At 60.7% G+C, this 96,824-nt stretch carries 82 protein-coding genes, 1 tRNA gene, 1 other RNA gene and 1 pseudogene (1 of these 85 running past the window's edge); 40 read left to right on the plus strand and 45 right to left on the minus strand.

Annotation, left to right across the window (positions count from 1 at the left end; genetic code table 11):
• Positions 1 to 981: the 5' portion of a tRNA uridine-5-carboxymethylaminomethyl(34) synthesis enzyme MnmG gene (gene mnmG / locus HZC36_11250; GenBank protein MBI5707550.1), read on the minus strand. 936 nt of this gene lie to the left of the window's left edge; the window shows 981 of its 1,917 coding nt (coding positions 1-981); the start codon lies at positions 979 to 981; its stop codon lies beyond the left edge, outside the window.
• Positions 982 to 997: 16 nt separating this feature from the next.
• A complete protein-coding gene (locus HZC36_11255; protein MBI5707551.1) occupies positions 998 to 1,447 on the minus strand; it encodes a GAF domain-containing protein in 450 nt (149 codons plus the stop codon).
• Positions 1,448 to 1,610: 163 nt separating this feature from the next.
• Here HZC36_11255 and HZC36_11260 point away from each other — a divergent pair, with 163 nt between their 5' ends.
• From HZC36_11260 to HZC36_11270, 3 genes are all read left to right on the plus strand, one after another.
• A complete protein-coding gene (locus HZC36_11260; GenBank protein MBI5707552.1) occupies positions 1,611 to 2,315 on the plus strand; it encodes a hypothetical protein in 705 nt (234 codons plus the stop codon).
• Between the two features lie 11 nt (positions 2,316 to 2,326).
• Positions 2,327 to 3,709: an HDIG domain-containing protein gene (locus HZC36_11265; GenBank protein ID MBI5707553.1), complete on the plus strand. Its 1,383-nt coding sequence runs from the start codon at positions 2,327 to 2,329 to the stop codon at positions 3,707 to 3,709.
• A 171-nt stretch (positions 3,710 to 3,880) separates the two neighbouring features.
• Positions 3,881 to 5,332, plus strand: coding sequence for a hypothetical protein (locus tag HZC36_11270; protein MBI5707554.1), 1,452 nt, complete (start codon positions 3,881 to 3,883; stop codon positions 5,330 to 5,332).
• A 166-nt stretch (positions 5,333 to 5,498) separates the two neighbouring features.
• Here HZC36_11270 and HZC36_11275 read toward each other — a convergent pair whose 3' ends face one another.
• Positions 5,499 to 6,110 (minus strand): hypothetical protein, encoded by a 612-nt coding sequence (locus tag HZC36_11275; protein ID MBI5707555.1) that lies wholly within the window; start codon positions 6,108 to 6,110, stop codon positions 5,499 to 5,501.
• Between the two features lie 26 nt (positions 6,111 to 6,136).
• Here HZC36_11275 and HZC36_11280 point away from each other — a divergent pair, with 26 nt between their 5' ends.
• Entirely contained in the window at positions 6,137 to 8,926 is a 2,790-nt protein-coding gene (locus HZC36_11280) for a PD-(D/E)XK nuclease family protein (GenBank protein ID MBI5707556.1), read from the plus strand.
• A complete protein-coding gene (locus HZC36_11285) occupies positions 8,904 to 11,207 on the plus strand; it encodes a UvrD-helicase domain-containing protein (protein ID MBI5707557.1) in 2,304 nt (767 codons plus the stop codon). The genes HZC36_11280 and HZC36_11285 overlap by 23 nt, the downstream gene beginning before the upstream one ends.
• A 284-nt stretch (positions 11,208 to 11,491) precedes the next feature.
• Here HZC36_11285 and HZC36_11290 read toward each other — a convergent pair whose 3' ends face one another.
• On the minus strand, positions 11,492 to 12,721 hold the full coding sequence (locus tag HZC36_11290) for a DUF1501 domain-containing protein (GenBank protein ID MBI5707558.1): 1,230 nt from the start codon (positions 12,719 to 12,721) through the stop codon (positions 11,492 to 11,494).
• A gap of 65 nt (positions 12,722 to 12,786) precedes the next feature.
• On the opposite strand from HZC36_11290, the gene HZC36_11295 reads away from it, so the two are divergent.
• From HZC36_11295 to HZC36_11305, 3 genes are read left to right on the plus strand one after another with little or no spacing between them, the layout of a single operon-like run.
• On the plus strand, positions 12,787 to 13,209 hold the full coding sequence (locus HZC36_11295; protein ID MBI5707559.1) for a hypothetical protein: 423 nt from the start codon (positions 12,787 to 12,789) through the stop codon (positions 13,207 to 13,209).
• A 43-nt stretch (positions 13,210 to 13,252) separates the two neighbouring features.
• Positions 13,253 to 13,735 (plus strand): hypothetical protein, encoded by a 483-nt coding sequence (locus HZC36_11300; protein ID MBI5707560.1) that lies wholly within the window; start codon positions 13,253 to 13,255, stop codon positions 13,733 to 13,735.
• Positions 13,732 to 14,241, plus strand: a complete 510-nt coding sequence (locus HZC36_11305; protein MBI5707561.1) for a zinc-ribbon domain-containing protein — start codon at positions 13,732 to 13,734, stop codon at positions 14,239 to 14,241. Before HZC36_11300 ends, HZC36_11305 begins: the two co-directional genes overlap by 4 nt.
• A 25-nt stretch (positions 14,242 to 14,266) precedes the next feature.
• On the opposite strand, the gene maf is transcribed toward HZC36_11305, so the two are convergent.
• The gene (gene maf / locus HZC36_11310; GenBank protein MBI5707562.1) at positions 14,267 to 14,926 is read right to left on the minus strand and encodes a septum formation protein Maf; all 660 of its coding nucleotides are present in this window, start codon (positions 14,924 to 14,926) and stop codon (positions 14,267 to 14,269) included.
• A 66-nt stretch (positions 14,927 to 14,992) separates the two neighbouring features.
• Between maf and HZC36_11315 the strand changes: the two genes are divergently transcribed.
• Together HZC36_11315 and HZC36_11320 are read left to right on the plus strand one after the other, a co-directional pair.
• The gene (locus tag HZC36_11315) at positions 14,993 to 16,042 is read left to right on the plus strand and encodes a PD40 domain-containing protein (protein MBI5707563.1); all 1,050 of its coding nucleotides are present in this window, start codon (positions 14,993 to 14,995) and stop codon (positions 16,040 to 16,042) included.
• 81 nt (positions 16,043 to 16,123) lie between these two features.
• On the plus strand, positions 16,124 to 17,239 hold the full coding sequence (locus HZC36_11320) for a DegT/DnrJ/EryC1/StrS family aminotransferase (protein MBI5707564.1): 1,116 nt from the start codon (positions 16,124 to 16,126) through the stop codon (positions 17,237 to 17,239).
• Positions 17,240 to 17,318: 79 nt separating this feature from the next.
• On the opposite strand, the gene HZC36_11325 is transcribed toward HZC36_11320, so the two are convergent.
• The 3 genes from HZC36_11325 to HZC36_11335 all read right to left on the minus strand — a co-directional run bounded on the left by HZC36_11325 (position 17,319) and on the right by HZC36_11335 (position 20,340).
• Positions 17,319 to 17,819: a hypothetical protein gene (locus tag HZC36_11325; protein MBI5707565.1), complete on the minus strand. Its 501-nt coding sequence runs from the start codon at positions 17,817 to 17,819 to the stop codon at positions 17,319 to 17,321.
• Between the two features lie 230 nt (positions 17,820 to 18,049).
• Positions 18,050 to 19,435: a phosphodiester glycosidase family protein gene (locus HZC36_11330; GenBank protein ID MBI5707566.1), complete on the minus strand. Its 1,386-nt coding sequence runs from the start codon at positions 19,433 to 19,435 to the stop codon at positions 18,050 to 18,052.
• Positions 19,426 to 20,340: an LD-carboxypeptidase gene (locus HZC36_11335; GenBank protein MBI5707567.1), complete on the minus strand. Its 915-nt coding sequence runs from the start codon at positions 20,338 to 20,340 to the stop codon at positions 19,426 to 19,428. Before HZC36_11335 ends, HZC36_11330 begins: the two co-directional genes overlap by 10 nt.
• A gap of 320 nt (positions 20,341 to 20,660) precedes the next feature.
• On the opposite strand from HZC36_11335, the gene HZC36_11340 reads away from it, so the two are divergent.
• Positions 20,661 to 21,680 carry a PEP-CTERM sorting domain-containing protein gene (locus HZC36_11340; GenBank protein MBI5707568.1) on the plus strand — a complete coding sequence of 340 codons (1,020 nt, stop codon included), beginning with the start codon at positions 20,661 to 20,663 and terminating at the stop codon, positions 21,678 to 21,680.
• A 67-nt stretch (positions 21,681 to 21,747) separates the two neighbouring features.
• On the opposite strand, the gene HZC36_11345 is transcribed toward HZC36_11340, so the two are convergent.
• From HZC36_11345 to HZC36_11380, 8 genes are all read right to left on the minus strand, one after another.
• Entirely contained in the window at positions 21,748 to 22,830 is a 1,083-nt protein-coding gene (locus tag HZC36_11345) for a class I fructose-bisphosphate aldolase (GenBank protein MBI5707569.1), read from the minus strand.
• Positions 22,831 to 23,255: 425 nt separating this feature from the next.
• Positions 23,256 to 24,509, minus strand: a complete 1,254-nt coding sequence (locus HZC36_11350; protein ID MBI5707570.1) for a DEAD/DEAH box helicase — start codon at positions 24,507 to 24,509, stop codon at positions 23,256 to 23,258.
• A 459-nt stretch (positions 24,510 to 24,968) separates the two neighbouring features.
• The gene (locus HZC36_11355; GenBank protein MBI5707571.1) at positions 24,969 to 25,835 is read right to left on the minus strand and encodes a Jag N-terminal domain-containing protein; all 867 of its coding nucleotides are present in this window, start codon (positions 25,833 to 25,835) and stop codon (positions 24,969 to 24,971) included.
• Between the two features lie 240 nt (positions 25,836 to 26,075).
• Positions 26,076 to 27,428: a membrane protein insertase YidC gene (locus HZC36_11360; GenBank protein MBI5707572.1), complete on the minus strand. Its 1,353-nt coding sequence runs from the start codon at positions 27,426 to 27,428 to the stop codon at positions 26,076 to 26,078.
• 51 nt (positions 27,429 to 27,479) lie between these two features.
• Entirely contained in the window at positions 27,480 to 27,689 is a 210-nt protein-coding gene (yidD, locus tag HZC36_11365) for a membrane protein insertion efficiency factor YidD (GenBank protein MBI5707573.1), read from the minus strand.
• Entirely contained in the window at positions 27,662 to 27,994 is a 333-nt protein-coding gene (gene rnpA, locus HZC36_11370; GenBank protein MBI5707574.1) for a ribonuclease P protein component, read from the minus strand. The genes yidD and rnpA overlap by 28 nt, the downstream gene beginning before the upstream one ends.
• 25 nt (positions 27,995 to 28,019) lie before the next feature.
• The gene (rpmH, locus tag HZC36_11375; protein ID MBI5707575.1) at positions 28,020 to 28,154 is read right to left on the minus strand and encodes a 50S ribosomal protein L34; all 135 of its coding nucleotides are present in this window, start codon (positions 28,152 to 28,154) and stop codon (positions 28,020 to 28,022) included.
• A 158-nt stretch (positions 28,155 to 28,312) separates the two neighbouring features.
• Positions 28,313 to 29,116: a phosphodiester glycosidase family protein gene (locus HZC36_11380; GenBank protein MBI5707576.1), complete on the minus strand. Its 804-nt coding sequence runs from the start codon at positions 29,114 to 29,116 to the stop codon at positions 28,313 to 28,315.
• Positions 29,117 to 29,330: 214 nt separating this feature from the next.
• On the opposite strand from HZC36_11380, the gene HZC36_11385 reads away from it, so the two are divergent.
• From HZC36_11385 to HZC36_11395, 3 genes are read left to right on the plus strand one after another with little or no spacing between them, the layout of a single operon-like run.
• Positions 29,331 to 30,314, plus strand: coding sequence for an FAD-dependent oxidoreductase (locus HZC36_11385; protein ID MBI5707577.1), 984 nt, complete (start codon positions 29,331 to 29,333; stop codon positions 30,312 to 30,314).
• Entirely contained in the window at positions 30,311 to 30,967 is a 657-nt protein-coding gene (locus HZC36_11390) for a hypothetical protein (protein MBI5707578.1), read from the plus strand. Before HZC36_11385 ends, HZC36_11390 begins: the two co-directional genes overlap by 4 nt.
• A 57-nt stretch (positions 30,968 to 31,024) precedes the next feature.
• Entirely contained in the window at positions 31,025 to 32,842 is a 1,818-nt protein-coding gene (locus HZC36_11395) for an AAA-like domain-containing protein (protein ID MBI5707579.1), read from the plus strand.
• Here HZC36_11395 and HZC36_11400 read toward each other — a convergent pair.
• On the minus strand, positions 32,818 to 36,477 hold the full coding sequence (locus HZC36_11400) for an AAA-like domain-containing protein (GenBank protein ID MBI5707580.1): 3,660 nt from the start codon (positions 36,475 to 36,477) through the stop codon (positions 32,818 to 32,820). The genes HZC36_11395 and HZC36_11400 overlap by 25 nt on opposite strands.
• Positions 36,478 to 36,615: 138 nt before the next feature.
• On the opposite strand from HZC36_11400, the gene HZC36_11405 reads away from it, so the two are divergent.
• Positions 36,616 to 37,929, plus strand: a complete 1,314-nt coding sequence (locus tag HZC36_11405; GenBank protein MBI5707581.1) for a PD40 domain-containing protein — start codon at positions 36,616 to 36,618, stop codon at positions 37,927 to 37,929.
• A 412-nt stretch (positions 37,930 to 38,341) separates the two neighbouring features.
• On the opposite strand, the gene HZC36_11410 is transcribed toward HZC36_11405, so the two are convergent.
• Positions 38,342 to 39,229 (minus strand): PEP-CTERM sorting domain-containing protein, encoded by an 888-nt coding sequence (locus HZC36_11410; protein ID MBI5707582.1) that lies wholly within the window; start codon positions 39,227 to 39,229, stop codon positions 38,342 to 38,344.
• Positions 39,230 to 39,344: 115 nt separating this feature from the next.
• On the opposite strand from HZC36_11410, the gene HZC36_11415 reads away from it, so the two are divergent.
• The 3 genes from HZC36_11415 (at position 39,345) to HZC36_11425 (ending at position 43,405) form a co-directional block, all read left to right on the plus strand.
• On the plus strand, positions 39,345 to 39,770 hold the full coding sequence (locus HZC36_11415; protein MBI5707583.1) for a hypothetical protein: 426 nt from the start codon (positions 39,345 to 39,347) through the stop codon (positions 39,768 to 39,770).
• Positions 39,771 to 40,148: 378 nt separating this feature from the next.
• The gene (locus tag HZC36_11420; protein ID MBI5707584.1) at positions 40,149 to 41,069 is read left to right on the plus strand and encodes a zinc metalloprotease; all 921 of its coding nucleotides are present in this window, start codon (positions 40,149 to 40,151) and stop codon (positions 41,067 to 41,069) included.
• 110 nt (positions 41,070 to 41,179) lie between these two features.
• Positions 41,180 to 43,405 carry a hypothetical protein gene (locus HZC36_11425; protein MBI5707585.1) on the plus strand — a complete coding sequence of 742 codons (2,226 nt, stop codon included), beginning with the start codon at positions 41,180 to 41,182 and terminating at the stop codon, positions 43,403 to 43,405.
• A gap of 107 nt (positions 43,406 to 43,512) precedes the next feature.
• Here HZC36_11425 and HZC36_11430 read toward each other — a convergent pair whose 3' ends face one another.
• The 5 genes from HZC36_11430 to HZC36_11450 all read right to left on the minus strand — a co-directional run bounded on the left by HZC36_11430 (position 43,513) and on the right by HZC36_11450 (position 46,831).
• Positions 43,513 to 43,671, minus strand: coding sequence for a GIY-YIG nuclease family protein (locus HZC36_11430; protein ID MBI5707586.1), 159 nt, complete (start codon positions 43,669 to 43,671; stop codon positions 43,513 to 43,515).
• A gap of 428 nt (positions 43,672 to 44,099) precedes the next feature.
• Positions 44,100 to 45,026, minus strand: a complete 927-nt coding sequence (locus tag HZC36_11435) for a sodium-dependent bicarbonate transport family permease (GenBank protein MBI5707587.1) — start codon at positions 45,024 to 45,026, stop codon at positions 44,100 to 44,102.
• A 40-nt stretch (positions 45,027 to 45,066) separates the two neighbouring features.
• Positions 45,067 to 45,546, minus strand: coding sequence for a hypothetical protein (locus HZC36_11440; protein MBI5707588.1), 480 nt, complete (start codon positions 45,544 to 45,546; stop codon positions 45,067 to 45,069).
• Between the two features lie 5 nt (positions 45,547 to 45,551).
• On the minus strand, positions 45,552 to 46,541 hold the full coding sequence (locus HZC36_11445) for a TerC family protein (GenBank protein ID MBI5707589.1): 990 nt from the start codon (positions 46,539 to 46,541) through the stop codon (positions 45,552 to 45,554).
• Positions 46,541 to 46,831 (minus strand): zf-TFIIB domain-containing protein, encoded by a 291-nt coding sequence (locus HZC36_11450; GenBank protein ID MBI5707590.1) that lies wholly within the window; start codon positions 46,829 to 46,831, stop codon positions 46,541 to 46,543. Before HZC36_11450 ends, HZC36_11445 begins: the two co-directional genes overlap by 1 nt.
• 698 nt (positions 46,832 to 47,529) lie before the next feature.
• Between HZC36_11450 and HZC36_11455 the strand changes: the two genes are divergently transcribed.
• From HZC36_11455 to HZC36_11510, 12 genes are all read left to right on the plus strand, one after another.
• Positions 47,530 to 49,695: a bifunctional DNA primase/polymerase gene (locus HZC36_11455; protein ID MBI5707591.1), complete on the plus strand. Its 2,166-nt coding sequence runs from the start codon at positions 47,530 to 47,532 to the stop codon at positions 49,693 to 49,695.
• Between the two features lie 1,062 nt (positions 49,696 to 50,757).
• Positions 50,758 to 51,552, plus strand: coding sequence for a DUF1738 domain-containing protein (locus HZC36_11460; GenBank protein ID MBI5707592.1), 795 nt, complete (start codon positions 50,758 to 50,760; stop codon positions 51,550 to 51,552).
• 415 nt (positions 51,553 to 51,967) lie between these two features.
• Entirely contained in the window at positions 51,968 to 52,465 is a 498-nt protein-coding gene (locus tag HZC36_11465; protein MBI5707593.1) for a hypothetical protein, read from the plus strand.
• A gap of 36 nt (positions 52,466 to 52,501) precedes the next feature.
• Positions 52,502 to 52,999, plus strand: coding sequence for an HNH endonuclease (locus tag HZC36_11470; protein ID MBI5707594.1), 498 nt, complete (start codon positions 52,502 to 52,504; stop codon positions 52,997 to 52,999).
• Between the two features lie 359 nt (positions 53,000 to 53,358).
• Entirely contained in the window at positions 53,359 to 54,627 is a 1,269-nt protein-coding gene (locus HZC36_11475) for a DUF2130 domain-containing protein (GenBank protein MBI5707595.1), read from the plus strand.
• A complete protein-coding gene (locus HZC36_11480) occupies positions 54,624 to 55,523 on the plus strand; it encodes an MBL fold metallo-hydrolase (GenBank protein MBI5707596.1) in 900 nt (299 codons plus the stop codon). Before HZC36_11475 ends, HZC36_11480 begins: the two co-directional genes overlap by 4 nt.
• Positions 55,524 to 55,529: 6 nt before the next feature.
• Positions 55,530 to 56,234, plus strand: coding sequence for a hypothetical protein (locus HZC36_11485; protein ID MBI5707597.1), 705 nt, complete (start codon positions 55,530 to 55,532; stop codon positions 56,232 to 56,234).
• 199 nt (positions 56,235 to 56,433) lie between these two features.
• Positions 56,434 to 58,509, plus strand: coding sequence for a site-specific DNA-methyltransferase (locus tag HZC36_11490; protein ID MBI5707598.1), 2,076 nt, complete (start codon positions 56,434 to 56,436; stop codon positions 58,507 to 58,509).
• Complete coding sequence (locus tag HZC36_11495; GenBank protein ID MBI5707599.1) at positions 58,413 to 61,910, plus strand: DEAD/DEAH box helicase family protein; 3,498 nt, start codon at positions 58,413 to 58,415, stop codon at positions 61,908 to 61,910. The genes HZC36_11490 and HZC36_11495 overlap by 97 nt, the downstream gene beginning before the upstream one ends.
• Before the next feature lie 82 nt (positions 61,911 to 61,992).
• Entirely contained in the window at positions 61,993 to 62,628 is a 636-nt protein-coding gene (locus HZC36_11500; GenBank protein MBI5707600.1) for a hypothetical protein, read from the plus strand.
• Between the two features lie 157 nt (positions 62,629 to 62,785).
• Positions 62,786 to 63,475 carry a hypothetical protein gene (locus tag HZC36_11505; GenBank protein MBI5707601.1) on the plus strand — a complete coding sequence of 230 codons (690 nt, stop codon included), beginning with the start codon at positions 62,786 to 62,788 and terminating at the stop codon, positions 63,473 to 63,475.
• A gap of 276 nt (positions 63,476 to 63,751) precedes the next feature.
• On the plus strand, positions 63,752 to 64,921 hold the full coding sequence (locus tag HZC36_11510) for a tyrosine-type recombinase/integrase (GenBank protein MBI5707602.1): 1,170 nt from the start codon (positions 63,752 to 63,754) through the stop codon (positions 64,919 to 64,921).
• An 85-nt stretch (positions 64,922 to 65,006) separates the two neighbouring features.
• Here HZC36_11510 and HZC36_11515 read toward each other — a convergent pair whose 3' ends face one another.
• From HZC36_11515 to HZC36_11550, 8 genes are all read right to left on the minus strand, one after another.
• Complete coding sequence (locus HZC36_11515; GenBank protein MBI5707603.1) at positions 65,007 to 66,134, minus strand: DNA adenine methylase; 1,128 nt, start codon at positions 66,132 to 66,134, stop codon at positions 65,007 to 65,009.
• Between the two features lie 5 nt (positions 66,135 to 66,139).
• Positions 66,140 to 67,510, minus strand: coding sequence for a hypothetical protein (locus HZC36_11520; protein MBI5707604.1), 1,371 nt, complete (start codon positions 67,508 to 67,510; stop codon positions 66,140 to 66,142).
• On the minus strand, positions 67,455 to 69,113 hold the full coding sequence (locus tag HZC36_11525) for a DGQHR domain-containing protein (protein MBI5707605.1): 1,659 nt from the start codon (positions 69,111 to 69,113) through the stop codon (positions 67,455 to 67,457). The genes HZC36_11520 and HZC36_11525 overlap by 56 nt, the downstream gene beginning before the upstream one ends.
• Before the next feature lie 55 nt (positions 69,114 to 69,168).
• Positions 69,169 to 69,244 (minus strand) — tRNA-Ala (locus HZC36_11530).
• A 210-nt stretch (positions 69,245 to 69,454) separates the two neighbouring features.
• Entirely contained in the window at positions 69,455 to 70,264 is an 810-nt protein-coding gene (locus HZC36_11535) for a menaquinone biosynthesis protein (GenBank protein ID MBI5707606.1), read from the minus strand.
• 14 nt (positions 70,265 to 70,278) lie between these two features.
• Complete coding sequence (locus HZC36_11540) at positions 70,279 to 70,638, minus strand: hypothetical protein (protein ID MBI5707607.1); 360 nt, start codon at positions 70,636 to 70,638, stop codon at positions 70,279 to 70,281.
• Positions 70,639 to 70,658: 20 nt separating this feature from the next.
• Positions 70,659 to 71,555, minus strand: coding sequence for a class I SAM-dependent methyltransferase (locus HZC36_11545; GenBank protein ID MBI5707608.1), 897 nt, complete (start codon positions 71,553 to 71,555; stop codon positions 70,659 to 70,661).
• Positions 71,552 to 72,397, minus strand: a complete 846-nt coding sequence (locus HZC36_11550) for a glycosyltransferase family 2 protein (protein ID MBI5707609.1) — start codon at positions 72,395 to 72,397, stop codon at positions 71,552 to 71,554. The genes HZC36_11545 and HZC36_11550 overlap by 4 nt, the downstream gene beginning before the upstream one ends.
• Positions 72,398 to 72,487: 90 nt before the next feature.
• On the opposite strand from HZC36_11550, the gene HZC36_11555 reads away from it, so the two are divergent.
• Together HZC36_11555 and HZC36_11560 are read left to right on the plus strand one after the other, a co-directional pair.
• Positions 72,488 to 72,676 carry a DUF433 domain-containing protein gene (locus HZC36_11555; protein MBI5707610.1) on the plus strand — a complete coding sequence of 63 codons (189 nt, stop codon included), beginning with the start codon at positions 72,488 to 72,490 and terminating at the stop codon, positions 72,674 to 72,676.
• A gap of 95 nt (positions 72,677 to 72,771) precedes the next feature.
• A complete protein-coding gene (locus tag HZC36_11560; protein ID MBI5707611.1) occupies positions 72,772 to 72,999 on the plus strand; it encodes a hypothetical protein in 228 nt (75 codons plus the stop codon).
• Here HZC36_11560 and HZC36_11565 read toward each other — a convergent pair whose 3' ends face one another.
• Complete coding sequence (locus tag HZC36_11565; GenBank protein ID MBI5707612.1) at positions 73,000 to 74,400, minus strand: MFS transporter; 1,401 nt, start codon at positions 74,398 to 74,400, stop codon at positions 73,000 to 73,002.
• 122 nt (positions 74,401 to 74,522) lie between these two features.
• On the opposite strand from HZC36_11565, the gene msrA reads away from it, so the two are divergent.
• Positions 74,523 to 75,131: a peptide-methionine (S)-S-oxide reductase MsrA gene (gene msrA / locus HZC36_11570; protein ID MBI5707613.1), complete on the plus strand. Its 609-nt coding sequence runs from the start codon at positions 74,523 to 74,525 to the stop codon at positions 75,129 to 75,131.
• A gap of 69 nt (positions 75,132 to 75,200) precedes the next feature.
• On the opposite strand, the gene hutH is transcribed toward msrA, so the two are convergent.
• Positions 75,201 to 76,691 carry a histidine ammonia-lyase gene (gene hutH / locus HZC36_11575; protein MBI5707614.1) on the minus strand — a complete coding sequence of 497 codons (1,491 nt, stop codon included), beginning with the start codon at positions 76,689 to 76,691 and terminating at the stop codon, positions 75,201 to 75,203.
• Between the two features lie 105 nt (positions 76,692 to 76,796).
• On the opposite strand from hutH, the gene ffs reads away from it, so the two are divergent.
• From ffs to recR, 4 genes are all read left to right on the plus strand, one after another.
• Positions 76,797 to 76,895, plus strand: an RNA gene (ffs, locus tag HZC36_11580) — signal recognition particle sRNA small type.
• A gap of 235 nt (positions 76,896 to 77,130) precedes the next feature.
• Positions 77,131 to 78,798: a DNA polymerase III subunit gamma/tau gene (dnaX, locus tag HZC36_11585; GenBank protein MBI5707615.1), complete on the plus strand. Its 1,668-nt coding sequence runs from the start codon at positions 77,131 to 77,133 to the stop codon at positions 78,796 to 78,798.
• 39 nt (positions 78,799 to 78,837) lie between these two features.
• The gene (locus tag HZC36_11590; protein MBI5707616.1) at positions 78,838 to 79,167 is read left to right on the plus strand and encodes a YbaB/EbfC family nucleoid-associated protein; all 330 of its coding nucleotides are present in this window, start codon (positions 78,838 to 78,840) and stop codon (positions 79,165 to 79,167) included.
• On the plus strand, positions 79,168 to 79,761 hold the full coding sequence (gene recR, locus HZC36_11595; protein MBI5707617.1) for a recombination protein RecR: 594 nt from the start codon (positions 79,168 to 79,170) through the stop codon (positions 79,759 to 79,761).
• 2 nt (positions 79,762 to 79,763) lie between these two features.
• On the opposite strand, the gene HZC36_11600 is transcribed toward recR, so the two are convergent.
• Positions 79,764 to 80,675: a hypothetical protein gene (locus tag HZC36_11600; protein MBI5707618.1), complete on the minus strand. Its 912-nt coding sequence runs from the start codon at positions 80,673 to 80,675 to the stop codon at positions 79,764 to 79,766.
• 5 nt (positions 80,676 to 80,680) lie between these two features.
• On the minus strand, positions 80,681 to 81,004 hold the full coding sequence (locus tag HZC36_11605) for a helix-turn-helix transcriptional regulator (GenBank protein ID MBI5707619.1): 324 nt from the start codon (positions 81,002 to 81,004) through the stop codon (positions 80,681 to 80,683).
• A gap of 111 nt (positions 81,005 to 81,115) precedes the next feature.
• Between HZC36_11605 and HZC36_11610 the strand changes: the two genes are divergently transcribed.
• On the plus strand, positions 81,116 to 83,086 hold the full coding sequence (locus HZC36_11610; protein MBI5707620.1) for a cellulase family glycosylhydrolase: 1,971 nt from the start codon (positions 81,116 to 81,118) through the stop codon (positions 83,084 to 83,086).
• On the opposite strand, the gene HZC36_11615 is transcribed toward HZC36_11610, so the two are convergent.
• The 6 genes from HZC36_11615 to HZC36_11640 form a co-directional block, all read right to left on the minus strand.
• The gene (locus HZC36_11615) at positions 83,070 to 85,454 is read right to left on the minus strand and encodes a glycoside hydrolase family 2 protein (GenBank protein MBI5707621.1); all 2,385 of its coding nucleotides are present in this window, start codon (positions 85,452 to 85,454) and stop codon (positions 83,070 to 83,072) included. The genes HZC36_11610 and HZC36_11615 overlap by 17 nt on opposite strands.
• A gap of 110 nt (positions 85,455 to 85,564) precedes the next feature.
• Positions 85,565 to 85,879 carry a hypothetical protein gene (locus HZC36_11620; GenBank protein MBI5707622.1) on the minus strand — a complete coding sequence of 105 codons (315 nt, stop codon included), beginning with the start codon at positions 85,877 to 85,879 and terminating at the stop codon, positions 85,565 to 85,567.
• Between the two features lie 2 nt (positions 85,880 to 85,881).
• Entirely contained in the window at positions 85,882 to 86,748 is an 867-nt protein-coding gene (locus HZC36_11625) for a prepilin-type N-terminal cleavage/methylation domain-containing protein (GenBank protein ID MBI5707623.1), read from the minus strand.
• A 2-nt stretch (positions 86,749 to 86,750) separates the two neighbouring features.
• The gene (locus HZC36_11630; GenBank protein ID MBI5707624.1) at positions 86,751 to 87,974 is read right to left on the minus strand and encodes a substrate-binding domain-containing protein; all 1,224 of its coding nucleotides are present in this window, start codon (positions 87,972 to 87,974) and stop codon (positions 86,751 to 86,753) included.
• A 373-nt stretch (positions 87,975 to 88,347) separates the two neighbouring features.
• Positions 88,348 to 88,878, minus strand: coding sequence for a CoA-binding protein (locus tag HZC36_11635; protein ID MBI5707625.1), 531 nt, complete (start codon positions 88,876 to 88,878; stop codon positions 88,348 to 88,350).
• Positions 88,875 to 89,342 carry a GNAT family N-acetyltransferase gene (locus HZC36_11640; protein MBI5707626.1) on the minus strand — a complete coding sequence of 156 codons (468 nt, stop codon included), beginning with the start codon at positions 89,340 to 89,342 and terminating at the stop codon, positions 88,875 to 88,877. Before HZC36_11640 ends, HZC36_11635 begins: the two co-directional genes overlap by 4 nt.
• 375 nt (positions 89,343 to 89,717) lie before the next feature.
• Here HZC36_11640 and HZC36_11645 point away from each other — a divergent pair, with 375 nt between their 5' ends.
• Entirely contained in the window at positions 89,718 to 90,365 is a 648-nt protein-coding gene (locus tag HZC36_11645; GenBank protein MBI5707627.1) for an AhpC/TSA family protein, read from the plus strand.
• A gap of 6 nt (positions 90,366 to 90,371) precedes the next feature.
• Here HZC36_11645 and HZC36_11650 read toward each other — a convergent pair whose 3' ends face one another.
• From HZC36_11650 to HZC36_11660, 3 genes are all read right to left on the minus strand, one after another.
• Positions 90,372 to 91,052 carry a GNAT family N-acetyltransferase gene (locus tag HZC36_11650; protein ID MBI5707628.1) on the minus strand — a complete coding sequence of 227 codons (681 nt, stop codon included), beginning with the start codon at positions 91,050 to 91,052 and terminating at the stop codon, positions 90,372 to 90,374.
• Positions 91,053 to 91,161: 109 nt separating this feature from the next.
• Positions 91,162 to 93,564, minus strand: coding sequence for a glycoside hydrolase family 95 protein (locus HZC36_11655; protein MBI5707629.1), 2,403 nt, complete (start codon positions 93,562 to 93,564; stop codon positions 91,162 to 91,164).
• Positions 93,565 to 93,757: 193 nt separating this feature from the next.
• Positions 93,758 to 94,408: a fibronectin type III domain-containing protein gene (locus HZC36_11660; GenBank protein MBI5707630.1), complete on the minus strand. Its 651-nt coding sequence runs from the start codon at positions 94,406 to 94,408 to the stop codon at positions 93,758 to 93,760.
• A gap of 364 nt (positions 94,409 to 94,772) precedes the next feature.
• On the opposite strand from HZC36_11660, the gene HZC36_11665 reads away from it, so the two are divergent.
• On the plus strand, positions 94,773 to 96,587 hold the full coding sequence (locus tag HZC36_11665) for an NACHT domain-containing protein (GenBank protein ID MBI5707631.1): 1,815 nt from the start codon (positions 94,773 to 94,775) through the stop codon (positions 96,585 to 96,587).
• An 11-nt stretch (positions 96,588 to 96,598) separates the two neighbouring features.
• Here the strand turns inward: HZC36_11665 and HZC36_11670 are convergent.
• Positions 96,599 to 96,691 (minus strand): annotated as a pseudogene (locus HZC36_11670) (PLP-dependent transferase).
• Between the last annotated feature and the right edge of the window lie 133 nt (positions 96,692 to 96,824).

Below are 96,824 nucleotides of genomic sequence, written 5' to 3' on the forward strand. Positions count from 1 at the left end.
AAGCTGGACCTCCGATGGCATCGAGGTCGAGAATCCCTGCACATAGACCGATTCGCCGTCCCACTCCTCGATCTCGAGAAAGATCGGGTGCGAGTCCTTGCCGGCAAACCTCACAACCTTGTCCTCGACGCTTGGGCAATAGCGCGGCCCGACGCCCTCGATGCGCCCGGAGTACATCGCGCTTTCATGCAAGTGCTCCTTTAGGAAGTCGTGGGTGGCAGGGTTGGTGCGGGTCTGCCAGCAGGCGTAGGGCTCGCCGGCCGGATTTGGCGCGTCGTTCAGGAAGCTCATCGCCCCGGCGTTCGGCTCCGATTCCAGCTTTTCCAGGCCCTCCAGCCTTAGGCTCGAAAGGCGGACGCGAGGCGTCGTACCCGTCTTGAAGCGTCGCAAGTTGACGCCGATTTCCCTGAGAAACAGCGAGAGTCCTAGCACCGCCTCGTCGCCGTGCCGCGCGGCCACCGTCTGACGGCTCCCCTCGTGGCAAAGGCCGTTCAAGAAGGTCCCCGTGGTGAGTACGACCGCGCGCGCCTCGACCTCGATGGGTTTGGCACTCTCAGAACCCAACACCAGAACACCCGACACCTCCCCCTTCCCAAGGACCCACTCCGCTCGGCCCTCGATAATCGTCAGGTTGGGCTCCGACTCCAGGACCGAGCGCATGAGGCGAGGATAGAGGTCCTTGCAGACGTGCGCTCGCAGAGTTTGGACCGCGGGGCCCTTTCCCGTCCCCACGCGGCGGATATGCGTCAGCGCCTGATCGGTGGCCAGGGCCATTTGGCCGCCGAGGGCATCCACTTCGCGGGCGATGTGCCCCTTGGCGGGCCCGCCGATGGAGCAGTTGCATGGAAGGTGGCCGATCCGGTCGCGGCGAAGCGTCACGCAGGCGGTCTTGGCGCCGAGGCGCGCCGAGGCCAATGCGGCCTCGATCCCCGCATGGCCCGCGCCCACCACCACAACGTCGAACCGTTCCAAGGTGGAGATTGTACCGACCTGGACCCTACCACTTTGAGGCCAGGATTCCAGCGACCTGCGTCAGGAGCCTTTCGTCGCTGGAATCGAACGCGCCCTGGGTGTGCGAATCGACGTCGATCTGCCCCAGCACCTTGCCCTCGCGGTCGCGGATCAGCACCACGATCTCGGCCTTGGTCTTGAGGGAACAGGAAAGGTAGTTTTCCAGCGCGTTCACGTCGTCAATGACCTGATTCCTGTTCTCGGCCACCGATGTTCCGCAGACCCCCCTGCCCACCGGAATCAGGGTGTGGTCGGTGGGTTCGCCGACGTATTCCGCCAGCCTGAGAAGGTCGCCGTCCAGGACATAGATCCCAGACCAATCATAGCCTGGCAGGGCGTCCAGGAGGGTCATCGCCAGCCCCCGCAGCTCAGACCCAATTTGCTCGGATCGCTGAAGCGTCAAGACGATGTGAAGCGCGGCGTCCGGGTTGACCACTCGCCGATCATACCGCGTCGTCCTCCCTTGCCATGGGAAGCATCCAGGCCCGCCCTCACCGAACACAATAGTGCGCCGATATGGGTGCCGGCAGGCTCCGCATTCGGGCGTTTAGCGGGGGCCATGCGGTACAAAGGGGGACAGTATCCACCAGGTTGGTCCTATGAAGCCATTGCGTTCGCTCTTGCCTATATCCTTGCTCCTGCTCAGCCTCGGGCTCGCCGAGGCCACGCAGGACGCCTTCTCGATCGCCCGCAAAGTCAAGGCAGGCGCGACCGCCCGCTACAGCATGCAGATGTCGCTGACCTTCCAGGGCATCGAGGCCAAGGGCACCGCGACGCTGATCGAGAAGGTGGTGAAGGTGGAATCCGACGGCTCGTACCTGATCGAGCAGTCCACGACGGAAGGCAAGCTGGCGTTTCAGGGCCAAACGACCGCTTTGCCCAATTCGGTGGGCACCATGAAGTTCAAGGCTAATGGCGAGATCTTGGAGATCAACTCGCCGGAGCTCGACGAAGGCACGAGCCGCCGTGAGCACCTGACCCTGTTCGTGGCGCCGCCTCAGGGCGTGAAGACAGGGGAGAAGTGGTCGTTCGAAGTGAAAGCCTCAGCCCTAAACGCCAACACGCCGGGAAGGGCCGACTACGAGTGCCTGGGGATCGAAAAGCTGGAGGGCGCGGACGCAGTGGCGGTTCGGTTCAGCTACACCGAGACCAAGGGCGACTTTCCAGCAAGCTGCACCGGCAAGCTCTGGATATCGCCCGAGGATGGGACGCTCTTGAAAGGCGACTATGACTATAAGGCGGCGCCCCTGCCTGGGATCGGGCCCGTGGACATGAAGATGACGATGGCCCGGGTCAAGGCGTAACAGGAGGAGGCATGCATCCAGCGCTTGAACTGGTGCGCGATGCATGCAGTGGGACCCCTTTTGAAGGCCACGTGTGGTTGGTGGGCGGCGCGGTGCGGGATGCCTTGCTTGGACTCCCAGAAGCCAAGGACCTTGACCTAGTCACCGATCTCGATGCTCTCAAACTCGCGGAGCACCTGGCCGCCAAGGGGCTTTCCGATCACCTTCCCGTGACTTATCCACGGTTCGGGACCGCAAAGGTGAGGATCGGCGGGGCCGACATCGAGATCGTCACCGCGCGCAAAGAGAGCTACCGCTCGGTTTCGCGCAAGCCGAAAGTCGAAGCAGCGACGCTCCAAGAGGACGCCAGACGGCGAGATTTCACGGTCAACGCGCTGATGCAGGACCTTTGGAGCGGCGAGGTGCTCGACCTCTTGGGCAACTCCGTCGACGACCTCAAGGGCCGAGTTCTACGAACGCCCTTGGAGCCTGGCGCGACCTTCGAAGAGGACCCGCTGAGGATGCTCAGGGCCGTTCGGTTTCGCTGGCAGTTGGGTCTGGAGCCCGCAGAGGGCCTGGTTGAGGCCATCGAGAGGCATGCTCAGCGCCTAGCGATCATCAGCAGGGAGAGGGTTCAGGAGGAATTCAGGCGGATGCTTCTATTGCCCCAGACCTCCGAGTGCCTCCGGGCCCTGCTGGAGACGGGACTGCTGGCGCAGTTCGCGCCCGAGCTTTGCGCGCTCAGGGGCTTGGAGCAAGGGGTGTACCATCACCTGGACGCCTGGGACCACACGCTCGCGGTCCTGGATGGCGTGCCAACGGGGGACCTGGTTCTAAGGCTGGCGGCTCTGCTGCACGACGTCGCCAAACCCCTGACAAGGACCGAGGACCCGACCGGACGCGTGCGCTTCTTGGGGCATGAGGCGCAGGGTGCGAAGGTCGCCGAGAGGGTTTTGCGCCGTCTCAAGTTCTCCAATTCGGTGATCGCTCCAGTTCGCACGCTGGTGGCCAACCACATGCGGCCCTCCTCCACCCTGCACTGGGGTTTGCCCGCCGCGCGCAGGCTGCGTCGAGACCTCGGCGGGGAACTTGAACGGCTGATGACGTTGGCCTGGGCGGATCGGCGAGCCCACGCTCCAGGGGCGGAAACGCTGGGCCTGGAGAGCCTTGAGCGCGTGCTGGGGGACCTCGAGGAAGCCGAGGAGCCAAGGGAGGAACTCTCCCCGTTGAGCGGCGAGGAGATCAAGACCGTGCTTGGCCTCCACGAGGGCCCTGAGGTTGGGAAGTGGAAGCGCTGGCTGGAAGATGAAGTCATCGAGGGACGGCTCCCTTCAGGCGATATCGATATGGCAAAGCGTGCGCTGCTCGGCCGAGTTAGGGCCCTCAAGCCCCCTTCTCCGGGCCAAAACACTTGACATCCGCACAAATACCTGCTTTCGCGGACCCCCGTATTCCTGACAGCGAAGCCTGCCTTTAGGGATTCCAAAGAACAGAAGGACGGAAGCCACGCTGGCTGGACCACCGAGGGTTGGTCCCAACGGAAGGAGCCGTCAGCCAACGTAGGTTTTGGCATCACGGAGGATCAAATGTCGTTTCGGGTTAACAATAACGTCGCGGCCATGAACGCGCTTCGCAACGTCAGCACGACTGGCGATGCGTTCGGCAAGTCCATGACCCGACTTTCCACGGGTCTGCGGATTACGTCGGCTGCCGATGATCCCGCTGGCCTGATCATCTCGGAGAACTTCCGCGCACAGATCGCGGGCATCGACCAGGCATTGCGCAACAACCAGGACGCGGTCAACTTCTCGAAGACCGCCGAAGGAGCGCTCGACGAGGTCAGCAGCCTGCTCAAGGACGCCCGCTCACTTGCGGTCGCGTCGTCCAACACGGGCGCTCTGAGCTCGACTCAAATCCAGGCGAACCAGAACCAGCTTGCGTCGATCGTGGCGTCGGTCACGCGTATTGCTGAGCAGACGCAGTTCGGCAGCAAGAAGCTGCTGGACGGCAGTTCCGGCGTGCAGGCCTCGATCACAAGCGCGGCCAACATTGCGCGGATGTACTTTGGCGGTTCGTTCAACAGCGCCGCCATCACGACCGACTCGTTGATCACCGTGTCTGTTTCAACGGCGGCGACCAGGGCGACCGTGACGGGCTCGACGCTCTTCACGAACGCGACGGACACCGTCTCTGCCGGATCGTTCTCGATCAACGGCCGCACCTTCGTAACCAAGTCCACCAACACGGTTATGGATGTGGTCAACATGATCAACGCGGCCTCCGGAAGCACGGGCGTTGCTGCCGACTTCCAGAGTGGCACCGGCGTGATCTTGAGGGCCTCGAATTACGGTTCGGTCGGCAACTTCTCGATCAGCGACGCGAACGGCGTCTTGAACACAGCGGGCACGACGAGCGCCACCGGCACCGACGGCGTGGCCAACGTCATCATCGACAGCAATGGCTCGACTTCGGGCGGCCTCGCCACCGTGGCCTTCACGGGCGGAAAGATGGGCGCCAACGGCCTTACGCTGACCGACGCGGTCGGCAACACGGTCTCGCTGAGCGAAGCGGGCAACGCGACCAGCAGCGCCTTCACGGCAGGCAACCTGAAGGTCGGCCAGACACAGTTCCAGATTGGAGCGAACTACGGCCAGACCAGCAGCCTTGCCCTTGGCAACTACGTGTCGACCGAACTCGGCAAAAACATCGTGTCGGGCTACACGCTGAACAACCTCGACCTAACGACCGCAAGCGGCGCTGCCGACGCGATCAAGGTCATCGACGCAGCCATCAACGAGATCACCACGGCGCGGGGCACCATCGGTAACTTCAGCCGCAACGTTCTCGAGACGAACATGCGCTCTCTGGGCGTCACCCGAGAGAACCTCGCAGCGACCGAGTCGTCCATCCGCGACGTCGACGTGGCCGAGGAAATGACCAACTTCACGAAGTTGCAGATCCTGCAGCAGTCGGGTCTTGCGATGCTCGCTCAGGCGAACAGCGCTCCGAGCTCCGTGCTCAGCCTGCTGCGCGGCTAATCTCGATAAGCTTCACGACGACCCGGGCCCTGGAGATCCTCCAGGGCCCGGTTTTGTTTGTGAGGGGATGAGAGGGTATTAAGGTGGTCAGGTGGCCAGGTTTTCAGGCGTTAGGGCATTGGGGCGTCCGGGTGTTAGGACATTGGGGCGCTAGGTGTTCAGGTGTTCAGGTTGTCAGGTGGTCAGGGGGTGGAGTCTGCCGTTCACCCTTCACCCATTCCTCAATCCGTTGCTTCAGCTCCTTCGAAAACGCCCTGTTGCCCCACAACGTGCGCCTCTCTCGCGGCTCAATCAACAACCGGATCGGCGTTCCTTCCAGCACTCCCTCCACCGAAACCCACCGGCCCAGCCCGACCATCGAATGCACATTGGGCCGGAATCGCACCCCGTTGAGCGACTTGCGGTCGATCCGGATCTTCAGCGACTCGCCGAGAAACTCCAGCGCCGTCTCACCGAGCACCAGAAAGCCGACATCCTCATGGGGATCGAGGAGTCCCCGAAACGAGGGGCGCGCAACTCCGACGAACACATGCTGGGGCCTCGGCGAGAGCCTCCGCTGGAGTTCTGCCCTCATCTTCGCGTTCTCAAAGAGCCCGAGGGAGTTCATCAGCAGCCATCCGGCAACAGGCATCAGCGAGAAGACCCAAAGCGGTAAGCCGGACATTTGCTGCCGCTGGATCGCCAGCGCGAGCCCCACGACGCCAAAAGGCAGGGCTCCGAGAAGCGGCACAAGGTTTCCCATCAACTGGCGGCGGAAGCTCCAGACCTTTGGTGCCACGCAGGGATGATACACTTTGAGCCCACATGCCGAAGGGCTCCGTCCGCGTCATCCGGTGTCTTCCAAACGCCCAATCCAGGCGGCGCGTGCTCCTTGACGCGGGAATGGGCGCGTTCTCGGCGATCACCTGTCTGTCGGATGGCTTGGGACGCCCGCTTTCGGAAGCCGCCGCCGAAACGGGAGCCGGCGAGTTTGTTTCGCTTTCTGAGCTCGCCGGCAGAGCGCTCGACGCCTCCGGAATCCCGCGCGGGAACGCGCTGGCCTCAGAGCGAGAGTCACTGGCTGCCCTCGCGGCGGTCTGTCGCAACCTGCCGGAGGACAGCCCATTCAAGGGTTCGTCCGCGTTCGCCGGGTTCCACCGGCGCCTGGATCGGACCCTTGTCGAACTCAGGCTGTGGAAGATCAGCGTGGAACAGCTTCTGGAACTCGCCAAGGGGGTCCCGCCACACCTGTCTGCCAAGCTGGGCAGCCTCGCCTGGCTCATGGAGAGCCAGGAAGGAGCACTCGAGCATCTTGGGAAGACCTTTGTGGAGAACAGGATCGCAAAGGGCCTGACCTCCTTCTTTGAGCCCTCGGCCTCCATTGGGCCGGTCTTGATTTTTGCGGGCTCGGACGATGCACCGCTCTACGCAGACTGGATGAAGTGGCTCGCACTGCAGGGGGTCGCGGTGACGGTGGTGGTGGACCACCAGGCGTCCTCGGCCCAGCTCTTCGAGGGAGCGCGGCGCCTGGAGTCCCTGTTCGCTGGCCATCCGAAGTCCGTCAACGAAGGCAACCCTCTTTGTCGCAATCTGTTTGCGCCGCAACCGAGCATGGGCGCCGACTTTGAGGTCGAGATCTTCAGCGCAGCCGACCCGCTTGCCGAAGTCGAATGGGCTCTTCGACGGGTGAACGCCGCGCTTGCGGCGGGAACGTCGGCCTCTTCGATCGGTCTCTTTGGGCGGGACCTTTCGGCCTATGGCCCCATGATCGAAGCCGCGGCAGATCGCTTCGGCGTTCCTGTGCGGCTCTCAAAGCGAATCCACCTCAGCCAGTCGGCGCTATGCAGGCTGCTGAGGGACGCCACGCGGCAGACTCTAAAGCTTGGCGCGGACTCACAAAGGGGCCTTGAGACGACGAGCTACTGGCCCTCGGATTCGATAAGCGTTCGCTCGGAACTCGCGGCCTGGGCAGAGCGTGCTCCCACCGCCGCAGGGCTCTCCGAGTGGGTTGGCTGGTGGCGCGGCTGTCTGGACTTCGAGTGGGTGAGGCAGGCCCGGCAAACCCCCTCGATGACCCAGACCCGCGATGATCTCGCCGCTGCGGCTCTGGAAGAGGCGCTGTTGGTGCACGCAATGCTTGAGGGCCAGGGTCTGACCAGCCAGCTCGATGCCCAGCGGTTTCTGAGTCTGCTGAACGCCGCAGTGGACCAGGAAGAATGCGCCCTGCCCGCCCAAGGACAGGGCGTGTTAGCGACCAGCCGCCCCGACGAACTCGGGTCCCTGGATTCCCTGCTGGTGTTGGGGATGCTCGAAGGCGGTTTCCCGCGACGCAGGTCCGAGGACCCGATCCTGAGCGACTTTGATCGGCAAGCCATCAACGCGCTCCGCCCAGGAAAGCCCGAGCTTCCCGATTCCCATCGCGATGCGAGAGGCGAGCGAGACGTCTTGGTGCGGGTCTGCGCCGCCCCAAGCCGCCGCATCGCCTTCAGCTATCCGTTGACCGATGACGACCGCGACAACGTGCCGGCGTTCTATCTGGAGGAGATCACGCGCGCCATGGCTGGGCTGGTCGAGAGGGGAGATCACCCCAGGGCGCAGTTGACGCCCCCCATCGAGAATTGCGCGATCCAGGCGGATCGCGAGCTTTGCACCGCGCTCGACTCGCGTTCGCGGCCCGGGCCGCCGGCTGAGCTTTTCAGCGACCTCGCGAAGGCGGCGGTGGCGCCGTTGCTTGAGGATCCGCTGAGCCCCTCCGAGCTTCGAGACGCCCTACATTGTGGGTTCAAGTCGGCGTTCCGTCGCGGGCTCAAGCTCGATCCCAAGCGGATGGGACTCACCTGGACGATCTTGCTCGCGCTTCCGCAGAGGGTGGGCTTGCCGGCGATCGCAGGCCCTGAAGAAGCCAAAGAGCGCCTGAAACACGCCCTCGAGGCGCAGGTGCTTGAACACGCGCATGAACTCTCTGAGGGCGACCTAAAGCTGCTTCGAATCTGGGGGAGCCGCCTCATCAAGGAGTGGGTCGGCCGGGAATTTGAGGCGCGGGAACTCTGGCAGAAGGACCCCGGGTCGGTCAGGCCCCACGCTGCCTTCGGCGAAGAGGGCCTGCGCGGCGAATTGCCACTGCCTGGAAGATCGCTTCGGCTGAGAGGGGCGGCCACGGCTCAGGCGACGATGGGGCCCTATGCGGTGGTTGAAATCCTAAACGCGCGTCGGTCGATCGCCGAAGCCAAGTCCGCTGAGGACCTGAGCGACGCGGACGCCATGGAGTTGGGCGTGTACTTGATGGCGCTCTGGGGTCAGCGGGCAGCCGTAGCCGCCGAGGTCGAATCGCTATCAGGCGACCGCACGCTCTTTGTGTTGCCACGACGCTTGGAGCAGGAGTTGGCCGGGAAAGCCGCCTCTGGAATGAGGGTGGTGGACCTAGGTGAGCCCCGCTCGTTCCTTGGCAGGGTGAAAGACAACCTGAGCCTGGCTCTGGAGCGGATTGACGCGGGAGCCGTTGCCCCGTCGCCGGGCGACCATTGCAGCCGATGCGACTTTGCTGAGCTTTGCCGCAGCGCGCAAGGAAGCGGAGAAGAGGAGGGGGTGACCTTTGCGTCCGACGTCGAAGCTTAATCTGACCGACGAGCAGAGGGCCGTCGTCGCCTCTCAGGAGGCGGCGCTCGTGGTGAGGGCTGCGGCGGGCTCCGGCAAGACAGCGGTTCTCGCAGAGCGCTACTTGAAGCACGTGGTCGAGGACCGGCTTTCGCCGGATTCGATCCTCACCCTCACCTTTACCAAGAAGGCGGCCGCCGAGATGAAGCAGCGAATCGTGCGAAGGCTTTCGGCGGCGGGGCTGCATGAAGCTGCTCAGGCGTCCGAGACCGGGCCGATTCAGACGATCCACAGCTTCTGCGAGCGGCTGCTGAGAGAGAACGCGATCGAGGCGGGGATCGACCCTGATTTCGAGATTTTGGGGGAGGCCGACGGCGCAAGGGAGTTGCAGAGGGCCATTGAAGTCGCCATCGCCTCGGCGGAGGGGCTCGAGGATCTCGTCGTCCATGCGCTCTCGGGCAAGCGGGAACAGGGGTCGCCCTCGCCCTTTGCCAGGCTGGAGTCCACGCTCAAAGGAGCGCTCCTGAACATGCGCGGGTCGGGCTTGCCTCGGACGGCTTGGGAGGCGCGCCACCGCGAACCCGAGACGCTCCTGGCTATCTGGCGAGATGCGATGCTGGATGGGCTCGCCCCGGCGGTCAGGAGGGCCTTCGAAGAGGCAGACCCGTCGGTTCCGTTTGGCTTGCGGATCGTGCAGGCGCACAAGTCGCTCAAGCACAAGGCGCCAAAGGGCGCGCCGACCCCGGCCAAGATTGAGGATGCCGAGGCTGCCGATCGCGCCTGTGCCGAGATGTCTTGCGGCCTGGCGCAGCTTGCGTGCCGCGCCTGGAAAGCGCTCGAAGCGCGCCTCTCGGAGCTGAGGTCCCTCGATTTCACCTCCTTGGAGGATGCCGCCATCGCGATCCTTGAAGGGTATCCCCACGTTCGCGAAAAGCTTCAGCGGCAGTACCGGGTCGCCCTGATCGACGAGGCGCAGGACTTGAGTCCGGCGCAGCACGGCCTCTTTCGAGCGTTGGGCATCGCCCTGGAGATGCGCGTCGGTGACGCAAGCCAGTCCATCTACGGCTTTCGGCAAGCCGACGTCCGGCTCTTTCAGGAGCACGCGGAGGCGACCGCCGGCTTGACCCTCTCCCGAAACTTTCGCTCGACCGATGGCATCCTGGCCTTTGTCGACTCGGTGTTTGGCAGGCTGTGGCAGGAGGGCCACGTTCGGATGTCGGCCTCCGTGCCGCTCGGCGAGCAGCCTCCTCCATCTGAAGGCGTGGAGATCTGGCGGCAGCGCGTCAAGGACACATCGCGAGTTGCCGAGTGGGTCGAAGACCTGCTTGGCACGGAAGACCCTGGAGACGTGGCCGTGTTGGTTCGCGGCTCCAAATACGCCCAGGACCTCTACGCCCGCTTGGAAGCCAAGGGGGTCCCCGCGCGGATCATCGGCGGCAGCGAGCGATTCTATACGCGGCTGGAAGTCCGGGACCTGGCGAATGCGCTCACGGCCGTCGAGGACCCGACAGATGATTTCGCGCTCCTGGCCACGCTTCGAAGCCCGATCGTGGGCCTGTCGCTTGATTCCATCGTTCTGCTGGCGACCCAGAAACCCGTACATGAAGCGCTGCCGAGCTTTGCGCCCCCGTTTGAGGAGGATTTGGAGCCGCTGGAGAGGTTCCGGAGCTGGTTCGAACCCCTCCGATTGCAGGGCGACCGCCTGGGTGCTTGGGAGGTGCTTTCGGCGATTTTCGCCCAGTCGGACTACCTGCCGAACCTGGCCCTTAGGCTGAACGGACGGCAATCCGTCGCGAACGTCCGCAAGCTCCTCATGCTCGCCGCGGAGCGCCCGGATGTATCGCCTCGGGCCTATGCGAGCATCCTGCGGGAAGTCGCCGAACTGAAGCATCGGGAGGGGGACGCCCCGGCGACCAACGTGGACGACAGCATGGTGAACATCCTCACCGTTCACAAGGCCAAGGGACTGGAGTTTCCGGTGGTTGTGGTCCCGGACACCCACGGCGCCCTATGCCGCAACCGCCAGGAAGTCGAGATCGACAAGCGGCAGGGGCTGCTCACGACGGCGATCGGGTGTCCTGAGGTGTCGATGTTTCACGACTGGATCGCCGAAAAGCGAAAGGACCGCGAGCGCGCCGAGGAACTCAGGCTGCTCTATGTGGCCATGACGCGCTCGGAACGAAGGCTCTGCCTCGTGTCCGACCCCCAGGCGCGGGCCAACTCCGCCGCGCGGCTGCTTGCCGAGACGCTGGGCCTCCCCGACCACCTGCCGGATGGGGTGAAGGTTCGTGACGGCGGGTGAGAATGGTGAGGGGGACGGGCCCGCTTCCCGGAACCTCCACGCCTCACCGAAATAGGCCGCGCCAATGTGTAGAGTTGGGTGGCGCGGGCAACATGGAGCCCCTGCCACCCGTGGTTCATGCCAAGGACGCCGCTCCCTGGGCAGCCGGAGGGGAGTTCCTGCGACCGACGATCCACGACCTACGACCTACGACCTGCCTTACACGGCCTGCGACCTGCCTTACACGGCCTGCGCCCCACGACCTACCTCAATCGTCAATCGCAAATCGTCAACTCCCTTGAGCCTTACTTCCGAAACACGTTGACGGCTTGGAACTTCTCGCCGAGCACCGCCGTGGAGTCGCCTCCGATCCAGTTCTCGAGCGCCGACGCGTAGATTTGTCGGAAGTCGATGGCGTGTTTCAAGTCGCCGTCGTTGAGGTCGCCCAGGTTCGGCAGGGGGCCCTCGAGGCCGCCCTTCACATTCTTGCCGATCATGAACACCGGGGCTGCCGCGCCGTGGTCGGTCCCGCTGCTAGCGTTCTCGTAAGATCGTCGCCCAAACTCAGAGAACACCAGCACGGCCACCTTATCGGCTTTGCCCATCGCCTCGATCTCCTTCTGGAAGGCGGCGACCGCGTTTGAGAACTGCGAAAGCAGGTTGGCGTGGGTGTCGGCCTGGCGAGCGTGGGTGTCGAATCCGCCTGCGCTGAAATACACGACGCGCGTTGCCGGCGACGTCGCGATCAACTGGGCGATCTGCTTGAAGCCGTTTCCAAAAGCATCGTTGGCGTAGGTCTCCTTGGGGGCGAATCCGGCAAGCTTTTTGTTGAGCTCGGCCATCGCATCGAGCGCGGCCTTATTGGCCTGCTGCACCACGCGCAGTGGCGATCCCGCGGGGGCATCCGCGCCTTGAATCTGGCGCAACATGCGCTCGGCGTCCGGGTCGCCCACCATGTTCTGGATGTCCACAAGGCTCGCAAAGCACGGAATGCTCGCGCCCTTTCCGTCGAGAGCCCTGGGCCGTTCGGTCGAAAGCCCCAACGCAACCACCGGGTTCAGTGGCCCGGTCAGCGCCTGCTGGTCGAAGTGTCGGCCGATCCAGCCGTACTTCGGGCAGCTTGGCCCACCGGACTGCCAGATCTCCATGCTCTTAAAGTGCGAGCGGTTCGGCTGCGGGTACCCGACGTTCTGGACGATGCTGACCTTTCCCTGCTTGTAAAGGTCCGCCAGACCGGCGAGCGACGGGTGAAGGCCGACCTGTTCACCGATATCGAGCACCTTGTCGCGCGCGATGCCAAGGGTTGGGCGAAGCTGGTAGTAGACGTCGTCTTTGAACGGGACGACCGTATTCAGGCCGTCGTTACCGCCGGAGAACTGGCACACCACGAGCACCGAGTCCTTCGGCGCGACGCCATTCGCGGCGCCGAAGATGTCGGCATGGGCCACAGAGGAGAGCCACTTGGGGGTGGTCAGGCCCACCGCCATCAAGCCGCTGACACGAAAGAGGTCTCTTCTGGAAAGCAAGTCGCTCATGGTTTCACCCGATGGTAGCTATGGTACAACAGACGCGAACCCCCGTTGGGTGTTCAGTCCCCCAAATGAGAGACGGCGCGAACCCGGCAAGAAGAACGAAGATCGGCTCCGTAGTGGCCGCATTGCTCCTGGCGGCGCTGAGCCTGGGGACGTTCGCGATGCTGCAGGGTATGGGGCCCGAGAGCGCGCTTCGCCGGTTCCACCAACATGCCGCGAACGGCCAGTTCGATCAGGCTTTTGGCTTGACCACAGGGTCTTCGCCGGAGCAAGTGGCCTATGTGGCGGAATCCATCGGACGCTATGCAAGGGCTCGGGTGCAGTTTCAGGTGTCCGAAAAAGTCCCAACGCGCACCGGGATGATCGTTCGGGTGGACTACACCTTTCCAAACGGGCTGATCGTACCGGCCTACTGGGTTCTCGAAAACGTCGGCAAGAGCGCCACTTGGCGGGTCAACGTCGCGCGAACGCTTGAGATGCGCATGCGCTGAGAACAGGAACTCACGGAAGGGCCTTCGGGTTTAATAGTCCGGTATGCGAAGGGCAGGCAAAGCAGACGCGATCACGATAGCGATCACCGTATTGGGCATCGCGGGCGCTTTGGCGCTCGTCGTGCTCCTACTTTTCTCCAAAGAAACGCCTCAGGCCGCGTGTAACCGGTTCTTGGACGCTCTGGCCAGCGGAAATGTCGACACGCTTGTCGAGACCAGCTATTACGAGGGCACGCCGGAGGACCTCCGCCGCTCGTGGAAATACGCCACCGAAGTGGGGCAGCACTACCTGTTCCATTGGGAGACCGTTTCGGTAAAGGAGCACGATGAGAACGCGGCGGCCGTGCTCTCGCAGATCGAGCGAAACTTCGGCCCCTCGTCCTATCCCGAGAAGATCGACATCCCCATGGTCCGGGTGGAGGGCAAGTGGAAGGTCGACGTACGCGGGCTCTATCGCGGCCTTTACCCCGCTCTTCCCGGAAACCCCAATTTTGCCAAGTACCTAGAAACAAAAAAAGAGTCTTGAGCATTCTAAACTATGCCGCCCTCAAAAACGGGGGCGATGAAACGCCGAACAGGGAGTACCCAACCATGAATTTGTACCGGACGATCCTCGCGCTAGTTGTCGCTTGTCTTGCCATGTCGTATTCGATCGGCGCCGCCACGGCGCAGACGATGTCGGTCGACCCGAAACTCGCCAGTGACAAGCTTGCCAAGAAGGCGTTTTATGCTTGCCCGAAGTGCAAGCTGGCCACCATGCAGAACGCCCCGTGCCCAACCTGCAAGGGCAAGCTAACGGCAATCGACGGCATGCCAGGCTATGCCTGCGACCATTGCCACGTAGCCTCGAAGATGGGAGGCAAATGCCCCAAATGCAACAAGCCGATGAAAGTGATGGTCCACACCTATGCTTGTGAGGGATGCAAGACCTCGTCTTCGAAGAAGGGCGCCTGCCCCAAGTGCAAGAAGCCGCTGAAGGAGACGTTCCTGAAGTTCGTCCCGGGCGCGGCTCCCGGCAAGACCAAAGGCTAAGAGCATGCGCAGGGCCCGGTCTGCCTCAGAGCAGACCGGGCCCTTGGCTTTCATGAGGCTCCATGGGAACGGCGAGCCCAAGGCGAAGCAGTTCCGACCGCAGGGCCCCAATGGGTAGCCCGATTACGTTCGAGAGCGGCCCCTCGACTGACTGGATCAGCTTCGCCGCTTCGCCCTGCGCCCCATAGGCGCCGGCCTTGTCGAGAGATTCGCCGGTGGCCACGTAATCGGCGATTTCTTGCTCGCTCAAAGGGCGGAAGGTGACGATCGAGGTCTCAGAGAAGGTGTGCGCGCCTCCGGGCCAGCGCAGAGCCATGCCCGTAACGACGAGGTGCGATCGCCCCGAGAGGTCTTTGAGCATCTGCCGCGCGCCCTCGGGCGAACCAGGCTTGCCGAGAAGCTGCATGGGCTGCTCCCGCTGAAGCCGCTTCATCGCTTGGCCGATATCCGGCAGCGCCACCACCGTGTCCCCTCCAATGACAATGTGGCTGGGCCTCAAAGCGGCCACTGCCGCCGCCTTTTCCTGCGCCAGCACCTGAGCGAGCACCCAGGGATCGGCTGATTCCGGGTCATGCTCGTGGACGTCTGAGACCAGGACTTCAAACTCGGCCAAAAGCTGTCGAAGCAACTCCTGGCGCCTGGGAGAGCCGCTGGCAAGCACGGCCGGAAACCTGGGGGCGAGCACCTGAGCAGAGTACCGTCGGAAACGCCTGAACCCCAGATTGCGTTCGACTAGTCAGGGGTAAATGTCATGAAGCCGTGTGTCGTCCTCAAGCTATCAGTTCTGGTTGCGGTGGGCCTGAACCTCGCAGGCTGCGGGTATGTGGCCTTCTCGCCGGATGGGAAGTCTCTCGCTTTCTCATGGAGAAAGGGCAAGGCGGACGAAATCGCCATGATCGACTTGGAGAGCGGCAAGTTCACTGACTTGCCCAACTCCGGCGAAGCGACTTACCTTCAGTTCGCCTCAAGCGGACAAAGGATCGCCTATCAGTCCCTAGAAGGCGAGTTGATGCTCTATGACCTGAGGGCCGGACGGGTGACCAAGGTTGCTGACTCGGCGGAACTCTTCACGTGGGCTGAAGAGGACAGGCGTCTTGTCGCCTTCGAGAGGAGGCTCGACGAAAACTACGACTGCGTTTGGTTTGATGTGCCAACCCGGCGAGAAAGCGCTCGCTTGAACCTGCCGGAAGGCGTCAAGCCAACTCTGCCCCCCGTAGCGATCGGTTATAACGGCTCGATCGGAATTGTGGGAGACAAGGATGGAAAGGCAGAGGTCTACATTGCCGAGTTTGGCAAGGTATCGAAACTGACAACCACGGGAGATGTGGTTGGCCTTGCGGCATCCCGGGATGGGCGTGAAATCATCTGGGCCCGTAGGAGCCGGAATGCCAAGTACATTTTGCTCTCGCTCTATCGCTATGACATGCAGATGCGAAGCGTGCGCAAGATGGACTTTCCCGAACATGTGTCGGCACTCAATCCCGGCGCAAGGAGCCGAATCAAGGAAGTGGTCGCCGTGGTCTTCTCGCCAGACTGGAACCGGATGATCGTCGCGGCCCGCTTTGAGCCCGCGAAGAAGGGTGCGAGCCTCATCCAAAGACTCTTTTCGGTCTCGATCGACGGCAGACAGGCCAGGGAAATTGCATCGGATCGTGGCGGTAAGGACTACAATATGCCGGCCTTTTCTTGGGATTCACGCAAGATCGCGATGCTGAGCATGGGAGATGAATTCTCGAAGGTGATTCTCTCGGACGCTGACGGCTCCAATCGGCGAGTCTTGCGCTCGCTGAAGAGCGACTGACTTGCCCTCAGCCCCTCCGGGCCGCCTTCGTCTAAAATTGGGTGGAGACCTCGCGCTGACGCGTGGCCCAAGGATCAAACCGTGCGTGTACCTTTTTACGACATCAAAGCTCAGTACGACGAGCTGAAGGCCGAGCTCGACCCCGCCGTGATGGGCGTGCTTTCAAGCGGCGGCTACATCATGGGGCCGAATCACAACGCTTTTGAGGCCGAAGTGGCCGCCATGCACGGCTGCAAGCACGGCATCGCCGTGAACAGCGGCACCGACGCGCTGCGCATCCTGCTCGACGCGGCGGGCATCGGCGCGGGCGATGAGGTCATCACCACGGCGTTCACCTTCGTAGCGACCGCCGAGGTCATCGTCCAAACGGGCGCACGCCCGGTTTTCGTGGACATCGACCCGAACCACTATCAGATCGACCCGGCAAAAGTCGAGGCGGCTATCACCCCACGCACGAAGGCGATCATGCCGATCCACCTCTTTGGACAGCTCGTGGACGTGAAGGCCCTTGAGGCGATCGCGGCAAAGCACGGCCTCAAGGTCATCGAGGACGCTGCGCAGGCCATCGGCGCCCACCACGAAGGAACCTATTGCGGCAACTTCGGCATCGGTGCGGGGTTCAGCTTCTATGTGACCAAGAACCTCGGCGCGATCGGCGACGGTGGCCTGATCCTGACCAATGACGACGCGATCATGGCCGACTGCAAGTCGTATCGCATTCACGGCATGGGCCGCGAGCGCTATTACTATGACCACGTGGGCTACACCAGCCGGCTCTCGGAGATCCAGGCTGCGGCGCTCCGGGTGAAGCTGAAGGCTGTTCCACGCTGGAATGCGCGCCGCGCCGAACTCGCGAAGGTCTACTTCGAGGAGCTTATAGGAACAGGAATCGGCCTACCCCAGACCCTTCCCGGCAACAACAACACCTGGCACCAGTTTTCGATCCGCGCCAAGGACCGCGACGCATTGCAGGCGTTCCTCAAGGAGCAGGGCGTGGACTCGATGATCTACTACCCGGTGCCGCTGCACTTCCACGAGCCCTATCGGCATTTGGCCAGCGGGGAAGGGAGCCTGCCGGTGACGGAGCAGCTGTGCCGCGAAATCCTAAGCCTGCCGATCCACCAGCACCTGAGCGAAGAGCAGGTTCTCTGGGCCGCGCAGAAGGTGAAGGAGTTTGCGGTCTCGGCAGTTCGATAGAGCTCCTGCGGCGAACCGATAAACGACTCGGGCCGGGCGAAATCGCCCGGCCCGATGTTCTTGGAGGTAGCCCTGCAAACTAATAGGACTTCGTCGTGCTGACGCCGACGTCGCCCTGCACCACCCGGCCCTCATAGGAGAAGGGCGGGTCTGTGTTGACGTTCGGCACGAAGTGGACGGCCACCACGTCGCGGTCACCTTCTTCCTCCTGATGCCGATTGCTGATCCCGACGAAGTACCCGCGTCCGCGGAAGTACTTGGTCTCCGTGCCCCTTTGAACGCGCATTACGGCGGGCCCGCCAAGGCGGCCGGTGTTCTCCAGGACCTCCATTCCGTCGATGGCCTCGACCCGGATCCTGATGTGATAGTCTCCGTGGCGAGCCATGAAGTCGAATTTGCCTCTCCGGTTCTCTTCGTGTCGATGGATGATCTTGGTCGCATCGACTGAGAACTCACCGCGACGTCCTTGGCCGTCGAGGGTCTTCCCGCTCCCTTTGACCGTGTGGATCGTCATCACTGAGGCTGCTGCAAACGCAAAAACGCCCACCATCAGGCAGACGGCCAACTTTCGTTGAATCACTACAATCCTCCTGTGCGCGACAACGCGCACGTTTCGTTGGACTGCATTCTCTAAGTGCTTGTTCCCGGGTGGTTCTTGGAGATTCAGAGACTAAGGGACGAAGGGACGCAGGGACGAAGGGACGGAGGGACTTGGGTGAGGGGATGATGGGATGAGGGGATGAGTCGGTGAGGGGGGTGAGTCGGTGAGAGGGTGAAGGGGTGAGGGGATGGAGTGTGGCCTTAGCCCGCTTACTTCACCACAATCTCTGCTCTCGCCACGCGCCCCGCGACCCAGGCCGTGATTGTCGCCTTGCCAGGTTTGATCGCGCGGATCAGCCCGCCCTGGTCGATCCACGCGTCGCCCGAACAGGCCCAGATCACCTCACGGTTGGGCACTCTGCGGCCGTCTTCGAAGAACGCCTTCGCCAGCGCGGGAGAGGCAGAAGTCACGGTTTCGGGGGCCTTGACGTTGATCTCCAGGCCGTCGTCGTTGAACGTCTTTCCGCGCGTGTCGATGCCCCGAAAGAACAGCACGCCGTTGGCCACGGGGCGTTCGGTTCCATCGCTCGGGCGGTTGAGAGTCAGGTTGAAGAGGTTGATGGTGGTGCTTCCTCCGCCATCCAAATTGATCGCGTCGACGCACCCGAGCCGCTTCAAAATGAGCGCGGTCTCCTGCAGCGTGGCGCCGTCGCTCATGGCTTGCCGGCCGTCGATCGCTACGAACCACACATCGCCTTCATCGGTTCTGCCGACTGCGGTGCGCGGGTGCCGCTTTAGCGCGAACGACTCGGCAAAGCCTTGCGCGGCCCAGTCGCTGATGATCTGACCCTTCTTGAGCAGGGTTGGCCCACCCCCCACCGCGTTCTCCACCTCGGCCCAGCCGGACTCGCCCATCTTCATAGATATTTCGACCACCGAGCCGACGCTGAGCGCCTCGACCTCGGCTTTGTGGCTGCCCGTCCCAACGAGCACCGCGGAGTTGGGCGCAACCGCGATGTTTCCCTCAGAAGTGAGTCCTGCGACCCGCGTTCTCACCCGCCCGTTTGCCGAAAAACCGCCATCCAGAACTTGCAGGAGCGCCATCGCGCACGGGTGCTTTGACTTCGCAAAGCCCGCCGCCTCGGTGTTCAGGCACAGCATGTTGATACCAGACTCCTGGTTCAGCCCGTCGATGGCCAGCGGCGATCCGCCCTCCGGCGTGGCCGTCGCTTCGAGGACGGCAGGGCCGAACACCATCGTTCTTCCGTTCCATCCAAAGGCCGATCGCCTGGGATCGGGAAGGCTTGTGACCTCGCCGCTGCGGATCATAAGGCCCAAAGGGTCGCCGGTAAAGGGGAAAAAGTCGCCGTTCAGGCCGCCGATAGCCCCGCTGGAGCGCACCGCCTCCGAGATTGTCGCGCGGCTTTTGGCGATCTCCTGCGCGTACACCTTGCCCTTGCCGAGTTCGGAGCGTGCCTGGACCCAGGCGGTCGTCGGCGAATAGCGGATGGCGTGAATGAGGCGGGGAGTGGAAAGGTCCACCTCCATGCGGTAGGTGAATCCGGGGAAGACCAGCTTTTCCCAGATTTGGGCCGACCCTAGGGCTGCCAAACACGCCCAAGTCGCCACCAACACAACGAGCCTGTCTACCCGCATAGGTTCTCAGTGTAGCGCAGCGCCCCCGCCCCTGCGTCTAATTCGGCCCGAATCCCAAGAGGCAGGCTCAGCATATTCCTGCAGTGCCCGAACGGGAAACCCAGCACCGTCGGAATGGAAAGTCCCGCCAGTCGGTCCACCACAATATTCCGCCATCCCAGCCCCCCGATGGATTCATCCGCCTTTTCGTCGGTGCGAGTCATTTCGCCGATCACAAGACCCTCGGCGCGCTGGAGCAGACCCGCATTGAGGAGATGAGTCAACAGGGCGTCCACCCGGTGCGGCGGCTCGTCGACGTCCTCGATCAGCACGATCTTGCCTTCAACGTCGGGGGGATCGGGGGTGCCGATGGCGTCGCAAATCAGGCACAGACAGCCTCCGGTAACCACTCCTGTTGCCCGGCCCGGCTTGAGGCATTCGCCCTTCGGGGCCCCTTCAGGAATCGAGCAATCGCCCCGCATCACCCGACGAAGCGACTCGAAGACCCAGGGTTCGCGCTCGACGCTGAGCGACAGCGCCATCGGTCCGTGGACGGTGGGGAGCCCGCGCCGGTTTAGGGCGAGGTGGAGCGTCGTGATGTCGCTGAAGCCGACGAACAGCTTGCCTGAAGCCGCCATGCGGTCGAGGTCGAGATGCGGCATCAGTCTGGCACAGCCGTAGCCGCCGCGGGTGCAGAAGACACATGCGACCTCGGGGTCGTCGAACGCCTCCTGTAGGTCCGCGGCTCGGTCCTGGTCCGATCCTGCCAAGTAGGGCAGGCGGTCGAAGGCGTGGGGGCCGTAAGTGACCCGATAGCCCTCGGCAACCAGGAACGCCTCCATATTGGCGACCTTCTCGCGGTCGATCGGCGACGCAGGTGAAACGAACCGGATCTGGTCGCCGGGTTTCAGGGCTCGAGGTCGCATAGCCCCCGAATTCTATCCGACATAGAAGCTCAAACGAGCATGGCCGTGGCTCGAATCCTAGACTGCTGAAAGGGAGCGGCTTGCTCTACGAAAATGCATGGATTCGATATGCTTTTGTGGGTATAAAATGCTTATTACCTGACGTGTGGGCGCAAGAATCCCCTCGCCCAAGTCCCCAGGAAGAGTCTGCGGCGTTCGTCGGCGTGGCTCGTGTCGGATTTATCCGCTCAAGGCAAGCCGGCTGCCTGGCGAACAACCTGGCAGCTCAACATGCGCCGCCCTCCACGGAGCCTTCGCCAGGATTAATGGGAGGCACTGAGATGAAACGGAGCCTGGCCCTCGCGGCCATCGTCGCTCTTGCTGCCATGACCTTTGCGCAGCAAACCAACTACATCAGGGGCATGGCGCCCAACTGGGACCAGCCCTACGACTATCCCGACGGCTACGACGCTTCCGGCCCGGGGCCGGACCCAAATCCCAACGCACCTACCCCGTGGGATGCGTGGTGCACTCCAACTGCGGCCTCGATGATGCTCGGATACCTGGAGGACTACCGGGGCTACAACGGGCTCGCGGACATGTCTGCCGATGCAAACCAGGCCATCGCCAATGGCTATGGCGGGCCGCTCTGGGCAAACATCCAGAACTGGCGTATCTGGCACGACTTCAATGCCGACGGCTCCGCGCTGAGGGGCGCGAGGAACGTCAACGACCTCGGCTGGTACATGGACACCAACAACCTCGGCATGAACTGGGGCAACGGGGTTCATGCCGGGACCTTCTACAAGGACGTCGCGCCCGGACTCAACGCCTATTTCGTGGCGATGGGCGGCGTGGCGGCGACGATGAACGCAACGACCTTCGGTGTCAACCCGATTTTCGGCGGATTCGGCCTCAATCAGCTGCTTGCAATGATCCAGAACCGGATTGACCATGATCGGACTGTCATTGCCCACTTCAGCATGTGGAACATCGTGGGACCGGCGGGACCCGGACAGGGTGCCGTCACGAACAATAAAGAGTCGGACTTCGGCTATAGCGACTACCTTTGGGGACAGACTGCTAACGGCGGACTGCACGGCGAAGACTGGAACGGGCAATCTGGCGAAGAGGGTTTGGGCCATTCGGTGACGGTCGTTGGCTACACCGTTCTGAACGGGGCGGTCACGCACCTTGTTGTCCACGACAACACCCCTCTGACCGTCCGCAATGTTCGCGTTCCTGTCGGCGGCAACTTCCAACAGTTGGTAGGGTTCACGGACGCGGTGCCTGAGCCAAGTGGATTGGCTGCACTTGCAGCTGGTCTTGCCGTGCTCTGTAGGAAGAGGAGAAGAGCTTAAGTCGGCTCAGAAACGTGCGGGGCCCGCCGCGTTGCGGCGGGCCCCGCTTCGCTCTTGAAGCCAGAGGTTACGCGATCGTTACATCGTCGCAGAGGTAGACGTCCTGAATCGTGTTCAGGAGCTGGGCGCCTTCCTTCATCGGCCGCTGGAACGCCTTGCGGCCCGAGATGAGGCCCTGGCCGCCGGCGCGCTTGTTAATGACCGCCGTCTTGATCGCCTCGGCAAAGTCGTTCTCGCCGGAGGCGCCGCCCGAATTGATGAGCCCGGACCGCCCCATGTAGCAATTGGCCACCTGGTAGCGCGTCAGGTCGATCGGGTGGTCGGTGGTGAGTTCGGTGTAAACGCGCTTGTCGATCTTGCCGTAGCTGCTTCCGCCCATGTTCAGCGCGGTGTAACCATGGTTGCATTCGGGCAGCTTTTGCTTGATGATGTCGGCCTGGATCGTCACGCCGAGATGGTTGGCCTGGCCGGTGAGGTCGGCGGAGAGGTGGTAGTCCTTATCGGTCTTGAAGGCGTTGTTGCGGAGATAGCACCAGAGCACCGTGGCCATGCCGAGTTCGTGGGCATGGTTGAACGCCTGTGCGACCTCGACGATCTGCCGGCCCGACTCCTCGCTGCCGAAATAGATGGTTGCGCCCACGGCGACGGCGCCCATATTCCAAGCCTGCTCGATCTCGCCGAACATGATCTGATCGGCCTTGTTCGGGTAGGTGAGAAGCTCGTTGTGGTTGATCTTGACCAGGAACGGGATTCTGTGCGCGTACTTGCGGGCTACCGATCCGAGCACGCCAAAGGTCGAGGCGACGGCATTGCAGCCGCCCTCGATGGCGAGCTTCACGATGTTCTCGGGGTCGAAATAGTCGGGGTTCTTGGCAAAGCTTGCGCCGGCGCTGTGCTCGATGCCCTGATCGACGGGCAGGATGCTCATATAGCCTGTTCCGGCAAGTCGGCCCGAGTTGTAGAGGGCGTTCAGGCTTCGCAGAACCTTGGGATTTCGGTCGGAATTGGCGAACACGCGATCGACGAAATCGGGGCCTGGAAGGTGGATTCGCTCTTTGGAGATCACGGCTTTGTGATCGAGAAGGCTCTTGGCCTCGGCGCCGAGCGCGTCGGCGATGCGGTCGATGGATCGAGATGCTGTTGATGCCATGGTAGAAGTGGTCTCCAAGTTCATTGTGGCGCAAAGGGGCCCACTTCGTCAGGTTGCATACAACTCTGCGGCACGGGGATCACCGCTGCCATATCGTGTTGAGAGATGCAGGACTAAATGCCTCCGCCGCTTCCGGGGTGGAGGCGGTCGCAGCGCAAACCAAAGATCAAAGACTCCGCCCCTTCGGGGCCAGTTGCGAATTGACACCGCAGGGGTCCCATAAAGTAGCCCGGAGTCGCGCCCCGCGCACCCCCGGGTTCGCCGTCAGCCAAATTCACACACCCCAATGGGGCGCCACAATCCGGGCGGGGCCTTTCTCAACAATGCCCGGCGGGATGGAGGTAATCCGTTCTGAATTCTGGGACCGAAAGCCTCCATCCCGATCATAGGGACGGAGGCATCGTACTCCCGATTAGGGCGCGCCCCTATCGACCGAACAGTCTGCCGGGCCGGGAACCTGAGCTCGACGGCCTTGGCCTCGAACTGGTTCCTCCGGAGAGGCTGCCTTTGCGCCCGCGCATCCCCGCGGGACGGAAACTTTGAGCAGGCGCAGGTTTTGAAGACAGTAGCTGCCCTGTCGATCGCTCCGAAAGAGGGAATTCCGATTTGAGCAGTCGCTCAATGTCGCGCACGTCCTGGTGCTGGTCCGGCGTGGCGAGGGTGATCGCCAGTCCGGAAGCGCCCGCCCGGCCAGTTCGCCCAATTCGGTGGACGTAGTCCTCTGCCTTCTGAGGCACATCGTAATTGATCACCACCGCAATGTCCTTCACGTCGATACCGCGCGCGGCGATGTCGGTCGCCACAAGCACCCGATACTTGCCCGCTTTGAAGCCGTCGAGGGCGGCGCGGCGCTGCACCAGGGTCTTGTCGGAATGGAGCTCCGCCGAAGAGTGGCCCATGCGGTGGACGTTACGGGCGACCTTGCGAGCGCCGTGACGTGTACGTGCAAACACCAAAACGCTGCCCTTGTGGTCGTCCAGAAGGTCGCCGAGCACCTGGGCTTTGTCTTCGTGGTGTACGACCACAAGCTGCTGCTCGACGTCTTCGGCGGTTGTTCCGGGGCGGTTCACCTGGACGGTGACGGGTTGGCAAAGATATTGGGAGGCCAGATCAACGATCTCGCGCGGCATGGTGGCCGAGAAGAGCATGGTCTGGCGCTCCGAGGACACCTGGCTCAATATGCGGCGGACCGCCTGAGAGAAGCCCATATCTAGCATACGGTCGGCCTCGTCGAGCACGACGATGGCCGCGGCCCGCAGGTCCATCGTACGCTGCTCCAGGTGGTCGATCAGGCGGCCTGGGGTCGCGATGATCACTTGGGGCCGGCTGCGAAGCTGGCTGATCTGCTTTCCCATGGGAGCGCCGCCGATGAGCAGGGCGGTCCTGAGATTGAGCTGGTTGAGGACTTCTTGGATCTGGAGGGCGAGCTCGCGGGTTGGGGCGAGGACGAGGGCGATTTCGCCTTGGCGAAGGGTCGCGGCGATCGGCAGCCCGAAGGCGAGAGTCTTTCCAGTGCCCGTTTGGGCGATGCCGATCAAATCGTGGCCATCGAGCGCCACCGGTATGGCGTCGCGCTGGATGGGGGTGGGGGTATGAAAGCCGAGCCGGTCGATTTTGGAAAGGAGGCTCGGAGGAAGTGCCAAGGCGTTAAAGCCCTGGGCTTTTTGAGTCTGAATCATGTGGTTGTTTGTGTGGGATTGTGAGAATGGTGAGAGTTGTGAGAAGGTGTCACGCGCAGACGCGGTCGGGAATCATCCGAACGTGTCGAACATGTCCGACACGTCAGACCTATCCAACTGGTCCGAACAAACCCTGAATCTCTTCGATTCTCACGATCCGGGAAGGCTTGGTTTTTGGAAGCGTAGGGGGTCGATTGAAGCTAAATTTGAAATCCCTACCGGCCTGGCGGCCCTTCCAAAATAACTGCCCGTCGGAGCATTCCCGCACGAGCTACTCCTATTATGACGCTTTTGGAAGGATTCTGTTGCATTTGGGCCTAGTGGGGGTGAAAGGCGATAGGCGATAGGCGATTGAGGGACTCTCTCGCGAGGGGCGGCGGGAGTCAAAGGGGGACGTCAAGCACAAGGAGGATGCCGACACGGCATCCTCCTTGTGCTGAGACACTGGCTGATCCGGGCTCAGTCCACAGGGGCGATGACCACGCGGCGGTTGGGCTCTTCGCCCTCACTGTAGGTCTGCACGCCTTTGATGCCCGAGAGAGCCTTGTGGATGATCCGTCGTTCGAAGGCTGGCAGGGGATCCAGAACTGCCTCCTCGCGGCGCTTGTTGACCTCGAACGCGATCTCCTCGGCGTACTTGCTGAGCGCCTGCTCCCGTCGAAGGCGATAGTCGTTTGCGTCGAGAGTAAGGCGCACGCCGTTGCGGGCTTTCTGGCTGCAAATGATGTTCAACAGGTACTGAAGGGCGTTCAGGACCTCGCCGTTCTTGCCGACCAGGTAGCCAAGCTCCTTGCCCTGGCCGTCGAGCACCACGTTCACGTATCGGCCTTGGAACCCCGCGACGTGGGCGTTGACCTGAAAACCACCTGAACCGATGACTTCGAGAACGGTCTCAAGGATGCGGTCGGCATCTTCCTGGGTGGCGACAATCTCGGGCTCTTCTCCAGAGGCTTCCGCTGCAGGAGCCTCGACTGCAGGCTCAGGCGCGGTCTCAGCCTTCTTCTTGCCGCGGCCTTTGGGTTCAGGCTTGGCCGGGGCTTCTTCAACTTTGGCTTCGGGCTCGGCTTTCGCCGCCTTCTTGCCGCCCTTCTTCTCCTTGGCGGGGGCTTCGGCGGCGGGCGCCTCTTCGGATGGGGCTGTTTTGGCGGGCTTCTTGGCCTTGGATTCAGGTGCTTCGACGCTAATTTTGACGCTGCCCTTTCCAAACAGGCCCTTGGTCTGCTCGATAACGGTGACTTTCAGTTTCTTGGCATCGACGCCGAGAGCCTCTGCGGCGGCCTTGGTGGCCTCGTCGACGTTTTTTCCGGTGAATTCATGTGTTGCCAATGGTGTGCTCCTCAACTCAGGGGTTGTGGGTCCTCAAGGGTCCCTCTTTGCCGGCGGAGAAAGGTCAATCAGGGGTCGCCGCCCGGCGCTGGAGAGAGATACCCGATGCGGGCTGGCGATTGCCAGGCGCCTCACCGAGATGAAGAGATGAAGAGATGAAGAGATTAGGCGATGAGGAGCTGTGGGGACCAAGGGCGTGAAGGCTATGTTTGCCCTTCATCCCATCATCACTTCATCCCCTCACTTCTTCTTCTTCGGCTTGTGCTTGACCGGCTTGCCGGTCGAAGACGCTGCGTTTGGCCCGGAGAAGGTGACCGGAGTGTCGGTCGGGAAGACCCCGCCTCCGGGTGCGTTCTTCTTGACCAGCGGCGCCGCGGGCAACCGGTAGATGTGTAGCATCTGCCAGGTCGCGAAGATGTTCAGCGCGACCCAATAGAGGATGAACGCCGAAGGCAGCGGATAGAAGAACATCATGATCGAGAAGATCGCCGACATCGAGACGCTCATGATGCGCTGCTGCTTGGCGTTGTTCGGGTCGCTCACCGGAGTCAGGAACGCCGTGACCACCATCGAGATCGCATAGATCACGATCAGGATGTTGTCCTTCTCACCCAGGTTGGGCGCGATAAACCCGTTCGTCGCCCGAGACAGGCCCTCGTTGATCCAAAGGAACGTGCCCTTTTGGAATTCGAACCGATAATTCTGCATGCACTGGTAGATGACCAGGAAGAACGGGATCTGGATCAGCATTGGCAGGCAGCCCGCCATCGGGTTAACGCCGTACTCCTTATAGAGCTCCATCGTGCGGCGGTTCAGCTCCGCCATATCGGTCACTTGGCCGGTCTTCTTGTCCGTGTAACGCTCCTTCACCTCCTTGATGAGGGGAGAGAGTTGGGACATTTGCCGCCCGAACATGTATTGCTTCTGCGTGAGAGGCCAGACAATTGCGCGTACCAGGAGCGCGAGCAGAACCGCCGCGAACGCATAACTGAAAGCGGGCACGCGTCCCGTTAGGGCCACAAGGCTGTCGATGATGCGGAAGCCCGGCAGCACGCCATTGATGAGGTGGGCTTCAAACTGGACCCGCAACTCGGCCACGAGGTTGTCATAGACGCCCTTGGCCGTCGTTGTGGTGGCCGCATACTTCTCGCCAGGGGTGACCGTCACCGGTGTTTCGGCCCATAGCCTCTCGCCTAGCGTCTTGTCCATGCCGTGGAGCATGTAATACGCCTGCGTCAGGGGCCCGGTGTCGTTCTTTGCGACGCCCGCCTTTAGGAGCGTGTCCCCGAGGATCACCATGCCCTCGATCTTTCGCGTCTTTGCCGTTTCGGCGTCGATCTGCTTCTCTTGGAGCTCTTCGGCGATCTTCGCTTCCAGCTTGCTGTGCTCTTGGGTAACCGCCGCCAGCGCGCTTTCGCGGCTCTTGGCTTCCACGACGTCCTTGTTGTACTGCTGCAGCTTGGCAAGGATTTCTTTCGAGGGGCGTTTCTCCGGAGCTTGTTTATTGCCGAAGAAGAGCTGGAATCCCATGAACAAGACGAGCACGATCAGCATCGTCTGCATGAAGTTGCCTTTGGGTGAGGGTTGGCTCATTGACTTTGACTCTTACGTGATTCACCGCCAAGCGGTTCGATTTTCTGGGGATTAGGGCACGGGATCGTGCCCGCCGGGGTGGAACGGGTGACAGCGCGCGATGCGCTTCATCCCGAGCCAACTGCCTTTCAGCAGACCATACTTCTCGATGGCCTGCAGAGTGTACTCCGAACAGCTTGGGGTGTAGCGGCAGGTTGGGCGTCGCCAGCGCTTGGTCTGCTGGTAGAGCCGGATCAGCCGGATGGCGAGTCGTTTTCCCATCGCTTGTGCAGTTTGCGGAAGGCTTCGGCAAGGTCGTCCTGGAGTTCCTTGAATGGAGCGTCCAGCGCCGCGGCCACGCCAATGATGACGATGTCGAGCCCCTCGCGCGTGGCGCCGCTGAGCCGAACGGCCTCTTTGAGTCTGCGCTTCAGCCGATTTCTTCTTGGGGAGCTTCCCAGCTTTTTGGGGGTCGCGATGCCGAGAAGCCCCGTGCCCTTAAGCCCAGACAAACGGCAAAAGGTCCCCTGAACGCGGAGACCTTCTTGAAAAACCTGTTCGAAACGAGCCTTGGAGAGTCCGGCCATGGACTTGGCGCGGCGGCGCGAACGCCTAGTAGGAGATTCGGGCTCGGCCGCGGGCCCGGCGTCGCTTCAGCACGTTGCGACCGTCCGTGGTCTTCATTCGAATGCGAAAACCGTGGGTCTTCTGCTGGTGCCGGTTATTGGGTTGGAACGTGCGCTTCATTTCAAGGTCCCTGCAAGTTAGAGGCGGGAGTATACCAGATGGGTGCGAAGGGCGATGAGGAGAGAGGTGAAGGGCCCCTCCTCGTTTTGGTTCGCAAGTGAGGAGGGGGTTGGGGGTGGAGAAAGGCCGTCCCACACCGAAGAACGCACCTGACGAGCTCACTTCTTCCGAACGGCAATCGAAATCGGCGCGGCCGACATTGGCTGAAGCGAATTGACACTTGTCGGTTCGGTCTGGGCGATTCCCATCGAGTCCCCCGCCTTGCGCAGCACCACGAGGTTCGAAAGCCGCCTGCTCGTCGAGAGCACAAACGACCCCTGGTAGTAGAGGCAAGTCGAGCTTCCACCGTCCAGATTGATGCCTTCCATCACCCCTTTGGCGCGCATAGCCCGCCCGAATTCGCTCAGCGTGACCTTGCCTTTTGTCGCGATCAGCACTACCCTGCCGTCCGCCGTGAGGCCCAAACCGGTCCGGGCTGCCCGACCCCTCAGGTGCGGATCGTAGAAGCGCTGTGCCTTGGGGTTCGGCTTCACAACACCCCCAGAGACCACCCGGATCGCGCCGCGCAGCCCAAAACGATAGGCCCCCCAATCGAGCACGGACCCAAAACGCGTGTCAAAGATGCGCGGCACGCCGTACCAATCCACACCGAAAGCGCTGCCTATGGCGCCGTGGGCGACCAGCGAGCCGTCCACAACCACGTCGGCGATGGGCCTCTGAGCGCGCGGGCAGAAGAAGGTCCCTGTAATGGCGGCCACCGGCTGCGGCTTAGCGATAAGGTTCTGGATCGAGGTCAGACGGTGCGATTCGACGGTCTCAACAGCATAGGAGTCCGGCGATACGCGGGCCGTCACGGCGTGGTACCAGGCTTTGCCGGACTTATATTTGGCGTACTGGATGGCTGGCGCCGGAGGCGTCGCAACGAGGCTCGACCCGATTCCAAGGACTGCCAATAGGCTCATGTGCGCACCGCATCACAATTACGTTGCTTGTAATCAAGAAAGGGTCCAATACGGCCCGAATAGTGACCAGTAAGGGTGCTGGACGTGGAAAAACCCGGCGAAAGTTCTATGAGGACTCGAAGTGGGCCGCCAGCCCGTCTGCACACCTGGGGAACCAGAGGATAGAATCGGGTCTGCCAACTGAAAGGTCATCGATGAAACGGGGGAACAGGGAATGAGGGTCGGCATCATCGGCGCCGGGGTCGCAGGACTCGCGGCCGGCCGCACGCTCAAGGCCCTCGGGCACGAAGCGGTCCTCTTCGAGGCTATGAGCCATGCCGGAGGCCGGCTGGCAAGCCGGGCAGTGGACGGCTACATCTTCGACACGGGGCCATCCTCGATCGCTCCGCGCGGAACGGCACTGGAACAGGCCATTCGTCACGAGCTGAGCACGTCCGGACTTCATCGGATTCAGCGCCCAATCTTTGTACACACGGGATTGCGCGTGGTTTCAGGAGACCCTGTCAAGAACGCGGTCGAGCGATTTGCGTACGTCGAAGGGAACCAAGTTTTGGCTGACAGGCTCGCGGAGGGGCTCGATCTTCGCCTTTCCGTGGAGGTCCCGGAGCTGGCCAAGAATCACGTAGGCTATGAATGCGCCGGCGAGGACTTCGACGCGCTGATTCTCACGCCACCGGCTCCCATCGCCAAGCCCCTGCTGCTCACGGTTGGGGAGGGCAGGCATCTCGCCAACACGTCCTATCGGCCATGCCTGAGCGTGCTTCTGGGCTTTGAGGAGGATCTGCCCCCGCTGAGCTACCATGCGATCCTGGACCCCGAGCAACGGCACCCGCTCACGTGGCTTTGCATCGAGTCGGAAAAGTGTCCCGGCAGGGCGCCAGAGGGATGTACGGCGATGGTGGCGCAGCTCAGCCCCGAGTTCAGCAAGAGACACTTCGAAACGGAAGATGAAACCGTCGTTTCGGCGACGCTGGATTTCGTCTCGCGGCTATTTGGTCCGGGGTTCGGCTCCTGCGCCGTGTCAGGAGTCGTTCGATGGCGCTACAGCCAGCCGGAGACCACCAGCGTTTTTGAGTCGGCGAATGTCCCGGGAAACAGGGTCGTGGTTGCCGGAGACGGGGTGATGGGCTCACGATTGGAGTTGGCTTACGAATCTGGCGTCAAGGCCGCCCATTGGCTCGTCGGAGGTAGTGAGTGAAGCGCTTTCTGTTGGTCTTGGGGCTGTCTTTGGCCTTGTTCGCAGCATCGCCTCTCGCCTTGGCGCAGGCCAAATACACGATCAAGGTAAACGGGAAGGCGGTCGGGACGGCATCGCTGACCCAGACCCTGCTTCCCGGCGGGGAGAAGGTGGTGCAGTCGCGCGTGGAGATGGCGTCAGGCGCCAACGCCAAGGTCTTCGTCACGGGCAATTCGCGCTATGACAGCCGGGGCAACCCCCTGCGTCAGTTCATCGAGACGATCACCGTCGGGCCAGCTTCTCGGCGACAGGTCACGGCTACCTTCGACGCCACTGGAGCCCACGCTATCGTAGACGAATCGGGGGTTCGCAAGGTGGTGGACGTGCCTTTGGTGGATACGGCCCCTCGAGCGGACCCGACCCAGTTTTGGGCTCTGCGCACCCCTCCGAAAGCGGGGACACGAGTCCAGTTCTATCGTTTCGATGCGGTCTTGCTTAAGTGGAACCTTACCACCGCGATCTATGTGGGCCAAAAAGAAGTGGCCTATGGAAAGGCGAAGATCAAGGTTCATGTCATCAACGATGACCGCGCGGTCACCTGGGTCGATGAAAGGGGCCTACCCGTGCGGATCGAACTGGACGGCTCTTTGCTGGAACGGATAGAGCCCAATTAGGTCGACGCAAAGAATCCGATCCTGGTGAGCGCGAGCCATACTGGCAAAGTCACTTCGATGAACAACTGGAGCGCCCCCCTGCGAATGCGGATGCTTGGCCGTCTCGAAGTCGTCTCGAGCGCTGGGCAGGCGGCGCGTTTTCGGTCGCGAAAAGCGCTCGCCTTGTTGGCATTCCTGGCGCTCAACCCTGACGAGGAGTTTCATCGCGAACAGCTCTGCGACCTGTTCTGGCCCGACAGCGATGGCGACCGCCAGGCTCAGAGCCTCAGGCGCGCGGTGGCAGACATCCGTGAAGAACTCGAAGTTCGGATGGGCATGGGTGAGATCGTCCAGACGCGCCGCAACTACGTGGCCCTGGTGCCCGGCAGCGTTGAAACGGACGTGGCGCACTTCAATGCCCTAACCTCGGGAGCGCCGGACCAGGATGAATTGAGGGCCTTGCTGGAAGCAGTTGGCCTCTATGCGGGCGAGCTGCTGCCTTCATTGGCCGAAAGCTGGGTTCTTGCTCTGAGGGCGGATCTAGAAGAGCGCTTTGGCCACGCCGTCGTCCGGCTTTGCCAAGCCCGCATTGATAGTGGCGAGGCTCAAGAAGCGTTGAGGATCGCACGTGCAGCAGTCCTTGCGGCCCCCTTTCGAGAGGATGTGCACATTGCCCTGATCTCCGGATACAAAGCTGCAGGAATGGACATCGAAGCCCTGAGGCAGTTCGAAGAATGGGAACGCCTACTCGATGAGAACTGGGGCGAAGCACCGTCAGAACAGGCGGTGCGCGCACTTGAATCCCAGTCCGCTCCGGCCACCGAGCCAGCAGCCATTGACGGCTTGAACAGAGCAGGCGCCGGCCTTCACCGGAGCCAGACCCATCCCGATATGGAGACGGCGGGCGGCGCGGTTCCGTTGGGCTCGCGCTTCTACGTTGCCAGGGCATCCGACCAAGAGGCGTTCGATGCCTTCGACCAGGGCGAAGGCGTGATTCTTGTCCACGGTCCGCGCCAGGTGGGGAAGAGTTCGCTTCTGGCGCGTCTGCTGGGCCATGCTCGCGATTCCGGCGCCGCCGCGGCATTCTCCGATCTTCAGTCCTTCGGTGCGACGCAGCTCTCCTCCGCCGAAACCCTCTATAAGACTCTGGCACACGGTCTCGCCAGGGACCTGCGCCAAGAGGTCGACTTCTCAGCAAGCTGGCAAGACTGGCTGGGCCCTAACATGAACCTGGAAACCATGGTCGAAGAACTCCTTTCCAGGACTCCGGGGCCGGTCTCCTGGATTCTCGATGAGGTAGACCTCCTATTCGACAGGGCCTATACGAATGACTTATTCGGGCTGCTCCGAAGCTGGCACAACCGGCGAGCGTTTGAACCGGATGGGCCCTGGCGAAAGCTCACCTTGGTTCTGGCATACGCGACCGAGGCACACCTTTTCATCACCGATCTCAGCCAGTCTCCTTTCAATATTGGCGTTCGTGTGGGGATGCAGGATTTTCACGAAGAGGAGGTCAAAGAGCTGCAGGGGCGATACATGGGAGCCTTGGCGCAAGACGTACACCGAGACGTGTTCGGGCTCACGAAAGGGCACCCGTTTCTCACGCGCCGAGCCTTTGCATTCCTCGCCAAGGACGGCTCGATAGAGTCTTTGAAGCAACTGGCGAGCGAGGTGGACGGGCCGTTCGGCGAGCACCTGCGTCGTACTTGGATCGCCATCTCTCAGGACCCTGAGCTGACGAACGAAGTCCGAAGGCTTCTATCCGGCCGCCCCTTCGAGGACCCCACAACGCGCTACCGCCTCTGGTCGTCAGGCATCATCCGGGTCTCCCGTGACGGCGCGGTCGAGTTCAGGGTTCCTATCTATGGACCTTACTTGCGCGCGGCCTTGGGCTGAGTCTTCCAGGGGACGCTGTTCAACGACCGCAAGACCCCGTCCTTGCCGAACAGGAAGATCTTGGAGCCATCTTTGGAGAACCCCGCGATGGTTGTCGCCTCGGTTTGACCATCTTTGGCATTGCCTGCGGAGTCATCTCTCTGCGAGAAGAATTCGACTCCAGACTTCGGATCGTAGACGATTAGGGTGCCGTCCTTGAGGCAGACGAGGACGCGGCTACAGTCTGGTGAGATGTCATAGAAGTTAATCGCCTGCCCTGGAGCGAGCACCGTGCATCGCGGTCCCTTCGACAGATCCCACACGCCGATGGTGTCATCAGCCAGCGTGCCAACAAGGAGACTCCCCTTGACCCAAAAACTCCTGACGGCCACGCCCGTGGGGATTTCAAGGTTCTTCACGCGCTTCCCCGATGAAGTATCGAAAACTTCGATCCGGCTTGAGGAGTCGTTAAGACCCGTGTAGAACGACAAGATCAACCACTTGCCGTCTGCCGATAGAGCTGAGGCGGTGATATCTTGCTTCGGAAATTCCATCCTTCGAAGGATCTTCCCACTCTCTGCAGAGACCAACAAGATGATTGCGGTCGTTGGCATCAAGGGCCCTGTCCACCACTTGCTGGCCCTGACCGCAAAGATGGGCCCGTCGGAGGTCATCAGGCCCCCATAGTTCACGCCGGGAAGCGGCCAGTTTGGCCTGAACCTGTGCAAAACGGCCATGGACTCTGTGTCGAGGATCGCATACTCGGCCTGCGTATGCGGAGCGTAATCCATTCCAGGGGCCGGCTTGCCCGTGTTGGAACGTACAAGAAGTCGCTTGCCTCCCATCAGCCTACCTATCCCGAAGACCATCGAGTCGAAGACCTTGACCGACTTCTCTTTCTTCAGACCGTCGATGGAGTAGCGGTCGACAGTACCAGAATCGGTCCCCACATAGACTCTCTTCCCGGAGACGACCGAAAACGGCTCCTGCGAGTGTACGCCTGCAGGACTCTCGATGCGAGCCACTTCGCCAGTCTTAAGGTTCCTGGATTCCAATGCCCCCTCGACCGTCGGGTAGAGCAGGAATCGTGGGTCATCGCCCAGCCAGAAGTCGACTGGGGGATCTGCAATAGCGCCTAGGGACTTAACGGCAGGCAAGGGCTCAAGTGGCCAGATGCGCACGGCGCCCATCCGGTCGATGCTGGCGAAATGGGTCCCGCCAGGCAAATAGACGACCCTGAAGACTTGGTACTGATGGCCATAGTAGTTTTGCTGCACCTTTCCGCTGCCAACGTCGTAACGGGTAATCACTCCGCCAGAAGTCAGGAGGATGCTGCGTTTGTCTGGCGCGAACAACGCTCCGGCGCCCAGATCGGTTGGCGCTTCGAGGGTGGAGGTCACGCTTAGGTCAGAAGCTCTGCGGATCTGGAACGGGCGAGGCGCACCCTGATCGATCAACATGAAAAGCGTTCCATCCTTGCTCCGAACAAAGTACTGGTTGCCCGCAAGCGGCGGCGGGAGGATTTTGGTCTCGGCAGCTCGACTGCCCTTCGAGTCCGTCCGAATCAGGAGCCCGTCGCGAAATAGGGAGATTTCATCGCCATTCGGGAGTTTCATCGTCGCTTTGCGCGCCGGGTCGGGGCGAGGATAATGCTCCAGAACTTTGCCATCGAATGAGCGCTTCTCGGTGTCTCCGCCGCCCCATTGAACGATCATCGTCCGAGTGTCCGGATCGAACGACATGATACGGAGCGCAGACTCTGCGACAATCTGGTCGGTGTCCGCGTCGCGAATCACCAGCTTGCCTGTTTCTGGATCGACCCCGGACCTCAAGTTGCCCCTGCGGATAAGGGGGAAGATCGTTTTTCCCTTGAACTTCCTGCGTAATTGAAGTCCAGTGGGAGTCACCTTGAAGATCGAGTCGCGGGTGATCAGGCTGACCGTACCGTCCGGATCTTCTTCAAACTCGTTACGCAACGGCTGGACCTGGGCTTCTGCGACTTGGCCGTTGAGCATCGCTGCCAGATGGCCCCATTCCCAGCCTCGAAGGGGGTCGTCCCTAGACCGGTCCATCAGCTCTGCGACCTTCATCCACCGATTCTCTTGCATGGCGAGCCGGAGCGATACCATGATTCCCATATAGCTTGTCCGACGCAGCTCGTCGGCGCTCTTCTCAAGATCGTGAACCGCCCGATTCCGCTCTTCCAGGGTTCTCTTGAGGTCGAAGCTTCTGCCTTGCAGGTCGACCAGCGCTTGCTGTCGCTGGTTTGAGACCCTTGCCAGTTCTGTAGTGCGCAATTGCAGGCTATTCAGGGCGGCCTTGCGCTCTCCGGAAATGCGGGTCAGCTCTCCGTTTCTGTTTTCAAGCGTGCTGAGGGCTTCTTTGCGTTCGTTCGAGGTCTTGGCCAACTTGTTGAGTGCTTCCTGCCGCTCTCCTGAAATCCGCCACATGCCGATGGCGCCCGACGTCACCGCAAGGACAAGAACACCCGCGACGCTCGCCGTGCGCAGCACGGCGATTCTTGCGGCGCCGCGCTGTCGTCGAAGCTCGCCCTCGGGCAGGCTCTGGCGTCGCCATCGCTCGTCGAAGACGCGGCGATAGGCCTCGTTGCGGACCTTCAATACTCCATGATCTTCGTATCCAAGACCCGCAAGGCGCAGCGACGCCGCCACCGGGTTCTCCTCGGTGGTGGGAACGCCGCGCCCTCTGAGCAGCCTTCCATAAAGGTCCAGCACTTGCGATCGCTTCTCGTCTGGCGCCACTCCGGGGACGTCGGGATCCAGCATTCGGCGCTCCACGTCGGCGAAATTGGCAACCTTTTGACGGGCTTCTCTGGTAAAGAACAGCTCCTTCACCAGGCGGTCGACGCCATGCTTCGACGTGATGCCTGTATCGCCAGCGACGTGGCTGCAGAGGAGCTGCGTGAGGTAAGGATGCCCGCTTACCCAGTGGTGGACCCGCTGGACCAGGACTCCGCCATTGCGTCCGCCTTCCGCCAGCACTGAGGCATAGCCCGAGGTTTCTTCCAGCGAGAAGTCGGTGAGATCGATCCGCCTGCCAATGTTGAACGGAGTGATCTCGGGGTTCCGGATGAGCTGCCCCGGCGTTGCGACACCCACCAGACAGAATGTGAGGCGCTCGAAGCCGCCGGCCTCGGACCGACGGTTGTAGCAGTCCCGGATTCCGGCAAAGAACTCGTCAGCCGGAAATGGAAGAGCGCGCACGTAGTCGACTTCGTCGATAAAGATCACGATGGGGGTCTTCGCGGTATTCAGCACTACCGTCTCCAAGGCGCCCAGCCATCGCGAGAGCGGGCCGATCTCCAAATGGCTCCGCCAATATTCCAGGAGCGCAGGCTGCATGCCGAGTTCTTGGCCCATGGCGGCGAGAAGGCCGCCATACCACTGTTCCGCGGTCAGGTTGGCGCCGAGGCGCTGAAGATCCAGTTTGACCGTGGCTACCCCCTTTTCTTTCAGCTTGACGATCGTCCTTGCGACCAACGAGGATTTCCCCTTTTGGCGTGAGTCGAGCACGAAGACATAGTCGCCTTCGAGCAGCGCATCTAGAAGATCGGAATCGGCACGACGCTCGATATAGCTGGGAGCGTTGGGGTCCATGGTCCCACCAGGCCGGAAAAAAGGTGCCGTACGGCTCATAGGGGCATTGTACGAAACGATGTGTGAACAACGCGGTCACGGATCGTTCACACATGGTTCAGCAGAATGCGATCCAAGTCTCACCGGAGACGCTACTGGCGGCCTGAAGGGGTACGGCCAGCCAAACGGGGAATGCAAATGAACTTAACAAGAGTCGTCTCAACACTCCTTCCGGCCACCATGCTGGGAGCCCTCATCATGGCCGCTCCCGCTCAAACCACAATGCGGGCATCGGTCGGCCACAGCGGCGCCGAGGCACAAGGAGCAAGCCCTCAAGCCGTGATCAGTACCGGAACTGGACAGTATGTGGTCTTTACTTCCGCGGCACCCAACCTGGTGCCTGGCGGAACCTCCCATATCCAGGTCTTTCGGCGCGACCTGAACTCGAACACCACGCTTCTCGTCTCGGTGGATGCGGGTGGAGCCGAGGCCAATGGCGATTGCTTCAACCCTCGCGTCTCACCTGACGGCAGATTCGTCTCGTTCTCCTCCGACGCAACCAACCTGTCTCCGGAAGGCGATGGCAACCTTTCCCGAGATGTGTTTCGCCGCGATATCCTGCTCGGAACGACAATTCGGGTCTCGGTCGCCAATAACGAGGCAGAAGGCAATAGCACAAGCGACTCTTCGGCAATCAGTGCGGACGGCAACCTTGTCGCCTTTCGATCAAACGCCACGAATCTGGTTTCGCTTGCGCCAAGCGCTTACTCTCAAGTGTTCTTGCGAAACATCTCTGCAGGAACCACCGTTCTCGTTTCACGGTCGACCAGCGGCGGCTATGGCGACGACGAAAGCGGGTACTTCCAACCCCAGATCACGCCCAACGGCCGGTACGTCGCCTTCACGTCGAAGGCCGGGAACATGGTTTCCGGTGACACCAACGGCAACTGGGATGTCTATCGTCGGGACATGAACAACGGCGGCAAGATGGTGCGGGTCTCGCTTCCCACCAATGGGGCGCAGTATTTCGGCATCAGCCACACGTCGGCCATGAGCGACGACGGACGCTATGTCGCCTTTGTCTCGTTGAACGCCTTCAACATCGTGGACACCAACGGCGTCGTCGACGTTTTCCTGCGAGACACCAGCAAGAACACTCTGACCCGGATATCGAACAGCGCCGCAGGGGGATTCGCCAACGGCCCAAGCGGAGATTCGGGGGGCTGGGGCGTTCGCATCAGCGGAGATGGAACGAAGGTCGTGTTCGAGTCCGCCGCTTCCGACTTGGTGAGCGGCGACGGAAACGGCGTTGTTGACGTGTTCCTTCGGAATCGCAGCAATAACACAACGTCGTTGGTCTCTGTGAGCGCTTTGGGGGGCTCGGCAGACGGGGCCAGTATCAGCCCTTCGATCAGCGCGAACGGATTCGTCTCCTTTGTCTCGGATGCCAGCAACCTGGTGATGGACGATACGCTCGGATTCACCGACGTCTTTCGGAGAGGAACCTACTGATTGAAGGGCATTCGCTTGAGGCTCGGGCGACCTCTCCCGGGCCCGGCCCAATTTGGGGCCGGAGGATGTACGATTTCCTTCAAAAGGTAATTGGGGCAGCGGCCGCCTTCCGGCGGCCGTACCTTTCTCTGAGTCTGCCTTGTTTCGGCATGAGCGAGGACTCCCTTGTTCAATCATGGCCCTTGCGGCCGACGCACGCGGGGGGCAAATGCGCACACGCCTAGGTACCAACTGCCGCCAGAGGCTGGGCTGCAGATTCCCATCCGGAGCTGATCGGTCGTGGGCAGCAGGTAATGCAGGCTCGCCCAATACGCCAATTCAGTCGTGATTGGCGTATCGGGCGAGCGCTAGGTTTCAACGCGCCTTTCCTTTATGGCGTGTCATTGCAGCCCAAGGAGAGGAGCCCGCACGACTATTGCGCAGCTCGCGACCTTCTGCGAAGCACGGCAAGTCCACCTAGGAACACAAGCATCGTTGCAGGTTCGGGCACTACCACTAGGTCCAGATATCTGCCTCCGCCCGTGTAGATCTGGCTGGAACCGCCGGTCGCCGTATTGAAAACGTGCGCTCCAGAGCCGTTCGTCCAAAGGATGTTCCCGTTACCTAACTGGAACACGCCACGCGCGCCAGTAGCGGCAAACGAACTGATCTCGGCGCCCGTGCTGGCGTTGAGCTTAACCACGACGTTGGACGAGAAAACCGCTGCGAGGATGTTGCCGTCGGCGGCATAGTCCATCTGCTCAAAAAAGCTCCTCGCGCCATTGTAAAACGTTCCCAGCGACGTTCCCGTCAAGCTGTACTTGTGGATGTCATCGTTGGCCGAGGACGAGGAAACCAACATCGCGCCCTGATACTCCAGGATCCCGAAGGGACCGGGTGCGTTGGGGGTCGTGAAGTGGCCGAGGCTCGTGCCGCTTGTCGTGAACATTCGGAGGGCCGCGCCAGGAGCGCTGTTACCCGTTCCGGCATTGGTCACGTACACCGTCCCGTTGATCAGGCCCATCCCGCGGATGTTGTCCATCTGGCCGGTGACGGCCCCCAGCGAGGCGCCAGTGACGCTCCATCGCGAGACTCTATCGCCAGTCTGCTCAGAAACCCAGACTTCGTTCCCCACTTGCATCGCATGGATGGGTGTGCCACCTGCCAACCCAAAGAGGTTTGAGTTCACCACACTCCCATCAAAGGGGTTGAAGGCAACCATACGGTTGTTCGTGCTGTCAGGCATGTAGATCAGGCCCTGGCCAAAAGTGAACGACGAAAGACAGGCCAGGCCCGCCAAACCAAGCAATTTAATCATCATAAGAACACCGACCCTATTGTAATGGCGCACGCGCCTTCTGTGACTGGCAGAATTGCCTGTTTCGACCGAGTCCTTTGCTGGGGAGTCCGCGCCTGCTTGTGTCAGACTTGCGACTATGAAAGCCCGGTCCACATTGCTCTTTGTCGTCGTGTCCTTGATGCTCCTTGGCTGCGCCAAGGGCGACAGGCTGGTCGGCACATGGGTTGGGGTGCTGCCGGTCGCGGGCCAGAATGCCCAGGTCACGCAGACCTTCAACGCCGACAAGACCATGAACGGAACCTTCAACATGGAGATCCCGCAGCTCGGCAAGATCGTGATCGAGGTCGCCGGAACCTGGGAATCGAAGTCGGGCGAGGAAGTGACCTCGAAAGTGACGTCCGTAAAAGTGGTGGAGGCGCCTGCCGCCGTGAGGCAGCAGATCCAAACCCAAATGGAAAAGCAGATGCAGAAGACGGAGAGCTCCAAGCTCACCTGGAACGGCGACGACGAAGTGGTCGTGGAAGGCGACGGCAACCCGGTGACGTTCAGGCGGAAGAAGTAGTCCAGGGACCGCAACATCGTTGGTTGGCGCCTGTCGTTCTTCTGGACCCATGCCCAAGGCGCCCATATCGAGTGAAGGCCGGTCCAAGACGGGCCTTCCCAGACTGGCAAACTTTCTTCACCAAATTGTAGATATTCATCCTATACTGAAGTGAGCCGCACGGGAGCCGAGAGTGCGCGGGGAATTTGGGGGCATCGCCAAGGGGCTGACACGTGGGGATGTGGGCGTCTTTTCAACGAGGTTTCCCATTTTTCAGGTTCGCCTGTGCCCCGCCGTGACGAAACGCGTCACGAAATGGTCACAGTCCGGGGCGGATACTGCCAATAGCACAAGGGCTCGATCCGTGCGGACCCATTGCCGGGAGCGGAGACCAAGAAGATGAAAACAAAGAACACACTAATCGTAGGATTACCATGCGCCGTGCTGGGCACGGTGTTGGCCATCGGATGCGGGGGCGCGGGCGTCTCGGACCAGACCAGGGGCATCGCCGACGGGCAGGGCCTATCGCAGGTCGGGGTCTGTGGCACGGGCGCGCCGTCGCTCGAAGAACAGGTGCGCGTCGAGGCCGAAGTCGCCCTGCACGAAAAGGGGCGCGCGGGCGGCATCGTCACGATCCCCGTCTATATGCACATCATCACGGCCGATGACGGTGTGACCGGCAACTTCTCGGACGTGGTCGTGGCGAACATCGTGGCCAAGCTCAACTCCGCGTTCGCCGGCACGGAGGGCGCAGGCGGATACAACACGAATTTCCGATTCCAGCTCGTCAGCACCGATCGGACGGCGAACACCATCTGGTGGCAGGCCACCCGGGACAGTCCCGCAGAAGTCGAGTGCAAGACCGCGCTGCGCCAGGGCTCTGCCGACGACCTGAACCTCTACATTCGGGACCTTCCGCCTGGACTTGGAGGCTACGGCGGCTTTCCATGGTGGTATGCGGGCGCGCCTCACATGGACGGCCCCGTGATGGACTATGCGATCATCCTGACGGCGGGCAGCACCACCGAAGTCACGGACATCGCTCCCCACGAGGTCGGCCACTGGATGGGCCTGTATCACACCTTCCAGGACGGCTGCAAGAAGCAGAACGACTATGTGGCCGACACGCCGGCCCAAAGGAACTACACGAGCGGCTGCCCTACGCCTAATCCGGACACCTGCACGGGTGGTGCGTTCAAAGGTGTGGACCCGATCCACAACTTCATGGACTACTCCAACGAGGTGTGCATGTACCAGTACACCCTGAACCAAAGCCAGCGGTTCGACAACATGTGGGCGACGTACCGTCAAGGAAAGTGATCGGGCACGCTTGAAGGACTGGCGTTTCTTTCACAGTTCTTTCACAACGGAAATCGTATCGTGGCTCGCTGAGACCCAGCAGCCACGATGCACTTCCAAAGGAATTCACCATGAAATCCGCACTTACCACTCGCTTTGTTCTGTCTGCGGCTGCCTTCTTGGCGGCTGCGGCCTCCCACGCCGACGCCCAGTGGGCGACGCAGAGCCTGCATCCTGTTGGGGCAGTGCAGTCAGCGGTCTGGGGGGTCGGAGATGGCCAAATGACGGGCATTGTGAGCTACGTGGGGACCTGGTCATATTTGAAGGCGACCCTGTGGGACATGGCCGGCACGCTGACGGATCTGCACCCGGACCACCTTGGTGGGACGGTCTCGATGGGCTTTGCTTGTGCGGGCGGGGTGCAAGTTGGCGAGACCTACTATTCCGATCCCAACATCGGTGGCCCACAATTTGCCAGCGCCTGGGCGGGCACAAAGGAGAGCTGTGTCGTCTTGAGCCCCGAGGGCTTCGACGCATACGCTACGGACGGCCGCTATCATGCTGGCGCAGCCTTTGTTGCGGACGAGATCCATGCGGTCGTATGGGACGGCACCACGGGCACGTGGGAGGATCTTGACCCGGCAGGTTCCATAGGTTCCTATGCTTGGGGCGCCGGTGGCGGCCAGCAGTGTGGGCACGCCGTCGTTTCGGGATTGACGCAGGCGGCGCTTTGGACCGGCACCGCGGGTTCCTGGATCAACCTAAATCCCTTTGAGGGCGGCTCTTCCCAGGCGTATGGCACGGATGGCGTGCAGCAGGTGGGATGGACCCTGGTCGGACAGGAGGGCCATGCCTGTCTCTGGAATGGCGACGCTGCAAGCTGGGTTGACCTGCAGCCCGACGGCACCACTGCCTCCTACGCTTACGACGTCGAAGGCGGCTATCAGGCTGGCGGCGTGTATGCCAACGGTTCGATGCACGCGGCCCTGTGGCAGGGCACAAAGGAGTCCTGGCTGGATCTTCACCAGTACCTTCCGGCTGAATACCAGGCAGGCGATTCTGAGGCCTGGGCGATCTGGGTGGATGGGCCGAACATCTACGTTGGCGGCGACGCGCTGAACGCGGTGACCGGCCAGATGGAGGCGATCCTCTGGAAGTTCGAAGTCAATCGTCCTCCGGTGGCGGTTGCGGGAGATGATCAGACGGTTTATGTAGATCCGGACACCAACATGGCGGTCTTCGGCCTCGATGGATCGGGCTCTTCTGACCCCGACGGCGATACTCTCACCTACGAGTGGACCGATCCTATCGGCCAGACCATCGACACCGCTTGGATGGGCGCCACGCAGACGCCTGGCACCTATGTGTACACCCTCAAGGTCACCGATCCCGACGGCCTTAGCGACACGGACACGGTGACGGTGACGGTGCTGCCGGCGAACCACCCTCCTGTGGCGAATGCAGGCCCCGATCAGACAGTGACGGTGCCTCATGATGGGGATCCTGTGACGAGGTCAGTCCTTGTTACGCTAGACGGCTCGTTGTCTGCTGACCCTGACGGCGATGCCCTTTCCTATTCCTGGTCCGAAAACGGGGTCGTCGTCGGAACCACCAAAGTGCTTTCACTCGAGGTTGTCCATGACTACTGGCAGGGCTGGGTCAATCATCGTAGCTTCGTGCTGGAGGTCACGGATTCCGCCGGAGCCAGGTCCCAGGACGTTGTGGTTGTCAATGTCAAGACTGAGCAGAATAGTCCGCCGGAGCCGAGAATTGCGGGCCTGACGATAAAGAAGTACAACCGAACCTATCTCGAAATCTATCCTCCTCACGACGGCAAGGTCGGAGGCATTGTTACGGTCACGTTCGACGCTTCCGGATCATTCGACCCGGATGGCGATCCCTTGTCGTTCTTGTGGCAGGGATTCAATATTGGCCTGCAGACGACGAGCACCTATTCGGAAACCGTCGGCATTCCCGCACCCGGAAGCGCACCAAACACCAAAACACTTGACCTAAAGCTCTCGGACCCTTACGAAAGCTCGTGGGTCTATACTGGTTACAAGGTCTATCCAGAGCCGGATGTCGCTCCCGTGGCGGTTCGAGATGACGTCGAGACCACCGGTTCACAGCCCGTGAACTTCTTCCCCTTGAACAACGACTATGACCCCGAAGGAGACTTCTTCACGTTTACCAATCTCACGCTGATTGCCTCCGTTGGGACTGTGCACATGCTCGGCTACAACGCCTACAGCTATCAGGCTCCGCTTGGGTGGAAAGGCACAGCAACGGTGAGCTACACGATCGCTGACGTCTACGGCCTTAAGTCCACAGGCGAGGTGCGAATCAAAGTGAAGTAGAGGAGGGTCAGCCGTCTTGCCCTTCGCCGAACGGCAGACGGCGTCAGTTCACCCAGGTCGAACCGGTCCAGGCTTCAACGAGGGCTCTTTGGAGCTTCGCAGTCGAATCATCGCACTCGAAAACCTCGGCTCAGGGCTTGGTTGTGATGCTCAAATCGGTCACGCAAGTTGGCTGTATGGCCGACATAGAATCGGTTCTTGGGTTCGCTCCAGAGGATGTAGACCGTGATCACGGCGAACAGGAGTTTTGGAGGAGACGATGACATTCGAACCCGTGACCTTCGATTCCATCGGGACGCTCTCCTTCAGGCCCCTCACTCGATCAGGGCAGAATGGCCGCCGCTCAGATCGCGATCAAGTACAAGAAGTAGCTGTTGCCATACGTTCAGACCATGAGCGCATGTGGTCTCGGGTTGTCTCAAGGGCAATACACTCCAACTGCCTATCGCGAATCAGGGACTGGGGACGGCCGACATTGGCATTTGGGCCAAGAAGGATCGGGTGGAGATCTTGGAGTTCAAGGGAGCGTGACTTCTGTAGGGCGACGGCGAGGTCAACTGGCAATTCAGATGAAGGAAGCAGGTGTTTGAACCCGATCGATCACGGCAATCCTGTTTTCAGGGGTCGTTTATGGGAGCCCATCTGGGTTCCACCTTTTCCGAGCAGAATGATAGGGGATGGGGCGGAAGGATTTCTAACCACCTGAACCGAGACGCTTGGCTATTTCAAGGTAGACAGGTATGCCGACAACGAGGTTGAACGGGAAGGTCACCGCAATCGCGCCGGTGAGATAGAGACTCGCATTGGCCCGAGGCAACATGATCCGAACGGCGGCCGGCGCAGCGATGTACGAGGCGCTTGCCGCCATTGCGCCGAGTACCCCTGCCCCCCCTATTGAGAGCCCGACGAGGACTCCGGCCGCGACTCCCAAAGCACCGTTCGCCAGCGGCACCAGGGTCCCAAAGAGCAGAAGGAAGGCCGCGTTCTGCTGAAGTTGGGGAACCTTCGAACCTGCGACAAGGCCCATTTCGAGCAGGAAGATCGTCAAAGCTCCCTTGAACAGGTCTCCAAAGAGGGGTTCCACTTGCTGCATCCCCGAGGGGGAGGCCAAGAGGCCAATCAGCAGACCTCCGACCAGGAGTACGATCGCGCGCCCCGTCAGGAGTTCATGCAACAGTGGCCCAAGCGTTTTGCCCTGTTCTTTCCTTAGCACCAACCACAGCGCAAACAGAATCGCAGGAACTTCTAGAATTGCCACTAGAGCGGGAAGAAATCCCTCGGGGCTCAGCCCCTGGATCTGAGCAAAAGAGGTTGCGGCGATAAAGGTAACTGCCGAAACCGATCCGTAGTGTGCTGCCATCGCGGCTGAGTCCGTTCGATCGAGCCTCCCAAATCGGCGGCACACATTGTACGCAAGGGCCGGCGTGACGACGCTTATGCCTAACGTGGCAAGAACCGGGCCCCACAGATCCGAGATTCTTGCCTGAGAGAGCGCAACGCCTCCCTTTAGCCCAATCGCAAACAGCAAGTAGATGGACAGGGAGGCGTAGAGGCCGTCAGGCAGCTTTAGGTCGCTCTTGATGACGATTGCGATGAAACCAAGCGCGAACGCCAGCACCATGGGTGACAGCAGGTTCGAAACAAGGAGATCGGTGCTCAACTTATGCTTGCGTGTGGCCCGGGACGGCGATAACGTTTCTCAGATGTGAAAAGTGCTTCTTGTAGGCCTCCAACTCCGACGGAGTTATTTTGGCGTCCGCCATGATGATGAGGCGCCCTAGATTCTCCAGATGGTTGAGAAGAAGCTCGGCAAATCCAGTGCCGTACACCGAGTCGTGGAGCGCCGCCGCGGCCAAGCAACCGGGAACCGGATTCGGCGCCTCACCCCTGGCGATCGCCCTTTCAAGATGCGCCCCGTGCTCCTGATCTTCATCTAGTACAGCTTCAAGCAGCCAGCATTCTCCCTGATGGAGCCTTCGGTCTGCCCAAGCCAGCGAATCGAAAAGACTGTGCACGGTCTCGGCGACATCGGCGGCGATTTCGCGCTGCGTTGTCCAGTAACCCCTGCTTTCCAGGAATTTGGAAAGGGTGCTAACAGCTGCAAAGTTGTGACGGGCGAGTAATGCAATTGATAGGTTCATAGTGATTACGCGACCCCTTTCGCCTGGGGTCTTCTTATGGAGGCAAGGATCGCGGTTCCGAGAATCGCGACGATAATCCCGAGCGACAGCGCTACCGGGAACTTGGGCCACTCGGGAACAATGACCTTCTCTGCGTAGTTGTAGAGCATCTTGCCGCCCACGAATACGAGAATCGCGGCAAGCCCGTAGCTGAGGTAGTGGAACATCTGCATGAGGCCGGCGAGTGCGAAGAAGAGCGCTCGAAGTCCAAGAATGGCAAAGACGTTCGAAGTGAACACGAGGAATGGGTCGGAGGTAATCGCGAAGATCGCAGGAATCGAGTCCACGGCGAAGATCACGTCTGTAAACTCGACCATCAGCAAGACGACGAAGAGGGGAGTCGCCCAGAGCCTGCCGTCGATTCGGGTGAAGAACTTCTGCCCGCGATAGTCGGGCGTCACGGGCATCAGCCTGCGAAACAGCCTCACGAGCGGATTCTTCTCAGGGTCGATCTTCTTGTCCCTGACGATCGCCATCTTGATACCCGTAAAGATCAAGAACAAGCCAAAGATGATCATCGTCCAGAAGAACTTCTCGAGCAGCGCAGCGCCTGCCGCGATGAAGATTGCTCTGAAGATCAAGGCTCCGATGATTCCCCAGAAGAGCACGCGGTGCTGATACTTCTCCGGCACGGAGAAGTAGCCGAAGATCAGCAGGAACACAAAGATGTTGTCGACGCTCAGCGCCTTCTCTATCAGATACCCGGCTAGAAAGGCGAAGCCAGCTTCCTCATTGGTGTATCGGCTCCCCGGCTGGATCTGATCCCAGAAGAAGAAGAGACCGAGGTTAAAGAGTAGCGCGAGGCCGATCCAGACGCCGCTCCATGCGAGGGCCTCCTTGATCTCGACTTTGTGCGCCTGGCGGTGAAAGACGCCAAGATCTAGGGCGAGCATCACTAGCACGAACGCCATGAACGCGCCCCAGATCCAAAGGGGGATGTTTGCTATTTCTACCATCAGAAGTCAAAAAGTTCTCCGAGAAACCCTCCGCGTTTGTTGCGACGGCCACGATGGTCGTCGCGATCGTCATCGTCATGGCGTCGGTGCTCCCCGCCGGACCTGTGGGAGGGTAGCGAGCGCTCCGCGATACGCTCGGAGGTGTCGGAGGTCGTGGCCGATCGATCGATGATTTTGTCGAGCTCTCCGCGATCGAGCCAGACGCCACGGCACACGGTGCAGTAGTCGATCTCAACTCCAGTTCGGTCAGCCATCGTAAGTTCGATGACCTCACAATTGGGGCATTTCATCTTGTTACCTTCCTTACACCCACGCGCGCGGCTTGAAGGCAACAAAAAAACCTTCACACGCTACGCGGTGAAGGTCTTGCGCTCTCTTCCGGGCCGGCTCTTTCAAGCGTAGTGTCGACCTCGGCTCTGCAGTCTGCAGGCGCTACTCCCCTTCGAGGGTTACGGAGCAATATACGCCTCACGTGCGGAAAGAGTTCCATGGTGGGCAATCAGTCCCCCGCGCGGTCTGACGCAACCTCCCAGCGCTTGGGAAGCGTCAGTCGAAACCAAGCTGTGCTCAGGTGAATTTGGTGGAGATGATGGGATTCGGGATCCGTGATCCAAGACGGGGATCTTGAACCTGAAATGTCGGTCCTCTGGCTCAGAAACAGCGGCAAAAACCGCCTCTGACACTCGGTTTGACACTCAGCGAAAGCCCCTCTATTTGACCGGAGAAGCAGATCTTCTCAGGGGCGTGACGACTATTCGCTACCACCCCAGAAATCGATAGTCTTCTCCAATTTCTCGACGAAATCCGCACCGATCTCACAACAGTGATTTTGGAGCGTGAATATTCTCAGGCTCAGTGGGAAAACGAGCTCGCGCTGGCGCGCCAAGACAGGATCGTTTACATCGAATTCCGAGTCTGTCTCGGCTGCGCCACGGGCTGGTCCCTTTCCCACGGGGATCAGCCCAATTCCATTTTTGGAGAAATTGATATGTACACGCAGTTAAAGAACAGAAACTTGGAAGCCGCCCTCGGCTATGCACGCCGTGGTTGGGCGGTCTTTCCCTGTCGTATTGACAAGAAGCCCTTGACACAGAAGGGGTTCAAGGATGCGACGACCGACGAATTCACCGTGAAGGCGTGGTGGACGGAACGTCCTGATGCAAGCATCGGCGTGCCGACCGGAAGCAAGAACCGGATCGTCGTCCTCGACGTGGACGTCGACAAGGACAAGGACGGCAACGTCGCCTTGCAGGCATTGACCCGTGGTGTCGTCCCCAAGACGCTAGCCGCGACCACGGGGCGCGGTGGCACACATTACTTTTTTGAGCACCCTGGGATTCACATTGGGAGTTCCGCGGGCAAGCTCGGAGAAGGGCTCGATATTCGGGGCGACGGCGGCTACGTGATCGTCAGCCCGAGCAATCACCCCAGCGGCAGGAGCTACGAATGGCAGAATGACCTGCCCATCGCCCCCATGCCCGACTGGCTCCTAAGGGCCATCGAGGCGCCCGAAGCACCCGCCCTGAAACGTCAGGTCCAGGATGCTGACCCCTTCGAGTTCGGAACCGACATCCCCGAAGGGCGACGGAATCACAAGGTCTTTCGATATGCCGCTGGACTCAGGGCAGGCGGAATGGAGCATGAGGACATTCTCGCCACGATCCGCAGCCTGAACAAGCTCAGCTGCAAGCCTCCGCTCGACGAAGACGAACTCCGGGGAATCGCGGACAGCGCTTCCCAATACCAGCCTGAACCCCGAGGCGAGCCGAGAAGCCAAAAGGCGAAAGCACTAAGCACTGACACCAAGGAACTCAACGATGCGGGCAACGCCGCTCGCTTCGTCGAGGCTCATGGCTCGTGCGTGCGCTACGTCAAGTCGATTGAGAAGTGGCTGATCTACGACGGCGCGCGCTGGAAGGAGGACAAACTGGGCAAGGTTCAGGAGCTTGCCAAGGAAACGGCGCGGAAGATCCACCACGAGGCGGCTGAAACTGCTGACAAGAACGACCGGATGCATCTTTCGTCTTGGGCCGAAAACTCCGGCAACAAGACCAAGCTCAAGGCCATGGTCGATCTGGCCACGTCAGATCCCCACGTCGCCAGACTAGCCGATGACTTCGATAAGGAGCCGTTTGACCTTTGCGTTCGCAACGGAGTACTCGATCTGACGAACGGAGAACTCAGGCCGCACAGCCCAGACGACATGATCACCAAAATGGCGCCGGTCGAGTTTGATTCTGGAGCCGCTTGTCCTCAGTTCAGGCAGTTCCTCGACCAAGTGACCGCAAACGACCAAGATCTTCAGCGCTACATGCAGAAGGTCGCGGGCTACTGCCTGACCGCCGACATGAGGGAACAGGTCTTCTTCATCGTCTACGGACTCGGAAGCAACGGCAAGTCGGTGTTCATCGACGTCATAGCGCAAATGATGGGCGAGTACGCCATGACCACCGATTTCAAGACGTTTCTTGAGCAGAAGTCCCAGGGCCCTCGCAACGACATCGCAGCGCTTTGGGGCTGTAGGTTTGCCATCGGCTCAGAGATCGGACCCGGTGGGCACCTTGATGAAACCGTCGTCAAACAGGTGACCGGCCAGGACTCCATTAGCGCGCGGTACCTCTACAAGGAGTTCGACGTTGACAAGATGGTGTGCAAGATCTTCCTTGCCACGAATCACCTTCCAACGATTCGCGGTACAGAGCACGGCATCTGGAGACGAGTCAGGGTGATCCCCTTTGACGTGACCATCAAAGACGATCAAGTCGACCGGCAACTTGCTGAGAAACTGAAAACCGAGCTGCCTGGCATCTTGAACTGGGCCGTTGAGGGCTGTCTGCTCTGGCAGAAGGAAGGGCTCACCCCACCTAAGCGCGTAGTCGAAGCCGGTCATAAGTACCGTCTCGAAGCCGACACAGTGGAGCAGTTCATCCAGGAATGCTGCGTCAAAGATCCGAAGGCCGAGGTCAAGTCTTCGGAGTTCTATCACCGGTACGAAGAGTATTGCGACAACAACGGCTTGACCGCGATCCACATGACGACGTTCTTCAAGAAGCTGACCGAGAAGGAGATCGGAACCCGAAGGAGCGAGACGTCCTATCGGACCGGAATTCGGATGCTTACCCTCGAAGAGAGGCGGTTAAAGCGAACTACGTAGGGACCGGAGGGGGCGTAGGGAGTTTCTGAAACTTTATTTACTATATATGTACTTTTACTATTCTGGAAATGCCTACGTTCCTTACGTTCCTTACGAAGATTCCCTTTCCCAGAGAGAGCGCAAGCACGCTGTGATCTCCAACATGGTTCAGAGAGGACCGAGCCGTCTTGCGCGGTCCTCTCTGCCCTCTCGACACCCCCTATCGTATGCCAGGCTCACCACCCGCGCCCTGAACGCCCATGCACCGTGCGGTCGCACATGTGGCTCGGCTTTCCTGGGAGCCGCCATAGATTACGCGGCTCCCTTTCCTGACCAGACGGTCCGACGGCGGAAATGCCGAATCCGGGATGATAGTAGACCCAACCACACGTCTGAATCATGTCGGGAACAGCCGCTTCGGGCTAAGGGCAGAGAGCAGTCTTACGTGGGCCTCCAGGCCCTCCACGACGGACCTGAATAGCAGCGCGAGTACAAAGGACGCTATGGCAGTCACTGGACAATCCAAGCTGCAGACCCAACGTGGACGTCAAGCAACAGGCAATCCAACCGTCGGGTTTCAAATCGCTGCTGCATGGAGGCGAGCGCACCCAAAGCGACCGACAGGGACTTTTGTGATTTCAGCTCGTATCGAACGACCGTGCCCGTATGTAACCGCTCCAAAACATGGGGCGCCGGTTCAATCCTGACCCCCGGGGGCGTTTTTCAGGACAGAAGAACGACTTCCCTCCGGCTACTCCCTCAGCTTTTCTGTTCTTACGCCTCGCGGGGCGGGAGCCCCGCTCGGGCTCCAATCTTCCGAATCCACGACCTGCGGTCGTGCCAGGGATCGCAACCTCAAGCAAGTGAAGGGAGCCATAAGGGCGATTATCAGCCAGCCTTCGGAAAGGCACGAGCCATCCTTTCTGATAATCGGGCCTTATAGCTCCTGACCAGTTTTGTCCCTGTTCCAGTCTGGGATTACGAGGTCCGGAATCCCTGACTCCAAGTCCATCTCGTTGCTTCAAGCCTGAGGCTCGACTCGGAAACGAGGCTGAGTTCAGCACTCGGCTAAGGAGAACGACAATGGACGACAAGGTCCAAAGACTCGCCAAGTCGGCGCTACAGCGCCTTACGACCGATCTCGCTGGGGGCCAATCCCAAGCCCTAAGCGACTACCTCAAGACGATGAGCCGGTTCCACAAGTATTCGTGGTTCAACTGCCTCTTGATTTGGGGCGCCAAACCCGAAGCCAAGTTTATTGCCGGCTATCGCAAATGGGAAGAGTTCGGGCGACATGTTCGGCGCGGGGAGAAAGGAATCTGCATCGTTGCGCCGATCGCCCGAAAGGGTGCCAAGGCCGACTCTCACGCCGAGGACGGTTCAATACTCCAGACAAAGGGGTTCATTGGCGTCCACGTGTGGGACATCAGCCAAACCGATGGGCAAGACCTGCCCACCATCGGCAAGCGCACCGGCAATCCGGGCATCTACTTGGAACGCCTCAAGCAATTCGCTGCAGATTCCGGGATCAAACTCGAGTACCTCCCATCCTTAGGCGGACCTGAGGGCAAGAGCTCGGGTGGCCGCATCCAGATCAAGCAGGGCATGTCTGCTCCCGACGAGCTGGGTGTTCTGGCCCACGAGCTCGCGCACGAGCTGATCCATCAGCACGGCAAGCGAGGCGACAAGACGAAGAAGGTCCTTGAGCTTGAGGCCGAAGCGGTCGCCTACGCGATCTGCGAAGGGGTCGGAATCAGTAGCGGCACGGCAAGCGCCGACTACATCCAACTCTATCGAGGCGACGCCGCGCTACTGATGGAGAGCCTGGCGACGATCCAAAGGGCCGCTGCCTCCATCCTCAAGGCTGTGCTCGATTAGGGGAGACCGTCCGGTGCGGGACGTGCAGTTCGTTGGATCACCAGGGATCCTCCTAAAGGCACCTCCCTTAGATCCAACAAACAAACGTCCTTCGCACCTCTGCCCAGCCTTGCTTCCACGCTCAGCGGCGGCACAGACCTCCCGCTTCCGACGGGTTCCACCCATCCCGCATTGACACAGCCATTGACGCCTCACCTGATGGTCCCAGAGGACCATGCGGTGTCCACCGGAGTGGCCGGCTATGGCTGGCAACGCTTGGGATGGGTCCCTCCGTCTCTCGCTTTCGGTCTGGACCGCCACCCTCGCTGTTGGGTGTAGACCGAACGGCTCTTTACGTCCCTTGTCCACATCGCGCGCGGAAACCGGCGCTTGGAACGAGAACAAACTCCCACGCGATCGCACACATAATCCGGTCATGAGACGTTTCCCAAATGCCAGTTTCGTTTCGATGGTTCCGCCCTACGTCGAGCGCGAGCCCGAAAGGCGTTCGCTCTCTCCCAATGCTCAAGAGATGGTCAGCTTCAATCGCGACATGATCGACAAGATGGCAGAAACTGTCGCCATGAAGATCCTTCCGCTCTCCACGATGCTCGATCACCAAACGACCCTCGCGAAGGAGACGGAAAGCGTCGGCAACCTCATCGAGGACGTGCTTGAAGCAGCTATCGGCGATCTATCCAGCCTTGGAGCCGCCATCGGCACCGATCCCTATGAGGTCGAAGCGTCGGTCGGCGAATACGTGGAGCATGACGACGACCTGAAGGACGTAGGGCCCAAGGAGCTCCGCTTGGCTCTGGACGTCCGAATCCCTCTCGACACGTTGTATCTTCGGTTTCCCCCCAAGCTTGGACGGAAAGTGAAGCGTGTCTGGGACAAGCAGGTCGAAGAGGAGGAGGCCGCCGAAGCGAACTGAGTCGCGCAGCGCCAGAACTTCGGGTATAGCGCTGCCATGGCACTCCCGAAGACGCCGAACCGCATCACCACGAGCTTTGCCTTCAGCTACGTCGAACGCGCGATTCTCGAAGGGCTGGGAAGAAGGAGCTTCGGCAAGCCAGAACATGCCCAGGTCGCAGCCTTCTTTGCAGACGGGGAATCCGAGCCATCATGCGCCTATTGCGGTATGCCCGAACCTAAGCGTTGGGATCATGTGCTCCCGGTTCGGGCAGGAGGCGAAACTGTTCTGGGCAACATGGTGCTCGCATGCGCGGCCTGTGACGACTCAAAGCAGCATCGTCCATTTGAGGATTGGCTGAGAGCCCGAGGGGTGCAGGACGCCGAAGCACGCATCGAGCGGATCATCGCCTATCGGACCCACTTCGGATACGAGCCTCGCGTTCTCGAAGATCGCCTTGACGAAGCGCAGGCGCGGCAGCTCGAAGCGCTCAGGGCGGAGGCGGCAGACCTCAGGAGGCGGATCGACGGGTTCCTTTCGAGCCTGGACTCATAAAGGGAAACCTGTGGAAAACTCCCCCGGCGCCCCTGACGAGCATGGAGTATCTTCGAAAGCAGGAGTTCAGCGCGAGGACGCCCCGTATTTTTGGCAGATTTCGCTGAAAGCCTTGATTTGACCGGCGACGGTCTGTCATTCTATAATGATTTGGTCCAGGTTCTTGCGAATCCTGGACCGAAATCGATGTTCAGTTTTACTCCGTTAGCGCGGAGGACGACCGCAAGGCAAACAAGTTGTCTTTACAGTTGTCAATCTTATAGTACGGCGAATTTCGGGAAATGTCAACGGCCGCACTATAGAAAATGATGTGAAGACGGCGCGTTTGCCTTGAAAGCAGCAATCTTTCGAGGATACGTATGCCAACCGAAAACACCATCAAATGTCCTGAGTGCGGATTCGAGATCCCGCTCACCGAAACCCTTGCCGGACCGCTTTTGGAGCGGGCCAAAGCCGAATCCCAGAAGCTGGTAGACGCCGAACGGCGCAAAGCTGAGGCTGCAGAGGCCGCCTTGGCGAAGGGCCAAGCCGAGATCGCAACAGAACGCGCCAACCTGGAGAAGGACGTTGCCGAGAAGCTGGCAGCTAAGCGCCCCGAGTACGAAGCCACGATCAGGCAAGCCGTCAAGGCAGAGATGGCCGCGGACGTAAAGTCCAAGGAACAAGAGAACGAGCAGCTTCGCGCCAGCCTGAAAGAGTCGCAAAACGCCCAGCTTGAAGCGATCAAGGCCAAGAACGAAGCGGAGCAGAAGGCCGCTACCGTGGACTTGGAGGTCGCCAAGCGGGTTGCCGCCGAGACGGCGACAATCCAAGCGGACGCCACCAAGACCGCACACGAGGCGGAGAAGCTCAATCAGGCCGCGCTTCAGAAGAAGCTGGACGAAGCCCTTTCGCAGGTGGAAACCATGAAGCGCAAGATCGAGCAAGGCTCGCAGCAAGCGCAAGGCGAGCTCGCTGAAGCCACGTTGCAAGAACAGCTGTCGGCGGCGTTCCCATGGGACGCCATCGAAGAGGTCCCAACCGGTACCCGAGGGGCGGACATCCTTCAGAGAGTGATGGTCGGTCCCGAAGCGGCCGCAGGCTCAATTCTCTGGGAGAGCAAGAACACCCAGAACTGGGGTGGCGATTGGCTCACGACTGCAAAGCGCAACCAACGAAGCGTCAAAGCAGACCTGGTTGTGATCGTGTCCCGCGCCCTGCCCAAGGGGGTCCAACAGATCGACTGCTGCGAGGACGTATGGGTTGTGAGTCCCTCTCATGCCATCTCCATCGCCAAAGCCCTTCGAACGGGAATCGTGGAGACGGCAAACGCTCGAAGGACCGCCGAGGGGCGAAAGACGAACGCGGAGAACGCCTACGACTACCTCATGGGCCCTGAGTTCACAGCCCGGATCAAGGGGATCGGGGAACCGTTCAGGCAGATGGAGGTCTCGCTCGCACGCGAGCGGGACTACATGACCTCGAAATGGAGTGAGCGGCAGAAGCTCATCGAACTCGTCCGCGAAGCAGCGTTTGGGATGCACGGAGACATCGAGGCCCTGCTTGGCAAGCCGATTCTCGGCTTCGAGGCCATAGAAGCTCTCGCGCTTGTCGCAGGGCCCATCGCCACCGAGGAGGTGTCCCAGTGAGCCAGATGGACCTGATCGTCTTCAACGTCGAACATGGGCTTTGCGTCTTTGTCCGCACCCCAAGCGGACACGGGATCATGGTGGATATCGGTTGTTCCGATACCTTCAAACCCGCCAAGTGGCTGAGCGAGCCGAGCAACATCGACCTGACACTTCACAACGGGAAGCGACTTGCGTGGCTCGTCGTAACGCACCCACATGATGATCACGTTGAAGGCGTCGATTCCATGATCGACACACTTCAGCCTGCCATTCTCGTGCGGCACACGGACCTTGATTGGCATGCCGTCCTTAACCCGCCAGACGGAGACCCGAGCTCCAATGCCAAGCGCTACTACCACTGGCAGGGAACCTACAATCAACCCGTCGCCTCATGTCCCGAATTGGGATGCAGTTTTGACCGGTTCGCATTGTCTCCCGAAAGAGCTCAAAGCCTCGGCGGCCAACTCAACAACGTGCTGAACAACAGCTCCTATGTTTCAGTGATCACTTGGCCGTATGCTCCTGTCGGGCGCTGGAAGGTAGTCGTTTGCGGCGATAACGAGGAGAAGGGCCTTGAGGCGCTGTTGGAGGTCCCGGGATTCGCAGAGGCGATCGCTGGTGCCGACATACTCGTGACGCCTCACCACGGCCATTCCTCTGGATACAGCGGCAAGTTCCTTTCGGCCATCGGCAATCCGCTGCTTTGCATCAGCTCGGTACCGGCGAAAGATCCGCACGTGGATTCCCGATATTCATCGGCCGCCCAGGGCGTGACTTTCAACGGAGGTACTCGCTCACACCTAACGACGAGAGGCGAGGGCCACATTTGGGCAACCCTCACTCCCGGTTACTATCGGTTCAACGCTTGGCCCTCTGACCTTGCCGAGATCCTGCGACGAATCAGACTGGGGTAGTTCCGGATGGACCAGAAACTGACGCTCTACGACGTGCTTGGCAGACTTGTCCCAGGGGGATTCTCTCTCTGGGGCTTGGTGCTGCTGGCAAGACAAGCAAAGGTGAATCTGCCGTTTGCAGCAGAGGCAAGTCCTCCGACGGAAGCAATCGTGTTTGTACTCATTGCTTATGTTGCCGGGCTCGTTGCGCACATTCTTGGGGATTGGCTCGTGGAGAGTTGGCTCTTCAAGCTTGCGGGGAAGCCGAGCGAGCGATTCCTGTCTTCGGATGCTGATGCAGTCGCGATCGGATGGATCAGGAGTGCAATGCAGGCCGCAGCGCCTTCCGACAAGTTTGACTTTGGCGGAGAAACGGTCGATGGGCGCAATGCGTCTCACAGAGCATTCCGAATGGCGCTATCTTTGGTCGAGGACACGTCACCAAAGGTCCAGGCCGTCCAGGCGCAGTACGGCTTGCACCGCTCTCTCGCCGCCGCATGCATCGTGCTGACCGTCTTCGCCGCGGCTGGTCTAGTTCACGGGGCGGTCAATTGGGGATCAGTTGTCAGTTTTGGCGCGATCGCGACACTTTTTTGCGGCGCCACCCTGAAGTGGGGGCATAACCTGGTCAGATGCGTTTTCGAGGTTGCTGCCGTTCGTTTGCAGGGCAAAGAGAAGGAGCTGTCGAAACCTGAATCGCCAACAAGTCACTCAGGTTCCGACGCCACGTAGTTCCCTTGACAAGGCGGCCAACCTCAGATTGACAGTCCACTGACGAAGAAACAACCTGTGATCCTAAGACGCTCATGGAATTCCTACTGATCATTGCCGGCGTGATTGCCCTAAAGGCCCTGTCGACCTTTCTCTTTCGTACTTTGCCCGAGTCAGAGGAGAAGGTCAAAAGGGCTCAGCGACAAGTGCGGTACAGACGATGAGCGATCGGCAGACATCCTGGGGACCGGACAACCCGCACCCGTTGAGCCGGATGAAGACGGAGCTGGTGTGGGAGGGGAAATACGACGAGTACGGGAATCGGCGCGCTGTCAAGCTGCCCGAGACGCCACTCCCTCTTCAGCGAATCGAGACAATCGACGAGCCCCGTGACCGGGCCAGGGTGCTTGCTGCCAGGCAAGGGGACCTTTTTGACCAAGATGAGTTTCACAAGTCCAAACACCGCGACGACTTCCGCAACATGCTCATCTGGGGCGACAACAAGCTGGCGCTCGCGGCGCTGCTCAAGGACTTTCGCGGACAGGTCGACCTGATCTACATCGATCCACCTTTTGACGTGAAGGCGGACTTCACCATGGAGGTTGACTTGGGGGAAGGGTCTGAGCGACAGCCAAAGGAGCAGTCGATCCTGGAGGCGGTCGCATATCGAGACATGTGGGGGGAGATTGGCGACGCCTATCCGCAGTTTATGTACGAACGCCTTGCTCTGGCTCGCGATCTTCTTTCTTCAAGGGGAGCTATCTACTTGCACTGCGACTGGCGCATGAGCGGCGTACTGCGCTCAATCCTCGAAGACTCCGGAGCTTTCGGTACCGAAGGATTCCTCAACAACGTTGTCTGGGTCTATGGCGCAAGCGCGCGCGGTGCAAAGGCCATCGCGCAGCAATTTGCCCGTAACCACGACGATCTCTTCTACTTTAGAAAGTCAACTGATCACAAGTTCTTTGGTGACGCTCTGGAACGCGCCTACACCTTCGAGGAGGCAAAGAAGGCTGGATTTCGCCGAGATGACGACAACCGTTGGTTCAAGACTGCACCACGAGGCGACTACACAGATGAAAGCGTTGAAGGGCTTCGGCGAGAGGGGAGAATCCACGAGACCAGGACCGGGAACATCCGGATCAAATACTTCCTGGAGGAGCGAAACGGCATCGTAATAGAACGGGTTCCAGCAGGGGACAGCTGGATGGACATACCAGACGCCATGCACCTTCCAGAAGCCGAACTGACCGGCTACGACACACAAAAGCCAGAAGCACTTCTCGGGCGAGTGGTGAGGTCGTCTTGTCCGGATGGGGGCCTGATCCTGGACTTCTTTTGTGGCTCTGGAACCACGTGTGCGGTAGCGGAGAAGCTTGGCCGGCGATGGATTGGGGTCGACCTGGGACGGTACGCTGTCCATACGACTCGGAAGCGACTCGTTCAAGTTCAGCGCGAACTTCACCAGAAGGGAGAACCGTACCGATCATTCGACGTTTACAACCTGGGGCGCTACGAGCGGCAATGGTGGCAGATGGACCGGCTCAAAGGCTCTGATGACGAGCACCGGGCCCTTGTGCTCAAGTTCTATCGAGCCACACCGCTCGCCAATCCCCCCCATCCTGCCCTTCATGCCACCAAGGCCGGCGCCTACGTTCATGTCGATGAGATTGACGGCCTTCTCAGCTTCGACGAGCTTCGGGATGTCGCTAAGGCCGTCGCCAACGTAGCCGGAATTGAGGACCTTCAGACGTCGGGGCTAACGCCGACCGGCAAACGTGTTAAGCTCACCTGCCTCGCCTGGGAGTTCGAGATGGACCTGCGGCTTCGCGCCCAAGCCCTCGAAGCCCAGTACGGTCTTGAGATCCAGCTCACCTATATCCCTCGTGAGATCATGGAGGCCAACCGCAACGAGATCCAGTTCTTCGACGCTGGAGCTGTTGACGCGGAACCTGTCAAGACTCAGCTTGAGGGCAAGACGGTGGTCGACGTGAAGCTGACCGGTTTCTTCCCAGCCCTCACCGAGGTGCCCGACAAAGAGATGGAAGAGCTTAGGGACCGCGCCGTTCGCTCGCCCTTCGACTTCATCGACTTCTGGGCTGTGGACTTCGAGCACGCGGACGGCAAGCCCTTCGAACACCACTGGCAGGACTTCCGAACGCGCAAGGACCGAAGCCTCAAGACCACCAGCACTTGCCAATGGCAGTACGACACGCGCGGCAAGAAACGCATCTGCGTGAAGGTCATCGACGTGTTCGGCGTGGACACGACCAAGGTGATCGAGGTGGACGTGTGAGCGAGGACCCAATCCGCAACCCCCTGGAGCCCCTCTTCGCGCCTTGGGAAGAGCCAGATAAGCACCGCATAAAGCCCGCCGCCGAGGGGGACAGCCCGATCAAGTTTGGCCGGCGTCCGAGCAAGTGCTTACTCGTTCCTTACCTTCGCGGACTGGTTCGCGATTGGCGGCACGGCGGATATGCCGGGGCAACGGAAACGTCTAAGACGCTCTTGCGCCACTGGTTCGACACCGACCATGCGAACGGCTTTCGGTACCACTTTTGCCAGCGCGAAGCCACCGAGACCGCCATCTACCTCTACGAAGTGGTCCGCTACCGGCGGCCAACGGAGATGTTCTCCTCGATCTTGCCGGAGGACCATCGGGACTACAACGCCCTGACCGCTCTGCCAGACGCCGAGGACCTTTGGGCGCGCTATTGCGCCAAGATGGCGACCGGCAGCGGCAAGACCAAGGTAATGAGCCTGCTGATCGCTTGGAGCTTCTTCAACGCCAAGTACGAAGCCGGAAGCGAGATGCCCAAGCACTTTGTGCTGATCGCGCCGAACCTCATCGTCTTCGATAGGCTCTGCTCGGACTTCGCCGGCGATTGGGTCTTCAGCAAGGACCCCATCCTTCCGCCCGAGTTCGCGAGCGATTTCAACGTGCAGGTGGTCAAGCAAGACGACCCCGGAGGGTCGAGTTACGAAGGCACGATCTACCTGACCAACATTCATCGCCTCTTCGAGAAGGAAGAGGATTCGAAGGCAACGGCCAAGGGGTCGCTGCTTGGACCCGACGTTCAGAAAGCGAAGGTCTACAAGGTTGGCGAAGCTTTACGCGCGCGCATCGCGGAGCATCCGGGGGTGATGGTGCTGAACGACGAGGCGCACCATCTACACGACCCCGAGTCCGCATGGAACGACGCCATCCAGGCCATCCACCGCCAGAACCTCAGCAAGGGCCATCGTGGCGTGCAGCTTCAGATGGACTTCACCGCCACCCCGAAGCACAACGACGGGATGCTCTTTCGACACGTCATCTGCGACTTTCCGCTCGGCGAAGCGGTTGACGCGGGGATCGTCAAGGTTCCTGTCATCGGGCGGTCCAAAGACATCAAGAAGGACGAGTCGGGCGGCGACGCCTTCGAGGAGTACCGATCCCACTTGCTGCTCGGCTACCAGCAATATGAGGGCGCATACGAGGAGTGGAGCGGATCGCACAAACCAATCCTGTTCGTGATGTGCGAGAACGCGACCAAGGCCACCGAAATCGCCAAGCGCCTCAACGAGGATAAGGAGAAGTTCCCGCTTCTACATGGGCGCGTCCTGAACCTCCACACGCGCTTGAAGGGCAAGCTGGTGACCCGCAAGGTCGGAAAGCAGGAGTTCCAGGAGTTCGTCTACAGCGAGACACAGATCAAGGACGACGACCTGAGATGGCTGCGCGAGCAGTCGGCTGAGCTGGACGAGCCCGACAGTCGATACCGGTGCGTTGTCTCGGTCCTGATGCTCCGTGAGGGTTGGGACGTTCGCAACGTCACCACAATCGTTCCTTTGCGGCCGTATTCGGCCAAGTCGAATATTCTGGCGGAGCAGACCCTCGGACGGGGACTGCGTCGCATGACGCCGCCTGGACTAGAGTGCCGCGCAGAACGGGTTACGGTGGTAGAACACCCGAACTTCACCGCGTTCTACCAAGAGGAGCTCGCCCTTGAGGGCCTCGACGTGATCATCGAGGACCTGGGCAAGACCAAAGCCCAGACGGCAAGCGTATTCGTTGATTTCAAGAACAAGCCCGTCCAAGACCTGGAGCTTGAGATCCCCTTGGTTTCCGACGCCATCGAGACGACTGCCAGGCTTGACGAGTTGATCTTCGATGCCGTCGAGAAGCGCTTTCGTGAGAACCTGAAGCCCCTTCCGATTAAGTCCCGAAGCGCCGGGACGATCCAGCTTGTGGAGCGGACCATGATCACCGATGAGGTCGTTAAGGTCTATGAGATCGACCGCGGGCTTCTGTCTCTGGGAGCCACCGCGCCGAGCGTCTACGTGAGAGCACTCGAAAAGGGGTGCCGCGTCCATGGCACCAATGCGATCCTACAGCCCCTGATCACCCGCTTCATCGAAGAGCTGCTGTTCGAGAAAAAGGTCTCCCTCTTCAGCGGGGAGGTCGATCACAGGATGTCCGATCCCGATGTCCGGGAGTGGATCAACTTCGTTTTTGCGCCGCTGATCCGGGAAAAGACCCACACGGAGACCAAGCGCATCCGCCGAAGCGCGGGAACTAGGCTTTCAACCTGGAAGCCGTACCAGGCAAGCTACACGCCGAGCCGTCCGTGTGAGAAGGCGGACCGAACCATGTTCAACTTGGTGCCCTGCGCCAATGGGTTCGAGTCTGAGTTCACTTCGTTCCTGGACGACTGCGACGACGTTGTCGCGTTCGCCAAAAATGCCGGTCCACAGAAGCTCACGATCGACTACATGAAGGCTGCGGGCCGAAGGGCGCTCTATTGGCCGGACTTCATTGCACGCCTTGAGAACGGGAACTACGCCCTGATCGAAACGAAGGGTCAGATTGACGTTGACGCGGCTCGCAAAGCCCAGGCGGCTGTGGAATGGTGCAAGTCAGCATCGGCTTCAGGAACGACCTGGTCCTACGTGTTCGTGGTCCAGTCGGTCTTTAACGAGAACGTCGACCTCAAGCTCAGCGCGCTAGCCCGAGCCTCGATGCCAAGGCTCAAGGCACTTCTGGAAACGCTCAAGAAGGGCCAGGCAGAACTGCCGCTGGAGGCAACGCCGGAAGAGCTGAGGGACGACAAAGCGACCGCGTTCCTAAAGGAGTTCGGGATCACTGGCATCCCCGCGCGATGGCGATCCGACATCACGATGGCGATAAACCAGTTCGAATACGATTGCCGCATGAATCATCCGCACTTCAGCGCGGCATTCGGGACGCTCTGGATTCCGTTCGAGGAGCTCTCAGGGGAGATTCAGGTTCAACTCATCAAGCCGAGGTTGCCGCAAGGCGTTGCCGCAGAGGGCCAGTACTTCAACCCTTACCTAGACGACCTTCACAACGCGGACAAATCGATTTTGCAGCGCCAGCAGCGTAACTTGAAGAAGAACGTCAAGGACTTGGCCTTTAACAATCGCGCGGGCGTTCTCTTGACATGCATCGACTACGCCATCAATCCCCGATGGTCATCGGTGTCGGCGCCGGGCGTTTGGGAAGATGTCCGCGCCACGTTCTGCACGCCCTCATTCAGGACGATCTACCCGAAGCTTGCGGCAGTCGGTGAGTTCCGCAACAAGCACGTCGGCCACGGCGAGGAAAGACTAACCGATGCGAACCTTGCTCGGACCAAGCTGGGAGAGTGGATTCAGGTCCTCTGCGAGCTTGACCGCCTTGGAACCGAAATCTGAGGGACGCGGATACGTGCTGAACAGCATCGCGCCAGTGACGTGACACAATCGGATTGAGGCTCGCACGAGCGAGGAAGCACCGATGAGTAGAACGAAACGACGCGCAGAGACCCAGGAAGCGTCAATCGAGCTTCACAACCAGCGAATCGAGGTCATCTTGTGCCACGAAAGCGACATGCGCGCGCGTGGAGACCGGCTATTCTTTTCTCTTGGGTTGGGCAAGCCCAGACCTGCCAGCTTTGAGGAGGCCAAAAACCTCTATCCGCCTGAAGCCATTGAAGCCGCCGTTGACCTTCCAGAGAAAGCAAGGTACACGGTCCTGTTCTTTGACGGGGACCGCCCCTGCCTGACATACGGCTGGCATGTCTGCCCTGTGCTGGTTCAAGGCGAGCCGCATTTCTCCCTGATCGCCATTCCGGGCAACTTCGAACTTCCGGTCCTCACGAACTATCCGGAGATATTCTCGGGCGTCGAAGATGTGCGACTTCTTGAAGCCAACGATCACCGCTTCTGGTCTGATGGAAAGCCAGTTCCGAAGCTCCACCTTGGCACGATGGACGATCCAAGCGGGTTCACGCCTGTTAGAAACAACACAGACCTGAAGAGGGTGCTCCTAAGCGGTCCTGTCAGCAGCGGTTTCTTCGATGTTGTTCAGAGGGGACTTGACACCGCAAAAACCATGCTGGTACAACATCCTCACCTCTGCCGAGAGCGGTAGAGGGAAAGGCTGAAAGCGCCATTTGCCCGAAAGGGCGGTTCGACCCGGAGACGGGGGACCTTATGCGCTTTCAGCCTTTTTTCGTTTGTCCTCCATCTGTGTCGCCGCCCAAGCGAATGGGTGCGCATCCACTGCGCATACCAAAAAGAGGATCAAAATGAAAAACAACAGCTACGGCGTTGCGAGTGTTCCGGGGTCTCTACGACAACAGAACGCGAAGCGCCAATCGTCAACAGCGAACGGACCGCTTGTCCTGCAAAAACTGCGGGCCGTCCTCGAAGAACTCAAAGCCTCAACAGGCAAGATGGTCTTCACGAGCGTGTGCTTCCGCAACTTGTTTGACTTGAGCAACGAGGCGTTCGTTGTGGCTCACGATGTCCGGTTTGCCTGCAAGGACAAAATCGACACCGAGAACCCCTTCACCGAAGTGGAAATCACGCCGTGGCGGTACGGCGAACATGGTGGCCGCGACCTGGTCTTCTGCACCTGGGAAGATGTGACAGGGGACTGGTCCGGCGACATCTACTACACCGAAGATGAGTTCCTTGGGTTCCTCGAAGTTGGCATTGTCTGCTGCGGGTACATGGTCGTTAGCGACGGTGATCCTGCACACAATGTGTACGTCCCGGTAGAGATGCTCGATGCGATTGGTGCGGACAAAGGAGACGAACTCGACTTCGGGCCCATGGTCAAGTTCGCTGACCAAGTGATGGTCTCCGGGTCTTCCGGACCGTGTCTCATCCTCCTGGATCAGGACGACCAGCGGTTCAAGTACCTCCAGGAGCTCAGCAAGAAGACCGCGAAGGACTTCCCCCCGGAGCACTTCGGAATCAGCCGCGACGAGTAGCTCTTCGGCTGCACCTCGCGTAGCATGCTGACCACCAGGAAGACATCTCTATGGCACCCAGGAGTTCGGTCCGAACCGGCAATGCTACCCTCCGCCCTCAGGACGCCCGCGAATACGTAGGCGCTACCGAGAAAGGTTGGCGGCGCTTGGTTCGGGCCGGACTCATCGCCCCTTTGCCAGTGATCGGCTCGTTCCGGGTCCAAGACCTGGACGAGCTGGTCGACAAGCTGGCCCGACTACACAACACCGGAGACGGTAAGGAGACAGACGAAGAACATGGCAACACGGAGAAGCGACGGTCGCTGGATGGCGCGCCGGAATGTCAACGGCAAGCCAGTGTACGGCTACGGAGCGAGCGAAGAAGAAGCGGACGCGGACCTGGAGTCCAAGCTCATCCCCTTGATCGGCCCGCTCGGCGCAAGCCCGACGACCCTACATGAGCTGGCGAAAGAGGTGTGGTATCCGCACATCGAGCAGCTAGCTCCCCTGACTCAGAAGCGCTACGAAGGCGTCTACACGAATCACATTCGCGGCCGCCTCGGCAATCTGCCGCTTGAGGCGATTACGCCCATGGCCATCCGCCGATGGCTTAACGGGATGGTCGCCGATAGCGACTCGACGAAACGTTACGTGCTTGAGATCCTCAAGGGAATCCTGATGCATGCGGTCCGGATGGAACTGATCGGGCGGAACCCATGTTCTGCCATCAGCCTGCCAAAGAACTACCGCAAACGCGAACGGATTCTGGATCTGGACGCGGCATTGAGGCTCTTGGACGGTGTCCGACAGTCAAAGTTGTCGGCACCGGTATTCCTCGCAGCCACCATGTCGTTGAGGCGAAGCGAGATTGCCGGCCTGAAGTGGAATGATCTTGACCGGCGCAAAGGCGAGCTTCACATCGTGCGGCAGCGACAGGCGGTCAGGCCCTACGGCGTCATCGAACGTGAACTCAAAACGTCAGAAAGTGCCCGCACCTTGTACCTGTCCGCGCGCATGATCGAGGAGATCGACGCACGAGGCGACCTCGACAGCGCCTATATTACGACCTTTGGCGGAAGGCCCTGGGTGCCGGACACGATCACGGAGTTCTGGCGCGCAGAGCGGAATGGCTTCGGCCTGCCCGATTGGCACTTCCACGACCTGCGACACCTCGCTGCAGGCTTGCTTGCGGCCGCAGGTTGTGACCTACTCGTCATCGCAGCGGTGCTTGGCCACAGGAAGCCCGACATGACGCTGCTCTACACGTCCGTATCACAGTCCCGAAGGCGCGAAGGCGCCGACAAGATGGCCCAACTCTTCGCGCGCAAGCGGACCTTTGACACTCGTTTGACACTCAGCCAGTCGAAAAAGGAACCTAATGGTGGAGATGATGGGATTCGAACCCACGACCTCTGCAGTTCGATGCTCGAATTGAACGACAAATGTCGGTTATGCACTAGGATGTGAAGCTAAATGACCTCTGTAGTTGCAGTTTGCAGTGAACGTTAAGAAATGGCCGTTGCAGGCAAGCATTTTCGATCGAGCTCATTTCCTACCGAGGGGTACATACGAGAATGAGTTCGTCAACTCTCAAGCGGGCGGCTCTTTGCGTTCCATTGCCTCCCAGCGTTGAGAAGGTGCTTGAGTTTGCGATCCGTTGCACTTGGAATAGACCGGTCAGGGTATCGATAACCATGTCCCCTGAAAGTCCATTTGAGCACTCCCCACTTGGATAGGTCACGATGCAGGTCGAGCCCTGGATTGCCACGACACGTGCCAACGACTCAAAGGCGCTTTGCGACTTTGATTTCAGACTAAAATGGGAATGCGGGCGCTCCTGAAAGCTCGGGTATCGACCAGTTCCTTCGGGCGTGACTTCAGAGCCTCGGGCAAGCGTCTCAAGCACATGATAGAATCGGCTGTATTGGACCCCGGAGTAGGGCGGATCAATGAACACGACGTCCCGTTCTTCAAGCTTCTTTGCGACTATGAGAGCATCAGAAACCGCTGCGCTTCCCTTACTCCTGGCGTGTCTTGTCGACAGATCGAGGAAAGCTCTCCGAGCGTGTCCCCAAATGTCCCGCCGCCATGCCTCAAATAGGAATGGAGCTGCTGTCGAAGTTGGCTGAAATGGCTGAGCGGTATGGCCCGGAGCGGCGACACACTCCGAAGCTGCAATAACGAGGGCGGCCAAGTATATCTCAGGGCAGCTCGCTTCGCCCGGGATCGTCGCGCGCAAGCCGTCCAAGATGATCGCTTGAGCGGGGCTGAAGTAGTGCCCACCGTATGCTCTTGTGATTGGCCCTCCGAGAGTGCGGCAATGCTTCCGGACGTCCGCAACGAAACCCTTCGTTCGGGAATCCCAATCCATTGCTTGGTATGCGAAGCTCAACCAAGCCCCCTCGCTCTTGGCAATCCACTCGGAGGCATCGCGCACCCACCGATCCCACATTCGTCCTGGGTTCGACGGAGCCTCAGTTCTGCTAACGACGGCGCCGGCCAAAACCCTCGAATATTCCTGGGTATCCACCGCAAAGACGGGTACTCGGTGGCGCTCAGCGACGTGCCAACTCACTGCAGCTGAGCCAGCAAAAAGATCCACGAATCTATTGGCACTAGGCGCGTGGTCCGAGAGGACCTGACCCAGGCCCGATTCGAGCATCGACCGTTTAGACCCCATATACTTCATGCGAAGAGTCCCGCGACGGCAATTCTCTCGCAGCGACACGCGTTTGCCATAACAGACGCGCATTGCTCCCACAACGACTTTCGGTCCGGCATAGCCAGGATTTTGAGGAAGTCGCCATGTGCATCGAGGGAGTCCTGGGCTACGTCCTGGCTTGACGAGGCCGTACCTGCCGCCAGTGCCCCTCTCGCTTCAAGCGCAGGGAGCCACCAGAAGCTGAGGTTTTGCTCGGTGATCCCCGAATCATTGAGCATGCGCCGTGCATATAGGACGGAGTGGAAACAGAGCAACGCTGCACGCGACAGGACGCCCTCAATTTCTCCGTTCACCTTCTCAAGCGCATCACCCAGCACTGGAATGGTTGGTAGCGGATCCGTCATGCAGTAGCGCCTGAGTACGGCTTCGGTCGGCGAATTCGGGCCCATAGCCGCAATCATCGTTTGAACTTCGGCCTCAAAAGCCACGAAGGCATCTTGTGGCGCAGAACCCCGATTGAGTTCAAAAGCGCGTCGCAGGATTGCACAGAGGATGAGACTTCCAAGGCTACCGTCGCGTGGGCCGTTCGAGCCAATCATGTGCTCACCGATCGTTCCCAGCAGAGTCAGGTCATCTCCGACTGGCCTGCTCGGAACGCCCTCGATGCCGCGAGGCCGATAACTCGCCTTTCCGCGCGTCGCCTGGTCGTTCCGCGAAAGGAGCTGGATGTCGAGCCCGATACCGGACAAATAGCTTGAACATGTTGTAAGCAGTGCGGCACCTGACGGAAAAGATGTGAGCCAGACACTCACGGGCTGCCCGTCGACAATCACTTGGTCGAGAAGAGCTTTCGCATTCGGAGACGTTGTCCACCAGTCGTATGCGTTCCAGCAAAACGAATGGGTCTTGCCTTCGTCTGCCACGTTGATCGAGTTTCCCGCCGCGTCGACGACACAGTGATTATCGTGAAAGACGCCTATGCCGTCGCAGGCTAGCAAACCCATGGCCGATCGAAGTTCGGAATAATACGCGAGATGAAGCGCCACCGAAGCATCACCTTGCAGCGTGGTGTCCCATGCAGAAGCCAGATAGCTGTGTGCGTCGTAGCAATGCATGAAGCTCGAGGCGGCTACGTATTCGCCTATCATATCGGGGTAAGGCCTTGCCGGAACTCCGGTCAAGCTCCCTGCCAAGAGGTCACGAAGGAAATCCTTGGCACCACTCGCCATTTGATTGTCTGCTGCTATGCAAAGTCCGCCTAAGAATGACGCTCTTAGCCTAGCGAGCTGAGAAATGACCCCTGCTCGCTGCGCGATAGCAAGCTTTCCCGGAAGGGCACTACTCACTGTATTCCCCTGAAAGCCGACGGGTGGCTTCCTCGGCATCATCGCCAATGATTCCATCCTGTTGGCTCAGCCAATCGAGCAGGTCTTGGCGTAGGGATTTGTATCCACCACTCCCACGATAGGTCTGCTTTTTGGTCTTAACATGATCATCTTCCAGACCTGGTGCGTCGGACGTCCTCCAGTCAAATCCAGCGAGTGACGTAGCAAGCAAAACTAGATACTCCTCTACGGTTGACTTCTTCCCGAGACTCTCGATGGCATGAGCAATTGCCTCGGGGGTCATCCGATCGTTAGGGAGTCCTGTCTGCCACTCAGACAACCCGATTCTCTCTTTGCTCACCATCAGCACGTCATTCATGATGTGGAGCAAACCTCTCACTCCCTGGTCCGTATTGAGAAGCGTCTTGCGGCCGGTGAAGGCAGGATCCGTGTCAGAGAAGGCGGCTTCTGTGGTTTCTTCTCGAAGGGCAGACGCCCAAGGCGCGTCGGATGCCTTCACTTGCGCTTGAATCGAGCTCCAGAAGGAAATGAGAATGGCCGCTTGGTCCGTGCGATTCCACTGAGACTCAGCCGTGTCGGGAGTTCCAAATAGGCCGCCAATCCGAACGTTTGGGCCGGATCGCCTTCGGACCAGCGTAGCCGTAAGATTCCGCACCCATGAAGCCTGACGGACCTGTGCGGCTCCTGCCTCACCAAGCATGTTGATCCGTTGATACCACGGGCTTCCAGGAAACGACCACAGGGCCTCGGTCAGTTCTTGGGCGCGGGCTTCCCGATAGATTATGTGGATTTCACCGCGTTCGAGCCAGTCTTGTTCTCGCAGCAAGGGATAGAGATCGTACGCAAGGCTTGTATTGATCTTCTTTGGCTTAATGTTGATGACGTAGAACAGGTATGCCTGCCAAGCTAGATCGAGGCCGAGGAAAGCTACTACGGGCAGTGAAAATTCGTCGTCGAGGACTAAGTCGTCAAACGCCCAAAGTCTGTGTTGACCGTCAATGACCTCGATCGGATGTGAGTCCGCTGGGTCCCAGGGCAGAGATTCCATCGAACCAGGGAGATGCATCTCGGCGAACACGCCATCAAGCTCGCGAAACGAGACGAGATCCTGAGCCTGGACTTTGCCGCTAGGCCGAGCGTCCTCGGGCAGCTTGACGTTGATCACGATCGCCGTTGGCAGCCATCCAGGCATCTTCAGATCCTGATACTCCGGCGCATTTCTCTTCTGTGCCGACAAAGTAGACCACGGATAGCCGCTTTCGACAAAGCTGGCTATCTCCTTGGAACGATCCTCGTCTAAGGTTCTCTGGATTCCCTTATCACGTCCTCCCTTCAAACGCTCCTCGACCGACCGTCGCTCGACTCCGGACAGCGCCCTGAGTAGTTGAGCTGGGACGGACATCACGTAGAACTGATGGGGAGGTGGTCTCCGGTCGGCTGTCGCGTCGGTCTCGACGGCATCCCAGGAGTTACGCCACTGAAGCACCTTTAGTGCGGGAATCGTCTTTGGCAAAGGACTGGCCATGGTGTGCTCCCAATGGTCCCCGGATATGCTCGCGGGGCCTGTGGGTTCTATTATTCCATTCGTCCTGTTGGCGATGTCGCTCCGCACAGCTGGCGGAAGTGGAGTGTCGGCGAACGGCCAGTCCACCGGACGTGGGAGTATAGGAACCATTTGTAGGAACCACCTTAGGTTCCTTTGAATCTGGTGGAGATGATGGGATTCGAACCCACGACCTCTGCAGTGCGATTGCAGCGCTCTCCCAGCTGAGCTACATCCCCATATTCGACTGTTCCTCAGAAGGAATGAGACTCGACCCACGACCTTCCCGATGATCGGGACGCTCTCCCAGCTGAGCTACATCCCCATATTCGACTGTTGAATCGGCTATCAGAGTCCTAATTGATGCCTCAAATAGTGGATTGGAGGGGCCTTCCCAAAGGAGATTCCTGAGTCCACCAGGCGCGAATTATACCTTGAGGCTCGGGCACTCAAGCCAGAGTACCGGCCGTCGCGGGACCCTGGGACCTGGGGATTCTGGCCGCCGAGACGATGCCATGGCGAAGGCAAAGCTCACCGAAGAGCTTGAGACCCTCGAGGTCTTTTGACTCCAGGCGGTAGTTCATCGTTTCGGAGAGATAGCGGCGGCACATGCCCGCTTCCCAACCGAAGCGCCGGATCGTCCGGCCGATGACCTCATCCAGTTCTCTTAGGCTGTTCAAGCAGGCATGCTGCAGGTGTCCGGCGAGCGCTGGAGTCAGATTCTCCGACCCTGTCCAGAGCGCCCAGACGAACGGAAGGCCCGTCAAGCGGGTCCAGGCCGATCCCAGGTCGAGCACGTGCAGACCCGCTCCGTCGGCGCGCATCCCGAGGTCACCGATGAGGAGCGCCGCGTCGTGGTCCTTGAGCATCGCATGCAGGTCGGGAGGGCGTTTGTCCAGGCGAGGCTTCAGGCCATAGAGCTCGGTCAGAGCGATCTGGGCCAGCGCGTTGCTGGTCATCGAGCTTTGGTCGAGCACCACAGACTCGATCTGCTCAAAGGGTTTTTTGCTAAAGAGCCGAACGCTTTCGGCGGGCCCGCGCGAGCCGATGCAGACCCCTTCGACATAGCGGCGGCCGGGAACGGTGAGCGCGTCGATGCTCGAGACGAGAATGGCGTCGGCCTCGCCGTTCTCCAGCATCTCGGGCAGGGCCGAGGGAACCGCATACAGCACCTGCACCGGCGAGTCCTCGCCGAGCTGATCAAAGTGATCGACGAGCGGGCGGGCGTTGACGTAGGGAACCGAGCCGACGGTAGCCATCCTCTTAGAGAAGTCTACTCGCTGATGGGCTTGACGAAGAGAGGGAAGGCCCACATGAAGACCAGCAGGAGGTTCAGCATCAGAGAAAACGCGAACAGAATCGCCATCCCCGTGTCCCGCCGCTTGTTGCAGACCCACATGCCGACGGCCGCGATCACGGTGAACAGCATGCTCGCGATGAGGAACGGCTCGGTCATCCCCTCGAAGAACTTGGCAAGCTCGGGAGCCGGGCGCGAGGCATAGGTTGCCACCCGAAACATGAGCCAGCCCGCAGGCGAAACCATGGAAAGAAAGAAGGAACGAACCAGGTGCGGGCTGCGGCTCTTGGCCCTGACGCCGATCGTTTGGGCTCCCTGATGCGGTACCGGTTCCATCGTTCGCTCAGCTTACCGGCTTACGAGGGCTTGCGCCCGACGGCGATGAGGCTGGAGCCCCAGGGAAGGGTGACGCGCCGCAGCAGTTTGGCCTCGAGGTTCTGCAGCTTGACCAAAGCGCGGTTCAGCCATTCGGGCACGGCGGGCAGCGAGGCTTCTGCGTTCGGTTTCCTTCGCTCGAAGAAGCGGATCAGCACGACGAGCGGGAAAAGGAAGAAAACCGAATAGCTGAGCAGCTCGATTTGGAACCCCGCGCTCCTTAGCTTGGCGCGCAGCTCTGGCGAGCGATACCGGCGAAAGTGCATGAGCGCCACATCGTGCGGTCCCCAGAGGGCTTTGAACGCAGGAACGCTCAGCACCAGGATGCCGCCTGGCTTGAGCACTCGAAGAGCTTCGTTCATCGCGGCTTGGTCGTTCTCGATGTGCTCGAATACATCGAGCGCGACGATGGCGTCGAAGGATCCGGTGGAGAAGGGCAGCGCCTCGCCTTTTCCGATGGCAAGGCGAGTGAGGCCCCGTTGTCGGCAGTATTCAAGGGCCTGCCCGCTCATGTCGAGGCCCACATAGCTTCCGAAGTGCGCCAGCTCTTCCAGCACAGCGCCGGTGCCGCAGCCGAGGTCGAGAACCCTGATCGATTTCGGATTACGGATTGCGGATTGCGGATTGCCTATCGGGGATTGCGGATTCTGATCATTGTCAGAGGTTGAGGTATCGATAAGGCTCAGATCCGATTGCGCTGGATCCGGCCAATTCGGTGACTCTCGGCTCCGGGTTGTTACGATTTCATCCGAATATCCGCAATCCGAAATCCGCAATCCGAAATCCGTGAGCAGCCCCATCGCGAGCCGCCTACGCGCGACGAACCACCAGTAGCGGTTCTCCAACGCATACATGCGGTCGTATTCGGCTGGGTTCACGCCTCGGACCTCGGACCTCGGACCTCGGACTCTCCAGGCCCTTCTCTTCCCCCCGTCCCTTCGTCCCTCTGTCCCTCTCTCCCTTCGCCCTTCGCCCTTTGCCCTTCGCCCGAGATTTCCATCCGGGCCTTCTTCCCCTTGAGCCGCAGCTTGATCAGGTCGCGAATCATTCTCGGTCCGTCGCGCATCAGCACGACTTTGGAGCCCTCTTGGTGGCGCCAGCGGATCGGCACTTCGGCGATCTTGTAGCCAAGGTCCCTGGCGATGAGCAGCGCCTCGAAATCAAAGCTGAACCCTTCGAGTTTGCAGCGGGAGAAGACGTCCCTGGCCACGTCCCGTTTGAACAGCTTGAAGCCGCATTGAGTGTCCTTGATCCCCCGGATCGCGAGGAGCTGAACGGCCATGTTGAACGCCCTCCCGAGAAGTTCACGATAGAGGGGCTGCCGAATTTCCAGATTGCTTTCTTTCAGGGGGCGGCTGCCGATGGCCACGTCGGCCCCCTGCTCGATTGACGGGAACAGCTTTTCGATCTCCTCTATGGGGGCGGCCAGGTCGGCATCGGAAAAGAGAAGAAGCTCGGCCTCGACCTCCAGCATGCCCCGCCGCACCACATAGCCTTTGCCCCGGTTGGGGTTGCTCGCAATCAAAGAGAAGCCGGGGTTCTCCTCACAGAAGGCGGCGACAAGATTGGGCGTTTCATCCTTGCTGCCGTCGCTGACCACGGTGACGGACCACGTGTAGCTCTGCGCGGACAAGTATTCGCGCAGGCGCTTTAGGGTGGGCACGATGCGGGCTTGCTCGTTGTAGGCGGGTACGAGGACCGCCAGTCGAGGAACGTTCAATTCGAGCCGATGATACCGCGCGTATAATGAACTTGAGAGACACCTGAGCACATGAAGATCGAGGAAGCTGTATGGCAGGACTGTGGGCGCATGAGCGGGGCACTGTGTTTTAGGAACACGAGAATTCCGGTCAAGACGCTCTTTGACCACCTCGAAACCGACGGATTGGCGGCATTCTATCGCGGTTTCCCTGACGTTTCGCCCGAGATGGTAGCAGCGGTGTTACGCACTTCTCGTTCGCTTCTCGAAACGCAGTTCAACGAGAAGGCCGCCGCTTGAAGCGCGTGCTACTGGATCACTGCGTAACCATGGAGTTCCTTGATGAGTTGCCGGATCATGAGGTAACGCATACCCGGCAGCGTGGTTGGCAAGCCATGGCAAATGGCGAGCTCGTTCGGGCCGCGAACGCCGAGTTCGACGTGCTCCTTACGACCGACAAGAATATGGAATATCAGACGTCGCTCAAAGGGCTGGACCTTTGTGTAGTGGTCGCGGACGTCCAGAGAAACGACATACACGAGCTCCGAGCCATTCGCGAGGAACTGCGCCAAGCCATTGACAACGCCGGACCTGGCAAGTTCGTTCGCGTCACTAAGCCCTGACTAGTCCTCCGGCAAAGGGCGGCCCTTGGTTTCTGGCGCGAAGGGAACCACGATCAAACCCACGACATAAACAGCTGAGGCGAGCATCAGGCCGCGAGCAACGTTGCCTTCCGAGGTCCCGATGAGCGCAGCTGTGATCCAAGGGAACGGCGCTTGGCCGATGCGCGCCGTGTTGTAGGCCAAGCTGCATCCAGTTGCCCTAAACCGCGTGGGGAACATCTCTGGCAGCCACAGACCGTAGCCTGCCGAGAGCCCAATTGTGAAAAAAGAAAGAAGCGGCGCGAACCAAAGGAGGGATTCGAACGTGATGGCCGAACCCAGCGCCAGCCAAAGCACGAGCGGGCACGCCGCAAAAAAGCCCCAATAGGCCCCTCGCCTTCCTATCCGCTCGCAGAGCCAGGGGAAGAACAACACACCGAGCAGGGTCCCGGTGTGCTGCGTGTAGGTGACCTGGCTCTTGTGGACCGCGATCACGGCGGCATCCAGCCCCTGGGAGGCCTGCTGTACCAGGTTGGGGAGCCAGAAAGCGAAGTTGTTTGCCCCCGCGATGCCTACGAGGCCGATAACCATCGCCAGGAGGGCGTTCTTTCGCCATTTTGGTGCGGCAAACAGGTCTTTCAGGGGCTCAAACAAGCCCTTGCCCTTGCCTTCTTGGGTGCGCACCCATCGTTCAGGCTCCTTGACCCCTGCTCGAATGACGACGGTGATAGCAGCCGGAGCGATCCCCGCGAGAAAAAGCCAACGCCAGCTTTCGCCGGCCAGCGCCTGGTTGGCAAGCGCCGCCAGCACTGGCCCGAAAGCAGCCGCCGTCTGAAGGAGCGCCGCCGCTGCAGCGCGGGCCCGGTCCGGGAACACCTCGGAGACGAGTGCGGCCCCCGCGGCCCACTCGCCTCCGATTCCCATGGCGGTGAGGAACCGGACTGCCGCGACGTGCTCAGGGGTCTGGCAGAGCGCCGTTAGTCCCGTGAACCCGCAGTACAGCAGGATCGTCAGGGTCATCGTTTTGGCGCGGCCCCAGCGGTCGGCCATCACCCCAAACACCAGGCCCCCGATCGCCCACCCGAGGAAGAACAGCGTCTGGATCTGGCCCTCGATGCGCGTCCCGGTGTCGTTCAGGTCGTAGGCGGCCTTGCCGCCCAGCATCTCGGTGATCATTGGGGTCTTGGCGAAGTTGAAAAGGGCCGTATCGGCGATGTCGAAGACCCACCCGAGCCAGGCGACGGCGAGGACAAGGACCTGGTAGCGGCTCAGTCCCTTCCACCATTTCACCGGGGCGTCCACGGGCATGAAGTACTCATTCGAGGCTGTCGGTGGGGTTCCTTCCCTTGGAGTCGCCCAAGGCTTCTTCTCTGGGGGATCGCCGTTGAGGGTCCCAGGCCCGTGGAACTCAGGTGCGCTCAAACTAGATTCAAGCGTATAGTTTCAGTAAGATCGAAATGAACGTACTACCCGCCACCGTCCTTTCCATAGCTGCGGCCCTCGGCTTCGTGGCCGCGTTCAGCGTCGTGCAACCCCCCACCCCCATGTCCACCGAACCTCAAGAAAAGCGCATCGACCCGCCCGGCTCAAAGTCCCTTTATGTGGCCGGCGGCTGCTTCTGGTGCATCGAGACCCTCTTCGACCAGCTCAAAGGGGTCTATTTCTCGGAGAGCGGTTACGCTGGCGGTGCCAAGGCCGGGGTGACCTACGAGGAAGTCTGCTTGGGAAGAACGGGCCATGCTGAGACGGTTCGCGTCGTCTACGACCCAAAGAAGGTCGACGCGGCCGACCTTCTGCGCATCTTCTTCACGGTTCACGACCCCACGACGCTCAATGCGCAGGGGCCCGATCATGGCACCCAATACCGCTCCGCCATCTTCACGACGAGCGACGCCGATCGAGACCTTGCGATCCAGGTGCGCGATGAGGTGGCCAAGGCCAAGATTTGGCGCAACAAGATCGTGACCGAGATCAGTCCGCTGAAGAACTGGACGGTCGCCGAGGAATACCATCAGAACTACTTCGAGAACTTCGAGAAGGCGCCGCTCAGCGTGCAGATGCGCATGAACGCGGGCTACTGCAAGGCGATCATCGAGCCCAAGGTGCTCAAGTTTAGGGAGAAGTTTCGCGACAAGCTGAAGCGGGGGGAGTGAGTCTCGCTTGGTCCGCTCTTGGGACCACCTTTCGGGTGGCACTGGCAACACATAGCCCGTGCCACCCAATCAGAACCTTGTCGCCAACCACCCTGCAATCTTCTCGATATCTGGCCCAAGGGGCCGGTCCTCTTCTAGTTTGGAGACTAGACGACGGAGTTCTTCAAAGGCGTCCTGCACGCCGACCCCTGGCTTGAGCGGCTTTCGGTATTCCAGTCCCTGCGCGGCGCAAAGGAACTCGATCGCCAGCACCCGGGTTGCGCAGTCAACAACTTTCCTGAACTTGAGCGCCGCGGTCATTCCCATCGAAACGTGGTCCTCTTTCCCGCCGGAGGTCGGCACATTGTCGATGCTGCTGGGGTGAGAGAGCACCCGGCACTCGGCCAAAAGGGCCGCCGCAGTCACTTGGGCCATCATGAAGCCCGACTGGACTCCGGCGTCGTCGGTCAGGAAGGATGGGAGCCCTTCACTGAGGTCAGGATTCACTAAACGCTCGATCCTGCGCTCGGAGATGCTTGCCAAGTCGGTGATGGCAATAGCGGCATAGTCCATCACGTAGGCGATTGGCGCTCCATGGAAGTTACCGCCGGAGACAACTTCTCCCGTTTCGGCGAAGACCAAGGGGTTGTCGGTTCCGGAGCCCGATTCAATTTCGAGAACCGAGCGTACGTGGGCCATCGCGTCTCGCACCGCGCCGTGAACCTGCGGCATGCAGCGAAGCGAATAGGCGTCCTGCACCCGAGTGTCGCCCTCCCGGTGCGACTCGCGAATCTCACTGTCCTCAAGCAACTCTCGAAGATGTTTGGCGGCGGCGGCTTGCCCAGCATGGGGCCGGGCCCCCTGGATGCGCGGATCGAAGGCGGCGGGAGTGTCGCGAAGGGCTTCGAGGGTCATTGCGCCGGCCAGGTCGGCGCTTTCTGCGAGCTTGATCGCTTCAAGAGTCGCCAACGCCCCTACCGCCATCATTGCCTGGGTACCGTTCAGCAGCGCCAAGCCCTCTTTGGCCTCCAGCCCGATCGGAAGCAACCCGGCGCTGAACAGGGCCTCGCGGCCAGGCACACGCCGTCCGTTGACGAACGCCTCGCCTTCACCCACCAGCACCAACGCCAAATGTGCCAGCGGAGCCAGGTCACCGCTGGCGCCGACCGACCCCCGTGAGGGAACGACGGGATAGACGCCCTCGTTGAGGGAGTCCACAAGGATTTGGGCGATGTCGGGACGGGCCCCTGAATAGCCCTTGGCGAGCACGTTGGCGCGCAGCAACATCAGGGCCCTCGTTTCGGGCTCGCTGAGAGGCTCCATCACTCCGCAGGCGTGGCTGCGAACCAAGTTGAGTTGAAGGCGGCCGAGGTCTTCGTCGGGGATGCGTACGTTGGCGAGCCTGCCGAACCCGGTGTTCACGCCGTACACCGGTTCACCGGTGTGAACAATTCCCTCGACCACGGCACGGGATTCCTTCATGGCCTTGATGGCGGAGGCTGAAAGCGCAACCTCCTCGCGGCCACGGGCCACGCGCGCGATGGCTTCAAGAGACAGAGGCTCGCCGCTGAGTTCGATCATCGGAAGCCATTATGGGGCATAATCTTCACGCTCCAGTTGCCCCCAGCGGGATGTCGAGTTTCTAGAGTTTGGGACGCTGTTCCCAGGTTCGGAGGCAAGCTATCTCGCCGGGAACTGCGCGGCATACGAACGGCAAATCCCGCCAGGGCCGGAAGGCAGCAACGGTACGCTGCACCGGTGCGCGACGCAATCTTCCCGGCAACTGGAGCCCAGGGCCTTGACGATTTACCATTGACGATGTACGATCTAGGTGTCAGAGTCTGCTGGACATCGGCAATATTCTGCGGAGAGTCTTCCATGGCCCACGAAGGGGTCCCGGTTCATCTGTCGTTCGTCTTCGATATTCGCGGATTTCAGATTTCAAATCTGAGATTTCAGAGCCTAAATCATAAATCGTAAATCGTCAATCGCAAATCGTCAATCGTCAATCCTCACTCCCGTGGCACACGTTTCTCTCTACCGCAAATACCGAAGCCAGAGCTTCGGCGATCTGGTGGGGCAAAACCACGTGGTCCGCTCGCTGCAGAGCGCGCTCAAGTCGGGAAAGATCTCGCACGCTTACCTGTTTACCGGCCCGCGCGGGACCGGCAAGACCAGCACGGCCCGACTGCTCGCCAAGGCCCTCTGCTGCGAAAAAGGACCTGCCGCCGAACCCTGTAACGAGTGCTCCATCTGCGTCGGGATCACCGACGGTTCGTGCATGGATGTGCAGGAAATGGACGCGGCGAGCGAATCGGGCGTCGAGCAGGTTCGAGACTCCATCGTCCAGGTTGCCGAGTACGTGCCGACCCAAGCGCGCTACAAGGTGTTCATCATCGACGAGGTCCATGACCTGAGCGCCAAGGCGTTCGACGCCCTGCTCAAGACAGTCGAGGAGCCGCCGGACCACCTGATCTTCGTTTTGGCCACCACGGAATATCACAGAGTGCCGCCGACCATTCGCTCACGATGCCAGAAGTTTGAATTCCATCGCGGCAGCATCCAGGACATCGTTTCGCGCCTAGACCACGTGGCCAAGGCAGAAGGAATCGAAATCGAGCCTGCCGCGCTCAGCGCGATCGGCCGCATGGCGGATGGCGGGTATCGCGACGCTCTGAACTTGCTGGAGCAGGCCTCGCTGACGGCTGAGGGCGCGGTCACTTTGGCCCACGTCTACGACCAGTTGGGCCTCATCGACGAGGAAGCTGTAGATAAGCTCCTACTGGCCATCCGTGCGGCCGACTATCCCGCGATCGTGGAACTCGTCGCTGAGTTCGGCAGGCTTGGCAGGGATCCGCGTGCGGTTCTGGAGTCATCGCTCTATCGCCTCGCCGACCTCACCCGTGCCTCTCTGGACATCTCCGGTTCAAACGCCGGCGACGGGGCGCGCGAAGCGGCCATGTTCGAGACTGCAGCCCACCTGGGCAAGGAAGCGATTCTGCAACTCAGAGGGGATTTGAGCCAGGCGCATATCGACATTCGCGATGTGACCCTGCCGCGAATCTGGCTGGAATCCGAACTCCTCAGGCTGGCGACGAAGCTGAACGCGCCGCTGCACGCGACTCGTTCAGCGGTTGCCGAGCACAAACCGGCGCCCCAGGCACCTCAAAAGCACGAGCCAGAGCCAAAGCCCGTGGCCGCAGCCAAGCCTCCTAAACCGGAGCCTGCAAAAAACGGCTCGCCTGTCGCGGCCGTAGAGGTCGAAGTACAGGAACCAGCTCCGGCAGAGGTCTCACCAGACATCGAGGAGGCTCCTTCCGGCGATCCTGCGCTCGATGCGGCGCGTGTCGCCTGGAAGCAAGTGGTGTCCGCTATCTCCGCCAATCCAAAGGCAAGGGCCATGGCGCACAAGCTCCGGAGCACACGCGTTGTTCGAATCGACGGGGAAAGAGTGATCGTCGAATTTGAGCGGCAAGTGGACATGCAGAGCATCGTCGACGGACCGAACGGTCCACCCCGGGTGGCCAAGATCAAGGAGCTGCTCGGCAAGGAGCTGGGTGAAAACCGAGAGATTCAGTTCGTCGCCGGGCAGAAGGGCCCCAAGTCCATCGAGGAACCTACGGTAGAATTGCCCGCTGAAGGACAGAAGCTCGTAGACATCGCTCGCGAGGTCTTTCCTAGCGGCTAACGGCTATACAGCCCTCAAATCCCAGAGGATCACACACCTATGAAACTTCCAAAGCAGTTCGGCGGAGTCGGCATGGGCGGCCTGATGCAGCGCGCTCAAGAGGCGATGGCGAAGGCCCAAAGGCTGGAAGAGGACCTGGCCAACGAACGGATCGAAATCGACAAGGGTCCAGTTAAGGCCACTTTCTCTGGCACTGGGGAGCTCGTGAAAATCAGTTTGGACAAGAGCGTGGTCGATCCTGAAGATATCGAGGTTCTTGAGGACTTGATCGTCAGCACCGTTCGGGACGGGTTCACCCAGGCGACCACCATGCGAAACGAGCGCGTTCAGGAGATCATGCCGAACGTGCCGCATATCCCCGGAATGTAGATGCTCTACGCTCGGCCCCTTGCGGACCTCATTGCCGAGCTCGAACGGCTGCCGGGAATCGGACCCAAGTCGGCCCAACGGCTCGCCTATCATCTCCTAAGGCAGACTCAGGCCGATGTGGAACGCCTGAGCCAAGCCTTGGTTGCTGCCAAGCATTCTCTGCGTCTTTGCGAGCGCTGCCAGAACTTCAGCGTCGAGCCGGTTTGCGATCTCTGCCGCGACTCACGCCGCCAAGCCCAGCAGATCTGCGTGGTCTCCGACCCCAAAGACATCACGGCGATCGAGCGCATGAACGAGTATCACGGCCAGTACCACGTGCTGCATGGGGCGCTCTCTCCCATCGACGGGATCGGCCCAGAGCAACTGCGCGTGCGCGAGCTGATCGCTAGGGTGGAGACAGGGGTTGAGGAGGTGATTCTGGCGACCAACCCGACCATCGAAGGCGATGCCACCGCCCTGTATCTGGCCAAGCTCTTGAAGCCGTGCGGAGTTCGAGTGACCCGTCTGGCCCACGGCATGCCCATTGGCGGGGAACTGGACTACGCCGATTCGGCAACCCTGCACAGCGCATTCGAGTTTCGTCGCGAGATGTAGGCTCAGGCCACCCAAACTCCAGGACGCGCCGAACTCCATGTTCCCAGACGGCAGACCCACGAGCAAGTCGCTCTGACCATCCCGGCCATCATGAGCCAGATCGCCCCAAGTTGGCAGGAGAGGGGAAGCAGGGTGATCAGATCGGTGAACGCCCGGAACGACTTGCCTCCGACCTTGCCCCAGGGGGTGGTTTCTTCTCCCGGCAGCCTGTCGCGGCGCGCCGCACTTTCAAGGGCCAGCCTCCGGGCGTCGGAGGTGGCTCCTTGGGCGGCCCTGGGGTCGCGCTGGATGACGTCCATCAAGTTGCGAATGCCCTCGACATCGGTGCTGGCCACCAGAATTCCGGTCCGCGGCCCGTGTCGTAAGGACCGGATCGACGAAACGCTTTGCACAGGCTCCGCCTCGGGCAAGGGCACCATGGCCGCGAGCGCCATGAGGATGCCCGCGCATGCGATGCTGTGCCGGAGAATCGGAAGAGCCCGTGACTTCAGGCAAGCGTAGCTATAAAACAGGAGGGTGGACGAAAAGAACACGGGGAACCAAATCGCCACATCGAGCGAGCGCACGAGGTCCACCCTGGTGGCCAAACCAAGCACGAACACGACGAGTCCGGCAAACCCAACCCCCACGTTACGCCAAGCCACATCGCCTTGGCCCGCCCTCTCCGCCATCGAAACGGCGATTTCCTCTGCCTGGCGTGTGCCGAAGCGCTCCAAGGCCAAGCGCTCAGCCTCCTCGCGAGTGTGTCCAGCCTCGACCAGGTCTTCTACGGCATCCAGCAGATGCGCGTGAAACTCAGCGAGGATCGCGTCGGCGCCCTCGGGGTCGTTCAGCGGCTGCAGCCGCGAGCCCACGCCATCGAGATAGCGCTCGATCGCTCCTCCTTCAATCGGTTCGGGTGGCTCGTGCAGCATGACGATTAACCATCGTGGTTGAGCTTGAACAGGGAATTCATGCTCTTGGCGAACTGGAGCCAATTGCGGCGCTGGGCCTTGAGCTCACTGCGCCCCGTCGAGGTCAGTGAATAGGTCTTTCTCGAGGCCCTGCCCTCCTCGTGGTTCCATTCGGCCGTGATCAGGCCCGCTTCCTCCAGCCGGTGCAAGCCCGGATAGAGCTGCCCCTCGCCCAGCTTGAGGAAGCCCTCGCTGTGTTTTTGAACTCGCTTAACGATCCCGTAGCCGTGCAAGGGCCCATCGGCCAGCGTGGCCAGGATGACTGCGTCTAGATCGGATCGGAATGCCATGTTGCGGTGTGCCTCTGGAAGTCAATATACACGAGACCCAACGCTCCTACCAACTGTTTTGTGAGCCGGCGGGCGCGAAGTCGAAGTATGCTCGGGTCTGAGGCTCCACTCATGATCGCTTTTGCACTTTCTGTGCTCGCGGCACCCCAGGCCGCCGTCTGGTACGGCCCAGCCACCGTTTCCTTCACATTTCCGCTTGAAGGAAGCCCATATGATCCGGCCCTGAACGACCTGCGCGTTCGTTTCGAGCGCCCCAAACAAATCGCCGAAGAGCGCCTGGCCTATTTCGACGCAGGCACGATCAAATGCGTCTTGGTTTCGCCCGTCAAGGGCTCCTATCGCGCGACCCTGCTCGTGAATCGAAAGCCTGCGCCCGTCGCACCCCAGTCCGGGAATCTGTCGAGGCAACTCCCGGATGGGTACCTTCGCGTGGACTCCAAGTCTCGCCGATTTCGGTTCGACCGAGGCGCAGCCTACTGGCCCATCGGACACAACCTCGGCTGGCAAACCCCCAGCCTCCCCGACATAACCGAGCAGATCGCCCAGATGGCCAAGGAGGGTATCAACTGGACCCGCATCTGGGCCTGCCATTGGGACGGAAAGAACCCGTTTTGGCCCCAAGACGGCCACAAACTGCCGATGGGAACCCTCGACCCGAAGGTGCTATCGCGTTGGGACCAGATTGTCGAGGCCTGCGCCAGGAACGGTGTGCGGTTCCAGTTTGTGCTGTTCCACCATGGCCAGTTCGCTTCGACCGTGAACCCCAATTGGCCCGATCACCCCTGGAATGCCAAGAACGGCGGCTTCCTCTCGAACGCGGCCGACTTCTTCACTAACCCCACCGCCAAACGCCTCGCCAAGCTCTGGCTCAGGTACGCGGTGGCACGATGGGGGCACTCCCCCTCGATCATGGCTTGGGAGCTCTTCAACGAGGTGGAGTGGGTGGACGCTCGCTACCAAAATCGTTGGGCCGATATCGAGGCTTGGCACGCCGAGATGGCGGAGTACCTGCGCTCGATCGATCCATACCGCCACCTCGTCACTTCCAGTTCGGCGATGGACCAACCTGCGCTTTGGGTCAAGCTGGACTATTATCAGCCCCACACCTATCCGCCCGACATCTCAAGCGCCGTGGCGGGCGCCACGTTGCCCAAGGACAAACCGCTCTTCTATGGCGAATTCGGTCCTGGCGACTTCCAGGGCGACGCCGAAAGGCGCGCGATTCGGGATGGCATCTGGGCCGCGGCGCTCTCGTGCCACGCGGGTGCGGCGCAGTATTGGTATTGGGACCGCATGCAGGCGCCGGGCATGGTTGCCGAATTTCGCCGGGCTAGCCACCTACTCACATCCTTCAACTATGCCGAGAGGAAGGACTTGCGGCCCCTTGCTTTCAAAGTGGACGCTCCGATGGGCGGCGACCTGGTGTTCGGACCCGGCGTGGGTTGGGGGGCCACCACCAAGTTCGAATTTCAGCTACCAGAAGAGGCCACCGCAGCGAACCTCGGCAAGCTTTCGGGGTTCATGAACTCCCACACAGGAGGCAACAAGGCGCTCTTCCCCGAGCCGCTGACCTTCCGCTTCCGGGCGCCGGCAGCGGGGGCTCTGAAGATCCGTTTGGGAACGCTCGCCAAGGCCGGAGCCTCGCTTCGCGTGTCCGCCAACGGGGCGGTGGTGACGGAGCGGAAATGGGACGGCGGAAACGCTGACCGCCTCCTGAACGAGACGCTGGAAGCCAAGTTCCCAGCCGGCGACGTCGTGCTCAAGATCGAGAGCCTGGGGCCGGATTGGGTCGTGGTTCAGAGCTTTTCGATCGCCGGCATCGCGCCTCTGGCCTCAGGGATGGCCTGTGGCGACAAGAACGGCGCGCTGATCAGGCTGCGATTGGCCGGCGGAGCAGCCCTTCCGTTGGAGGTGGGGCTCGGCGGGCTCGGGCTCCCCGACGGCATCTATCGGTCAAATGAGTTGGACTTGGCTCAAGGATCGGGTCAGATCGGGACCGTTCAGATCAAAGGTGGCTGGGTCGTCGGCAGAGTCAAGCTCACGTCGCCCGATTCCGTGTTATCCCTTACGCGCCGCCCCTGATCGGGTGCCAACCCGCAAGTGATCGGAGGCTTAGGAGCTTGGCGCCCTGCGGTGCGCGCACCGACACCGAGCCGCCAAGCCACGTCAGTCCGTTCGGCTCGATTTCACCGCCTTCGGCGTCGATCCAGAGATCCACGACCGGGGTCTTGGAGGCCAGTATCCACCGGTCGCCATCAGCTCGCACTTCGATCTCGCCGAGGGGCGCGACGATATCCTTAGGCTCGCAAAGCAGCCGCCAAGCGGGGGCCGCGTCTTCCGCCTCGACCCAAAGGAGGCATGTGTTGGGGTCCAGCCCGCTCAAATCGATCTCCCCGGCAGCGCGGCGCGCAAACCCCTCGACGTTCACCTCCAACGAGGCCTCGCGGAGCACCGAGCCATCGGTTAGGCTCACTGCCCGGAGAACGCATGTCGTGTTCCACTGTTCGGCGCCATCGTTTGCCAGAACCGCACCAGCTTTGCCCTCCTCCAATTGCAGCGCGATCATCCTGGGAGCGCAGAGCCGCGCCATCTCATGGCCCAGCACCTTCTTACTTCCGGTGCAATCCAGGATCGCCCAGCTCTGAACCGGCCAGCAGTCGTTGAGTTGCCAGACGAGCGCGCCCTTGCAGAGGTCGCCGCCCCGGTAATGCTCAAAGGCAAATCGAATAGCGTCCCTCTGGTTGAGCTGGGTGTAGTAGACCAAATCGTCCATGCTCGCAATCTCGGGATAGTGGAGATGGACCATCCCAAGGTAGTTCTCATAGCCCTTCCCAGTTTTGTCGTGCCACTGGACTGCGGGGGAGTAGGGGTCCCAGTCTCCCCCTCTCCTCACGCCAGTCGAAGAGGAGCCCAAACAACTCTTCCACACCTCAATCGACGGTGAACTCACGAACCCAAACTCGGAGCTGAAGCGCGCCGAAGAGTCCTGATAGTAGCGCCAGTCACCCCGCCCGTGCCAGACGTCCCAATAGTGCTGGTCGCCGGTCCCGCCGGAGTTGCAGGGCTCGCCGCCCCATGGGCTCGTGGGAATGTAGGGCCGGCCAGGGTCCTCTTGCCGGAGCACCTCGGGGATCACCTCCTCGTAGAGCTTCTCGCCGAAATAGCGTGGTGGGCGCTTATCCTTGCCGCCCCATCCGCTCTCCCACATGGTCAGGTTCTCGTTGTTGCCGCACCAAAGGGCCAGGCTGACACGGTGCCGGAGCCGCTGTACGTTCTCCAGAGCTTCTCGTCGGACTTCGTCCGCGTAGCCATCTGTATCGGGGTAGTAGGCGCAGCCGAACGCGAAGTCCTGCCAGACCAAAATGCCGAGTTCGTCCGCCGCATCGTAGAAGTCTTCCGATTCATACAGCCCGCCACCCCATACCCGGAGCATGTTCATGCCCATGCCCTTGGCCCGCCGAAGCTGCTCGAAGACACGCTGGCGGCTGACGATGCTCGGGAAGGAGTGGTCGGGAATCCAGTTTGCGCCGCGCGCCCATACGGGCAACCCGTTGACGACGAACTGGAACGATTGGCCGTGCTCGTCGTTCTCGCGGACAAGTTCGACGGTCCTGAGGCCAAACTCCCGCTCGACGGTGTGCCGCCCCAGGGTGGCTGTTAGGCGGTAGAGTGGCTGCGCCCCAAGGTCATGGGGATACCAGAGCTTGGGGTCGGAGATCGCGACCTCGGAATCCCCGTGCCATTCGTGAAGGCAGTTTCCAGAGGGGTCGCTGAGGCGATAGCGGACCTGTGTCGATCCGGGAGTCTGTGCGCGCACCCGAAGGCTCCACATTTCGCCGGTTTTCTCGGTGAAGAGTTCGAGCCGTTCGATGCGCGATGAGTACTCGAGGAGCTCCACCGGCTTCCAGATGCCGCAGGAGATGAGTTTGGGGCCCCAGTCCCATCCGAACATGTACTGCCCTTTCCTCACAAACGATCGATCGTAGAAGCAGGCCGCGTCCGCCGAGATGCCATGCGTGGCGAAATAGGCTTCTTTGCGCCTTGCTCCCTCTTTGCGCGCGCTCAAAAAGCGAACGACGAGCTCGTTCCGGCCCTCCCGGAGGATGGAGGAGACGTCGATCTCGAAGGAGCGGTGCATGTTGTCGAATGCGCCGATCCGCGCTTCGTTCAGCCGGACTTCGCACACCGTGTCCAGCCCATGGAGCTTCAGCACACGGGAGGGAAGCTTGGGATCGGCTCTCCACTCAAACGTGGTGCGGTATTCCCAGCCGGTTTCATCTACCCAGCGCAAGCCCAGTTCGTGCATGCGCTCAAACGGGTCGGGAATGACCCCTTCGCGCCAGAGGTCTAAGTGGACGTGTCCGGGAACCTGCGCGGGGAGCCAATTCGCAGGCGCGTCCGCGCCGGATTCACGAAACTCCCATCCCTGGGAGAGGTGCGTTGACTTCATCTTCTCATCCACAAAAAGTTGCCGCCGACCTTTGCCGATCGGCGGCAACCTATTGAACCGAGGCCTCCTCGGTTCTGCCGTGCGGCATCTGCCGCCCCTATTGTCTCCGACTAATTGCCGCTTCCGCCGGTTGGAGGCGCCGAGGCCCCTCCGCTACCGCCAGACCAACCTGGAGGGGCGGTCTTGCCACCACCGTTGTCGGCGTTCTGGTTCACGGGCGGCCCGCCCTGCCCGCCGACGGCGCCGGGCGGGGGCCCGGCGGTCGCCTGAGGTGGCGGCTGCAGGATTGGGTGCTCATAGGTGTTCTGCTCTTCCTTGGTCGCGGTTGTTCCGGTTCCCGATCCACACCCGGCCGTCACAAAGAGTGAGGCCAAGGCCAAGGACCAGATGAGCGTCGGTGGACGATGGCAATCGCGTCGGTGCATGGCTAGTTCCTGTAGGCGTTCCACTTGTTCTTCGCCGGATTCCCGAAATAGTCCGGGTCCGTGGTGCTGGGCGTCATGGTCGCCGCGTGTCCATCGGCAAACGAGAACACGCTCTTCTTGGAATAGGCGTTGGTGATAGCGCCCTGGCGGTTGTCCGTCTGGGCAGTCACCGTGTTGCCTTCCCAGTTGGTGAAGGTGTATGGGTTGCCGTTACGTGTCGCGTCCGGGATCGCCGTGCCGTGGCCGGCGCCGTCCCACCAGGCATCGCCAAGGCTACGGGCGCACACAAAATCGCCGGTACCCCAAGCGATCTGGCTTCCATAGCGCTCTGCGAGCATGATCGTGTCGGCTGGGTAGGTCACTGCGGTGGCGTTTGTCACCGTTCGGCCCATCCATGCCGACGCGCCGCACCGGTTGCTGGCGGGCGGGACGTTTTGGACCATGCCCATGACGCCAAACAGCGACCATGCCGCGCCGTCCCAGTCCATGAGGCCGTTCGCGACGAATGAGATCGGCACGCCCTGGTCATGGGAAGCCAACCAGCCCATCCATCCGTTCTTGGAAAGCGGGTCGGCGGGCGAGCGAAGGATTGGCAGGTTCTTGATGTACGGCTGAGTGTCGAGCGACCAGCCGCCATCGAGCGGGTACCACCAGCAGGCGCCGCTGCCCATGGGGAACATGTCGTCGTAGTCCGACTGGTACATGATCACGCCCAGGGCGGTCTGCTTGATGTTGGAGAGTGCCGAGGCCTTCTTCGCGGCGAGCTTTGCCTGGGCAAAGACCGGGAAGAGGATTGCGGCAAGGATCGCGATGATCGCGATCACGACGAGGAGTTCAATCAGCGTAAAGGCTGATTTGTGTTGTTTCATTGCTACATGGACCTCCGATGAGAGTGTTGCGATGATGAAAGGGCCGGTCCTCCGGCCAATAATGATGAACGGTACTGAAACTTGGTCTTGGGGTACGGCACTTCTCTGGTAAAGCCGCTATATCGCTCCGGATTTCTTGTCCATCGGTTTGCGGCTGCGCTGCAAAGCCCCCGCACCACCAGCAGGTGTTTGCCCTGGAAGAGTTCGGGCCCCCGTTTGGGGTCGCGGATGCGTCTCAGCATCATGGAGATTGCGCTCTCGGCAAGGCCCTCCCAGTCAAGCGCGACCGCCGAGAGCCCGAGCCCGTCCACGTCTACGCCCACGTCGTCGCCGATGGTGCAAAGGGCGACGTCTCCGGGTACAGCGAGCCCCAGTTCCAAAGCGGTCTCGATGACCCTGGGACAGAACTCATCCTGCATCACCAAGAAGGCATCAGGCCGATCCTCGTCCGATAGCCGTCGCCTGAGCGGCAACGTGTCGGGCTCCTCGGAGCCGCTGGTGTGCATGAAGACGTAATCGCGGACACACGGCTTCAGCCCGTGATCGAATAGGGCCTTCATGTAGCCGCTGAGCCGGTCGTGGCTGATATCCAGCATGTCCATCATGCCGGTAATGCCGATGCGGCGGCGTCCAGACTCTATAAGGTGCGAGGTCGCCCGATAGGCGGCGTCGAAATAGTCGAAGGTGGCCAGGTCCGACCGATAGCCGCGGAGCGCGTGGTCGAGCGCCACGATAGGGATTTGCTCGCCGAGCTTGGCCACCTGGGCGGCGTCCGGGAACCCGCGATAGGGCCACACAAACGCCCCCGCGAACTCGTGATCGACGGCGTACTGCAGGCTCTCCTCAATGGTCTTGTCCATCGAGCCGAGGTGGACGAGGTGGTAGCCCTTGGCCCTGAGGGCGTCGCTCATCCGGGCAAAGAGGATGTTCAGCACAGCGGTGGTGCTGTCGATGAGCGCGATCGTCTTGGTCTTTGGCACAGCCTCGGGCTGCATGGCGACAACACCCTTGCTGGGGACGTTTGTGCCGTAGCCCGTCGAGATGAGCGCCGAAAGCGCACGGCGCACGGTGCTGCGGCTGGCTTCGAAGGACTCCTGAAGTGCGCGCTCAGTGGGCAGATAATGGCCTGGTGCGACCTTTCCTTCGCGAATCTGGGCGCGAAGAGACTCGGCTATGTCTTGATAGCTGCTTCGCTTGGGAACCGAGCCTCGTCGCCGGTCTGCCACAACTCTATCATACAACTTGTTTGCGATTTTCGCAAGGATTGTATCGGCGCTGCGATACGATTTTTCCGATGCATGGTCTGGAGGTCGAGGTTTTCAGGTTTTGAGGTTCTCAGGTGGTGGGGTTCTTCGGTTGGCGGGTTGAAGGGCGTTCGATGTCGCCTCTTCCAACCGTGTTCTCTGCGACTTCTCGACGTCTCTGCGTGAGAGTCTTGAGGACCGTCGCACCAATGCCCAGTTCCTAATGGTTCCCCTGTCCCCCTGTCTCCCTGTCCCTCTGTCTCCCTGTCTCCCCCTGTCTCCCTGTCTCCCTGTCCCCCTGTCTCCCCCTGTCTCCCTGTCACTTTGTCCCTTCGTCCCTTGGTCCCTGCGCAGCTTATCGTGCCCGCTTGGCCGTGATGATCTCGGTGTTCATCCCTGCCCAATGCAGGTTGCCGGAATACCGCCCGTGCTCCATCTTGATGCAGCGGTCCGCCACGACCTTCAGCCCGGCCGCAAGCGCTCGTTCGGCGGATTCTAGGTCGACGATCCGAAGCTGCATCCACACAGCTTTGGCGCCGATGGCGATGGCGTCCTCGACGATGCCGGCGACCTCGCTCGCGGGGCGAAAAACGTCCACGACGTCAATGGGGAAGGGGATATCCCGGAGCGACGGATAACACTTTTCGCCGAGGATGGTCTCGGCCTTGGGATGTACGGGGATGACCCGATAGCCTTCATCCTGAAGGTAGCTGGCGACCATGTTGCTGGCCTTGGTCTTCTCGGTGGAAAGACCCACGATGGCGATGGTCTTGGCGCTTCTGAGGATGTCCTGAATGGCGCAGGAGTTCTGGAAGCGCGCGCGCTGATCTGCAGACAGGGAGGTGTTGAGGCGGATATCGCAACTGATCGATTCCTGCACGTTCATCTCTGGTTATTGTGGCCCTTCCACACATATCGGGCGTCGGGCTCTTTCTCCATGTTCCCTTGGCCGTTGGTCTCGTGGTCAAGCACAAAGCCATGACGCTCGTAGAACCGGCGCGCCTGGAGGTTCTTTTGGAAGACCCAGAGCCAGAGCTCGCCCGGGCTCTTCGATTTGGCGAGTTCGAGCAAGGCGGTCCCGACCCCTTTTCCGTGCCTGCGCGGCAGGACGTAAAGGGCGTCGAACTCCGTGCCTTCGAGCCGCATGAAGCCTGCGATTTTGCCCTCGTCTTCCGCCACCCACAGTCCGTCGCCGGGGATCCACTTGGTTTCGAAGAGGTGTTTGAGGGTGTCGAACGGATAGGTGATCTCGAAGAAGGTGAAGCACTCGGTGCGAGTGGCGATAAAGAGCCGCGTCAATTCGGCGGCGTCATCCTCAGTCGCGAGGCGAATCCGGAGGTCGGGTGGCATAGGGGAGTATGGTCCGCACCGAAAGTTAGGGTGCTGCCCCAAACTTGCTTTGGGGCGTGAGGCTCGCAACGGCAGCCTTCGCAAAGCTGTGTAGGGCTCTTGCAATTCGCTCCAAACCTCGGAGACTCGGTGTGGGGCTGCACCCAACCAAGGGAGACCACTTGTCATCCTTTGGAGGGCCACCCGCCGCGCGCTGATCTGCAGAGAGGGACGTGTCCAGGCAAACGTCATAGGCGGGAGTGAAGGCCATCGGTGGGATTGTGGCATGGCGGGGCAAGCCGATCGCAGGGAGGCTTCCGTTCTCCGCAGAGTGAAACCCTTTGCGGCGACGGCCGAGTGGGTGACGGTTTGACGCAGAGACGCGTCAGAAACACCATGCGTCTTTTCGCCCTGCCCGTTCTTCTTCTCGCCGTCGTTGGATTTCAGAGCGCGCCGAACCAGGGATCTAGCCCAGTGGCGCTCAAAGCAGGCGACGCCAAGCCGATCACTAGCGGCCCAGCGCCGGACGGCAAACTCCTCACCGTCGAGGGCAAAGAGACGACGCTGAAGGCGGTGTTGGGTGGCAGGCCCGCCGTCCTCATCTTCTATCGTGGGAGCTGGTGCCCGTTCTGCATGAGACACCTGGCCGATCTCGCGACGGTTTCAGGCGATATCAAGAAACTGGGCGTGCAGCTCGTCGCTATCAGCCCAGACTTGCCGGCCGGTCTCAAAGCCGCCATCGAAAAGGACAAAGTGGACTACAACCTGTTTTCCGATGGCAAGGCCGAGCTCATCAGGAAGTTTGGGTTGGCGTTCAAAGTGGACGACGCTACGATCGAGCGCTACAAGGGCTTCGGGGTCGACCTGGAAAAGGTCTCCGGAGAATCGCACCACATCCTGCCGGTGCCGGCGGTGTACGTGGTGGACGCTTCAGGAACGATCCGGTACGTGCACTATCAGCCGGACTACAAGGTCCGCCTTAGCGGTGCCGCTGTGCTCGAAGCGGCGAAGAAGGTCAGCCAGCCCGCGCAGCTAAAGCGCTAACCGCGGTCAAGCACCTTTTCGTTCGAGCATGTCGAACGGCAAGACGCGGCGCAGCGTAAAGCCCAGACGCTCGTAGACCCTCTGCGCCGCGACGTTGTCGGATTCGGTGTGCAGGAACGCCACGTCGCCCTTGGACATCACGTAGTGAACGAGATGGCGCGTGAGGCGGGTGGCGTAGCCCTTGCCACGGTGGTCCGGATGGGTGCAGATCGCGCTCAGCTCTTGGTAGCCATCCATGGCCATGCGAACGCCAGCCATCGCGCAGAGCACGCCGTCCTCCAGGATGCCCACGTAGTGGCCCAGCCGCGCGGTGCCAGGTCGAAAGTAGGCGGGATAGACCTGCGCCGTGAGCTCGAGCATCGCCTCGATGTGCGCTTCGCCCATGACGATGGCCTCTGGCTCCGGCCAGGCGTCGGCGGCAGGAAGGTCCCACACGTACTGGTGCACCTCGATGCCGTGGACGAGGTCCCAGTCGGCGGTGCGTTCCGGGATGACGGCGAGGATGCCGACGCGGTCTCCAGGCTGGACGATCTCGAGCATCTGGGAGGCCGCCCGCCCCGACTTCTCCTCGACGGCGATGAACGGGGTGACGTCTGGCGGATAGCGCAGCGCGAGGCCATCGCCGATCGCCAGGTGGGCGTGACGGGTCATCAGGGAGTGCCAGATCGGGTTGTCGAGCGAGGTCAAGGGAGGGAGTTTACATCGCTTCCAGAAGAGGCCCTTGTTCCGGCTGGAGCTGCCAGATTCGCCAAGCGGGAAACGTAGGCCCTCCCAACGCGAGGCCTACCGCAGACCTCTATTCGATCCTAAGGGGATACGACTTCCCGGCTGCGGTGTCGAATTCCCAGCTCTTCTCACCGCAGACGACTTTGCACGGCAGACCGGCCTTGGAGTGGATCACCGCCCGGGTCAAACGCCCCTCCTTCCAGCTCATATCGACCTCAAATCCGCCTCGGGCGCAGACGCCGTTGAACTCGCCGGTGTTCCACTCATCCGGCAAGGCGGGAAGCAGGCGGATGAACCCCTCGTGCGACTGCATGAGCATCTCGGTGATCGCGGCGGTAGCGCCCAGCGTCCCGTCCACCTGCATCGCCCTTCCGCACAGAGCGAACATTTGGGCGCAGCTCTGCTCTTTCAGATAGCCCTTGAAGATCTTGTGCGCGCGGTTGCCGTCCCCGAGCCGCGCCCACAGCGCCATCTTCCACGATCTCGACCAGCCCACGCCGCCGTCGCCCCGCTCTTCGAGCACGCCTTTGTAGGCCTTGATGAGCTCGGGGGTCCGCTTGTCCCAAAGCGCCCGGCCGGGGTATAGCCCGTACAGGTGGGAGAAGTGCCGGTGGTTCTCTTCGAGCGAAGTCCAGTCGTCGGCCCACTCCTGCAAGGCCCCACTCTTGCCGATCTGCGGCGGCACGAGCCTTGCCCTGGCCTCTTTGACCTTGGCGAGCATGGGAGACTTCACGCCGAGTTCTTCGGCTGCCTGCAGGTAGTAGCCGAACAGGTCGTGGAGGATCTGCATGTCGATGGCGGACCCGGCGCAGATTTGCGTGCCCTGGAGAATGGCTCCCGTCGTCTCGTCGAAGAACGGCCCGTTGCCGCCGCCGTTCGGAAAGTTCTCCGGGGAGGTGGACGGGTTCGTCACGAGCCACTTGCCGTTGGGATGGGGCACAAGGAAATCGAGGAAGAACCGGATTGAGCCCTCAATCAGCGGGAAGTTCGCCTTCAGAAACGCCTTGTCCCGCGTGTACAGGTAGTGCTCCCAAAGGTGGGTGCACAGCCACGCGCCGCCGACGGTGAACGTGCCCCAACTCGGCCCGTCCATGGGCGCCGCCACCCGCCACAGGTCGGTGTTCTGGTGGAAGACCCATCCGCGCGCGCCGTAGTGCTCCTTCGCGACCTGCGCGCCCTGATCGGACACCTCCCGAATGAGCCGGAAGAGCGGCTCGGTAAGTTCGCCCAGGTTGGCCGATTCCGCCGGCCAATAGTTCATCTCGGTGTTGATGTTGGTCGTGTACTTGGAGTCCCACATGGGGTTCATGTCGTCGTTCCAGATGCCCTGGAGGTTCGCCGGTTGCGATCCTGGGCGCGACGACGAGATGAGCACGTACCGGCCGAAGTTGTAGACCAAGGCGCCCAGGCTCGGGTCCGGCTCGGTCTGGATCTTCTGCTTCCGCTGGTCGGTCGGCAGGTAAGAGCTCTCCGTGTTTGGCAGCTTGAGGGCGACCCGATCGAAGAACCGACGGTGGTCCTGCACCGCTGCGGCCTTGAGGGTCTCATAGGACTTGCCCTTCAGCTCCCGCAAGTATTCCTCGACCCGCTTGTGCTGGTCGGCGCTCACGTCCTTGTAGTTCACGAAGTTGGTCGCGGCGACGAACACGAGCGTGACGGCGTCGGCCTTCTCGATGGCCAGGTTGATGCCGGCGGTCCTGACCGATCCGCCCTCCACCGACGCCTTGACCCGGGCCTCGCACTTCAGCTTTCCTACTACGCCCATGTAGTCCGCGGACTTGCACGTGACCGCCAGGCCGTCGGACCCAACCGGGTCCATGTGGAAGTAGTCGGTGGCGTAGTTCGAGTGGGTCTGGTTGCGCACGCCCCTTAGGTTGGCGATGAGGCTGATCGATCCCGGCCGGCTCGCCGTGAGCCGCACGACGATCGCCTGATCGGGGGCGGAGGCGAGCACTTCCCGCCGATAGCTTACGCCGTCGACCGTGTAGGACACCGACGCGATGCCGGTCTTTAGGTCCAGCTCTCGCCGATAGTCGGTGGCCTGGTCGCCGTGCGCGAGGAACAGGTGCAGGTTGGCAAGGCTCTGATACTTCTGCTGCTCGACGGGATAGCCCATCAGCTTGCGCCCGAAGAGGTTGTGGGCGTCGAGGTACTTGCCGGCGAACACGAGCCGCTGGATCTCCGGCAGCGCCTTGTAGCCTCCGGGCACGACGGTCGAGTACGGCCCGCCGGACCAGTAGGTGCTCTCGTTGAGCTGGATGCGCTCCTCGGCGACCGTGCCGAACACCATCGCCCCCAGCCGCCCGTTGCCGACCGGCAGCGCCTCGTCCCATTTGGTGGCCGGCGAAGCGAACCAGAGACAGGTGGAGGGATCGATCGCTGTGTCCTTCATGTTCGCCGACGCACTTTCCTGGCCCGATGCCCCAAATCCCAGACTCACGGCCCCAAGATATGCCAGTAGGCTCCAGTGCATTTGAGCCAGAGGTTAGCACCTTTGGCAAGCGATGCGTGCCCCTTCCAAAGGGGTCGAGCCACCCTAAGGTCCGAGCAAGAACGGGATCCCCGAAGGCCCAAAGGGCCGCAAGGTGATAGCCCAGGGCGTTGCCCTGGGAACGGCAACCGCCACGAGCCTCCCTAGCCCTGAAGGGGCGTGACTTCGGACCTTCTCATGCGGCGAGCGACAATTCGTGCCTCGGAAGGACCCCAAACCGAATCGAAACCGGCGTCGATGCCGCTTGGAGCCCGCCGCCACGCCTGGCGATCACGCGGTAGGTGGCCGAGGTGACACCGAAAGGCAGCGTCCCGTCCACATAGCGCTTGCCGCCGATCGTGCCTACCGGGACAAACGCCACGGAATCCCCAAGCGCTCGCTGGACCTCGAAGAACGTGCCGGCAGGGAAGCGGCCCTTCCAGGTCACTTCCACCGAGCCGTTGGACATCAGGCGGCAGCTCACGCTCTGCGGCGCGGGCGGCGGGCCGATGCGGCTCCAGCGTCGTTTGGCGGGCAGCGAGGCGGTAGCCAGCACTCCCGGGTCCTCCACAACCTCGGCATGGCTGCGGATGGTCTGCATCGCGCCCGAACCCACGCGCATGAGTTCGGCGACCTTGGCGTTGAGCGCGAGGGTCGCGGCGCGCGCGGCCTGTTCTTGGGCTCGCTGAAGGTCGAAGGCCTGTTGGGCTTCCTGCGCGAGGTCGGCCACGCGCTGCGCCAGCTCGGGGCTCAGGCCGATCTCAGCCGCCGATGCGAGCCACTCCTGCCCGCGCGCGGCGAAGAAGTCGATGCGCCCGACGATGCTCTTCGGTACCACCCGTCCCATGCCCTCTATCATCGGCACGCAAACGGGAAACTTGATGCCCGAACCTCTGAGACACGATCCTGCCCAACCAATCCACCCTCCCCAACGACCAATCTCCGTGCCCGAACGCCCCGGACACGATTCTCCCCAATCAACCTTATCTTGACAACGACCAGACTTCGTGTCCCAATGACCCGGACACGGTTTTTCCCTGCCTCACGCTCTTCCAAAACGGCAAGTGCCAACGCTTGCGGGACGAGTGCCATCAGACGATGCGGCAACCCACCAGCACTCCTCGATAGAGCGTGAAGCCACTCAAAGCTCCAAGCAAGAAGGGGAAGACCTACCCAACGGGTGGTTTGCCCGTCCTGGTAGATTTGGAATCATGAGCTCGGATATCGACATCAACAAAGTGACCGCTGAGTACGCGAAGGGCCTGACAATTCACTATGTTGACGCACTCTTCAAGAACGCCGAAAGCGGCGCCACGAGGCCGATTCGAGCCCTGCTAGCGAAGTCAGGCGCGGCATTCAAGCCCTACCTGAAGAGAGCACACGACCAGGCGCTTCACTGCAAGACCCTGCTAAACGACGAGCCGACACCAATCACCAACATATATGTGCCGATGGATCTCAGGGTGGGCTCTTCGGAGCTGAAAGATGCAGCTTGGTCAGAGCTCCGTCAACTGTCCACTCGAATCATACTCACTGGGCTTGCTGGCAGCGGTAAGTCAACGGCGTTTCGAACGTTCTTTCTAGAAGAATGCGAGCTGAGGACCAGCGTTCCCTTGCTCATAACTTTGCGTAACATCAACGATCTCCAGGGGAACTTGGAGAACCTGATTCTGCAGACTGTGAATACAGACGGAGGGGGACTTGATAGAGACATGTTGGTGGCGGCATCAAAGAAGGGCATTTTGTCATTCTTCTTTGACGGCCTTGATGAAGTTTCCGACGAGTTCTTTAAGCGAACGGTCTCGGCAATCCAGAAGTTATCCGCATCATTCCCCAAAACACGGATAGTAGTGTCCTCGAGGCCTTATGAGGAGTTTCAATCTTGGGAGGAATTTACTGTATGTGGCGTCAATCCCATGCGCCAATCTCAAGCATGCAACCTCGTGCATAGGATGCCGTTTGAAGACAAAGAGTTCAAGACCAAATTTGTCAATCTACTTGAGAGCGGATTATTCCAAACCCACAACTCCTTCGCATCAAACCCGCTATTGTTGACCTTGATGGTCCTGATGTTTGGCGAGAACGCCGAAATACCTAAGAAGTGGCATTTGTTCTACGATCAAGCCTATCAAGTGCTTTTTTCGAGACACGACGTGCGAAAGAAGGGGAGTTTCAGGAGGCAACTCCGGTCAAAGCTGGATCACGAATCGTTCGGCAAGGTGTTCTCTATCTTCTCAGCGATTTCCTATTCTGCAGAGCGCGTCTCTTTCGATGAACAGCGGTTCACACACCGGACATTCCAGGAGTATTTTGCGGCCGTCTACGTGGGCCGACATCTTCCGCAAAGCAGCGCCAAGGAGGTGATTGAGAGCATCGTTCGCTATGAACCTAACTCCGGTTTCTTGACCTCGCTTTATGGGGTAAATCCTGAGCTATTCCTCAGGATGCTACTGCTGCCATTGGCTGACGGGATGCTGGCTGCGATTGCGTACACGGGTGAGGTTAGTCCAAACGTGTATCGGCAGTTTCTTAGGCTCAGTGGTGCTTCAGCTAACTTGATCCCTATTCAGCCATCGTCGTCGGCAGAAGGGAAAGAGAAGTTGCCGGTCCGAATGCATTTCAGATTGGGCCTCATTCGGGATCGGATCGTTTTCCCAGTATATGTTGTAGCCCGCACCTCGTTTCCTGATCTCTTCGATCGCGACGATTCAAAAGCGCGGGACAAGCTTGAAGAGCTGCTTCGTCGACGCGCAACTAAGGGAGAGCACCATGTCTTGTTTCACTCCCTAAAGGAGGACAATGCAGCCCTTCAGGTAGCCGCTGAGTCTTTCTGGGTGGGTGTGCCCTTTATTGAGGCAGTCATTGAAGCGAAGGCGCGAGCCGTTAAGGAAATCGAGAAGTTCGGGCGTGCTGCTGCGCTCGTCTTGGCGGCGGAAAGAGAAGACACCAGGGCCACAAGCGGGCAGCGACGACGCAAGTCCACGGCGGGTCGGAGTAAGGGGAGCCGGGGAGGTTCCGCTCGATAAGCGTCAACCTCTCACACCCCCTCCAACGCCTGATCCAGATCCCAAAGCAGGTCCTCCAACGTCTCCAGACCCACGGACAGGCGGACCATGCCGGGGGTGATGCCGCCGGCAGCGCCTCTCCTCATCGGTCAGCAGAAGGTCTCCCTCTCCTGCGACCCGAGGCCGCCCGCCTATCGATCGCTCCCTTGTCGCGGGGGAGGGCAGGGTGGGGGTGGATGAAGCAAGACGATGAAAGGT

It is taken from the genome of Armatimonadota bacterium, assembly GCA_016223145.1.
GTDB lineage: Bacteria > Armatimonadota > Fimbriimonadia > Fimbriimonadales > Fimbriimonadaceae > Nitrosymbiomonas.

Bases quoted from the DNA above. Each gene is read 5' to 3' on its own strand.
- HZC36_11515 (MBI5707603.1), bottom strand. From the start codon at position 66,134: ATGGGGTCTAAACGGTCGATGCTCGAATCGGGCCTGGGTCAGGTCCTC.
- HZC36_11440 (MBI5707588.1), bottom strand. From the start codon at position 45,546: ATGAACCTATCAATTGCATTACTCGCCCGTCACAACTTTGCAGCTGTT.
- HZC36_11380 (MBI5707576.1), bottom strand. From the start codon at position 29,116: ATGAGCCTATTGGCAGTCCTTGGAATCGGGTCGAGCCTCGTTGCGACG.
- HZC36_11490 (MBI5707598.1), top strand. From the start codon at position 56,434: ATGAGCGATCGGCAGACATCCTGGGGACCGGACAACCCGCACCCGTTG.
- HZC36_11460 (MBI5707592.1), top strand. From the start codon at position 50,758: ATGGACGACAAGGTCCAAAGACTCGCCAAGTCGGCGCTACAGCGCCTT.
- HZC36_11610 (MBI5707620.1), top strand. From the start codon at position 81,116: ATGATCGCTTTTGCACTTTCTGTGCTCGCGGCACCCCAGGCCGCCGTC.
- HZC36_11290 (MBI5707558.1), bottom strand. From the start codon at position 12,721: ATGAGCGACTTGCTTTCCAGAAGAGACCTCTTTCGTGTCAGCGGCTTG.
- HZC36_11555 (MBI5707610.1), top strand. From the start codon at position 72,488: ATGAGCGGGGCACTGTGTTTTAGGAACACGAGAATTCCGGTCAAGACG.
- HZC36_11335 (MBI5707567.1), bottom strand. From the start codon at position 20,340: ATGCGACCTCGAGCCCTGAAACCCGGCGACCAGATCCGGTTCGTTTCA.
- HZC36_11655 (MBI5707629.1), bottom strand. From the start codon at position 93,564: ATGCACTGGAGCCTACTGGCATATCTTGGGGCCGTGAGTCTGGGATTT.
- HZC36_11345 (MBI5707569.1), bottom strand. From the start codon at position 22,830: ATGGCATCAACAGCATCTCGATCCATCGACCGCATCGCCGACGCGCTC.
- recR (MBI5707617.1), top strand. From the start codon at position 79,168: ATGCTCTACGCTCGGCCCCTTGCGGACCTCATTGCCGAGCTCGAACGG.
- HZC36_11500 (MBI5707600.1), top strand. From the start codon at position 61,993: ATGAGTAGAACGAAACGACGCGCAGAGACCCAGGAAGCGTCAATCGAG.
- HZC36_11410 (MBI5707582.1), bottom strand. From the start codon at position 39,229: ATGATGATTAAATTGCTTGGTTTGGCGGGCCTGGCCTGTCTTTCGTCG.
- HZC36_11465 (MBI5707593.1), top strand. From the start codon at position 51,968: ATGAGACGTTTCCCAAATGCCAGTTTCGTTTCGATGGTTCCGCCCTAC.
- HZC36_11430 (MBI5707586.1), bottom strand. From the start codon at position 43,671: ATGTCATCGTCTCCTCCAAAACTCCTGTTCGCCGTGATCACGGTCTAC.
- HZC36_11415 (MBI5707583.1), top strand. From the start codon at position 39,345: ATGAAAGCCCGGTCCACATTGCTCTTTGTCGTCGTGTCCTTGATGCTC.
- HZC36_11495 (MBI5707599.1), top strand. From the start codon at position 58,413: ATGGCAGTACGACACGCGCGGCAAGAAACGCATCTGCGTGAAGGTCAT.
- HZC36_11470 (MBI5707594.1), top strand. From the start codon at position 52,502: ATGGCACTCCCGAAGACGCCGAACCGCATCACCACGAGCTTTGCCTTC.
- HZC36_11270 (MBI5707554.1), top strand. From the start codon at position 3,881: ATGTCGTTTCGGGTTAACAATAACGTCGCGGCCATGAACGCGCTTCGC.
- HZC36_11340 (MBI5707568.1), top strand. From the start codon at position 20,661: ATGAAACGGAGCCTGGCCCTCGCGGCCATCGTCGCTCTTGCTGCCATG.
- HZC36_11400 (MBI5707580.1), bottom strand. From the start codon at position 36,477: ATGAGCCGTACGGCACCTTTTTTCCGGCCTGGTGGGACCATGGACCCC.
- HZC36_11660 (MBI5707630.1), bottom strand. From the start codon at position 94,408: ATGGGACGGGTGGTACCGAAGAGCATCGTCGGGCGCATCGACTTCTTC.
- HZC36_11330 (MBI5707566.1), bottom strand. From the start codon at position 19,435: ATGCGGGTAGACAGGCTCGTTGTGTTGGTGGCGACTTGGGCGTGTTTG.
- HZC36_11385 (MBI5707577.1), top strand. From the start codon at position 29,331: ATGAGGGTCGGCATCATCGGCGCCGGGGTCGCAGGACTCGCGGCCGGC.
- HZC36_11395 (MBI5707579.1), top strand. From the start codon at position 31,025: ATGAACAACTGGAGCGCCCCCCTGCGAATGCGGATGCTTGGCCGTCTC.
- HZC36_11455 (MBI5707591.1), top strand. From the start codon at position 47,530: ATGTACACGCAGTTAAAGAACAGAAACTTGGAAGCCGCCCTCGGCTAT.
- HZC36_11510 (MBI5707602.1), top strand. From the start codon at position 63,752: ATGGCAACACGGAGAAGCGACGGTCGCTGGATGGCGCGCCGGAATGTC.
- HZC36_11540 (MBI5707607.1), bottom strand. From the start codon at position 70,638: ATGGAACCGGTACCGCATCAGGGAGCCCAAACGATCGGCGTCAGGGCC.
- HZC36_11435 (MBI5707587.1), bottom strand. From the start codon at position 45,026: ATGGTGCTGGCGTTCGCGCTTGGTTTCATCGCAATCGTCATCAAGAGC.
- HZC36_11425 (MBI5707585.1), top strand. From the start codon at position 41,180: ATGAAATCCGCACTTACCACTCGCTTTGTTCTGTCTGCGGCTGCCTTC.
- HZC36_11280 (MBI5707556.1), top strand. From the start codon at position 6,137: ATGCCGAAGGGCTCCGTCCGCGTCATCCGGTGTCTTCCAAACGCCCAA.
- rnpA (MBI5707574.1), bottom strand. From the start codon at position 27,994: ATGGCCGGACTCTCCAAGGCTCGTTTCGAACAGGTTTTTCAAGAAGGT.
- HZC36_11360 (MBI5707572.1), bottom strand. From the start codon at position 27,428: ATGAGCCAACCCTCACCCAAAGGCAACTTCATGCAGACGATGCTGATC.
- msrA (MBI5707613.1), top strand. From the start codon at position 74,523: ATGTCCACCGAACCTCAAGAAAAGCGCATCGACCCGCCCGGCTCAAAG.
- HZC36_11625 (MBI5707623.1), bottom strand. From the start codon at position 86,748: ATGAAACAACACAAATCAGCCTTTACGCTGATTGAACTCCTCGTCGTG.
- HZC36_11620 (MBI5707622.1), bottom strand. From the start codon at position 85,879: ATGCACCGACGCGATTGCCATCGTCCACCGACGCTCATCTGGTCCTTG.
- HZC36_11645 (MBI5707627.1), top strand. From the start codon at position 89,718: ATGCGTCTTTTCGCCCTGCCCGTTCTTCTTCTCGCCGTCGTTGGATTT.
- HZC36_11600 (MBI5707618.1), bottom strand. From the start codon at position 80,675: ATGCTGCACGAGCCACCCGAACCGATTGAAGGAGGAGCGATCGAGCGC.
- rpmH (MBI5707575.1), bottom strand. From the start codon at position 28,154: ATGAAGCGCACGTTCCAACCCAATAACCGGCACCAGCAGAAGACCCAC.
- HZC36_11640 (MBI5707626.1), bottom strand. From the start codon at position 89,342: ATGCCACCCGACCTCCGGATTCGCCTCGCGACTGAGGATGACGCCGCC.
- HZC36_11420 (MBI5707584.1), top strand. From the start codon at position 40,149: ATGAAAACAAAGAACACACTAATCGTAGGATTACCATGCGCCGTGCTG.
- HZC36_11605 (MBI5707619.1), bottom strand. From the start codon at position 81,004: ATGGCATTCCGATCCGATCTAGACGCAGTCATCCTGGCCACGCTGGCC.
- HZC36_11445 (MBI5707589.1), bottom strand. From the start codon at position 46,541: ATGGTAGAAATAGCAAACATCCCCCTTTGGATCTGGGGCGCGTTCATG.
- HZC36_11260 (MBI5707552.1), top strand. From the start codon at position 1,611: ATGAAGCCATTGCGTTCGCTCTTGCCTATATCCTTGCTCCTGCTCAGC.
- HZC36_11405 (MBI5707581.1), top strand. From the start codon at position 36,616: ATGAACTTAACAAGAGTCGTCTCAACACTCCTTCCGGCCACCATGCTG.
- HZC36_11300 (MBI5707560.1), top strand. From the start codon at position 13,253: ATGCGAAGGGCAGGCAAAGCAGACGCGATCACGATAGCGATCACCGTA.
- HZC36_11295 (MBI5707559.1), top strand. From the start codon at position 12,787: ATGAGAGACGGCGCGAACCCGGCAAGAAGAACGAAGATCGGCTCCGTA.
- HZC36_11315 (MBI5707563.1), top strand. From the start codon at position 14,993: ATGAAGCCGTGTGTCGTCCTCAAGCTATCAGTTCTGGTTGCGGTGGGC.
- HZC36_11475 (MBI5707595.1), top strand. From the start codon at position 53,359: ATGCCAACCGAAAACACCATCAAATGTCCTGAGTGCGGATTCGAGATC.
- hutH (MBI5707614.1), bottom strand. From the start codon at position 76,691: ATGATCGAACTCAGCGGCGAGCCTCTGTCTCTTGAAGCCATCGCGCGC.
- yidD (MBI5707573.1), bottom strand. From the start codon at position 27,689: ATGGGAAAACGACTCGCCATCCGGCTGATCCGGCTCTACCAGCAGACC.
- HZC36_11665 (MBI5707631.1), top strand. From the start codon at position 94,773: ATGAGCTCGGATATCGACATCAACAAAGTGACCGCTGAGTACGCGAAG.
- HZC36_11635 (MBI5707625.1), bottom strand. From the start codon at position 88,878: ATGAACGTGCAGGAATCGATCAGTTGCGATATCCGCCTCAACACCTCC.
- HZC36_11535 (MBI5707606.1), bottom strand. From the start codon at position 70,264: ATGGCTACCGTCGGCTCGGTTCCCTACGTCAACGCCCGCCCGCTCGTC.
- HZC36_11615 (MBI5707621.1), bottom strand. From the start codon at position 85,454: ATGAAGTCAACGCACCTCTCCCAGGGATGGGAGTTTCGTGAATCCGGC.
- HZC36_11350 (MBI5707570.1), bottom strand. From the start codon at position 24,509: ATGATTCAGACTCAAAAAGCCCAGGGCTTTAACGCCTTGGCACTTCCT.
- HZC36_11450 (MBI5707590.1), bottom strand. From the start codon at position 46,831: ATGAAATGCCCCAATTGTGAGGTCATCGAACTTACGATGGCTGACCGA.
- HZC36_11485 (MBI5707597.1), top strand. From the start codon at position 55,530: ATGGACCAGAAACTGACGCTCTACGACGTGCTTGGCAGACTTGTCCCA.
- HZC36_11590 (MBI5707616.1), top strand. From the start codon at position 78,838: ATGAAACTTCCAAAGCAGTTCGGCGGAGTCGGCATGGGCGGCCTGATG.
- HZC36_11560 (MBI5707611.1), top strand. From the start codon at position 72,772: ATGGCAAATGGCGAGCTCGTTCGGGCCGCGAACGCCGAGTTCGACGTG.
- HZC36_11265 (MBI5707553.1), top strand. From the start codon at position 2,327: ATGCATCCAGCGCTTGAACTGGTGCGCGATGCATGCAGTGGGACCCCT.
- HZC36_11505 (MBI5707601.1), top strand. From the start codon at position 62,786: ATGAAAAACAACAGCTACGGCGTTGCGAGTGTTCCGGGGTCTCTACGA.